Origin of the sequence: Kineosporia babensis (genome assembly GCF_021129305.1) — a bacterium.
GTDB lineage: Bacteria > Actinomycetota > Actinomycetes > Actinomycetales > Kineosporiaceae > Kineosporia > Kineosporia babensis.
Map to the genome: position 1 here is coordinate 1 of NZ_JAJOMB010000032.1, position 80884 is coordinate 80884.

Sequence of the window (80884 nt, forward strand, 5' to 3'; positions counted from 1 at the left end):
CCTCGAGGCCAAAGCCCATTCGCCGGGTGATGGATTGGTCGAGTTCCTGCTCGGCGACAATCGCCTCCATTCTCTGCCGTACTGCGGCTGAAAGCTCCGGTCGTAAACCATCTACAAGCGCAGTCGCGAAAGCTCTTTCCAGGTCGGGGAAGGCTTCGAGCAGGGTGAGTTGCTGCTCGGGCCGCAGCGTTGTCACGAACCGGGACATCGCCACTCGCCAGCGGCCGGGGACGTCACTTCGGGTTTTGTTCGAGATAGAGGGCTCTTTGAGCCTGCGGCCTACCTGGATGATCAGCTGTACCTGGGCATCGACGGATCCGGGCTTCTGACCACGGATGCCGCGTGTGAGGAATCCGATGAGTGAGGCGACAACGTCGCTTCTGACTGGAGAGCAGAAGGCCCAGCCGAGCATCTCGTCCAGACCGTCGGTACCGCAGGGGTGGGTGGCAAGTATCTGGACGAGGCTGCCACGGGCCTGCTGGGGCTCCGGAAGGTTGGGGAGGTCGCCGGTCCCCAACTTAGGAAGCAAGGATCGCAGCCACTCCACTGCACGCTCGGCCATGTAGAAATCGTTCTCGACACCTCGCTCGGCGGCCAGAACTAGTGACGCCCGCATCACTGGATCGTGGGCGTTCTGATGCAGCACGAGTAGATCTGCCCATGGCGGCAGTTCGACGAGAGCGTTGGCATGCGGTAGGGCGAGCAACCGCCCGGCGGCCCGGCGGACCTTTTCTCGGTCGCTTGCCAGCGCTTTCATCACGACTGGGGTTAGCTCACGACTGCGGAAACCCATCGGCGCCCGCATGTCTGGCATGCCTTGCACGAGCCTTTCCAGCCGCAGCAGATCGCCGTTCGCACCGAGCAACTGGAAGAGGATGGCGGTCGCACGGGAGCGGGGGGTGTTGCGGGCCTGCAGCACTAGGCTCTCTGTTGCGCTGTCCGACAGCGCACCCTCAACGAACAGGTCGTGTGTCAAGGCATCCTTAGCGCCATTGAGATCTGCGCCGTAGCAGCGCATCAGCAGGCGTAGGAGCCGGTCGAGGTCCAGCCATGGGGCCGAGGCTTTCTCGCCCGGACGTTGCACAGCCGGGGCGACCGCGGCCACGATCTCGGCCACCACCCACGAGGGCAGCTCAGGACGTTCGAGGGTGCGCCGGATAGTGTCGGCCCAGCGCTGCTGAAGCGTTTCCGGACTCCGGTGAGATGCTGGGAGACCTTCGGTGAGCAGTTGCACGGCGAGCTGGCGCATGTCGTTGCGCTCCGACGTTAGAGCTGGGACCAGCCAGCCCCGGTTAAGTTCACTGAGCAGCGATGCCGTGTGCTGATCGGCCAGGAAACGAACGAGCGCCTTGATCGCCGACGGATGCTTGCTGCTTCCTAGCGCTAGCAGTGTGCCCCCGAAAACGGCCTGGTTCCAAGGAGCGGCTCGTTCTGTCGTCTTTCGCCCATCCAGGTGAGTTTCCCGAGGGTTGTGCAACGCGTGACTGATGAGGTGCACCGATCCGGACATCTCGTTGATCAACTGCTGGGGGTCGCTGCCGTCGGCCAGTCGGCATTCGACCCGGCGGTTGTGGAGCGCAGCGTGAGCCAAGACCAGGCGCCCTTCGGGCGCGAAGTCGCCCACCAATTCGTCGGCCCAGTTACTGATCCGTGGCGCCAATGCGAGCGGTGCTGTGGCCAGACACTCGAGGATGAAGGCAAGATAGCTCTGTTGGCCGACAGCCTTGGCCCTGGAGCCGATCTCGCGTAACTGGGTGAGTACGACATCCGGGTCCGCCGACACGAACCGCGACAGAACCGCGGGTAGTTGGGTCCAAGAGGCCAGGGTGCCGCCGGTGACACCCTGCGTCTTGCCCGGTAGCCCAAGCTTGGGAAGAATTCCCACGACCTGGTGCGCCTGCTCGTCAACCATCCGAGAAAGAGTGTCGACCACTGCGAACCACGCGGTGTCGTCTCGAGCACAGCAAATGGCCAGGACAGCCAGATCGGCGGGCGCCATCGGGCGTCCGGGCCTGGGCAGCAGAGCGAGCATGTCGCGAATCACCGACGTGTGCACCCGCTCGTCTCGGATCACCTGATCGAGTGCAGGTCGTAGAGTCGGCCAACTGCCAGGAGTCTGGGCCGCCGTCGTCAGACACAGTCGCAGATGTGAGCCCAGTGCCTGCCCCGGCTTGGGGGAGTCAGCCTTCCCCGCTATGAGCCAGTCACCGAGAACATTCCGGGCCGCTGTTGTGGCGGCCACCCGATGCATAGGTTTACGCCATGCCCAGGTCCACATCTGTTCCAGTACCGACTTGATGAAGAAGTCCTGGGGCCGGGTCCGGGCGCGCTCCAGCACGAGGTCAAGTGCAGGCGAACCAGCCCGACTCAGCAATGCGCGAGCCGCCACATACTCGAAGAAGGTCTGGTGGAAGAACGAGAACTGCCCATGCGCATCTACACTGCCGACACCCCGGGCCGTCAACATCTGTACGTCGGTGCTCAGCCGACCCGGGACGTCTGACAAGACATCAGCTATCGCGACATCGGGCGTGCCTGCCCGCAGCATCTGCAGCGCGAGTTCGTCACACGTCGCCGAGCAGTCCGCTCCTGCTTCTTCGGGGACAGCTCCCGATCGCCATGCCCGGCGGTCAGTGAGTACTCTGTCGTCCCAGTACTGATCGAATAGGTCTGTTGCGTCGACTGTTTCTGGAACAGACTGAGGGCTGTACAACTCGAAGAGCATCCGCAGGGTTAGCGGATGCTGAGCGAGGGCTCCCAAGGGGTGGCGACGCACCACGGCCTGAACGAGTTGGCTGGCCAGTGTCGAGCTGTCTCCGGGGGTGCGGCAGTACTCCAGTGCGTGCGCCGCGACTGCGCGTTCGAATTCACCCTTTCCAACCTCACTGTCGTCTGTGGGATCGGCGTGCTGCAAGGTGTCGGGGGTGACGTAGTCGGACAGAATCCGTTCCAAGCAAAGGGTGGGTACGCCTTCGCCGAGGTTGCGGGCACGGTTCAGGTCGTCGGCCAGCCGTTTGGCCTCCATTGGCCGTGCAGTCACCACCGTCGAGGCACCGGTGCCCAGTAGCACCTGTTTCAGAGCCAGGTAGCCGCGATCGTCGTTTACTACGATGTCAGCCGTATCGACCAGGAGCGTCGCCCGGTGCCCAGCGCGCAGGTCGGCCGAGATCGCGCCCTGCAGGTCGTCGACCCGCACCAGAGGTGACTCACCGGCCAGCCATCCCGCCTTGACGAAGTAGACCTCGTGATCCGGCTCAGCCAGCAAGGTAGTCGCCAGCCCCCAAAGCAGACTGGTCTTGCCCACCCCGCCGATCCCAGCCACGATTATCGGCGCATCGGGCATCCCATGGAGGAGAGACAGGAGATCCCTCTCCAGGTCGCGGTGAACGTAAAGGCGTGCTCCTCCTGTGGGAAGGAGAGCAAATTGCCTGTCCGACACGGCCCCGGCGTCGTCGAGGGCTTGTCTGCTCAGCAGGCGCAGGCGCGGCGCCGGAGAGTCAGTATTCAAGTCCACCGCCGGAAACTTCACCTCGGCCTGGCCCTCTGATCCCAACGTCGCCGTAGCTACCAGGCGAAGAGCCTCGTGACCGTCCAGACGTGACAGATCGATCGAGATATAGGGCCTCAGAAGCGCCCCCAGCACACCGCCCTGGAAGATCACCGGGACTATACGCCCCGACCCCTGCCGTGGGCCACCGGTCAAAAGTGCGGTGATGGCGCTGCCGGCGAGGTAGTCCATCGGATCACGGCCGCCGACCACGAGCGCGACGCTTGCGCCACCGTTGACGGCGTCTGAAAGCTCGACCACCGCATTAGTGCCCGCCTGTGTCCATCCCTTGACCTCGTGGCCCGCCTGCCTCAGGGCCATCGTGAGCCAATTGGCCCGGTCACGGTCGAGAGCATCGTCGTGGTCATAACAGACCACATATCCGCCGGGGGCGTTGGAACGCAACGCTTCGGGACTCGACGCCACGCCACGCATTATGGCCTACGACACGAACGCTGGGGTGCGTTTTATGCTCATCGCATGGCTTCCGCTGGACGTGTTGACTTTTTCATCAGTTATGCAAACGCCGACCGCGACCCCGACTGGGCCCAATGGATCGCCGACACGCTCGAAAGTGCCTCGTATACTTCGCGCCTTCAGGCCTGGGACATCGGACCAAGTGGTAACTTCGTCGTCGACATGCATGATTTCACGTTGACTTCGGATCGTTTGATCATGGTTTTCTCGCCGGACTATCTCGATCCGAAGCGTGAAATGGTACTGGCCGAATGGACCGCCAAGTTTCGTGACGACCCGGCGGGGAGAAAGGGCCTGCTTCTCCCGGTGAGGGTTCGGGCGTGCAACCCCACCGGTTTGCTCGGCCCGCGTGTATACATCGATCTCGTCAACCTGGACAAAGCAGCCGCCAAGCAGGTGCTCCTCGAGGGCGTCGACCCGAACCGCCGAAAACCAACGACTGTTCCTTTTCCTGGCTGAGGCGGCAGCGTATCCTCGACCGTGGACACGCTGAAACCGGCGTGTGCGTCGGGTTCAGACCGAAGTTCTGTGCAAGAATTTTGTCGTAAAGCGCGGGACGAAGTAGCTCATCGTCGTGCTTGGCCGGGTAGTCCCGTTTCGGATCCAGATCAGCCGGTCGCGGGAACGAAGACGACCTCCTGGCCGACGTACATAAGCGCGCCATGGTTGTCACAGCGATGAAAAGCCAGGAGTATCGCCAGTTACGTCTCTGTGGGTGGCGCCGTCGAGGACGACACTCGTCCCGTTTCGCACCTGTCCGTAGACGAGACCACCAAAGAAGATCGGATGACGAGGCGCGATCCGGTTGCCCTGCGACAGGGGCCAGATAGTTTCAAACGTTGCTGGGCTGAATGCGCGTAACCCCGAGGTGCTGCTGCCAACGTCGAAGACGACTTTCCCGTCGCGGGAAGGGGCGTTGAGCACGACCTCACTGAGTCGCTGAGTGATCGTCCCGGTCGCCGAATCCAGTCTCCCCTTGTACGGGGTCCGCGCCGCTGTACGGGTTGATGGTCACGATGAGGCCGTCGTCTGTCTGAAACGTACTCAAGCCGCGGACTGCGGTGTGTTGCCACTGGTCCGCTTGACCTTGCCGGTGGCGGGGTCAAGCCCGGTCAATTGGGGGTAGTTCGCGGCGCTGCTTTCGCTCGTCTCGGCACTGACGACAACCGCATCGGGGGTGAGCGCAGCAAAAAGTACCGGGCTCTGACCAAGCTACTGTGCGAGGAGCGGTGTCGACGGCTGCCATCATGCCTCGCCTGGAATGGCGCCTCCCGCCAGATCCGACACAGCAAGAATCCCGACGGAATGACCCTCGCCGTCGATCCCAGCGCCTACGCAGACCTGCTCACCCCAGCAAAACGCGGTGAACTGGACCGGCTCTCGAACTGATCCTCACGCCGCATTGTCCCGGGAGCGTTGCGCTCCCGGGACAGGACTCTGCGGGGTTTGGCTCCGCGCCCGAGGCTGGAGGCCGGACAGCTACTCGGTTCCTCTCTGTTCCAGGCCAAGTAGGACAACGTCCAGGAAGTCGGTCCATTCCGGCATGGAAGGCATCTCGAAGCCGGCAAGGAGCCAAGCCCCCAGCGCTAGCGATGTGAATGCAGCGTCAGCGGGATTCATGGCCTCTAAAGGATTCCGCTCAGCAAAAATTGCCATCAAGAGATCATAGGCAGCCTGGCCTGAAACATCCGACCAGGTACTTGTTTTCGAGAAGTCTGCAGCCAGTTCCCCGATACGATCGTCGGAGGGGACCTCGCCCTCGTCGATGGCAAAGACTGCGCCGGCCACGATGTTGAAAGCTAGTTCAAGCGCCGCCAAGTATTCGGAGTCGGTCTCGCCCAACCCCAGCACGCCGTTGCGAAATCTCTCGGGGTCTTGTGCCACAGCTCCCGCGAGCGCTTCTCGGACCTTGGGTTCAACCGCTGGGTCGACACGCATGGCTGGTCAGCCCTCCTTTTCCTTACGCTCTCTCTGGCGTTCCTCATGGTCCTCGCTCTTTGCCAGAATGCTCTGTCCCACGGCGAGGTATTGCGTGATAGCTGTCCCGGCCAGAACCACCTCCAGGGGCAGCTTTGCTACGAGCCCAACGAAGGTCCAGGCTCCACCGAGAATATTGGAGGCGAGATCAACATCCACTGAGCGTAGCTTTGCCGACCTGCTCTTAGGGGCTTGACCGGCTTGGCGGTCCTTGGCTTGTGAGAGGCGATCGGGCTTCGAAGTTCGCTTCCCAGTTGGCGGTTTGCTCCACTTGAAACCGAACGGCCCTCCTCGGGTGCCTGAGGCTGTTCCCTTCCCAGACCGTCCAAGCATGGCGGCTCGGATGCTGGCCAGAGGTCCAGGCGCTTTCCCGGAGCCGCCCGTCCTTCAACCCTTGATGGCCTCGGCGTTGGAAACTGCTGTGTCCAAGGCATCGGCGATCGAGGTAGTGGCCTCGGAGACCTTGTCGAGGTCAGCCTTGAGATTCTCCAGCATCTCCGCCTTGTCCTCCACACCCATGGCCGCCATCGCCTGGGCGCCTTCCTCGGCACCCTTGGCAGCAGCGACGAGTACCTGCTGGGCATCCTCGTAGGCCTTCTTGCTCGCCTGGATCTCGGTGATGATCTCGTCCAACGAAGCCATGCTCGTCCCCTCACGTTCTTGCTGTACGCGGCGACAGAGCGTATCCATCCGACGGTCGAATCTGTAGTTTATCCTCCGATTTGTGACTGTTCGTGCACCTCGCCCTACGGGAAGTCCGATTCTCTGGCGGGATAGACGATTCCTCTCTGGCAAGTTCAGAACGGCGCCTCGGCAGATTCGGGACCTTAGCGATGGGTGTACGCCGCTGAGCGAGACTCAACCCGAGCTTGGCCGGGCCGAGCGGACCAGTGGCAGATCAGCGGTGCACCCGCAGGTCGGGCGAAGTCGGCTTACCCAACTGGTGATTCCTGTGCCCACACCGGCCCAGCGGGAGGTGATCGCTGCGCATCTGCAGCAGCTTGACCGGTTGCACAATACTTTGTCCTTCATTGTCCGTCGGGCCGAGGGGCCTGTCCGTCGGCCGCCGCGGCGATCATCGGCGGGGAGCAGGAGACCTGAGTGAACGGCTGGCTCGACGACGACCCCAGCGCCCCGACGACGATCGTCAGCTCTTCCTGGTGCGTCGCCAGCTCGCTCTGCTACGGATTGGATTGGCACCGAGCAGCGGGAAGCGGCAATCGCCGAACTGCAGGGCCTGCTGGCTGACCTCGACCGAGCGCTGCCCGGCACAGCCTCCACGTCCCGACTCACGTGAATGGAACCCGCATGACTGATGACACCCTCGACGGGGCGGTGCCGGCCGATGATGCCGAATCCGACTCGAAAGCCCTTGCCTTGCTGGACAAGGCGATAGCTCTGCCTACGCCGCTGATCCGCAAGAACATCGCCCGGGCCCGGCAGCGCAATCCTGAGGCGAGCCCGGCTCAGGTCATCGCCAGCCTCGAGAAGATGTACGTCAGCGCCCTCACCGGTTCCGGCGCTGCAGTTGGAGGCACCGCGGCTGCTCCCGGCGTCGGTACCGGAGTAGCACTCGCCCTGACCGCCGGTGAGGTCCTCACATCGTTCCAGGCGACCGCGCTCTACGCTCTCTCGATCGCCGAGATCCACGGAGTGCCGATCGACGAGCTCGAGCGCCGGCGGACCATCGTGATGGGGATCATGCTCGGGGGCAGCGGATCCGGGACGATCGCCAAGATCTCCGAACGCACCGGACAGCACTGGGGCCGGCAGGTGGCAGCCAAGGTGCCCGCGGAGACGCTGAAACAGATCAACAAGGTGCTGGGCAAGAACTTCGTCACGAGGTACGGCACCAAGCAGGGGATCATTGTGCTCGGCCGGGTCGCCCCGTTCGGTATCGGTGCGGTGATCGGCGGTGGCGCCAACGCCGCAATGGCGGCCCTGACCGTGAAGGCCAGCCGGCGGGCGTTCGGCCCTGCACCCGCCGAATGGCCCGACCAGGCACCGAGCATCCCCGAATTGGAGAGCTGATGGCCCGCCTCGGCATCGACAAGGACTTCCTCAGCGATTTCGCCGCCTTGGAGAAGACGGTGCAGGGCAAGGGTCAAGGACGTCTTCACCAAGTTCGAGCACGCCACCCACACCGGCCTGCACCTCGAATCAGTGCAGAAGGCCAAGGATCCGCGGCTGAAGACGATCCGGATCGACCAGTACTGGCGGGGCGTGGTGCTGTCCCCGGAAACCGGCGACGACTGAGACCACGCCGCCTCGTCCCGGGAGCGTTGCATCCCGGGACGAGACTTTGCGGCTGCCGACGACGCCGAACTATTCCCCCGACGACCCCGAGATCCAGGATCTGATCGCAGGCCTGGGGAACGACGAGGATGACCGTGAAGTCACGGCTCGTGACATCAACATCATGACCGCGCTGCGGATGGCTGACGCCTTCACCTCCTTGTAGAGGGGGCGTCCTCGGTCACACGTTGTCGCTTGCCCAGACGGCGACGCCCCCGCCGCCTTACGCTCTGCTCATGCCAGACCACGCACTAACCGAGTCGCCCGGCAGCACGGTAAAGATCGACCTCGCCGCGCAGCCTGTGCTCAGTTATGCGATGGCCAACAGCGATATTCCCGTGGTCGCTCAGGTGGGCCTGGCCAGCACGGCCAGTCGCCCGGGAGCGGTGCTGCGGATCCTGATCCAGGACGAGCGGGGTCAGGTGACCAGGCCGTTCGAGCAGGTCGTGGATCTGGTGGCGAACCGCAGGGTCAGGATCGACGACCCGAAGGTGCGGCTCGACCCGGCGGTCATGCTGCAGATCGACGAGCAGCGACCGGGTCTGCTGACCGCCGAGGTGGAGTGGCATGGTCAGGTGCTGGCCAGCCACGCTGAGCCGATCCGATTGCTGGCGGCCCGGCAGTGGCTCAGGCACGAGGCCATCCAGTTTCTCAGTCTGGAGATTCTGGCCGCGTTCGTGATGCCGAACGATCCGGCGGTGAGCAGACTGCTCAACGAGGTCACCGAGTGGCTGCAAGAGCGAACTGGTGACGCGTCGCTGTACGGCTACCAAGCTGACGCTCGACGGGTGGACCTCACGGTCCAGGCCGTTTTCGAAGCGATGCAGGCTCGCCGGATCAGCTACGGCGAACCGCCCGCAAGTTGGTCCGAGTCTGGCATGGGTCAGAAAGTTCGTACGCCGCACGAGGTGCTGGAGGGAAGGATCGGGACCTGCCTCGACACGACCGTGGTGATGGCCGCAGTTCTGGAGCAGGCTGGCATCCATCCGCTGCTGTGGGTCGTCGAGGGGCACGCCTTCCTCGGGTACTGGCGGCATGAGCGGATTCTCGACGAGATCACCCAGACCGGCGCCGGGGACCTGGTGAACCGGATCGACCTGGACGAGATCCGGTTGGTCGAGACCACCGCCCTGACCAAGCCCTTCGACCCGGGGCTGTACGAGCGGAGCACCCGCAGCCCGGTCCAGAGCCATCTGTCCGGGGATCTGAGTAACGTGCTGGGAGTAACCGACGTTCTGAGTGCGCGCCTGCGCAAGATCGTTCCCCTCCCGGCCTCGACGCGTGGTGAGGACGGCCAGGCCCAGGTTGTTGTCTACGAGCCCAGGCAGCACTCCACCGCCCCGGCACCGCGGGCCGAGCCCCGGCGGGCGCGTGCGCACACCCGTTCGGTGAAACCGGTGCCGCCGCGTGTGCAGGTCTGGAAGAACTCGCTCCTGGACCTGAGCACCCGAAACCGCCTGATCGACCTCAAGGCTGAGCATGGCGTCGGTCTGAATGTGCCGACCGGTCATCTGGGGCTTGTCGAAGATGCCCTTCACGAGGGCGGGGCCCTGCACCTGCTGCCCGGCGACCGGATCGACCAGGTGCACCTGGCGCGCGGTGGACGGCTGCCGGAGGACCATGTCGCCCGGATCTTCGCGAGCAACCACCAGCTCTACACCACGCTTACCCACGGTCAATACATCACGCGACTGCGCTCTTTGGCGCAGAAGGCCCGCGTCATCGTCGAGGAGACGGGAGCCAACAACCTCTACCTGGTGCTCGGTACCCTGGTCTGGAAGCACGATGGCAAGGACTTGCGTTCGCCGTTGATCCTGGTGCCGGTTCGGCTGATCCGCCGAGCTGGCGACTACCACCTCGAGATCGACGAAACTGGAACCAGCACGCCGAATTTCTGTCTGCTGGAGAAGCTCTACCAGGTACACGGGCTCAGGGTTCCTGGCCTCGCTGAGCCGGTTCTCGATGGCGCGGGGATCGATCTGGATGCGGCGGTCCGGGCGATGCGGGTGGCGCTGTCGGAACACGGTCTACCCTTTCGGGTCGATGCCGCGAGGGCCGATCTGGCGATCCTGCACTTCGCGAAATTCCGGATGTGGAAGGACCTGGACGAGAACTGGGAGCAGCTCTCGGTGAATCCGCTGGTCCATCATCTGATCCACAGCCCGGCACAGCCCTTCCGGGACAGCGTGGAACCCCCGAAGAACTCAATCGACCTGGACGAGCTGGATGCCGGTTGCCCGCTACCGGGCGATGCCTCGCAGCTCGGCGCCGTGGCCGATGCTGTGGACGGCCGCACCTTCGTGCTGGAAGGCCCTCCGGGAACTGGTAAGTCCCAGACGATCACGAACATGCTGACCCGGGCGGTCGTCGAAGGACGTCGCGTGCTCTTCGTCGCCGAGAAGCGTGCTGCCCTGGACGTGGTCCGGCGGCGGCTGGACGAGGTCGGGATGGGCCCGTTCTGCCTGGACCTGCACGACAAGGGCAGCAAGCCGGTTCAGGTCCGGGCCCAGATCAACGAGTCCCTGAACCATCACGTGGTCGTTGACGACCAGGACCTGCGGGCCGCTCAGCAGGATCTGCGCTCCTCACGCCGGGTTCTGTCCCGGTATGCCCGCGGGCTGCACGAGACGAATTCCCTTGGCTATTCCTTCTATTCGTCGCACACCGAGCTTGTTGCCCTGGGCGAGGGGCCGGTGCTGCCGGTGCCCCGCGATTTCCTGCACGCGCCGGAGGCGCCGGCGAAGGTGGAGGCGGTCCGCGATCTGCTGCGCGTGCTGCCTGACAAGGCTGATGTCACGATTCCGGAACGGCAGCATCCGTGGGGCTTCGTGCTGCTGGACGATCCAGCCGATCTCGATGTCGAGCGGGTCCGTCAGGCTGCCCTGGCCGTGGACGAGAGCCTTGGCCATCTCACTGATAGTGGCTATCTCACCGATGTTCTCGCTGCGGTGTGTTCCGTGGCGGAGCTGTCCGACCTGAGTGCCGTCATCAGGGCGTCAGGTGTGGGTCTTCGAATCATGGACGAGTCGCGCGGCCAACGATGGACGGATGCCTGCGCGTGGTGGATGGCTGAACTCGACTCGTTCCTTGCCGCCGGCCATCCGGCGCTGACGCTCGTTACTCCGGCAGCGCTCGACCTGAACTTGGCCGAGATCCACGCACATGCCGTGGAGGCGGGAGAATCCAGTGTCATCGGTCGGTCTCGACGACTGCGCGAAGTCGGGTCCCGGCTCGACCCCGTGCTGCGACCCGGTTGCGAGATCGCCGTTAAGGACGTCCTCGACCTGACCAGCGCTCTGCTGCGGCTTCAGACCGAGGTTCAGGGCTTGGCGCAGCAAGCTCGCAGCATTCCCGGAATCCAGGTACCGGGGGACTGGAACCCGTTCACCGAAGGTTCCCAGGACCTCGTCCATCGTCAGATCGACTGGCTGCGGGACTTGGGCCGGGCCGTCGACCCGAACGTAGGTTCCGCCAGCCACCGGGTTTTCGTGGACCGCTTACGGAACATCCTGCAGGCGGGCGAGTCGGTCGACGCGGCAGTGGTGGAAGCGATCGACCAGACTGCATACACGCTTCAGGCGCTCTCCTGGGAATGCGGCTCAACTGAACAGATTCTCGAGTGGTGGAGCGGTGACGAAGGACTTCTGGCCGGATGGCGGGATACCAGAGCCGGGCGGGCGCTGTTCGATCCGGCCCTGCACAGCCTGCGTCGGTGGGTAGCCTTCCGGCAGGCACTGGTGCCACTGCGGAGCCTTCGGCTCGGGGAGACCTACGACGAACTGCTCACCGGGGTGGTCCTCGCTGACGACGCGGCAGCGGCTTTCGAACGAGGGCTTGCTAGTAGCTCGCGAACTGAGCGCAGTGAGTCCAATCGACTGGACATCTTCGACCCGAAGGCGCACAACCGTGCCGTGGAACGGTTCTCCGTGGCGTCCTCCACAGTCCGTCGGCACCTGAGAACTTCTCTGCCCGCACAAGTGCTGGCCCGCCGGTCGTTCGATGCCGATACGGCCACTGGGGACGCGGGGGAACTGCGCAAGGAGGTCCGGCGTCAGCGTGGTGGCGTGGGGGTTCGTGCGCTGCTGTCGAAGTACGGCGAGCTGATCACCGAGATCATGCCCTGTGTCCTGGTCAGCCCGGACTCGCTGGCCCGGTTCTTCGAGAGCAGCGGCCAGATGTTCGATCTGGTGGTCTTCGACGAGGCCTCGCAGATCCGGGTGGCCGATGCGATCGGGGCGATGGGCCGCAGCAAGTCCGTCGTGGTGGTGGGCGACAGCAAACAGATGCCGCCCACCACATTTGCCCAGAGATCCTTCGGAGACGAGGATGACGACGAGGTGGTGGCCGCCGAGGCGGCCGCACCGGTCGACGAGGAAAGCATCCTCACCGAGTGCGTCGAGGCGAGAGTGCCGCAGAAGTGGCTCTCCTGGCACTACCGGAGCACCGACGAGTCACTGATCGCCTTCAGCAACCTTAAGTACTACGAGGGGCGACTGTCCTCGTTCCCCACACCGAACACGGCCGGACCGGACTCCGGGATCAGTCTGATCCCCGTGGACGGCGAGTACCTGCGTTCGGCGGCGGGCAAGCTGAAGCGCACGAACCCTCAGGAAGCCATGGCCGTGGTCGCCGAGATCCGGCGACGGTTCGAGGACTCCGAGACACCACCGTCCATTGGTGTGGTGACCTTCAACGCCCAGCAACGCACACACATCGAGGACCTGATCCGCGACAGCGGACACGAGCCGATGATCGAGGCACTCGATACCCGGTGACCGGAAGGACTGTTCGTCAAGAACCTGGAGAACGTCCAGGGCGACGAGCGGGATGTCATCCTGTTCTCCACCGGATTCAGCACGAACGAGAAGGGGGTGCTGCCCCGTAACTTCGGCCCACTGGTGTGGTTCGGTGGCGAACGTCGCTGGAACGTGGCCATCACCCGGGCCCGTCGGCAGGTTCTCGTCTTCAGTTCGTTCGCTCCCAGCAAGCTGAAGGTCGAGGCCACGTCCGCGAAGGGAATCCAGGATCTGCGGGCCTATCTCGACATCGCGGCCGGAGACAGCGAGGTGCTCGCCAGCACCGTGGCCTTGGCAGCCGCACCTGACAAGCACCGTGAACAGCTGGCCCGAGCGCTGCGGGAGCGGGGCCTGGTGGTGCAGGAGGTCTTCGGCCTTTCGGACTTCCGGGTCGAGCTGGCCCTGGCGGCGCCGGAGCGTCCCGGGCACTTCGTCGTTGCCGTACTTCTGGACGGTGAGGAGTGGCGCCGGCGGGCAACGGTCAGCGACCGGGACGGGCTGCCGGTCCAGGTACTGTCGAAGATGCTGGGCTGGCCGGCCGTGGAGCGGGTTTGGCTGCCCGAGTGGCTGGTCGAACCGGAGAACGTTCTCGACCGGCTCGAGGCGGTCACTCGCGAGGCGGCCCGTGCCCTTCCGGCACCTGTCCACGCAACCCCAGCGCCCTCGTCCTTCATTGGTACCCCCACGAAAACGAACGCCGACTTGCTGATCGCCGGGCCGGCGGTGACACCGGCCAAGGCTCCGACGGCCACGCTTCTGCGCCGGATCATCCCGTCCGACCGTGTAATTCCGGGGCAGGAGATCTATTCGCCCTGGGAGCCCAGGGTGGTCGGAGAACGGAAGGTACTCGACCGGCTCCCGACCGCGCTGCCGGTGGTGCTCGAGTTGATCGAGGAGATCGTCGAGACTGAGGGGCCGATCCATCAGGAACGTCTGGCCAAGCTCATCGCTGCGGCCTTCGGCATCAGCCGGCTCATGGGCGGGCGGGCGGAGAAGATCTATGCCGCTCTGCCGTCCTCGTATTTTCAGGAACCGGGCGAGCCGTTCCTGTGGCCCTCGAAGCTGTCACCGGCGACGTGGACCGGATTCCAGCGCCAGAAGAGCGTCAAGCCAAGGCCGCTGGAGCAGATCAGTCATCGGGAGATCGGTAACGCGATGGTCGGGATTGCCCGGTTCACGGCTGGGCTTCCCCGGGATCAGCTGCTGCGGGAGACGCTCGGGGTGTTCGGAGCCCGGCAGATGACCGAGCGGACGGAGAAGCGCTTGCTGGAGTCGCTGGAGGCGTGCCTGCGGCGCGAGCTTCTGATCGAGCAGCATGGGCTGGTCCTCGTCGATTGAGGTTCCCCCGAAACGGTGGACAGGGGGTTAAGCAGCGTTGGCTGTGCCTGTCAGGCTGGCTCAAAGCGGATGGGGCTGAGCCCTCCTGCTCCTGAGTGACGACGTTCATGATTGAACCATCTGATCCATTTGTCAACTCCAGCAACGAGTTCCGCCTTCGTGGCGAAGGTCCGACGGTAGTAGTACTCGTGCTTGAACGTGGACCAGAACGACCCCGCGGCAGCGTTATCCCAGCAGATCCCGGTCTCACCCATCGACCGGAGCAGGTCGTGCCGGCCGCAGGCGGCCGCGGTCACGGCGCCGGTGAACTCCCCGCCTCGGTCCGAATGCAGGATGGTCTTGGCCACGTTCTGGCCTTCGCGGGTGCGGGTGGCAACGGCGGCGTCGATGGCGCGGGCGACCATGGGCGCGTCGAAGTGGTCGTCGATGGCGTAGCCCTGGACGCGGCGGGAGTGCCCGTCCCGGATCGCGCACAGGAACATGTTGCCCTCGCCGCAGGGCAGGTAGGTGATGTCGGTGAACCACGCGGCGTTCAGGTGGCCCTGGTCGAACTGCCGGCCGACCAGGTCGGGCGGGAACGACGCGTCCGGGTCCTGCACGGTGGTGCGGACTTTGAACGTTCGAGGGCTGATGCCCTCGATCCCGATCTCGGCCATGATCGCCGCGACGGTCTTGGCGTTCACAACCTCACCGCGATCGCGCAACTTGTCGGTGATCCGTGGGGATCCGTAGGTCCCGTCGGACTCGGCATGAATGTCGAGGATCTTCACCGTGAGATCGGCTCGTCGCTGTTGCCTTTGGGTCGGCTCGGATGCGTCACGGCGCTTGCGCCACTCGTAGAAGCCCGATGTGGACACCTTCAGCAATCGGGCCATGCGCAGCACGGAGAAGCTCTCTGACCGCTGCTGGTCATGCTCGTGTTGAGCTGGCGTGGCGTCGTGCAGGTTTGTCTGCGGGCTGGTGATCTGGGCAGTTTGTTCGGGTTCTTGCTCGGGGCAGGCGTACTTCGCCATCAGTTCGAACCGCGTGGATTCGTCTTCGACACAAAGTACGCCGAAGCTTTTGCCAGGAACTGATTGTCCTTCTCCAGCTCAGAGACCCGGCTACGTAGCCGCAGCAACTCGGCCCTCTCGGCGGCGTCCAGGGGCGCTTCCCCGACCGCCTCGGCGGCGGTGACCCGGCGGCGTTCGTCCTTGACCCAGACGCTCAGCATGCCTGGGTCGATCCCGAGTTCCCGAGCGACCTCGGCGATCGTCCGTCCGGAGTCGATCACGCGGTGGGCAGCCTCGATCTTGTACTCGGTCGTGTACGACCGGCGCTTACGAGGAGGCATACGGACATCCTTCCAGCAGGATCGGCGATCCTGCTAAATCGGTGTCCACTCTCTCGGGGGAACCTCAGCTATCCACCGTCCGAGATGCGCGCGTGGTCACTGGGAGCATGTGCATCTGGTGGCTCGTGCAACCTCACGACGAACGGCTCGTGGGTTCGTCGTGAGGTTGCGGCTCGCTGATAGGCGGCTCTGGCTAACAGCGAGATTGGTTCGTGGGTGAAGCCTAGTGAGCGGCGACGGTTTCGGATGGTGCTGTGTTGGGGCGCCGTACGAAGAGGGTGAAGGCCAGGACGACGAGCGCGGCGATGCCTCCTACAGCGAAGGCGGCCTGGGTGCCCTCGACTGTGTTCTGGACCGTGCTGGCAGTGGCGTCAGCGGTGTGTGCGGAGGATCCGATGGTCAGCATGGTGATGAACAGGGCGGTGCCGGCCGCGCCGCCGAGTTGCTGGATGGTGCTGGCGGCGGCGCTGGCGTGGGAGTACAGCTGGGGGCGCACGGAACTGAGGGCGGTGGTGAACAGCGGGGAGATCAGCAGGCTCAGGGCGAGGCTCATGAGCACGTACATGGCGATGGCCGTGGCGGGTGCGCTGTCGGCGTTCAGGGTGGACATCGACCACAGGGCGGCTGAGAGCAGGACGCCGCCGGGGATGACGAGCGGGCGTGGGCCGTGGCGGTCGTACAGGCGCCCGATGAACGGTGCGGCCAGGACCTGGATCGCGCCGCCGGGGATCATCAGCAGGCCGGTGGTGAACGGGGTGAGCCCGGTGACCTGCTGCAGGTACAGGGGCAGCATGATCAGGACGCCGAACATGATGGAGAAGGCGGCCAGGGTGGCCAGGACCGAGATGGTGAACGGCGCGTAGGTGAAGATCCGCAGGTCCAGCAGGGCTCGGTCGGTGCGGGCCAGCAGGATCTGCCGCCAGGCGAAGGCGGCCAGGGCGAGCAGACCGATGACGAGCGGGATGCTGACCGGCACGGGGGCGTGACCGCTGGCGGACTCCCCGATCAGGGCCAGCCCGAAGATCAGCCCTCCGAAGGCCAGGGCGGACAGCACCACCGACAGCAGGTCCAGGTGCACGCGCCGGGGGGTGTTCAGGTCACGGACCCAGATCGTGCCCAGGGCGACGCAGATGAGCGCGATCGGCAGCATGACGATGAAGATCCACCTCCAGCCGAGCGCGGACAGCAGCAGCCCGGCCGAGACCGGCCCGACCACCGGCGCGACGGCCAGGACGATCGCGAGCCGGGCCATGACCCGGCCGCGCTGATGAGCGGGGACCACGTGCATGACGGTGTTGAGCAGCAGCGGCATCAGCACCGCGGCCCCAAGGGCCTGCACGACCCGGCCGACCAGCAGGAGCGCGAAGCCCGGTGCCAGCGCGGCCAGGAGCGTGCCGAGGGTGAACAGGCCAGTCGCGGCGAGGAAGACCGAGCGGGCGTGGAAGCGCTGCAGGAGGAACCCGGAGGCCGGGATGACGACGGCCATGGTGAGCATGTAGCCGGTGGTCAGCCACTGCCCATTGGCGGCGGAGACGTTCAGGTCGGCCATCAGCTGGGGCAGGGCCAGCCCCATGACGGTCTCGTTCAGGATGCCGACGAAGGCGGCCACCATCAGCACGCTCAGGGCCGGGCCGGTACGAGGCGCCGGCTCGGCCGCGACCTCGGTACGGGCAGGGGCAGGGGTAGTCATGACGTTTCGAGTGCTTTCTCTGGGCTCGTGCGGGTGAGTGCGCCTCATGGGGCCTCGAGACGCTCGACGCCGGACATCCGACGCCGACGCCGACGCATGCGCTATCGCGTCGTTCGACCGTGCCTCCGTGCCGTGGACCGCTCGCTCGGGATGCTCTCGGCCTGAACCGAAGGAACAGGGCTGAAAGCCCCTGAGCCACAGGCCGTGAGGCTCTTGCGGACCACGTAGTCAGGATTCCGGTCTCCCATCACATTAAACGAATCGGATTCGTTTAACGAGTGCGGGGCGTCTTGCTCGGCCGGTCCACGCACGGGGTGTGACGCACGTCGCCCGCCGCCGGGTCTTTCGCTGGTGGTTTGCCGGTGATTGTTGCGGCCCTGGTCGGTGGTCCGGTGCGGTGGTGTGCCAGCATGGGCAGGGCCATGCCACGACCCAAGACACCATTGCTGTCTCCAGAGCTGATCGCCGATGCCGCCCTGGATCTGATCGACGAGACCGGCGACCTGCAGATGGTGATCCTGGCTCGCCGCCTGAAGGTCGCGCCGGGATCGCTCTACAACCATGTCAAGGGCCGCGCCGATGTGGTGGAACTGGTGCGGCTGCGGATCGCCGATCAGGTCTCGCCCCCGCTGCAGGCGCGGGACTGGAAGGTGGCTGTCGCGGGCTTCCTGAAGAGCTTCGCCGACTTGTACGCCCGCCACCCCAAGGCACTGTCACTGATGTACGACCACACCATCAGCAGTGAGCGGATGCTGAGCTTCTACGAGCCCGTGTTCGCGGCGCTGATGCGAGCGGGGTTTCCCGCATCCGAACTGCGGACCATCATGACCCTGATCGACTATCAGGCTGTGGCCCTGGCCCGCGGCCTGCCCGAGCCGGTGGTCACGGACGAGATCCGCGACTCGCTGCCGGCCTACGCCGCCTCCATCGAGTACGCCACCAACAGCCGGGACGAAGCGGTCGCACTGGCGACCGACGTCCTGATCTCCGGACTGGAGCAGCGACTCCTCAGAAACCCGAACGGGACCACGAGCCAGGGCACTTAGTCGGCGGCCGGCTGCTGGGCGGGCAACCGGGTGGTGGCGGCCGGGTGGCGGGTGTGCGCACGCAGCATGGTGGCACCACCGGCGGTTGCTCGGTGGCGCCACCATGGCGATGTTTGAACGGGCCCGCTGGGGGCGGTGTTCTTCAGGTCAGCGCAGCTGGAAACCCCTGCTGTGCAGAGTTTCACGCAGGTTCTGGCGGCCATCCATGTAGTCCATGCTGCTGGTGGAGAACGCGACCATCTCACGCCAGGTCCTCACCGTGGACCCGGAACTCTCCAGGAAGTCGCGCAACACCGGCTCGTAGGCCTCGACATTGTCCATCGACTGCTGCGCGCTGTACCGGTCGTGATGCAGCACGAGCGCCTGGGGTGGACGGGGCCGGATCTGCGTCGGCTGCGCGGGATCGGGACTGCCAACGACCATGCCGAAGGCGACGAAACTGTGCGGGGGCAACTCCAGGAGCTGAGCCATCTCGTCGGCCTTGTTACGGGCCGCACCGATGTAGACGACGCCGAGCCCGAGGGCCTCGGCGGCGACCACCGCGTTCTGTGCGGCGACGGCTGCGTCGATCGAGGCCATGAGGAAGGAATCGAGGTAGTCCACGACCTCGGTACCGGTTCCCGCCTCAGTGGCAATGCTGTGGCTGCGCGACAGATCGGCCACCCACAGCAGGAAGGCGGGAGCTTGCTCGATGAAGGTGCTGCCGATACCGAATGTTTCGGACACGGTCAGCGCTGCCGCCTTGGCCTTCACCTGCGGGTCGGTCACTGCCACGACGCTCCACTGGTTGAGCCCCGAAGACGTCGAGGCTGACTGCGCAGCCGCGACCATCGTCTCCAAGGAGCCTGCGGGAAGCGGATCAGGCAGGAAGGCCCGCACCGAGCGATGCTCCAGCAAACCCTGAATCCGCTCGTTCCATATCAGGCCGGCCGGGACATTGGCCTGTCCGTACCGCTGCTCCAGCAGATTCTGACGTTCTTCACTCTGGGACACGAAGACCCTCTCACGACTCTCGTACTGCCCGATACCGGCCTGACAGCGCAGACGCACGCCATCGGAGCCGAAACCCGGCAGCCCGACATCGGATCCAGGCTCGACGCACGATCGCGGCAACGCTGCCGCCAAGGCGCCCGGAAGACGACGATGTATCCGGCAGTCATGCGCGATCAGGCAGGCCGACGGAGCGCCTCCGTGACGCTCGCCGACACACCCACATTAAACGAATCGAATTCGTTTAACAACATCCACTGGCGCCCTCGGGGTCGGTGGCGCCGCGGTACGCGCCTGCGCCGCAGGGTGGTTTGATGATGTCGTTGCACAAGTTCACCGCCGGTGACGGCTATTGCTCCCTGGCCCGGCAGGTGGCCACACGCGAGGCCGGCGAACGCGGATTCTCCTCGTCAGGGGCGTGCTACGGTGCCCGAGGCGAGGCTGGCGAAACTGGTTACAGTCAGGCGCAAATGAGTGACGTGGGGAGAAGCGACTTGCTAGGAGCACGCTCCTGATCGTGATCGTTCCGAACCTAGGTTTCAGCCTGACGCGCCGCAAACAATCACATAAAGTGCGCCAGAGCCACTTTTGGGAGACCGTTGACACTCCCACAGGACGGCGTTCTGGCCGATGTGCGTGCCGTTCTCACGCACGATCAACCAGAAGGACGTCTCACCGAGGACTTCCGTACTGAGCCACCGGGTATCTCAGAAGAGATCTTCCTGGTAAGTGCGCAGGATGCCCATGCGCTGCAGCATCCCGGCGACGATGGCAGCGTGCACGAGATCGACCAGCGAGCACCTGACCGGCGAGCAGATGGCCGCCACGCTGAGCACCGCCTACGGTGAGAAGGTGGAGTACCGGCCCTTTCCCGGTCTCGTTACGCGGATTCTTCCTTTACCGGAGCCGCCGAGATGGCGAACATTTACGCCTACTTCGCCGCTGCCCGCGACCGGTACGGCAAGAGCCTGGTCACCGGGCTCGCGGACGAACTTCCGGGAGGAGCCCAGACCTTCACCAACTGGCTGACCGAAAACGTCCAGCGCATCCCCTTCACTGACCCTTCGAACCCTCCGTCGAGCCGTCTCAGTCGTGCCCGGCCGGGAGATCGCAAAGGCACGATGGCCACCGATCCGGCGCCCGGGGCCATGGCGGAGCCGGGCGCCGACCTTGTGATCAGTTCACATGATTCGCCAGGAAATATCTTTCGCCCATCGCCAGGCCGCGGACGTGCATGTCCGCGGCTCAGGCCACGGTGACCTGCTCGCGGTCTGCGCTCTCGGCAGATTGTGATTCGCCCATGCGATGCACGATCAGGCCGGCGGCAGTGGCCAGCAGGGCGGCAACGGCGCAGATGATGAACAGGACCCGGTACCCGGTGAGGGAGGGCAGTTCGATGCCAGGACCAAGGGTGGTCGTGATCGCTGCGAGGAGGCTTCCTCCCAGCGCGCTGGCCAGGGTGCTGCCGAGTGAGCGGGCGAGGGTGTTGATGCCGTTGGCTGCAGCCAGATCCTGTTGCGGGGTGTGGTGGTTGATCAGTGCCGGCAGGGCGGCGTAGCCGATGCCGCTGCCCAGGCCGATGATGGTGCTACCGACGATGATCATCCACAAGTCGCTGACCAGAAGGATCCGGATCAGCAGGCCCAGGGCGATGATCGTGGCGCCGACGGAAAGAACCCGGCCTGCTCCCCAGGTGCTGACCATCCGAGCTGTGAACGGGGAGAGGACCAGCATCATCGCGCCACCCGGCATCAGGCACAGGCCCGCCACCAGCACGGAGGAACCGAAGCCATAACCGCTGGATTCGGGTGCCTGCACATAGTTGGCGGTGCCGACGAACGTCGAGAAGAGCGCGAAGCCGATCAGGAGCGACGCCACGTTGGTGATCGCGATCGGAGGATTCACCATCGCCCGCATGTCGACGAGAGGGTTGGCGCTGCGACGTTCGGCCATCGTGAGCAGAGCCAACAGCACGACTGAAAGGATCAGCAGACCAATGGTGCGCATTGAGGTCCACCCCCAGTCGGTTCCCTGGGACAGCGGCAGAATCATCGTGACCAGGCCGGCGGCAAGCAGGATCGCCCCCACGATGTCGACGTGGCCCTGGCGACTGGGCCGCGGTTCGGGCACCAGCAGACGCACAAGCACGATGCTGATCAGGGCGCCGACCCCGCCGATCCAGAACAGGGCGCGGTAGTCGAAGTTGTCGGCGATGATCCCCGCGAGCGGCAGACCCAGGGCGCTGCCGACGCCGAGCATGGCCGAGATGAGAGCCACCGCAGAGCCTTTACGACCAGTAGGCAGCGTGGCAGCGAGCAGGCTGATGCCCAGGGGAATCGCAGCGCTCGCTAGTCCTGACAGCGTTCGGCCGACGATCATCACCCCAACGTTCGTGGTCACGGCCGCCATCAGCGAGCCGGCGGCGAGCGCCGCAAGGCTGACGATCAGCAGCAGGCGGCGACCGAACATGTCGGCCAGACGGCTGAGGATAGGCACGGCGACGGCGCCCGCGAGAAGGGTGGATGTGAGCATCCACTGGGTCGCAGTCGCCGAAGCCTTCAGATCGGTCGCGATCTCCGGCAGGACGGGGATGACCAGAGTCTGACTGAGCGAGGCCATGAGGGCCCCGAGTCCGGTGGCGATGATCTCAATGTTGGAACGGAAAGCACTGGTGTGTTCGGCATCGAGCTTGGTGTGCTCGACGTGTTCAGAGGCCTTGGCCATGTTCTACTCCGGAAGCAAGAGCGTCTGCCCTGAACGGCTGAGCCGGTGGGCAACGGTGTTCATGCGAGTGTGTTTCTGAAAGATCTGGGCGGGACGAAATTGACGGTCGGCAGCGGACCATGCGCTGGCGGAAGGATGCGTGGCTTGGGACTGACCCAGCTCATCGGGGCGGCAGACGAAGGAGTGGGCAGGGATTTTCGGAGACGCTCACCGAAAGCTGTTGTGGAGGCTCGGAGCCGGCGAGAACAGAAGTATCCTGTCCACGCCGGTTCCGAGCCTGTCGGGGTCGGTCTGTGGGTGGTTAGCTCATCCGCACGGGTTCATAGCTCGTGGCTTGTTTCGGATCGCCCTCGCCGCGGTAGCGGGGGATTTCCGGGTAGGCGTACACCGGTCGTGTCGCGGTGACCTCGCCCAGGGCCACGTCGAAACGCTCCGCGACCATCACCTGCGGCTCCTCGCCGTCTTCGACCCACTTCATCAGTGCTGTGGTTCCTGCCGCGAGACTCACCCCGGCCCCGGCCCCGATGCAGTAGCCGTGGATATCGCCGTCGCTGAGGAACATTCGGACGAAGGAGGAAGCTTCCTGCTGACCGCCGGCGCGCTGGACCACCCCGAGATAGAAGTTCAGCACCTCCTGGTAGCGGAGGACCTCATCCTCGATAGCTTGAGTGATGAGAAGCTTGCCGCCGGAAGCGCGGAAGGACGTGAGGTCATCGTCCGAGTCGATCGCCGCGAGGCGCTGAGCCCCTGTATCGCAGAGGTCCCAGAAGCCATCGAGGGTCAGATCTTCCCAACTGGCCTCGGGGTCTTCGGCTACCCACCGAACATGATTGACAGCGATCGACGGGGTGACCTTGAGCTCACCCTCAACCTCGGTGAAGAGGACGCTCCCGACGCCAGGCTTCTCTGGGGAGGTCCAGAACTTGGAGCCAGGTCGCGGCGCAGCGGCCAGCTGCCTGCCGTCCTGGGCCCGGGGCCCGTCCCAGATCGCCTGCATGGTCACGGCATCGATCTTGGTCACTTCACCTGCCGTGGTCGGGGTCCCGATCACGGTCTCGGGATCGAACTCGATCGTCTCGGCTGCACTGAGGAATCCGTCCCGAACCCCGTCGGCACCGTCCAGAGCCTCGAGCACAGCTGCCCGGAAAGCGTCCAGTTTCGCCGGCGGCAGGATGTTGTCGTGCAATTTCATCGCCAGCGCAGGCCACAGAATGGCGATGTTGAGCGTATTCCAGTTCATAGCGGGGTCCGAGATCCAGATCCCGTCGAAGTCTCCCGAATGGCGCTGCGCGGATGCCAGCCCCTGCCGCCCACCGCCGGAACCTCCGACATAGTAGGAGTATTCGGGACCCGTGCCGTACAGGGCCACGATGACGGCCTTGGACACCTCTGCCATGTCGTGGGTGCTGCGATGAACCCAGTTCTCGATCAGATCCCAGTCCAGTGTGCCGGAGTCCTTGCGCAGAGCCCAGTCATTGACCCGGTCATCCACGTTTCCCGCGTTCGTTGCAGCAGTCACAAATCCGTTGCGCAGAGCGACGGGCATCGTCATCGCCCGGCATGTCGGCACTTCGAACCACAGCGGCCCGGTGAGGCTTCCAGCACCCCCGGTGGCGAGGAACCGGCCGTTCCAGGCGAGAGGAGCCCACACGTAGAACGTCACGGTGTGCCCGCCAGGGGCGCGCTGCTCGATCCGAATGTCGCAGAACGCCGGCAGGTTGCCGATCCGCGGCGCCGCCTCGGCTGTATGGACGGGCTGCAGGGGCGAGGCTGGAACAGTGAACTCCCCGCTGTGATTCACCGAGGCCGACGTGACTGTGAGGCCCTCGAACCCTGCCAGCGCCTCCTGGAGCACCTCAACCGAACAACGCCGGGCCACCTCCTCGTCAGCCGAGAGGCTATCGGTGACCACCCACTGCGTCAGGCCAGATTTGCCCAAATGAGGCTTGCGTGCCATTCGTTCACATTCCCTTCGTCGACCACGAGATCCACGATGACCCACCGTTCGATGCGCCCGGGCCCCTCCGGGGAGGGCGTCGCGGTCGTGGGGGCGACGCCCAAACCTGGGGTCGGAGCTGCCCCGGTGCGGTCTCGGTCGCTCGCTACCTGCCGGAACGTTGGCCCCGGCAAGAGAAACTTAGACCAAGTCTAAGTTTGGATGCAATACAGTGTTGCCATGTCTGAACGGATGCCGTCATGAGCCTGCGCGAGCGCAAGAAGCTCGAGGCCTGGAGATCCATCCGGGCTGCCGCCGCCACGCTGTTCGAAGCTCACGGCTACGAAGCGGTCAGCGTGGAGGAGATCGCAGCAGCCGCCAATGTGTCCCGAGCCACGTTCTTCAACTACTTCCACAGCAAGGAAGCCGTCGTCACCGCCCAAGATCCTCAGGACCTGGATGAATGGCTCGACCTACTGAAGGCGCGGCCCGAGACCGAACAACTGTGGGATTCGCTGAGCGAGATCCTGCTGGGAGTCGCGGAAACACTGCGCGACTGGCTGCCCACGCGGCGACGCATCCAACGGGCAGCCCCGTCCCTGGAGGCGACTCGCTTCGACATCGGCCATCAGTTCTTCGACCAACTGCTCGTCTGGGCCGCCGGTCGGGCCGCTGACGGAGGGCAAGCCACGGCCGTGCTGCAATGTCATCTCGCGCTGGCGACCAACGTCGCTGCCTACCGATTGTGGGGCGACACCGAAGACTTCGACGACTACGTCGACCGATTGCGCGAGCAACTGGCCTATGCCCGCCCCGCTGCGGCCATCACGAGCAGCACTGCGTCCTGACCGCACTGCAGACCGGCGTGGTTCGAACGCCTTCGATCGAGCATTCCCAGAGGCCGCCGACCACTCGGCTTGTCACTTCTCAGAGAATGCCGTTGCGGTACCCGAAGCCAACGAGGTGAGCGCGGTTGCTCAGTCTGGATCGTAAGGTCAGCGCCATGATGGTGTTTCTGATCGTGCGCTCCGAAAAGTTCAGCCGCAGGGCGATCTCATTTGTTCTCAGGCCTTGAGCCAGAAGCCGGATGACGTCTCGGTCCCGGCCGTCGGCCTGGCCTGGCGGAGAGGTCGTCGATCGCGTTTGCCGGATCGCCGAGGACGGCGTCCGCCTGGAGATCCTGCCGCACCCAGGCGGTGAGGACCCAACCGCGGCTGTGGATCGCCTGCCCGGTCTCGTGCTCCGAGCCCGGTTCGCTGCCTCCGCCACGACCACGACCGTGACGGAGGCAGCGCGGAGCCGTCAGTTCCGCTCTGCCCGAACGTAACTGGCAGCCTCGGCTGGGTCACCCGAACCCGAGTAGACCGTGACCGAGGGGTAGGAGAACAGCGGGCGAGTGGCCACGACCTGGCCCGCTTGAGCGTCGAAGCGCTCGGCAATCAACTCCTGCGGCGCCTCGTCGTGCTCCACCCACCGAATCAGGGCCATCGTGCCGTCGGCAAGTGTCAGGCCGGGCCCGGGCCCGGTGCAGGAGCCGTGGATGTCACCGGCCGAGTGGAATAACCGGAAGAACTCGGAGGCTGCTTCCAGACCCCCTGACTTCTCGACGACCTCCTCGAAGTAGCTGGTCGCCATCGGGAAGAGCACCACCTCGTCGGCGGGTGGCCTGGCTGCCTGAACGTGGTGAGGTCGTGAATCCTAAGACCGTCGCGGCGATCATGGCCGAGATCGGGATTGAGGGCATCAGCCCTGGCACGTTCAAAGTCCGCACGACAGTCCAGGATCCAGACGCAGCCTTCCCGGCCGACCTGGTGATCTGGCAGTTCGACCCAGGACGATTGAACGCCGCGTGGTTCACCCGACATCACCGACCTGACCTGCGGTGAAGGCGACATGTTCCTCTGCGCGATACGGGACGGGCACTCGCGCCGCGTCCTGGGCTACGCCATCGACGACCATTTCGACGCACCTATGGTCGCCCGGGCCATCGACGCCGCCGTGACCACCCGCACCGCCCGAAGGCCACACCGTGGCCAAGACCATCCTGCACTCGGACCGAGGCGGGAAGTTCACCGGCTCTGTGACGGCGGCCGCCCTTGGGCGGCACGACCTGCGCCGGTCGATGGGTGAGACCGGGATCTTCTGGGATAACGCTGCCGCGGAGTCGTTCTGGTCCACGTTCAAGCACGAGTACTACTACCGCCGGACCTTCGCCACGAAAGCGGAACTCGTTACTGGAGTTGACACATGGATCCACTGGTTTCAATCATGGACGTCGTCACTCTGGAGCAGGAGGGCTCAGCCCCATCCGCTACGAACAGACCCTGACAGGCACAGCCAAGGCTGCTTAGACCCCTGTCCACCGTTTCGGGGGAACCTCCATCGGCCAGGGTGTAGCCGATGCAGGTCTTCGTGCAGCAGTCGATCACGGTCGCCAGGAACACCCATCCCTGCCCCGTGGGAATGTAGGTGATGTCCGTGTGCCACGAGCACAGAGAGTGAGGTCAGTGATGAGGTAGGTGGCCTCGTTCGATGTGGTGCTGCGCAGGTGATGAAGGTTTTGTGGCCCTTCGGGGCCGTTCTGCGAGGGACGGCTTCAAACCGCCTCGAGCTGCGTTGGCTGAAGACCGTCGTGGTGAGCGTCGAGGAAAAGGCGCACGAGATGCGTCAGGTGGGGACCGAGAAGATGAGCGCAAGCGAATCACTGCTGACGTGCCGAAAACCTATCAAGTGGCATCAGAACCGCGGATGTTGATATGCCCGCGGGATGAGTCTGGCGGATATCTCGCTTACTGGCCAGGCGGTGCCCGGCATGGAGGTGACATGAGCTCGGTCTGCGGCGTCTGCGTGGAACGTGGGAAGGCGTGTCCGGAAAATCGGAGCCTGGGTTGAGTTCTGGAGAGGGAGAGTTCCAAGCGAAACGAAAACGTGAGGAACGGAGTACCGTCGCCGGGCGCGCATTCGGACCGGCCCATAGTAGTGATGAACGGCCTGTAATGGGTCGGGAGCGAAGGGGTCGGGTCGTTCGTGACTGTGTTCGTCCGATCAACCGGGAAGCCCGGAAGGGCTGGCCGGGAGGAGTCGCGTGGACGAGTTGAAATCGTCAGGCAAGTCGTTCGATATTTCCAAGTGGGAAGTGTGGGAGGCATGGAAGAAGGTCAAGGCCAACAGGGGAGCGCCAGGCGTTGACGGCTGCACTGTGGACGATTTCGAGAAGGACCTGAAGAACAATCTGTATCGGGTCTGGAACCGGATGTCCTCGGGCAGCTACTTTCCGCCACCTGTGCGTGCGGTGGAGATACCGAAGGCGCATGGGAACGGGGTTCGGGTCCTTGGGGTTCCGACCGTGGCTGACCGGGTCGCTCAGACGGTGGTGGCAAGCAGGCTGGAGGCGGAGGTCGAGGCGATCTTTCATCCGGACTCCTATGGCTATCGTCCTGGGCGATCCGCGCTGGATGCGGTTGGGGTGTGTCGCACGCGTAGTTGGCGCTGGGACTGGGTTGTCGATCTCGACATCGAGAAGTTCTTCGACAGCGTCCCGTGGGATCTGCTCCTGAAAGCGGTGGAAGCGCATACCGACCAGCCGTGGGTTCTGCTCTATGTGCGGCGATGGCTTGCCGCGCCGATGCAGTCCTCGGACGGGGCGGTGCGCCAGCGGGATCGTGGAACCCCTCAGGGGTCAGCGGTTTCGCCGGTGTTGGCGAATCTGTTCCTGCACTATGCGTTTGACGCCTGGATGGCTCGTGAGCATCCGGGCGTTGCGTTCGAGCGCTACGTGGACGACGCGGTGGTGCACTGCGTCAGCGAACGCCAGGCCCGCAAGATGGTCCAGGCGATTTCGGAACGGATGGTCGAGGTCGGGCTGCGTCTGCACCCGGCCAAGACGAGGATCGTGTACTGCAAGGACTCCAACCGGCCGGGAACCTACCCGCAGAAGGAGTTCACGTTCTTGGGGTTCACGTTCCGTCCGCGCAAGTCGCGCAACAGAGCCGGCGTCAGCTTCGTCCGGTTCCTGCCCGCGATCAGCAAGGACGCCCTGAAAAGAATCAGTCGGCAGGTCCGTTCATGGCGGATCCACCGGCGCACCGGTCAATCCTTCGCCCAGATCGCGCAGGCCATCAACCCGGTCGTGCGGGGCTGGATGAACTACTACGGTGCGTTCTATCGCACCGAGCTCCATGGTCTCCTGCGGCGCATCAATACCTACCTGGTGCGCTGGATCCGACGGAAGTACAAGCGGCTGGCCGGTCTTCGCAAAGCCCTGGCATGTCTGAACGGGATCTCCCAGAGATATCCCCGGATGTTCGTGCACTGGCAGTGGACCGCGAAAGCCTGGTGACCAGAACGACAAGAGCCCGGTGACGGGAGACTGTCACGCCGGGACCTGAGGGAGCCGGGGGCTGAGATGCCCCCGGCTACCCGCCCCGACGAGTTTCATTCCCGGCGCGGGCGCGGTGAAATCGCGTCGGACCAGGTCCGGGACTGCGCAGGCGTCGCCGGTGATCGTGGTGACCGGCCGGAACGGGCGGGACTGGCCTCCAGGCCCAGCTCGCGCATCAGGTCTCTGACCAGCTCAGGACCGGCAGGCACGCTCATCCGGGCCAGCTCGGCCTGACCCGCCGGTAGCCGTAGGTGGCGTCAGAATCCTCGAAGATCTGGGTGATGATCACCTTCGAGCCCGCCGAACGGCGTCGAGGGGGCGCGGGTGTCACGGTGAGCACGAGCGGAAGAGGACGGGCAGTGCTCGGGGCAGTGGCTCCGGGCCCGAGACCACGCCTCGAGCCCGGGAAAGGTTCAGGACAAGAGGATCTCCGGCTTACCCGTCTGGACGGTCACCACGATCAGGTCGGTGAACTCCGAGATGAGTTCCGGCCCGGTACGACCCCAGCCGCTGTCGCGTACCCCGCCCAGTGGCAGGTGGATCTCTTCGCCGACGGACGGTGCGTTCACGCGCACGTACCCGGCCCTCAGCTGAGAACCGATGCGCGCCGCCCGGTCCGGATCCCCGGAGAGCACGCTCGCCACCAGCCCGTACTCCGTGCTGTTGGCGACGGCCAGTGCCTCTTCCTCCGAGTCCACCGGCTGCACCACGACAACGGGGCCGAAGGTCTCCTCGTGGTCGACGGTCGCGCTCGCCGGAACGTCGACCAGAACGGTCGGGGCGTACACCTGCCCTTCGTGGGTCCCACCGGTGAGCACCTTCGCCCCCATGGCAACGGCCTCCCGGACCCGCCCGTCCACCGTCGCCAGTGCCTGCGGCGTGATCAGCGGGCCGACAAATGTCTTCGGGTCGAGCGGGTCGCCCTGCGTCAGCCTGGCCGCCTCGTCCACCAGTCGCGCGGTGAAGTCCTTGTACACGTCGCGGTGGACGATGAGCTTTCGCGTGTTCATGCAGATCTGTCCCTGGTGGAAGAACGCGCTGAAAGTAGCTACCCGCGCGGCGTATTCCACATCCACGTCGTCCATCACGATCATCGGGTTGTACCCGCCGAGCTCCAGCACCGAGCGCTTGAGTGCGGCACCTGCGCGCTCGGCGAGGTGGCGTCCGGTCGCCACGCTGCCGACGAAGTTGATGCATCGAACGTTCGGGTTGTCGAAGAACTCGTCCGCGACCGGTCCCGCCTCGCCGGGGGCGTGCGTGACCACGTTGACGACTCCTGGAGGGAAGCCGGCCTCGTCCACGACCTCCGCGATCAACAGCCCCGCCGAGAGCGGCGCCAGTTCGGAGGGCTTGATCACCACGGTGTTGCCGGTGATGAGGGGGGCCAGCGCCGCTCGCCAGCTCAGCGTCGCGGCGCCGTTCCACGGCATGATGTTCGCGACCACGCCGAGAGGCCGACGTTCGACATGGTTGCGAACGCCCGGCAGATCGGAGGGCAGCAGCTCGCCGTTGGGAAGGTATCCCCAGGCGGCGACCTGGGTCATCAGATCGCGAAGCAGCCCGATCTGGAAGTTGGCGTTCGGCGCGCTGGCCCCCGTTTCCCGGGCCAGGGCGGCCACCAGCTCCTTCTTGCGTCGTTCCACAACTGCTGCAGCGGCGCGCAGATATCCCGCCCGTTCGCCGGGCGTTGTGCGCGCCCACTCGGGAAAGGCCCTCTGCGCGGCCGCGATAGCCTCGGCCGTTTCGGACCGGCCGCAACGCGGGGCGAGAGCGTGGACTTCGCCGTTGTAGGGGTTGTGGTCCTCGAACGTGCCGGCGCTCGCGGTGCGCCACTTTCCGTCTGCGTACCAGCCGTACTCCGGCGCCGATCCTGAGCCGGCCTCTTGTCCAGGCATCGTGTGAATTCCTCTCCCGTGGGCTCTTTTCGTCCGGTGCTGTCGATTTTTCGCTCGCGCTGCGCATGCGTCAAATGCATGTTGTGCAGTTATAGAATGACTGTCATGCATATCGAGAACGTCGATCTCAATCTGCTCAAGGCGCTGGAGGCGCTGCTGGCGGAGCGGCATGTGTCCCGGGCCGCTCTGCGCCTGAACCTCAGCCAGTCTGCGATGAGCCGCGCGCTGGCCCGTCTGCGCAAGACCTTCGGCGACGAACTGCTGGTTCCCGCAGAAGGGGGGTACGAGCTGACGCCCCGGGCGCGCGTCGTGAACGACGAGCTGACGGTTCTGTTGCCCCGTCTGCGAATGATGTTCGCGGGCAACGGCTTCGACCCGAGAACGGCGACGAACACCATCCGGCTGGCGGCCAGTGACTACGCGACCGAAATGGTGTTCGACGACGGACTGATCCCGGAGTTCTTCCGTCGGGCGCCTCGGATGTCCCTGCACGTCGAACAGGTCTGGCCCACTACCTTCGACGACCTGGAGTACGGACGCGTCGACCTGGTTCTCGGCCCTCGGGTCACCACCGCGTCGATCGCCAGCCGGACGCTTTTCGTGGATGAATACGTCTGTGTGCTGGCCCGCGACCATCCACTGTCTGGCAAGACCCTGACACTGGAGGATCTTGCGAGCTATCCGCACGCGCGGGTGGCAATTCTCCCCAGCGAGCGGATGTGGGTGGACCGGCGTCTTGCGGAGTTGGGACTGCAGCCACGGTCGGGGCTTGCGGTCCCTTTCTTCTCCACCCTCCTGGCCGCGTTGTCCCACAGCACGATGATCGCGCTGGTGCCTGCTCGCTATGCGAAACGGCACCTGGGTGAACGGCTTGGCACGGCGACACTTCCGGCGGAGTTCGCGCCGTTCGACTACGCGATGCACTGGCATCCCCGGCTCAACGACGACCCGGCCCATCGTTGGCTTCGCGGCCTTCTTCTGGAAGTGAGCCATGCTGCCTACCCCTGAGAAGCATCTGCCTCGTAACTGATCTGGTGATCTGGGCGCCGATGGCGGACCAGCGCACAGATACGTCCGAAGTTGATCCAGCCGGAAATCCTCTGCACCTCTACGCCATCTGTGACATGCAAGTGCCACCTGTGGCGCTGTATCCTCCGGTGGTGGCCGAGAATCTGCGCGAGCGCACCCGCCGGGCGGTGCGGAAGGAGTTGTCCGCCGTCGCTTTGGATCTGTTCCTGGAGCAGGGGTACGAGGCGACCACCATCGAGCAGATCGCTACCGCGGCCGGTCTGTCGCGCCGCAGCTTCTTTCGCTACTTCGCGTCCAAGGAAGCCCTGATTCTCGGCAAGCTGGAGATCGGCAACGAGGACATGGTCCAGGCCCTCACCGAGCGCCCACCGCAGGAGCCGATCTGGACGAGCTTGCGCAGAGTCTTCGACGACGCGGTCGCGTACCAGTCGGATTCCCGTCAGCGGGAGCGGGGCCTGCGACTGCAGGAGATCATTGGTGCCAGTCCGATGCTCGCCGGTGCGCAGGCCACCCAGTTCGCAGCCTTGCAGAGCGAACTGGTCGCAGTCCTGCGGGAACGCTCACCGCAGACTCCCGAACTGGAGATTCGATCATTGGTCAGCGCGGCCTTCGCCTGCCTGCAGGTTGCGCTCGCGGTGCCCGCGCAGGACGGTGGCCCGGCCCTGGGTGAGATCTTGGATCGTTCGATGGCCGCGCTGCGGCCGTTGGGTGCCCAGGACACGTCGGACTGAAACCGATCTGCTTCACTGCCGGCAGCCGTGCAGGAACAACCGCACGTGGGCGCTCAGAAGACCCATAGGACGAGTCGGACCGGCGACCATGCCGTTGCGGAGTGGACGGAAGGAGACGACTGCTCAATGTGGCGACTCTGATTCCGGGCCTGCTGCTCGCCTACTACACGGATGGATTCTTCGGCAGTCGGACCGTGGCGGCGAATACCCTGATCGACGGGCTCGTGTCACCAGGCGATCAGTCCGTGATGAAAATGGACGTCTCGGAGGCGCTCGTGGCGCAGATCCGGATCTCGCTGGCCTCGATCCTGCTGCTTCTGGTCCTGCAGGCCGTCGTCGCGGTCCTGGTCATGGTGCTGCTAGCGGTGTTGCGGGTGATGACTGCGGTGCGTCAGTTCGCGCTGGTCGCAGGCGGTCAGCGCGGCGGTGGGGAATGGGGTAGTAGTTGCACTACTCGCTGCTGTTCAGCCGTGTTCGTGGCTGCGGAGGCAGCGCCTGTGATGAGCGCGAGGTGGCAGAGGCTCAAGCATCGGTCCATGGCCTTCCGCGATCAGAAGGGTGTGCCCGGAAAGGGTTGCCCGGCTGGTGGCGGGGCGCTCGTGAAGCGATGACGCCCTGGGCGCGGGGTGCGTAGTTGACCCACTTCGGTGAACGCTCAGCCGAAAGCGGCCTGGTCCCAGACGATCGGCCGCGCACGCCTGGGTACAAGATCCAGGTCAGGAAAGACCGCCGGACACCCCGCGATCCGGCGCGCTACTACCTCCAAAAGCAATTCAAACAATGGACGATTGGGAGGACACGGCGGGGCACCCAGCGCTGGCGTGCGGGGCCCGGGAGCCCTCGGTCCTCGGCGGCCGGGCGCCACAGACCAGAGCCCCGGCCCAGAGCCCCAGCCCAGTGACGCGTCCTTCGAGAGCCGAACGGCGCCTGGCCGACTTCGCCGACCTGGGCGCCGTCCGCGAACTGGCTGGCAAGCTCCTGGCCGACCACTCGCGGATCGACGTGCTGGCCAACAACGCCGGCGGGGTGTTCGGCAACCAGCGCCAGGTCACCACCGACGGGCACGAGCTGACCTTCCAGGTGAATTACCTGGCCTCGTTCCTGCTCACCGAGCGCCTGATCACCTCGCGCGGCCGGGTGGTCAACACCTCGAGCCAGGGCAACCGGCTGGGCCGGATCGACCTGTCCGTGGAACGCCTCGATGGCGGTTTTGAGCTGACCGGCCTAGGGCCAATACCGTTCGCCTGAGACCGTTTCAGTGTGTTCTCGGTGGGTGGCTCGTGCTGGCGAGGCCAAACCGGGATCACGCTGTTCCTGCTCAGCGCAGCCCGGTGATCGCCTGCGCCGGTCGCCGGGCTTGTTCCAGGTGCGCCGCCCCTGGCCCCGCCAGCCACTGCGGGAAGGTCAGCAGGAATGGGAACCGGGCTCGCAGGGCGGCCAGGTCCGCGTGTCCGGCCAGACGCCCGTTGTCGGCCAGTTCGCCGGTCTGTCCCAGTAGCTCGGGTGCAAACCGACGGTAACGGACCGGACTGCCGATCGCGACGGCAAGATGCCCGGCCAGTTCGTTGCCGGTCACCTCGTCCCCGGCGATCTCGAAGGTCTGGCCGACGTACCGTTCGGGGTCGGCGAAGACCGCGGCGACGATCCGGCCGATGTCGCGCACCGCGATGAACTGCAGGGCCCGCTCTGGCCGCATCAGGTAAGAGATCTGCCCCTTGTCCAGGCCCATTCCCGGCAACAGGACCGTGTCCATGAAGCCGGCCGGTCGGACGATCGTGGTGAGTAGGTTCAGCGTGCGCAGATGGTCCTCGATCCGGCTCTTGACATCCAGATGAGGAACGCCGGTGGGCGTCGCGCCTGCGGCGACCGTCGAGGTGTGGACGAGGTGGGCCACCCCGGCGTGCTGCGCGGCCTCGCCCACGTTCTTCGCGAAGCTGAACTCGTCCTCGATGGTCAGGCCGCTTCCGGCCTGCCCCGGGCTGGGCTGGACGCTGAAGAGGCCGTGCGCACCGGCGAAGGCCGCCCGTAACGACCGCGGATCGCCCAGGTCGCCCCGCACGGTCTCGACCCCGGCACGAACCAGTGCCTCGGCCTTGGCGCTCTCCGGGTCCCGGACCACTGCACGGACCGCCCAGCTCTCGGCACGGAGCGCTGCCGCGACGGCGCCGCCCTGCTGACCGGTGGCCCCCAGCACGACGATGATTTTGCTGCTGTTGCTCATGCCCGGGAACGTAATCAAGCGGGTTTGCCGTTGAGCCGAAGTGACAGCAACGCCGTATCAAGTGAGAGACGCCGTCCGCTCGGACGCCCGCGACAACCGCGAGCGCGTCCTGGCCGTCGCGCGGGCGACCTTCGCGGCCGAGGGCGTGGACGTCCCGATTCGCGAGATCGCCCGCCGGGCCGAGGTTTCGGCTGCCACTGTCTACCGCCACTTCGCCACGAAGCAGGCCCTGCTCGCCGAGGCGTTCGCCGGGCGCGCCGCCACTTGTGCGGCGATCGTCGCACGGGGCGTGGCCGACGACGACGCCTGGGCCGGGTTCTGCCAGGTGATCGAGCAGATGATGGCTCTGCACGCGCTCGAGCGGGGTTTCGCCCGCAGCTACACCTCGGCACTCAACGCACCGGCCGAACTGGCGGCCGAGCGGGATCGCACCCGGCGTGCGTTGCTCGGTCTGCTGCGGCGGGCCAAGCAGCAGGGGTCGCTGCGCGAGGAGGTCGAAATCGAGGACATCAGCCTGGCTCTGATGGCCAACGACGGGATCCGCGCCGACACCCCGAAGGCCCGGGCGGCAGCCTCCCGCCGGTTCGCCGCTTTCATGCTGCAATCGTTCCACGCCGGCCAGGCCCGGATCCCACTGCCCCCGGCGGTCCGTTTGCCCGCCACCGGCTAGTAGCGCGTTGTCGGGTTCGGGACGATTTGGTGGCATGGGGCAGATCCCACGCCAGGTCGCGATCGGGTACTGGGCCTGTCCGAGTAGCCGGTTCAAACAGAACGTGATCATGGCGTGTGTCATTCTCGTGGTGGAGGAGAACCAGGGGCCGCGGCGGCGATGTCGCCGGTGCTCCAGCGGCGCAGGGCTTTGAAGGTGGCCTTCAGGAGCGTAGGTGCTCCATCGCATCGGTGAAATCGTCCACGAAATAGGCGGTGTGGTGCGCGATCCCGCCTGGGCCTGCTTGCCAGGGCGTGCCCGTCGATCCGCTGGATCAGGTGCCGGGCCGATCTGACGACATCGGTTACCACGTAGGCGGTCCGGCAGAAGGAATCAGATGTTGCGCATCGGGTTCACGTCCACTTCGGCGTGTGCGTCAGGCCCTGAGCCGACTTTTCTGAACGATCAGACCATCCCCATGGATGGTTGGCACCCGCCGTCCGGCGGTCCGGTGGCCCCGCGCCCGGGTATTCCACAGTCTGTGGGCGGTCTCCAGCATTTTGGCCGAGAGCTGGTCGAACCGGGCGAGATGCGGGGGAGGATCGGTGATCTGATCGATGCTAGCGGCGAGAAGAACTGCCAATCCTAGTGTCTCGGCATCGAGGACCGGCGCGTCGGCGGTGGTCGGCCGATAGGCGACGACAGCTCTCTTCAGGGATGTGTGCATGCTCAGCGTCGGGAGCTCGGGGCCGATCCCGATCCGGGCGGCCCTCGGGGTGCAGGGCTATGGCCTCACCCGAGGTGTAGAAGGCGCGCAACGGCCCGACGACCGCGGAACTGCCCGTAGCAGAGTTGAACCGGTAGGCCAGGAGTGGCCTTTCCGACCTCAGCGGAACCGAGACCAAAGCTGACACTTGAGTGTCATGATCGGCCTTGGTGTGCCATCATCGGATCGTTCGTGGCGACTCGTTCCTAGAGGAGAACTTGCATGGCGAAGACCTGGCTCATCACCGGAGCCTCCCGTGGCTTCGGGCGGGAGTGGACCGTCGCGGCACTGGAACGGGGTGACAACGTCGCCGCGACCGTGCGTGACGCGTCCTCGATCGGTGACCTGGCCAGCAAGTACCCGGACCAGCTGCTGCCGGTCACACTCGACGTGCGCGACCGGGCCGCGGTCTTCGGCGCCGTCCAGGCGGCGCACGAGCACTTCGGCAGGCTCGACGTGGTGGTGAACAACGCCGGGTACGGCCATTTCGGCTACGTCGAAGAAACCACTGAGAGCGAGGCCCGCGAGCAGTTCGAGGCCAACTTCTTCGGCCTGCTCTGGGTGACCCAGGCGGCGCTGCCGCTGCTGCGCGCCCAGGGCAGCGGTCACCTTCTGCAGGTGTCCAGCGTCTCCGGTCTGGGCGGTGCGCCGTCGCTCGGTCTCTACTCGGCCTCCAAATTCGCGGTGGAAGGGCTCTGCGAGTCGCTGGCCGCAGAGGTGGCCCCGTTCGGCATCAAGGTCACGATCATCGAGCCGGGCGGGTACGCAACCGACTGGGCCGGGTCCTCCGCCGTCCGCTCCGAGCCGCTGGAGGCCTATCAGCCGCTGCGTGACCAGATGGCACAGGTGCAGGCTTCCGCCCAGATGCCGGCCTTCCCCGGCCCGGAAGCAACCACCCAGGCCGTGTTCGCGGTGGTCGATCACGAGGAGCCGCCGCTGCGACTGCTGCTGTCCTCGATGGCTCTCGGGATCGCGGTGAGCGGCCATGAGCAGCGCATCGCACAGTGGCAGACCTGGGCGGACGTCTCCCGCAGCGCCGACTGATCAGCGCTGGTTCACCGAAACCTCCGACCGTCGATCCGGAGGTTTCGGTGTGCGCCAACCTCGGCCGGGCAATTGAAGTGGGTCGCCAACCCGCCCATGGTGCGCATGCCGCTTGCCTTGCCGACCGCCGCGCTCGCATCGTCCACTCGCCAGGGCCACCCGCGAGGTGCCGAAGATTGGTGGCCGTCGCGACGGGTCAGGCCTCCAGCGCCTGGTCGAGAAGGCCGTTCATCCGGGTGCGGAACTTCTCCGGGGTTTGCTTGTGCAGGCCGACGGCCTCGCGCACCCAGTCGCCGAACAGGTGCAGCCCGACCGCCTGGATGATCGTGGCGGCCAGCGCCTGACGGACCTGCTCAGGCCTGAGGCCCGGGGTGCCCTTGGCGATCCGCTCGATGGTGCCTGCGCCGAAGTTCGACGGCCTGCGCGGGTGGCCCGACAGGATCGTCCAGGCCAGCAACCTGGTCCAGCCGTCGTCCGGCATCGTCCGCAGCGCCGCGATCGCCTCGGCCAGGTCGTGCGTGTCGGCCAGCACCGCCTCCGACTCGGCGAAGGCCTGCTCGAACACCCGGTCGAGCAGGTCGTCGCGGGTCCCGATGTACACGTGGATCAGGCCGTGGTTGACCCCGGCGGTCTTGGCGACCTCGCGCAGCGAGACGTTGTCCGGCCCACGCTCGGCGAACAGGTCGCGCGCAGCGCTGATCAGCAGGGGGACGACCTGCTCGGGGCCGCGCCCCGCGGGCACGTGGGGTGCGGGTGTGGGTGAACTGGGCACGCGACCACCCTATCGACGTGCGCGACGGCGATGTGTGCCATGGTTACACGACTGACTAAATAGCCCGGGGAGGACGAGGAAGCGTGCAGAAGCGAAACCTGGGGACCGGCGGTCCCGCAGTGTCGGTGCTGGGACTGGGCTGCAACAACTTCGGAATGCGGATCGACACAGAACAGACCGCGAAGGTCGTGCATGCCGCCCTGGATCTGGGGGTCACACACTTCGACACCGCTGAGATGTACGGCGAGGGCCGTTCGGAGGTCTTCCTCGGTCAGGCGCTGAAGGGCCGGCGTGACGAGGCCGTGCTGGCCACGAAGTTCCTGCCTCGCTCCGGTGAGACCTTCAGCTCCGGCGATCTGGCCGCCCGGATCACCGAGTCGGTCGAGCAGAGCCTGCGCAGCCTGCAGACCGACCGGATCGACGTCTACTACCAGCACTACTTCGACGTCGACGCGCCGCTGGACGAGTTGCTCGACACTCTCGACGGCCTGGTCACTTCCGGCAAGGTCCTGCACGTGGCCCTCTCCAACCTGCACGTAGGCCAGCTGAAGTCCGTCATGTCCGCGCCCAGAGAGCTGCCACTGCGCGCGGTCCAAATCGAATGGAACGTGCTGAACCGGGCCGTTGAGGAGACGCTCGTCCCGGCCTCCGCCTCGGCCGGGCTGGGCGTGGTGCCGTACTTCCCCCTCGCGGCCGGTCTGCTCACCGGCAAGTACCGGGGAATGAAGGAGTACCCGGCCGACTCCCGGTTCGGCGCCATTCCGTACTTCGCCCAGGTCGCCAGCGAGGAGAACCTGACCCGCGTGGAGAACCTTGCCGCAGTGGCCGAGCGGCACGGGCGCACCCTGAGCGAACTGGCCTTCGGCTGGTTGCTCGCGCAGGGCCAGGTCGCCTCCGTCATCGCCGGCGCCACCAGCCCCGAGCAGGTCACCGCGAACGCCGCGGCGGTCGGCTGGGACATGACACCGGCCGAACTGGCCGAGGTCGAAACCGCGCTCACCGTCTGAGGAAACCAGGAACGCCATGAGCAGACTCGAGGGCAAGGTCGCCTTCATCACCGGGGCTGCTCGCGGCCAGGGCCGTAGTCACGTCCTGAAACTGGCGTCCGAGGGTGCCGACATCATCGCGGTCGACCTGTGTGCCGATATCGAGACGGTCGGCTACCCGCTGTCCACGCCCGAGAACCTGTCCGCTCTGAAAGCGGTTCTGTCCGAGGGCGAGGCGGAGCTGGGAACGGTCGACATCGTCCTGGCCAACGCCGGGATCGCGCCGATCGACTTCGACGCCGACCCGGAGCAGACCACGTCCTCAATCAGGAGAGCCCAGCGCCACGCGCGCACAAGCGCCCGGCTCGTGCTGCCGTCACCGAGCAGGAAGTCCGGGCTCTGGTGGACCGACGGATGAGGACGACGTCCGGACGGCAGGAGCACCTGATCGACCTGGGAGGCACGGTCGTGGATGTGCGGGCGCTGCCGGACCTGCAGGGGTGACTCACCAAGCCGCGTTTGCTCAGGCCATTCCCTGCGTCCGCAGCCATTCAAGGTCTGCCTGGTCGCGCTGCCGTCGCTGCTCGTCCAACGTGAACAGCTGATCCGTCTTGGCCAGGACCAGCGTGTACGGCCGCCCCGATCGCACTGTCACATGGGTGACCGGCAACTCAGCGCCGTCGATCCGGCCGTGGAGGTGCTGACGATCCCGTTTCGCCAGCGGCCACTCCCGGCGCTTGTCCGAGGCATCGGCGAGGAACGACTTCAGCTCTACGCACAGGGGACACGCGCAACCGGAGGGCAGTTCGATCGACCAGTCGGTTTTCGCCCGGATCGGAGCATCGACGCGAGCCTGCAGATGCCCGGCGACCGCTCGGCCCAGCGCCAGGAAGGGCGGCTCCCAATCCGAACCCGCGTCGACCTCGACCGCGTTTCGCAGCGCCTGCAGCACGCAGTCGGCGACCAGGTCCTCGTACTTGAGGCAGTGCTCGACAACGTGTTTCGGCACGCGCTTGTCACCCACCGCCAGCGCTGCCCGCAGCAGAGCGCTGAGCGGATCGCCCAGGCCGGTGAGAGCTTCCCGGCGAATCCGGAGCGACTGATGGGCGGCCGCTCGTTCGATCAGCCGAGCCAGCGATGTCCAGGACCGAACCACCAGATGACGCGCGATGAGACGACATTCACGGCGCGCCTCGGTCGATCCGAGGAGTGCGGAGCATAGTTCCGGCAGTTCGGTGAGCCAGTTCTCCCGACGATCCTCGCCCAGGTAGAACGTGTAGTCGTCGGATCCGAACCAGTCTTCCACCAGGTCCTGGAACCAGGCGCTACCGAATTCCTTGACCAGGCGACCCAGAGCAGCCGCATGCTCGCCCCGGACCCGCTCGATCCGGAAGGGTTCCAGAAGCAGTCGCGCCACCTCGGCATCGCCCAGGACTACGCTGAGTTCGATCGCATCGCCCAGCAACTGCCGCTGCTTGGCCGAGGTGCGAACCGCTCCGGCCCAGAACGGCTCCAGCTCCCGGGCCTGCTGCGCGGCCGCAACTGGATCCGAATGGCGGGCGATGCTGTGCAGCTCTTCCAGGGCCCACGCCGGATCCGCTTGCGCTCTGATCGCGAAACGCCGAGCAGCAGGCCACATCACCACCGCTGCCCGTCGGTACCAGCGATCGAGGGTGTTGCCGTAGTTGCCCATGTAGCCCTCGTACTCAGAGCTCTCCGGCTCCATCGACGAGTTCGGGGTGATCGCGCAGACCTCTGAATCGCTCAGGTAGAGGCCGGCCCCGGTGACCTCCCGGCCCTGGGCATCTCGCCACCAGCTGATCCCGATCTCAGCTTCGATCAGGTCGTTGACCTGGTACTCGTCCCCCTCGGTCTCGCCGTAGTACCCATCGTCCTCCCACGCGTCCCACGTTTCCTTGATCTCGCTCAACCCGAGAACGATGTCGCACTCGGCCTTCTCAGCCGCCTGCCGCAGCGCAGCCACCGCAGCGGCATCCGAGCCCTTGAGCTTCTGCCAGGTCAGTCCGTGCTCGGAGTACTCGTGGTCGAGCAGGAAGGCCAGGTGCTCCGGGCGACTGGAGGTGGTGGGGCGCAGCGGCTCGTCGAAGTGCGCCGTGATCGCTGCGGCCAGCCCGTCAATCACCTGCGCTTCCGCCTGTCGAAGCCCAGGATTCCCCTGCAGCATCAGGTTGTACGTCAACGTGACGCGGTAGCCGGACTGCACCGGCCGAACCTCGTGCCGGCAGTCGGCGTAGAACCCGACCAGCGAGATCCTGTCCCTGAGACCGCGATACACGGTCTCTTCGCCCAGATGGTGCAGCACCAGCTCACCGCCGGTGTGCTCGGTCGGCAGGGTCACCACCAGGGTGGCAACCATCGCGTCGTCCTTTTCCGAATCCTGATGCGGCAGGAAGAACTGGCCCTCTTCGTACAGCAGCATCGAGTGCAGCTCGGCCCGGAACCAGCTCCCGCGCGGCAGACCGAGCTCCGCCCCGAGCGAGGCAAGTTTGTGCTCCAGCGCACCCTGCCAGTCCACCGACACCAACTCGACCGGCACCTGCCAGGTGTCCCGCACCGACGGATCGGTCAGCGTCTCCTCCCGCCGCCCGAAGCGGGCCGGCTGGCCAAGACCACGCAGCTTCTTCGCCTGGGCCGTGGAAACCGGCAGCTTCAGCCGGCCCAGGCCAGCCACCTCCACCCGAAGTTCAGCCGGCTGCATCGCCGTCAACTGCACGCTGGCAGCCGCCTCGCTCTGCTTCGAGAGCAGAGATGCCAGTACCTCACGGGGCGCTGCCACTACGACGAACTCCTTCTCCAGCCGGAGGGCCTCACGGAACGATCCGGATCAGCCTGTCAGTCCGCAGCAGAAATCCCCATGTCCATGGCGCGCTCGGAATTTCCGCTACTAGAACGAAAAGTCAACATCGGGCGCTGCCCCAAGAGTCCAAAGTTCACGACAGTCCGTAGCGGAAGGGGCACTGGTTCAGTACTCTTCCCGACCTAACCGACATTTGAACCATGCGGGGAGCAACCGGTGTCCAAGATCGACGAGCTGGCCGAACTCATCAGCGGCATCGCCGACCAGATCGATACGGCAGCCCAAGCCGGCAGCGCCTCCGCCCTGGAGGCCGAGCAGGTCGGCTCCACCGCCGCGGCACTCGGCGCCGAGGGCATGGCCGAGGTCAAGAGTCAGCTGGACGCGCTGACCGCGGGACTAGTTGGGCCTTGGTCGACCGTTCCGCGCGAAGGCCGCATCGTCTTCTGTCATCCCAGTTCCGCTCTTGCCTCCGGCTCGTAGAAGTACCGGTGCAGCGCGGCGTAAGCGGTTGCCGCGTTACCCCCTAGCCAATACGCGCGGATGATCATGAAGGGCAGGCCGTCGGCACCGGGAACGAACCGGCCGGCGTAATTTCTCAAGCGGGTGTCCGGCGTCGGCAGGGCTTTCACGGTAATCCAGGGCGTGTGGTGGGCACGCGCTTGAATCTCGGTCACCGCGTGCCAAGGAACGAAGTGTTCGAGGACCAGGACTCGGTGGTAGATACCGCTCTGGGTGAGGACGACCCGCCCACGACCCGTCCGCGCCATAGCCACGAGGTACCAAGCCAGGGAAGCGCCGATCGCGACGCCCAGCACTGCGATCAAGCCGTTACCGGAAAGACCGGCGGCAATCGCGTAGCCCCACACCGCGAAGGCGCAGATTCCCGCTACCGCACAGAGCCAGTAGTAGGCCCACCCCGAGTAGACGAACATCACCCCCGGCTCGCCCTGATCGTTGACGCCACGAGCTGGATTGCCGGCAGGGGATTTCGGCCAACGCATGGTGTGCAACGTCAAACCCATGATGTGGCCGAACAACAGCGCCGCCAGCACCCAGTTCAGCGTTGCGAGGTGAGGGCCATGTCCCAGGTCGTCCCAGACCAGCCATAGACTGAGCGCGGTCAGGAGGGCGAAGAGCATCACCGTGGCGATGCGCCCGATCGACCGGTAGGGCTTCGGCCATCCCGCCGGGGGATCCTCCTCTTGCCCCGGAATGAAGCCTTGCCCGCTACCGGAGCCCATCATCAGAAGATTGCCTTCCAAGCTGTCTTTGCACCGTTGCTAATGGCGTCTGCCGTTGTGGATCCGGCGTCGCCCACCTTGTCACCGACCCACTGGCCGCCGCAGGTACCCCTGCTCGTCCTCGTCAAGCCCCAGCACCCGGCCGACCGAGGCAAGTACTTCGTCGGAAAACCCCGATCCGCTGCCCTTCTCAAGTCTCGTAAACCACTCGACGCTGACCCCCGCCAACATCGCGACTTCTTCGCGGCGAAGTCCGGGAACACGTCGGCGAGCACCACCGGAGATGCCGGCCCGCTCCGGCGAGATTCGGGCACGGCGGCTGATGAGGAAGCTCCGGATCTCTGCCTGGGGGCTATCGGCTGGTTTCACCGGCTCAGACTACGGGCGCGCGAAGGTCTATGGGAGGCAGCATTTATACCCCCTCAATCTACTGGCTCCCCACCGGCTCGGGGTGGACGGTTTCCTGTTCGGTATGCGAGCAACTCTTCTTCACGGCGCAGGCGACGTCCGCGTCGAGCAGGTTCCCGATGCTGTCCTGAAACACCCGTCCGACGCGGTGGTGCGCATCCTGGCCTCTACCGTCTGTGGTTCTGATCTCTATCCCTACCAGAACGGTCCCGGAGCCAACGGGCCGGTCACCATCGGTCACGAAATCGTCGGTGTGGTCGAGGAGGTCGGTGTCGAGGTCCGCACCGTCCGGCCTGGCGACCTGGTGATCTGCCCCTGGGCCTTCTCCGACGGGACCTGTGAGTTCTGCCGGGAGGGCCTGTACACGTCGTGCGTCAACAGCAGCATGTTCGACCTGGAGCCCGATGTTGTCGGGCAGGCCGAGGCGACCCGGGTCCCGTTGGCCGACGGGACACTGGTCCGTATTCCCGGCGAGGTGGACGAGGCACTCCTGCCGTCGCTGCTCACCCTGGCTGATGTCTTCGGCACGGGGTTTCACGCCGCCGCGTGCGGCGCGGTGAAGGCCGGTAGCACGGTCACGGTGATCGGCGACGGAGCAGTGGGGCTTCTGGCGGTACTGTCGGCCCGGCTTCTGGGTGCCGGGCAGATCATCCTGATGGGTCGGCACAAGGCGCGCACCGACCTGGGCCGTCAGTTCGGGGCGACACACGTCGTAGCTGACCGGGGCCCTGAGGGCATCGAGGCGGTACGGGCTCTCACTGCGGGGCGAGGCTCCCAGATCGTGCTGGAGGCGGCCGGCGCCCGCTCTGCCTACGACCAGGCGCTGGGCGTGGTGCGTCACGGCGGGGTCATCAGCCGGGTCGGGATGCCGCAGTACGACGAGGCACCGATCGGCATGGCGTCCCTCTTCAGGCACGACATCCGACTGGTCGGTGGGGCGGCTCCCGTGCGGGCCTACATCGAGCGCCTTCTTCCTGATGTCCTCGCGGGAACCATCGATCCTGGGAAGGTTTTCGATGTCTTCACCGATCTGGACGGCGTTCCGGAGGCCTACCGGCTCATGGCAGGCCGGCAGGCTCTCAAGGTTCTTGTGAAGCCCTGAGGTATCAGCTCTTCACCGTCCTTGCTCGGGCGGTGTCGCTCACTCCCGTACCGGCATCTCGGGTGCGGCGCGCCGCCCGAGCTGCATGGAGCGGCGAATCTGGCGCGTCAGAGCTTCGATGTCGGCCAGCAGGCGAGACACATCAACCCCGGCGTCCTGGGACGCACCGGAGAATGCGTGCACGAGGAAGTGCGTGCAGGCGTTCTGCAGTTCGGCGCCGGCTGGGGTGAGTTCGACCAGCCGACGCCGTCCGTGGCTCGGGTCGTTTTCCACCTGGCACCAGTCGTTGCTGATCAGGGCCGGGAGCATGCGGCTGACGACCGCGTCGGAGACACCGAGTTCGACAGCCAGGGCGTGCTGGGTCGAGGTTTGGCCGTGGCGCAGCGCGTGCAGGAGACGGTAGCGCGACTGTGAGATCCCGAACCGGGCCAGGAGCATGGCGTCCGCCGCCTGGTCGAGTTCGCTTGCCAGCCGGTGGACGGCCAGAGCTGGGTCCTGGCTCACGTCCACGTCTGACCTGCCTGCCTCATGCGCCGCTTCACAGGAACGGAGCCTAGCTGGCGGGCACCGGTCGCAGAACTCCGCTGCGTTCACGCAGCCAGGTCATCAGCACGTCGTTGGTGGCTGCGAGAGCTCGGCGGTCGGTGTAGAGCAGGTGGGGGGCGTCCTGGATCATGAATCTGCTCACCTGGTGTACCGGGACGTCCCGGATCAGGTTGTCCACTGTCTGAGGCGGGATCAGGTCGTCGCGTGATGCCTGAAGGACCAGAAGCGGTCTCACGTAGGTGGACAGGGCCCGCATCGCGGCAGTTGATCCGCTGGGCAGGGTCTGGCCTCGCCATTGCTGGGCCTCAGGAGTGAGCGTCACCGCGGTCATGGTGCGGTCATCCCCATCGGGGTAGTTCGCCGGCACGAGGAGGGCGGCGCCGGCCACCGGCCGGTGCTGCAGGAGCCGGGACACCAGGTAGCCGCCGAAACTCATTCCGACGACGAAGATATCGGTCTCCGGCGCCTTGTCGGCAAGCACGTCGTAGGCTGCCGCCGTTGCCTCGACGAAGGACAGACACGGCAGATCGTCTCGTGAACCGCTCGAGCGCCCGTGCCCGGGAAGGTCGAAAGCCATTGTGGCGAAACCATTGCGGGCCAGTTCCCGCCCGAGAGCAATCTCGTAGTTCTGGATGGACCCGGTCCAGCCCTGCACCAGCAGGACCGAGGCGATGGGTGCATTCCCTTCCGGCTGCGCGAAACGCGCCCAGAGCGTCTCCCCGCCGCCGGCGAACCTCACTGTTCCTTCATCGACCAGCGGATCCGGCCCCGGGGCATGTACGGCCGCGAGCATTTCTGGTGTCAGGACCGGCGCAGGTGCCGAGGCCGCAGGCGTGGAAGTGGTATCCATACAGGCTATCTTGATGAGTCAATATTGCCATGTCAAGATAGTGTCTTTTCTGGGTAGAATTGACCGACTTTCGCCCGCCTGCTCCAGCAACGGGCGAGGATCGAGGTTGAGGAGGCGCTCTACGGCGTTCGTTGCCGAACTCGCGCATGCTGCTGGGCAGAACGGTTTCTGAGGCGTTCCGGCCGTTGAATGCACTTCTGGCAAGAGCCAGGGCCTACGATGGTCCGTAGCGGGATGGAGAGGCTCAGCAAGACCGGCTGGGCACCTGTGCAGCCGGAAGATTGACAATGGCTCCCGGGTCTGAGCAACTGGTGACGATGCACCGCAGTTCGTTGAGTTCGTTCCGGGACATCACCGGCCGAAGTCCCACCGTAGTACTGGCGGCGACTGGCACGCTGATCGTGAGATTCGTCGAAACGGTCAGTTCGAGACAGTGAACATGCGGGCCACGAACCATCCGGATCGTCACCTTGTGGACAGTTGCGGGTCTGTGAAACGGGTGGATGACGATCTTGGACGACATCGAAAGGCATCGGCAGTCAAAGTTATTCGGGCCGTTTCCCTCCGGAACGGCCGTTCCGCAGCATGACAGCGGGATGGGCCGCGGCTACGCGCACCCAGCCACGGAGGCACCTGAACCGCATGGACGGAGACGATTGCGTCTACGGGGGAAACCATCCAGATCACCTGACCCACTCCCGTACCGGGCTGATAGGACGGGCAACCAACCGGCGGCAGGGAAGTTCTCAGTCGAATCCTCGAGGGAGAGGAGCTGGAAATCCGGTCCCATAGTCCCGAAGTTGCTGGGGTACTGGCTGCGGTGTCGCTGCGGAGATACCCGAAATCAGCAACTGCAGAGCGTGCGCCGAACGTGATCCGGGCTCAGTGCCATACACCATCAGCCGTTGCTCGGTGTCGTCTGCCGGAGTGAGGGCCTGATAGCTGACCTCCACGTCTCCGACGAGCGGATGGTGGTATCGCTTTGTCCCGGTGCTGCGCTCGTGCACGCGGTTACGAGCCCACAGCTGTCGAAAGGCCGGGCTGGAGATCGACAGGTCTCCGACAAGTTGCGCGAGCGCAGGGTCGTCCGCATGCCGTCCGGCGTCGCTGCGCAGCATGGCCGCAGTGTCGGCTGCGACCTGTTCCCAGTCGGAGTACAGCTCGCGGGCATGCGGGTCGAGGAAGACGAAGCGGGCCTGGTTCCGTTCGGTTACGGGCAGGCTCGAGAAGTCGGTGACCAGCAGGGCAGCGAGCCGGTTCTGTCCAAGGACGTCGAGACGTCGGCCAAGCACGAACGCGGGACGATGTGCGGCCTGGAACGTGTCCAGCAGGCCGACCGTCGCACGGTGCAATCGCTGTGGCTTGGCCGGTCTCCCTCGGCGGGGACGGGGACGCGCGATGGCCTGAAGATGGGACCGTTCGACCTCGTCGAGTTGGAGCGCGCCCGCGATGGCGTCGAGCACCTCGGGTGAGGCGCTCTTGCTTCGTCCTTGTTCGAGTCGGGTGTAGTAGTCAACACTCACGCCGGCCAGCATGGCGAGTTCCTCGCGGCGAAGACCGGTCACCCGGCGGCGTCCGGCTTCGTCAAGACCGGCCTGTCGTGGTGTGAGTCGGGCGCGCGACGCCCGCAAGAACTCGGCGAGTCGAGGTTGCTGATCGGGCATGCCCCCATGCTGCCAGGACTTCCGGGCCGCAGAGCCGGTCAAGGGGTGCCCAATCTGTCCCAGGAATTCGTGGGCCTTCTCGCGGATGTCCAGGAGACCGAGGATGAGGGCGCCGCGATCTGCGGTACACCTATTGGGAGAGTGGGATTTTCATGTCTGCGTGGATGATCACCGGTGGAGCGCGTGGTCTGGGGTTGGAGATCACGCGAGCTGCGCTGGCGGGCGGGCAGCGGGTCGCTGTCGGAGCTCGGAGGCCGGAGCAGTTGCCCGACGACATTCGGGCCCACCCGGCTGCGCTCGCCGTGCGACTCGACGTGACCGACCCGGCGCAGGTGGAGGCCGCGGTTGCTCAGGTCGCCGAGCACTTCGGAACGATCGACGTGCTGGTCAACAATGCCGGACGCGGCCTGCTGGGCGCGCTCGAGGAGATCACGGATGCCGAAGCTCGTGCGGTATTCGACGTGAACGTCTTCGGCCTGGTGGCCATGACCCGTGCCGTCCTGCCGATCATGCGCCGGGCCGGCGGAGGAAAACTCGTTCACATCGGATCACGTTCCGGGTTCGAGGGGGAGCCAGGGGTGAGCATGTACTCGGCAACGAAGTTCGCGGTTGCCGGGATCAGCGAGGCGCTTGCTGCGGAACTGGCTCCGTTCAACATCCAGAGCATGGTCGTCGAGCCGGGAGTGTTCCGAACCGACTTCCTGGACCCCTCGTCCGTGCAGGTGCCTGCGAAACGTCTTGCTGCGTATGACGGCACGCCGGCCCATGTCACGCTGGACTGGGCCGAGAAGGCCAATCACACACAACTCGGAGATCCAGCCAAGGGAGGCAGTTTCATCTACCAGGTGGCCATGGGCGAGGTAATGCCCCTCCACCTGCCCGTAGGGCAGGACGCTCTGGACCGGCGGGAAGTGGTCAACGACCGTATCGCGCGTGAGATCGAGCCGTTGAAGGGAGCATCCGCAGCCACTGCGCATGCCTAGGAGTCCGGGCCCGGCCACCCACCGCAAGCGCTGGGTGGCCGGGATTGGCTGGGAACGTGACCTGGGCTGTGATCGCGTCCTTGGTCTTCACCAGGCCAGCTGTTCTCGAGCCCATCCGGGTCTGTTTGCCGACCGACTGGCTCGGATGGACGTCTTGGTTCGAGGCCTACGAGCTGATCACCGCCATCGCCCGCGCGGTGGGTTGGCCCGACCAGAACCACTTCGCCCGCCGATTTCGCGCACACTAAGGGCTTTCCGTATCCGAGTACCGAATCCGCTTTCGCTCACCGGCCTTTACCACCGGCGGGCTCGGCCCGGACGATCAGCAGGCCTGGCCGGACCCGGAGCCGGGTGATCTCAGCTGGGCCGGGAGAGCCACAGGTCGTAGGTCCCAGCGCCGGCGTAGTTCTCGACCATCAAGGTGAAGTAGCCGGAGCGGCCGGAGAGGACCACCCGTTCACTGGCGCTCGCGGAGGCTGACCCGGCGACGGCCTGCCAGGCGTTGCCGTCCCACCACCACAGGTACAGATCCTGGTCGGTCCCGGCGGTGCCTTCCAGCGAGGCGGTGATCGTGCCGGTGCCGGCCTGGTGCCAGAACGTGCCGTCCGGTTCCTGGAAGGCGGCCCTGCCATTGGGCATGGTGCCGGTCCACTTGCGGGCCAGGCGGTTGGGTGAGCCGGCCGGATCGGTGAGCACGTCTGGTACGGCAGCGTTGAGCAGGACCGAGCTGACGGTGGCCGTAGTGGCGGTGGGCGCGACCTGGAGGTAGAGGGCGGCCAGCCCTGCCACATGCGGCGAGGCCAGCGACGTACCGCTGCTGGTCGCTGTCGCCGTGCTGGAACCGATGCTGGCGGACGGGATCTTCTCGCCGGGTGCGAACAGATCCACGCAGGGGCCCCAGTTGCTGAAGGAGGCGCGCCGGTCCAGGACATCGCTTGCCCCGACCGTCAGGGCCGCCGGCACCGAAGCAGGCGAGAGAGTACAGGCATCGCCATTGAAGTTTCCTGCTGCGACGGTGTACGTCACGCCGGAGGCGATGGACGCGGACACTGCATCGTTGAGGGCCTTGGTGTAGCCGCCGCCCAGGCTCATGTTCGCCACCGAAGGGCCGCTGCGTGCTCCGGTCACGAAGTCGACGCCCGCAATGACAGCCGACGAGGTCCCCGTGCCGTCGCAGTTCAGGACCCGCACCGGCACCAGACGCACTTGCTTGGCCACACCGTAGGTCGCGCCTCCGATGACACCGGCGACCTGAGTGCCGTGCCCATAGCAGTCGTTCGTGCCCCGCCCGTCCCCGATGGCGTCATAGCCCTGAATCACACGTCCGCCGAACTGGTTGTGCGAAGCCTGAATACCCGTGTCGAGGACAAAGGCAGTCACCCCGGAGCCGGTGGCGACATACCGGTACTGACCGTCCCGGTTCCGGGTGCGCTGGTCGATCCGGTCCAGTCCCCAGGGAGCAGACGCCTGCACCGCCCTGGGGGTGGTGCTTGCGGCACCGTTGCGGTCGATGACCGGACCGGTGCGCCGGGTCCCGGACGGTTTGACCCGTGGAGGTTCGGGGGTGGGCTTGCCCAGGGCTCGGACCACGCCGTCGGGAACCACGTAGGCGACCGTGCGGTCGGCCCGTACGGTCTTCAGCTGGGCAGGGCTCAGCGTGGCGGCGAAACCGCTGAGTGCATGGGAGTACACGCTGGTTGCGCTGACCTTGTGCCGCTGTGCGACCTCGGTGCCCTTGGCCTGGTTCTTCAGGACCACGATGTACTGACCGGCGAGAACCTCGCCGCCCGCTCGTTCCAGCGGCGCCTCGTACGCCGAGCCCTCGGCCGCGGCGGTGCTGACCAAGGTCAAACCCGCCGTGACAACGGCGGTGACCGCCCGTTTCAGGTACGTCGTGGACATTCTGCTCACCCCGTGAAGACGCTGTGCCGGAACGTCTTCGGACGGTAGCGGGCCTGGCGCAACGACAGCGCAGAACCGGTGCGGACTCCATCGTTCGTCGGAGACCGGTGGATCGCTCCGGAACCGTTCACGCTCGCTAGGGTTGACATCGTGATGGCCAGGAACGTTTCTGGCCGAGGAACGATCGTCGGCGAGGCTGGCCCAGGAGTGAAGCAGCTTTTACTTTAACGAGCTCTGAAGCTCGGGCGAATCCACCAGTCGCACCTCGACCGGTACGTCCTTGGTCGGGCTGGCCTTGGCGCCGGCCCTGAGCGCGGCTCTTCTGAGCTGGGTGGCGTTCACCGTGGCGCCGGGTTCCAGTCGGTACTCGATCTTGATGCTGCCGTCGCTCTCGGGCCCGCCGGTAGCGGTTGCCACGCCGGGATAGTTGACCACGGCCCCGTAGATCTCCTGTGCCACCCGTTCCAAGGATGTGGCGTTGAGTGGGGCGCCCCACTGGACCTCGACGGGGCCGGTTGCCTCGGTCTCGATCCTGAGCAGGATCGCCGGGCTGGGCTTGTCGGTGAAGCGGATCCAGGGTTTGTCGGCATCGGGGGAGTGCCAGGCCGACTGGACGTAGCCGGAGTGCGGGTCCGCTTCGATGTCGTTCGAGAGTTCACTGAACGTGGTGCTGCCGTGGAACTGCTGCAGCGTCTCGTCGAAGGTCTGGCCGTGCTGCTCCGCATAGGTGTCCAGATCCTGACGCATCACCTCGTCCGGGGAGGCGACCACCGCGCGTCCCTCAATCAGGATCGACTCGTACCCGTGCGGGTTCGCGCTGGCCGACGGCACTGGCGAGCTCTGTGCGGCGGTCGGGATCTCGTCGGGGGACTGCGTGAGCACGACCGCAGCACCGTACGCGACCGCGCACACCGCGGCTGCGGACAACAGCAGGCTGGATCTGACGTGCACTCACTCACGGTATCGATCGAGTGCTGTGGGTGACAAGACCGGTGGTTCGGGTCGGGGCGAACTCCCGGATCGGCTCGGCCATGGGTTCGGGCTGGTCCTCGGCGATCAGGGTGCCGGAGTCGGTGATGATCTCCAGGCGTGTGTTCAGGTAGAGAGCGGCCAGCCGGGTCCGTGCTCGGCTGGCATCACCGCGTCGTGATCGGCCCGGATCGCCAGCATCAGCCGGATGAAACTTCACCAGCCTTCGGACAAGTCCAGCAGCTCGGCGCGGGAGGAACGTCCAGATCGCATTACTTCAGACTGTTCGGAGGTTGCCAGGCGGCCGTGATGACGAGCACTCCCAGGAGTTAACCCCTTGCGCGCGACGCGCCCCCTGTCATGAGGACCTGTCCTCAGCCGAGCGCACTCACGACCTTTTCCGCGAGCGACCCGGCGGAGGCAGGATTCCGCCCGGTGCACAGGTTGCGGTCGATCACGACGTGCGGCTGATAGCTGGTGCCCTCGCGATCACCATGGAGAGCATCGCGGCATGCTCGGGAGTGGCGAAGAGCGCCATCTACCGCTGTACCAAGGTGCCGCTTTCGTCCCTCGCGTGCGTGCCTTGCGCGGGCTGATGGTGGAGGCTCAGCTGGAGCCAGGGGTCCAGGATCCGTTCCGTGCCTGGGTCCAGTCACGTCGTGACGTCGTGCTGCACCTGCTCATCCGCGCACGCGAACGCGGGGAGATACGCCCGGACGCCGACCTGGATCTCGCCGTTGATCAGATGTTCGGCGTGTTCTGGTATCGCCTTCTCGTTGGGCATCTCTCCTGGATTCGCAAGCAGCTACAGCCCACATCCGCCAGATGCTCGATGGCCTGAAGGCGTGATGCCGGGTTCGACTGCGCAGGAGGTTGCGAGGGCCGGGCTGGGCTTGGCGCCTTCGCCGTCGGCGACCTTTGCCCGGGCGTCGTGGGAGGCCAATCCGCTTCGTGGTGTGCTTGTGAACCTGGCTGGGCCAGTCGCGCCGTCTCCGTGGCCCTTTCGTAGGCTTCGACCGAGGACTTCCCGACGACGATGCTTCCTGAGCTCAGGAAGCCGGTGCTCGGTTAGTTAACTGAACTCTTCTGGAGAACCGAGCCGGTACGTTCGTCCTGGGACGGGGAGGTCCTGTGGTGGTCGGGGGTATCGGGCGGCTGGCGGAGTTCGACACCGGTTTACGGGTGGCGGGTTCTGTTTTCAGAGTCGGAACACGTTTCTGCGTCGTCGTTCTTACGGGAGTTGGTGGCTTCGGACGGCAGCGTCTCGACGTTGTGTCGGCACGCCTTCGAGTCGCTCGCTCGAACTGTTCAGGCAGCGAACCGGCGGGCCAGGTCCTTGCCGTGACCCCGGCGATCTTCGAGTCTCTCGGTCTGGTGGGTACGGCCGGCCAAGATTACTTTGAAAGATCAACCCACCACCGTGAGGAACGTACACTTCATGGCTTGTGGGTTGTGGAAGGCTTTGCGACCAGTCCCATTTCGGACTGCAGGTATTCATCTAGCTTGTTCCGGGTCAGACTTATTTGCTCAAGTTTGCTGGTCAGTTCCTCGCGGAGCGTGAGGACCTGACGGCCGATGCCTTCGCAGTCGCCGGTCGGTCCAGCGTCGCCGGTGCAGGGGAGGATGAGCTTGATGATGTCGCTGGAGAGGCCGGAGTCCAGCATGGAACGGATGAGTTCGACTGTCTGGACGGCGGTTTCGTCATAGTCGCGGTAGCCGTTGGACAGACGTGAGGCGGTGATCAGGCCCACCTCTTCGTAGTAGCGCAGTGCGCGGGGACTTGCCCCGGTCGCTTCGGCGAGCTGACTGATTTTCACCGTTGCGAGTCTCCTTGCCGTTGAACCCTGACATGGACGTCAGAGTTTACACCTGGCTACTGGGCAGAAAAGTTGGAGTAGTCGCCTATCGCCCGACCGGGCCACTGCCGCCTAGTTCGGATCGGGGCACCTTCGCTGTACGCCCCGCAGTCCAGGCAGCCCGGCACCAAATTATGCCGTATGTACCGATATCCAGCTCTCATGTTCGGGGTTGACCTTCACGCTAACGTCAATCTTTACCGTCCTGTTCATGACATCAGCAACGACTGAACGACGCGCTCTGATCTTCCACGGTTTCGGTGCTACGCCCGATGACCACTGGTTCACCTGGCTGGCCAAGCAGCTGGAGTCATCCGGGTTCTCCGCGCAGGTCCCGGCTCTTCCGGATCCGCTGGACCCCAACCCGCAGCGGTGGGTCGCCGAGGTGGGGCAGGCACTCTCCCGGCCCGCCGGTGACCCGGTCGACCAGAACACGGTGGTGGTGGCGCACAGCCTCGGCGTGCTCACGGTCCTGCGGTATCTCGCGACGCTCGAGGGGCCGTGGCGGCTCGGGGAACTGGTTCTGGTCTCCGGTTTCGTGGACCTGCTTCCCGCCCTGCCGAACCTGGACGCCTACATCGGCAACGGCCTCCAGCCGGCCGAGCTGAGCGAACTGAGCAAGCACGTGGACCGGATCACGATCCTGCGCTCCGACGTCGACGCTCTGGTCCCGGTTGAGCTGACCGACCGCCTGGCCACCCTGCTCGGGGTTTCCGCCGTGGTCGTTCCCGGGGCAGGTCACTTCCTGGGCATGGACGGGATCACTGAGCTTCCGCAGGCACTCGAGGCCATCACCGCCGGTCGTTCCTGACCAGCTGTTCCCAGGTTCGAGGGACGAGGTGCGGCCTGAGGGAGCACCTCGTCCAGCACGAGAGCGACTGAGCCAGTCGTGCGCACCATCCGATCTCTAGAACATGATTCACCGACATGAGGTTCCCCTGTGCTGCCCACCGTGAACAACGTCCCTCATCTGCCCGAAGGTTTCGCCGATACCTTCACCAGCCGCACCGTTGAGGTGAATGGACTGAAACTGCACGCCGTCGTCGGCGGTCAGGGCCCGGCCCTGCTCCTGCTGCCGGGGTGGCCCCAGTTCTGGTACGCCTGGCGACTGGCCATGCCCGCCCTGGCGCAGAACTTCAGCGTGGTCGCCATCGACCTGCGTGGCATGGGTGCCAGCGACAAGCCCGATGCTGGCTACGACCCGGTCTCTCTGGCGTCTGACGCGGCCGGGGCGATGCAGGCGCTCGGTCACGAGAAGTACTACGTGGCCGGGTACGACCTGGGCATGATCGTGGGCTACGCCCTGACCGCGGCCCATCCCGAACTGGTGATGAAACTGGCCGTGATGGAGTCGATCCTGCCGGGCCTGTCACCGATGCCGCCCCTGCTCATGGACCCGCAGACCAACGAGCTGGTGTGGCACTTCGTCTTCAACCGGCTGGAGTCGATCAATGAGCAACTGGTGAGCGGCCGCGAGGGCCTCTACTTCAGCCACCAGTTCGCCACGAAAGCGGCTACCCCGGAAAAGATCCCGGCGCAGGCGGTAGACGTCTACGTCGAGGCGCTGCGCGACCCGGCCACCCTGCGAGCCAGCTTCGAGTACTACCGAGCCAACGACATGTTCGACCAGATCGCGGCCCTGAAGGCAGCCGGCCCGCTGACCATGCCGGTCCTGGCGGTCGGCGGCGAGGTCGGTATCCGCGAGGGCGTTGAGCAGGCCCTGCGCATGGTGGCCGAGGACGTTCAGGGTGACCTGGCCCCGGACGCCGCTCATTTCATCCCTGAAGAAGCCCCGGAGTGGACGTCCCGGCGTCTGCTGGAGTTCTTCCTCGCCTGAGCGCACCCGGTGGTGCCGGCCGCTGCGGTGACCGGCACCACCCGTCCCACGATCCGCGCTGCTCCCGCAGTGGTCCCTTCTCAGCGAGCGAACTCCTGGACCGGTCCCCGTATCTGCTGTTGAGGCACCGGCAGAGCCCATGGGGCTCGACATCCATGTCCACCGCGCCTCCGAAGAGAGATCGATCCGTGACCACCTCACAAGATTCCCCCGGCGCCCCATCCATACCTGCCCATCCGCATCACGCTCAGCGCTGGCTGATCCTCGGGGTGCTGGGCGCGGCGCAGTTGATGGTCGTGCTCGACGCCACGATCGTGAACATCGCTCTGCCCTCGGCCCAGGAGGACCTGGGTTTCTCCCACGACGCCCGGCAGTGGGTCATCACCGCCTACGCGCTGGCCTTCGGTGCCCTGCTCCCGCTGGGTGGGCGGGTCGGTGACCTGATGGGGCGCAAACGTGCGCTGCTGATCGGCCTGATCGGCTTCGCCGCCGCCTCCGCGATCGGTGGGGCAGCCACCGACATCGGGATGCTGGTCACCGCCCGTGCAGCCCAGGGGGTGTTCGGCGCGCTCCTGGCCCCGGCCACGCTGTCCCTGCTGATGACGACCTTCACCGACGCGCGCGAACGGGCCAAGGCCTTCGGCATCTACGGTGCCATCGCCGGGGCGGGCCTGGCCGCCGGACTGCTGCTCGGCGGCGTTCTCACCCAGTGGCTGGACTGGCGTTGGTGCCTGTACGTCAACATCGTCATCGCGGTGGTGACGGTGGCCGGGGCCTGGACCACGCTGCACCATCAGGCACCCGAGGGGCCTCGGCCACGCCTGGACATCCCCGGCACCCTCACCGTCTCAGCCGGTCTGTTCTGTCTGGTCAACGGATTCGCGAACGCTGAGACACACGCCTGGGGCGAGCCGGCGGTCTGGGCCTGCCTGGTGGCCGCTGTCGTCCTGCTCACCGTGTTCACCCTGATCGAGACTCGGGTGGCCCACCCGCTCATCCCGTTACGTGTCCTGTTCGACCGCACACGCGGCGCAGCCCTGCTCTCGGTCATGCTCCTGGGGCTGGGGCAGTTCGGTGTCCTGTTGTTCCTGACCTACTACTTCCAGCAGAACCTAGGGCTCAGCCCGATCAGCAGCGGTGCCGCCTTCGTGCCGATGATCGCCGGTCTGGCGGTGACAGCAACCGCAGCCAACAGCATCCTGGTGCCCCGGTACGGGGCCCGTCCCCTGGTCCCGACCGGATTCGTCGTCGCCGGTGCCGGGTTGTTCTGGCTCACCGGCATCGACACGACCTCCAGCTACACCAGCGACGTGCTGGGACCGCTCATCGTGACCGGAATCGGCACGGGCATGGCCATCGCCCCGGCCATGACAGCCGGTATCTCCGGCGTCCGCGCCGAAGACGCCGGAGCTGCCTCGGCCCTGATGAACACCGGCCAGCAAGTCGGTTACTCGGTCGGAACCGCTGTGCTCAGTTCCATTGCTGCCAGCGCCCTGACCGACCAGCTTGCAGGCCAGAACAGCATCAGCAGCGCCGTCGCCGCCGGGGCCGCCGTGCACAGTTACACCACCACGTTCATGTGGTGCGCCGTCATCTTCCTGATCGGTGCCGTGATCTCCGGGGCGCTGCTGCGCTCAGGACCACTCGCCCAGGACCCAGATGCAGGGCCCGTCGTCCACGTGTGATCCACGCAGGGCCTTCGCCCGCGACGAGTCGCCCAGACCATCCCCGTGCCTTGACGCATCCATGAAGGGCGCACAAGGCCCAGAACGCCATTCATCATGTGTTCCAGTAGATTCCAGCAAGGGTGAGACGAAGTGACGAGAGTAGAGCTCGACCCGGCGATCACGAAAGCTTTTCGGGAGCACCCGGAACTGACCTTCGAGATCACCGCCGAAAACCTCCCAGTGATCAGGACGATGGCCCCGTCCGGGTCACTCGATGACCTGGTCGCAGACAGCAGGTTCACGGCCCAGGAACGTGTCGTTCCCAGCACCACGGATGCACCGGACGTCACCCTGCTGATCCTGTCGCCGACCGGCTTCACCGGACCTCGCCCCGTGATCTACTACATTCACGGAGGAGGCATGGTCCTGGGAGATCGGTACACCGGTATCGAACTCGTGGCACCGTTCGCAGCCAACCACGGCGCGATCATCGTATCCGTCGAATACCGGCTGTCACCCGAACATCCGCACCCTGCACCCATAGACGACTGCTACGCCGGCCTGGTCTGGACCGCTGAGCACGCCGACGAGTTCCATGCAGACCCGCACCAGATCTCGGTCCTCGGCATCAGCGCCGGAGGTGGACTGGCCGCCGGGATCACCCTGATGGCCCGCGACCGGTCAGGTCCGGCCATCACTCACCAGATCCTGTGGTCACCGATGCTGGACGACCGCGAACTGACTCCCTCCAGCGTGGACTTCACCGGTGAAGGCAGCTGGCACCGGGAGAACAACCGCTTCGCCTGGGCAGCCCTGCTCGGCGATGCAGTCCGCAGCGACACCGTATCCCCCTACGCAGCGCCCGCCAGGGCCGTCGATCTGTCCGGACTGCCGCCCGCCTTCATCGACGTCGGGAATGCCGAGCCCTTCCGCGACCCGGCCATCGACTACGCGGCTCGCCTGTCCCAGGCCGGCATCCAGGTCGAGTTCCACATGTGGCCCGGAGGTGTCCACACGTTCGAACTGATGGTGCCGGACGCGCCTATCTCCGTCGGAAACCGCCACGCACGCCACGCCTACGTCGAGCGCATGCTCGCCTGACCGAACGAAAAGGGGTCCGCGTCACCACAGATCCACAGGATTTGGCACCCGGGTCCGGAAGACCCGTCAACACGGTCGTGGATCTCCCTCATGCACGGTTAGAAAACAGCTCGACGCCCTCTTGCCCGCAATCACGCTCCATCAGCCTCCCGATATTCGAAACACCGGTGGCGACAGCGAATCCGGAGCCGAAGAGCGGCATCTTCAGCTCACCTCCGATGGCTGCTAACCGAGGCGCCCGGGCGAAGATGCCGAGGATGGACGCGTTTGCTCGGCTGCCAGTGTCACGACCCACGACAGGGTGGTGCTCGCGGTCAAAGAGCGGCTCGAGGCCGTTGAAGGAACGGGATAGTGGGGGCGATTGCCGTGATGGCCGGGAATCGCCCCCACGTCGTTCTCTGGTGCCAGGCTGCTGCTACCCGCCCATGAGCTGCAGGAGCATGTGGCCGGCGGCCATCACCGCAGCGATGCTGCACACCAGGAGGGTGAACAGCACTTCCCGCCAGAAGTTCACGGCGACAGCGGCAACGATGAACGCCACGAGCAGTAACGCCGTCACGTCCATAGCCGACCACCTCTGTCGGGGCGTTGCTGCAGCCGGTGTGCGACGGAACCGCTCGTGGTCCGGGGATAACGGGTTGTAGTCTTGTGCATGTCAGCGACCTTCCCTAGAGATCGGCTGACGTCCCGCTGGGTCGGTGTTGGCGCACCGGCCCAGCTCGCGTTCGGCGCAGCCGATCAGCGATGTTCTGATCCGAGGCCGGCCTGAATCGTGTCCTGTGGGTCGGTAGCCCGATGCGGCCTCAACTCGGGCCCCAGGAGCGCAAGGTCAACCACCCCCTCTGCTGAAAATCGTCGCACCGGCATTTCTCCTCTGCAACTCCCGCAAAGCTGCTTTGTCGACGAGTGCGTCCCCCATTCCTGTCAGAGCCTCTGACCTGCCGGAAAGCTAAGCGACACGCGACCGGTAAGTAATTCTGCAATTCCCTGTCCGAACCTTGCGCAAAGCGCTACCGTCCAGGTGTGGCAGTGAGTCCAACGGTTCGCCGTCGACGACTGACCGCGGAGCTCAAAAGGCTCCGTGAGGCAAGCGGCCTGACCATTGACGAGGTCGCCCAGGACATCGGTGTCTCGAAGTCCGCCCTCTCACGGATCGAGAACGGCCTGGTCGGGGTCAAGCTCCCAGTTTTGCGTGCACTTTTTCGTGTCTACGAAGTCACTGGGCAGCAGGCGGAATTCCTGGAAAGGCTGTCCAGCCAGGCGGCCCAGAAGGGTTGGTGGCAGTACTTCGCCGCCGAGACCGTTGAACTCGATGCCACCAAGACCTTGATCGGTCTGGAGGAGGAAGCCAGCACAGTCAACGATTTCTCGCTGACGTTCCTCTCCGGGCTCTTGCAGACCCGCGACTACGCGCGCGCCGTCATCCGGGGGGCCACCCTGGACGCGTCGGACGAGGGCGTGGAGAACGGTGTGCAGATGCGACTGCGCCGGCAGCAGCGCCTTGGTGATCTTCGGCTGTGGTCAGTCATTGCCGAGGAAGCCCTGATGCGCCCGATCGGTGGCCCGCAGGTGATGCGGGCACAGATCGAGCACCTCATCGCCAAGGCGCAGAGTCGGCGGATCACCGTTCAGGTCCTGGCCAAGGAACACCGTGAGCATCCTGGGATCACCGGTCCGTTCGTGATCCTGGGACTCGAACCACCACTCAACCTCAAGGCCGTCTACCTTGAAGGCAACCTGTGGGACGCGTGCCTGGAAGGACCCGACGAAGTTGCGCTCTACGAGCGCACTTTTGATGTTCTCCGGGCGATGGCGCTCAGCCCGCAGGAGTCCCTGGAGCGGCTGCAGACCAATCTGGAGAACTTCACGTGAGCATCGAGAACGCTGGTACCGGCACGGACAGTGGGACCTGGGCAGACTTCCGCAAGAGCACCTTCAGCGGCGGGGGAGGGTGCGTCGAGGTCTCGTTGTCGGACCAGGGCGGCGCGCGGGTGCGCGACACCAAGAGCAAGGGACAGGGGCCGGTGCTGGAGTTCAACGCCGAGGAATGGTCGGCATTCCTGGCGGGGGCACGGGCCGGGGAGTTCGGCACGCCGCACTCCTGACATCGAGGGGCGTCGGGCCAGGGGCTACGGCCCCTGGCCCGCTCTGCGACTCCACGCTGGGCGGTCCATAACCGGGCCCGCAGCAGTTGTTCAAAGGTGCGGCTTCCGATCCCGGCTCATCGGCGGGTTGATGGCGCGGTAGAACCAGGCCAGGCCTGGCCCCGCTCCCAGGACAGGGTCGTCGGTCCCGACCGCCGTTCAGAAAGCTTCCAGTGGCCCATCGTCGAGCAGGTGTCAGCCGGCGATCAGGTCGAGCACCGTCGAGGACTCCGCCCAGACGATCGCCGTCGACCAGGATGTTGCCCGGGCCAGGAGAAGGTCACAGAGCGTAGAGCAGTGGGCAGGTCGTCGCGGTCGATCACGTGGCCGCCGCCCATCCGGCGAGCCCACTTCCCGGGACTCCTCACGAGCGGCGCTGGCGATCACCTGGACCTTCGGCGAGTCGGTGCACCCCGAGCGTCACCAGTGGATGGCCATGAGGGCTTCCCACCCGACCGAAGCCAGACGGCTAGCGGCCAGTCGGCGATCCAGCTCCTTCCTTCGGAGCGCCGTCAAGATCGGTGACTCGATCGCATCAGGAAACGATGTTCGAGCTGTCATCGCTCAGCCAGCCGAGCGGCGGTGATCAGTTGGCCGCGTGGTTGCAAGGTCCCTTTCGGTCTCTGGCATGAGGGGAATCTGCGAGTCGGACCCGGTCTGTGGCAGGTCCAAGGCGTCTTCCCATGCTCTCGCATCGGTGCAGGTCAGAGGCACAATAGAACGTCGAATAGAACGTCGATGTTGTCTCATGTATCCCGTTGCCGAGTCGAGGGCACGGGAGGCCTTGTGACGGGACCACCTATCCGGCGCTACACCAGGCGCTGGTCGTCGAGCACCTTTCCCACGCGCTGCCGGTTGTTGATCGTCGCGGCGCTCGCTGGGGCCCTGCTGGCGGTCCTACTGGTGGGGCCGCCCTTGCTCCTCATCATCCTGGCCGGACCTCCGTGGACCACGGTCCAGAACATGTTCGAGCCGGCCTCTCTAGAAGACCCGTTGCGCAGTCTCGAGTCGCTCGTGGTCATCGGCTCATGGCTGGGCTGGAGTGTCCTGGCCCTTGAGATCCTGCGGGCTGGTGTCGATGTGCGGCGTGAACTGGCCGCCCCCGGCATGGCCTCGGGCACGGGGCGCGGCGGTTCCCCGAAGAGCTGGCGCTTACGCGGCGTGATCGTCGGCCTGGTCCTTGCACCGCTGAGCGCACCGGCCTCGGCCATGGCTTCTGCGCATGCCGTACCGGTCGCCGCGAGCCCTACCGGCCCGACCCCCGACCTCAGCCCGGCATCTGCGCCGCGACCTCGAGCCATCGATCAAGAGCAGCACCAAACCGTCCGTGTTCAGCCGTGGGGGAGCAGCACGACGCTGTGGGGGCTGGCGGAGGAGCACCTGGGGGACGGGGCCCGGTGGAGAGAGATCTGGGACCTCAACGAGGGGCGAGAACAGCGGGACGGAACCGTGATGCGCTCGCCCAGCATCCTCGTCCCTGGTTGGACAGTCCTGATCCCCGCAGCCGACGTGCCGGCCGCGTCACCATCCCCGGCGACGGCCCGGCAGTCGCTGCGCTACTCCATCGCCGAAGGAGACCGCCTGGGTGACGTGGCGGTCCGCTTTCTCGGCGAGTTCACGGACTACCAGCGCATCCAGCAGGTCAATCGCGACCAGATCCCCGATCCCGATCACATCGAGGCCGGTGAAACCATCGTCCTGCCCGCCGAGGCCCTCGACCGAGGCCAACGGCAGCACGCAGGCGGCAGCGCCGAATCCCCGAAGCCCACCGAGGCCGACGACCCGGCCGAGAACCAGCCGCCACCGCGCCGCCGTAATGATCAGGCACCCCAGCAGCGTTCGGGCAACGATCGGCCGCACGACGTATCCCTTCCGGCAGAGCACCAGAACGATGAACGGACGTGGCTGCTCCCCGCGGCCGCAGCGGCAACCGCTGCCCTGGTGGCGGCGATTCTGGGCCGGCATCGGCGACGGCGATCACGATCAGAAGACCAGTCGACAGGCAGCGAGCCCATGCCGTTGGTGGAGGAACCACTTCAGATCGAACCAGAGGACGATTGGCTCGCCGGCGAAGTCACGGAAGGAGACTTCGATCCGAGCGATGGTTTCGAGGACACGGGTCACTCGGATGCTGCCATCGATGAAGCCCGCGCCTTCGTCCACCAGTCGGCGCTCAAACTGCGCCAGCGCCAGCAGGAGACAACAGCTCCAGCAACGCCCGACAGCGACCAACAAGACGACCAGGGGCCGGCACAGGCGACGTCGCCGGCCTACCGACTGAGGCCGTTACGTCTGCGAACCTCAGCAGAGATCGCTGGTGCAGATCGCGAACCAGGGCCCGCCCCTTCCGGTGAAGAACCCCCGAGGCCGACTGTCCGAGAACTGGAAACCCCGCAGAGAACGGAAGTTCAGGTGCGGTTGTTCGGCGACCCGGCCGTCCTCACTATGAATGGTGACCGGGTTCATGGTCTGCGCAAGCACGCCCTGCAGCTCCTGCTGTACCTGGCCCTGCATCCGGGCGGGACCGAGCTCAGCGTGCTGCGCGAGGTGATGTGGGCCGACCTCAGCCTGAGCAAGGCAAGCGGCCGTCTGTCCACCGAAGTCGCCAGTCTGCGGCGCACGGTCCGAACCGCCCTGGGCGACGCCGAGAATCTCCGGATCAACGCGGTCACGAACATCAACGGCAGCTACGAGCTCGCGGACTTCGTGGTGACCGACGTTCAGGAGTTCGAGGCAGCCTTGAAGGAAGCGCTGAACAGCCCGGAAAAGTCAGCAGATCGTGAACGCTTGCTGCGCAGGGCCATTGAGCTGCACTCCGGCCAGCTGGCTGATCGGGCGAACCTGGATTTCATCTGGCTGCACTCTCATCAGCGGCGTCTGAACCGGGCCGGAGCCCGGGCTCGCATGCTGCTGGCCGAGCTGGTCCGTGACCGGAACGCGGACGAGGCCCGTGCCCTGGTGCGAGAGGCGGCACGGCTTGACCTGGCTGACCGCGTCCTGCAGGAGCAAGTGGTCCGGACGAACACGACGCTGGGCCTGTGAAGGGCTTGTCCCGAGGCAGATCGACGTACCGGAGGAGAGGGATGGAACGTGCTGAAGAACGGGTCCTGGCCGGGGATCATCCAGTGGTTCAAAGCTGATGTGGACCGGGCATTCGCGGCCATCGTGTGCACGGTTCTGGGAGCCATCGCGCTGGCCGGGTCCGCCACTCACGTGTTGCACGTGGGCGCCTACCCAGAAGTCGGCGTCAGCGGATGGATGGTGTGGACGGTCGCCGGGAGCTTGGAAGTGCTGGCCGCCTACTCGGCATGGGAGATGCGGCGACGCCACGGATGGAACCGCTGCGTGCCCATCGTGGTCCTGTTGCTCGCCGTGGCCTTCATCGTGCTGGCCAACCTCGCGGCAGCGGACGAGAAGTCGTGGGCCGCCCAGTTGCCGTGGGCGGAGGCATTCGCCGTCGCCCCACCCGTCTCCTTCCTGTCGGTCGCTGCCATTGCCGAAACCCGGGAGTGGCGCCGCGCCGGCAGACGGGCACGCCTGAGCGCTCGAACGCTGAAGGGGAGCACCACCAGCGAAGGCGAACAACGCTCCCGCCAGCATCCCGGGCCCGGAAAACCGTCGCTCCCGGAAGTTGGCTCTGGCGAGACGTTGTCGGTGCAGGAGAACGAGGATCGGACCAGTTCGGTGATGCGCTGGATCGCGGAAGGACACGATCGCCGGCGCATCCTGACCGAAGGCACGGCTGTGCTCGGCATCAGCGAATCGACCATGCGCCGCGAGATCAAAGGCGTCACGGTGCCGAACAGCCGGAGCCAGCCAACACCGGAAGACGCGGAGGTCGCGTCCGATGGAATCTGAATACGACTTCTCTAAAACACCTTTGAAGGCCCGACCCAAGGAGAGATGCACCATGGTGTGGTTCCTCGTCGACGACGGTTTCCGCGAACATCGCAAGCGGATGATGATCCCGAGTCGCCTGGAACTCAGAGCGACCGGACTGTGGACCACCGCCGGTGTCTGGTGCGCAAATCAGCTCACGGACGGCCGGATTCCCACCAAAATCGTGGCAGCCAGAGGAGGGAACACGAAACTCATCAGCGCCCTGGTCGAGGTCGGTCTCTGGCACGACTCCGATTCAGAGTGCGAACATCCGGCGCAACGCTGCCCCGGGATCCCCGCACCAGGAGAAATTGTCTTCCATGATTGGTTCGAATGGCAGCGCCGCAGCCGGGCCCAGGTACTCCAAAGGCGCGAACAGAGGGCCGCCGCCGGCCGAGCCGGCGGCGAAGCATCAGGGGCCAGTCGCCGGAACGAAAACCGAAGCAAAAACGAAGCACTTGCTTCGCCGATCGTTGAACCCCTAGACCAATACCAAAACCAATACCTAGACCCCCGATTGGCTAAGTTTGTCTGTCGTCGTCTCTTTGGTGATACGCCGCAAAATTCAACGATCAGCGAACTGATTTCACTGTGGCAGATGGCGGCCGGCGGAGCCGACCTCGAGGCGGAACTGCGCAACTTCCTGCTCAAGAACGCCGACAGGCACCTCCAGGACCCGTCGGCGGCCCTGCTGGGCTGGCTGGAACAGGCCGCCGAGCGTGCGGCACTGCCGGACCTGCGAGTTGTCCTCGGCTGCGAGTCCTGCAAGGCCGGATGGCTGCCGGACGACCCGGAGACGGGCATGCCCAAGCCCTGCCCCACCTGCAAGCCGCACCGGTACCCCGATGCGAGTAGCGGTTAGGCCATGTTTCGAACAGGGGAAGCCGTACGACTCAGCACGAGAGTCGGTGGCCGCCCTCACCTCTGCGGCGTGAGGAGATGCGCATGGTCAGGTACGAATCGGTGGCCGGGTGGTCGCCGTTCTATTCCCGCATCCAAGTCTAGTAAATCAGTAGAGTTCGGGTTACCGTCGCAAACTGTTCTGTGACGCCGGTTTACCTGCACCAGGGAGTGGCATGACCGAGAGTCTTCTCCTGGCCGTCGACCTGGACGGCGACGGCGCGCACCCCGCGGCCTGGCGCTTCTCCGGCCGCCCGCCCGGATCGGTCCTGACCGGCGCGGCGCTGCGCGCAGCGGTGGGTGCGGCCTCGGGCTTCGTGCTGGCCAGCTTCGAGGACAGCCCGTTGCCGGCCGGCGGCACCGGCCCGGACCAGGCCGGAAGGCTGGAGGCGGGCACCCGGGCGGCTTTCGCCGCCACTCTGGCCGGAGACCTTGGCCTGGCTCCGGTGCTGAACGCCACCACCACCGAGCCGTTTCACCTGGCCACCCAGCTGGCCAGTCTGGATCATGCCTCGCACGGCCGGGCGGCCTGGATCGTCGACGGCTTGTCCGACCTCGACGTGCTGGCCACCGTCGGGGCCGAGCCGCTGGGCGGTGCGGCGCAGCGGCAGGAGGTGGCCGACGTCATCCGTACTGCCCGGCTGCTGTGGGACTCCTGGCAGGACGACGCGGTGATCAAGGACGTGGCCAGCGGCCGCTACCTGGACTCCGGTCGGGTGCACCACATCGACTTCAGCGGAGCGACCTTCAGCGTCAAGGGCCCGCTGATCACGCCGCGACCGCCGCAGGGCCAGATTGTCGTGATCGCCCGCGACCACCTCCGGGTGGACGAACACGCCGACATCGTCCTGGTGGCCGCCGCGGACCCGGAAGCTGTCGCCGCCCGGGCCCAGCAAACGTCCTCAATTCTGACCTTCGCCGACGTGGAGGTGATTCTGGACCTCCCGGGTCGGCCCGCGGCCGAACGCCTCGCCGAACTGGACGACTTCACGCCTTGGCCCTCGACGGGCCGGCTACGCCACGTCGGCAGTGTCACCGGTCTGCTCGACCTGCTCTCTGAGCTGCGAGGGGTCGACGGCGTCCGGTTCCTGCCCGCGGTTCAGGCCCTCGATCTGCCGCTGCTGGCCGAGCAGGTGGTCCCCGCGCGAGGTCGTGTCCTTCCCGGGCGGACTCTCCGGGAGCGTCTTGGTCTTCCCCGTCCGGCCAGCCGTTTCGCCAGCACGACCGCCTGAAGCGAGGACGAATCATGAGCTCGATCGACACTGGTGCCCCGCACGACCCCCACGCTCACGTCCATCTGGGCGTCTTCTACACCGGCGTGGGCTCGCAGTTCATCTGGTCGGATCCGGGCCTCGGCGACCACCAGTCGATCGAGACCTACCTGGAGATCGCCCGGCTGCTGGAACGAGGGCTGTTCGACGCCTTCTTCCTGGGTGAGGGTCTGCGGGTCCGCGAGAACCGCGGTCAGGTGCTGGAACTCGACGTGGCCGGCCGTCCGGACGCGATCACCCAGCTCTCCGCGCTGGCGGCGGCCACCGATCGGATCGGCCTGGTCGCCACCCAGAACACCACCTACAACTACCCGGCCGATCTGGCCCGGCGGCTGGCCAGCCTGGACCTACTCTCCGACGGCCGGGCCGGCTGGAACATCGTGACCACCGACAATGCCTGGACCGGAGCGAACTTCCGGCACGGCGGCTGGCTGGAGCACGAGCGGCGTTACGAGCGGGCGACACAGTTCGTCGAGGCTGCCAAGGCGCTGTGGGGCTCCTGGTCCGCGGATGCGATCGCCGAGAGCGCCGAGGCCAAGAGCTGGGCTGCAGCAGGTGCCTTCCCGGAAGTCGTGCGGCGTAGTGACCTGGTGAACCTGCGCGCCACCGCCACGCTTCCGGCCAGTCGCCAGGGCCGCCCGGTGCTGTTCCAGGCCGGCGACTCCGACGGCGGGCGGGAACTGGCCGCAACCCACGCCGATGTGGTGTTCAGCGCCAACACCACCTTCGAGAAGGCCGTCGCCTACGCCGCCGACCTGCGCGCCCGCCTGGCCCGGCACGGCCGTGGTGCGGACTCGCTGCGGATCCTGCCCGGCGCGGCCGTGGTCCTGGGCGACACCGAGGCCGAGGCACAGGAGAAGGCCGAGTGGATCCGCAACGAACAGCTCTCCGCGCCGCGTGCCATCGCTTTCCTGGAGCAGTACTGGGGTTCGGACCTCTCCGCCTACGACCCGCACGGCCCGCTCCCCGACATCGAGCCGACGGACGCCGAACTGGATCCCTCCCGCGGCACCATCTCGATCGCCGACCGCACCGGCAAGCTCGACCGGATCGCCGCCTGGCGCACGCTGGCGGCCGAGAAGAACCTCTCCATCCTCGGTCTCTACCGCGAGGTCTCCCCGCGCGAGCGCTCCTTCGTCGGCACCCCGGCCCAGATCGCCGACCTGTGGGTGCATTACGTCCGGGCCCGGGCGGTGGACGGCTTCAACCTCACGCCATACCTGTTGCCCAGTTCGCTGACCGATGTCGTGGACAAGCTCGTGCCGGAACTGCAGGAACGCGGCGCCTACCGAACCGCCTATCAGGGGTCGACGCTGCGCGAGCATCTGGACCTGCCGCCGATCTAGAGCTGCCCCACCTGGTCGTACGCTCGCGAGGACGACCTCGACTGCCGCCTCAACGATCACGGCCCTGCGCAGGGAGCATGACTCCCTCGCGGGCCTCGTCGTCTCCCTTGCGCCCGAGCAACTCACCGGCCCGGACTTCAACCAGAGCGTCTGGGACCGCTGGAACGCGCTCAGTCCGCAGGACCAGGCCACCGGCTCAGCGAAGTGGCCCAGCACGGCTGGGACGTCCGCGTCGGTATCGACCCGGCAGCTCTGCTGTCCGAGGAGTCCGCCGCTCTGGTGGCCGAGCATCTGAGCACCGACCTCGGCTTCCTGATCTGTTTCATCGGCAAACCTGACGGAGTCGGTGAAGCTGCCGTCATGGAGGTCGCGCGGACGACCTACCGCATCGTCCTGGACGACAAGGCCCAGTTCACCACCCAGGCCGCTGCCTCGACCGCGACCTTCACCGGGCCGCTCGAGGTCGCGGTACGGCTTCTCTACGGGCGGCTGACCCCAGCGCACACCGCGGCAGACATCGAGGTGAAGGGGCAACATCACGCTCGACGATCTGCGAACGGCCTTCCCCGGCTTCTGACCGCGGCGTAGATCCGCGGGCCGGTGACGACGTGCCCTGGTTCGAATCCGGGTGCGTGCGTCCAGCCTGCGCAGCGCAGATCGCCGGCTGGCTGTTCGACACCGGCGAGGCATCCCGGGCGCGTGCCTGGGATGAACAGCGTCCCGGAGGACTCGACCCACTCCAGCCTGATCCGGCTGAAAGTGACGGTTCTCGGTGTGAACCCGGATCGAGGTCGTGTCCCACTCCGGCTGACCAGCAGCTCGTCCTACTTTGTTGACCGAATTAGTGAGGTTGTGATCTCATAGCGCCCGCTGAGGGCAATAAAGGTTGTTTGCCCAGATTGGATCTTGATGGGCGGCCAGCAGTACCTCCGGCAGTTCCTGGCTGATCGCTGGGCCCTCGCGGGCGCCGGCACCGTCATTGCCTTCCTGCTGATCGCCCTTCTGGCACCGGTTCTCACGGCGCTCTCGGGCCAGGATCCGTACACGTACCACCTGGACGCCCTCGACGACACGGGCCGGCCACTGGGTTTCGGCGGTGGGATCAGCACCGAGCACTGGTTCGGCGTCGAACCCCTGACCGGCCGCGATCTTTTCGCGATCGTCGTGCACGGAGCCCGCACCTCGTTGCTGGTGGGTCTGGCCGCGACGACCATCGCTGTGGTCATCGGGGTCGTGGTCGGGATCACCGCCGGGTTCTTCGGCGGCTGGTACGACCGCCTGCTCAGCCGGGTCATCGACGTGCTCTACGGCTTCCCGTTCCTGGTGCTGATGATCGCGCTCGGTGCGATCGTCTCGGCCCGATTCCCGCGCACCTGGCTGGTGATCATCGTGATCGGGGCCTTCGGCTGGCCGACGATCGCCCGGGTGGTGCGCGGACAGACTCTCAGCCTGAAAAGCCGTACTTTCGTCATGGCTTCGACCGCGATGGGGGCCGGTTCGGTCCAGGTGCTGACCCGGCAGATCCTGCCGCACCTGAGCGTGACCATCATCGTGTACACCACCATCCTCATTCCCGGTCTGATCACCACCGAGGCGGCGCTTTCGTTCCTCGGCGTCGGGGTACCGGCCCCGACCCCCTCCTGGGGTCGCTCGATCGGCGAGGGAATCGGCTGGGTGCAGACCGATCCGATGTTCCTGATCTTCCCCGGGGCCGCGCTGTTCCTGATCACCCTGGCGTTCAACCTGGTCGGGGACGGCCTGCGCGACGTGCTCGATCCACGAAAGGGAGCGGCCGTCCGATGAGAACAGCGCGCTTCCTGGCCGGGCGGCTGGCGGGCATGGTCGTCGTCCTGGTGGTGATCAGCCTGGTGACGTACGCACTGTTCCTGCTGCTGCCCTCGGATCCGGCCCAGATGTCCTGCGGTCGGCCCTGCACGCCGGAGAACCTGGCGATCGCCAGTGAGTTCATGGGCTTCGACCAGCCCTGGTGGCGACAGTACCTGGAGTTCGTGGCCGGGATCTTCCAGGGCCGCAGCTTCGGCAGCGGGCCCGCCGCGGTGCACTGCTCGGCCCCCTGTTTCGGGTACTCGTTCCAGCTGAACCAGCCGGTGACGCAGCTGATCTGGGCGCGGATCCCGGTCACCTTCTCGATCGCGGTCGGTGCCGCAGTGCTGTGGCTGGTGCTGGGTGTGGCTCTGGGGGTGCTGGCCGCGGTCCGGCAGGGCACGCTGGTGGACCGGTCCGCGATGGCGTTCGCGGTTGCCGGTGTCTCGGCGCCGGTCTACCTGCTCGGCCTGCTGGGGATTCTGCTGTTCGGGTTCACCCTCGACATGGTGCCGGTCAGTGGATACGTGCCGTTCTCCGAGAGCCCGCTGGACTGGCTCTGGCACCTGGTCCTGCCGTGGTGCGTGCTGGCCCTGTTCACCTCGGCCGTCTACGCCCGCCTCACCCGCGGGCAGATGATCGAGGCGCTGGAGGAGGACTACGTGCGTACCGCCCGGGCCAAGGGCCTCAGCGAGCCGAAGGTGATCGGCCGGCACGCCCTGCGCAACGTGCTGATCCCGGTGGTCACCGTTTTCGGCTCGGACGTGGGCCAGTTACTGGGCGGGGCGATCATCACCGAGCGGGTCTTCAGCATGCCGGGCCTGGGCTCGCTGCTGCTGAGTGCCGTGGGCCAGGGCGATCTGCCGCTGCTGCTCGGTGTCGTGCTGTTCGCCGCTTTTCTTGTCGTGCTGGCCAATTTCGCCGTCGATGTCGTCTACGGCCTGCTCGATCCACGCGTTGCGCAGACGCAACGCTGAACCAGGATGGGATCGTCGATGAAACGCAGCATCATCGTGAGCGTCGTAGCCGTGGGACTGGCTCTGAGCGCCTGCAACGCCAACTCCGGCTCGGACGAGGCGAAGAGCCCGGCCTCCGGTACCAGCAAGGGCGGTGACCTGACCATCCTGACCAGCTCGCAGACCGTCACCCTCGACCCGGCCAAGAGCCAGAACCTGGCGATCACCACGCTGAGTCTGTTCAACCGGCGGCTGACCAGCTGGCAGATCGAGCCGGGCCAGCCCGCCGAGGCGGTGCCCGACCTGGCCACCGACACCGGAACGCCCAGCGCCGACGGCAAGACCTGGACGTACACGCTCAAGAGCGGGCTGAAGTTCTCGGACGGCACGCCGATCACCGCCAAGGACGTGAAGTACGGCCTGGAGCGCTCGTTCGCGCCGGAGCTGTCCGGCGGTCTGGGCTACCACAAGGGTCTGCTGGAGGGCGGCGACCAGTACCAGGGCCCCTACACCGACGGGGAACTCGACTCGATCGAGACGCCCGACGACACCACCATCGTCTTCCATCTGAACAAGTCCTACGGTGACTGGCCGTGGATCGTCTCTATGCCGGCCTTCTCGCCGATCCCGAAGGCTGCCGACGCGAAACCGCAGGAGTACGGCCAGAACCCGGTCTCCTCGGGCCCGTACCAGGTGGAGTCCTACAAGGAGGGCTCCTCGCTGGTGGCCGGCCGCAACCCGGAGTGGGACCAGGCCAGCGACACCGTGCGCACCGCCGGCCCGGACACGATCACCATGCAGCTCGGCCAGGACGACACCGTGGCCGCGCAGCGGCTGATCGCGGACTCGGGCGATGACCAGAACGCCTTCCAGGCCTCGTTCGTGCCGCCGGCCCAGCTGTCCCAGATCCAGAGCGACGCCGGCGCCAAGTCGCGGCTGGTGACCTCGGAGGCAGGGGCTCTGGCCTATCTGGCCCTGAACACCCAGAGCAAGTCGCTGGCCGATGTCAAGGTGCGGCAGGCGATCCAGTACGCGGTGGACAAGAAGGCCGTGCAGATCGCGGTCGGCGGCACCATCGGTGGTGAACCGGCCACCACCCTGATCACTCCGGGAATCGCCGGACGCGAGGAGTACGACCTGTACCCCGCCGGCGAAAGTGGCGACGTGGAGAAGGCCAAGGCGCTGCTGACGGAGGCAGGCAACCCGGCCCTGGACCTCACCCTCCTGGTGGAGAGCGACCCGGTCGAGGTGTCCAAGGCGCAGGCGATCCAGCAGGGTCTGCAGCGGGCCGGGATCAAGGTGACGATCAAGTCGCTGGAGTACGAGGCCTGGGTGGCCGAGGCTACCGGCGACAAGGGTGAGTACGACCTGGCGATCTCCAGCTGGCAGCCGGACTTCCCCAGCGCCAACGGGAACATCCAGCCGCTGTTCGCCTCCAGCGAGATCGGCGGTGGAAAGTACAACCTGGCCCGCTACTCCGAGCCCGAGGTGGACGAGTTGATCGACCAGGCCAGTGCCTCCACCGATCCGGCCGAGGCGCAGAAGCTGTGGGCGCAGGCCGACCGGCGGATCCTGGAGGACTCCCCGGTGGTGCCGCTGCTGTTCAAGAAGAACTCGTTCCTGCACGGCTCGAACGTGCAGAACTTCTTCGTGACACCGTTCCCGGCCTACCCGAACTACCTGAAGGTGTCGCTGGGCCAGTGAGCACATCATCGACCCCGGTGTTGTCGGTGGATACCCTGACCGTCGATTTCGAGACCGTTTCCGCTGTCCGCGGCGCCACGTTCGAGGTGGCCCACGGACAGGTGACCGCACTGGTCGGGGAGTCCGGATCAGGTAAGAGTGTCTCTGCGACGGCTGTTCTCGGGCTGTTGCCCGGCAACGCCCGGGTCGGTGGCAGCGTCCGGCTCAACGGTGAGGAGCTGATCGGGGCGAACCCGGCCCGGCTCCGCCAGGTGCGCGGCGGTGAGATCGGCACGGTCTTCCAGGAGCCGATGAGCGCCCTGAACCCGGTGCTCACGGTGGGCGCGCAGATCGCTGAGGCGATCCGCACGCACCGGACGCTCACCCGGCGCGAGGCCTGGGAGCGGACCGAGCACCTGATGGCCACCGCCGGTCTCAGCGAGCCGGCCCGGATCGCCGGCTCCTACCCGCACGAACTGTCCGGCGGGCAGTTGCAGAGGGCGATGATCGCCATGGCGATCAGCTGCGATCCGGTCCTGCTGATTGCCGACGAACCGACCACCGCGCTCGACGTCACCGTTCAGGCGGGCATCCTGCAGTTGCTGCGGGAACTGGGCGAGCGGCTCGGTACGGCCATCCTGCTGATCACCCACGACATGGGGGTGGTGGCCGATCTGGCCCATGACGTGGTGGTGATGAAAGACGGCGAGGTGGTGGAGAAGGCGCCGGTGCTGCCGTTGTTCGCGCAGCCCGCGCATCCCTACACGAAGAATTTGCTGCAGGCAGTGCCGCGGCTGCCCGAGCTGGAGCTCGGCGAGACCGCAAAGGCGCCGATGGATGACGAAGGTGCGCGCGAGGCGCTGGTGAGTTTCCGGAACGTCGTGGTCGAGTACGGCGGGCGTGGACGGCGCGACGGAGTCCGGGCGGTTCAGGGTGTGGACCTGCAGATCGGCGCCGGCGAGGTGCTCGGCCTGGTGGGGGAGTCCGGCTCGGGCAAGACCACGGTGGGACGAGCGCTGGCGGGCCTGATCCCGGTGACCTCGGGCGAGCTCGAGGTGGACGGCGTGGACGTGGCCCGCGCCTCACGGACCACAATCCGTGGCACCCGGCTCCTGCGAGGACTCCGTTCCCGGATGGGCATCGTCTTCCAGGATCCGGCGTCCTCGCTCAACCCCCGTCACAGTGTCGGCTCCGGCATCGCCGAACCTCTGACCCTGCACACCGCCCTACGCGGTCCGGCCCTACGCAAACGCATTGTCGAGCTTCTCGAATCAGTACATCTGGCAGCAGATTTTGCTGACCGCTATCCGCATGAACTCTCGGGTGGGCAACGTCAGCGGGTGGCCATCGCCCGGGCCCTCGCCCTGGACCCGGCCCTGCTGATCGCGGACGAGCCGACCAGCGCCCTCGACGTCTCGGTCCAGATGGCTGTCCTGCACCTGCTGAAGGACCTGCAGAGCCGGCTCGGCTTCGCCTGCCTGTTCATCAGTCATGACCTCGCGGTGATCGGGCAGCTGGCCGACCGGGTGGCCGTCATGCACCACGGCAAGGTCGTCGAACAGGGCAGCACCGCGCAGGTTCTGGGGGCACCGCGGAACGCCTATACCCAGCGTCTGCTCGCCGCGGCACCAGTCGCCGACCCGATCCATCAGCGAAGGCGCCGCGAGGCCTGGCAGAGCCTGGCCCGGACACCCTGATCCGGTGCCGTCAGTTTCTGGAACTGTCGGTCAACGTCCCCCTGGGTAGGAGCCTGAGCGACAGTCTGCAGGGTTCAGCGTGGCCAGTGCGCTTCCCCGGGTGGGATGTCGTCGTGCACGGTGAGGTACAGCCGGTCCAGGCGCAGCCCGGCGTCGCGGGCCAGCATCGAGAGCCGCCGGGGAGCAGAACAGACATTCAAAGCGAGTGCGGTAACCCGAAGGCGCAATGCCCTGTGCGGGCACCGGATCTGCACCCGATCACTGAGACAGGCAGAATCAGCATGGGCAACCACCGCTGAACTCCGAGGCGGTCGTAGCGACCCAGTCGGGCGACGCTAGGGCGGCTGGCAATCGCAGCCACTCACCGGGGTGGGCGGATGGGAGTGCTGCTGCGCCCTGCACGATCGGTGAACTCGGTGTCCAGGGTCTCCTGGGCCACGCGCATCACCTCGGCTTGCTCCGGGAGCGCCAACCGACGCCACATCTCGTCCTCGGTCATCTCCTCGACCACGGTGGCCACCCACCAGACGTTCCCGAACGGATCCCGTAGCCGGCCGCCCCGCTGACCGAACGCGTCCTCTGCTAGTGGCGTGATCACCCGTGCGCCGGCGGCCACAGCCCTTTCGAACGTCGCGTCCGGATCGGCGACGAAAACCCTGAGGAGGCTGGGCATCTCGGGCCACTCGGGGAGCCGGTCGAAACCGAGGACGACGCTGTCACCGATGCGTGTTTCGAAGTGACCTATCCCGCCGTTCTCGGTGCTGACCCGGGCGATCTCCTCGGCACCGAAGGCCTGGGCCGTAAAGTCCAGGAACGTGCTGGAGTCGGGGGTGACGACCCAGGGAGCGACGGTGGTGTATCCGGGAGGTTGGTGGTTCATGCTTGGTCTCCTTCGTCTCGTGGTCGGGCATTGCCGATCACGCTACGAGGGAATCCGGAAGGGAACGTTCCTCTTGGCCGTGCGCACTCCGTCATGGCCGCTGAATGGAGTTCCCGGAACTCAGATCGATCACGAACGGCTTGGCCGACTCGGGGTTTGCCCGAGGCGATACCGAACTGACCGAGTTTGCGATCTGTTCGAACAATCCGGAACTGACGCCGTCGAGGTGGAGCACCGGCGCTGCGGCAGTGACCGGCTGCTCCGCCAACAGAAGCCGCCACGCTCGGGCCGCCTGTCGAGCAACTCCTGGGTCAGCGACCTCGACTACGGCCGTGAGGGCTGTGCTCCATAAGTCGAGGTGCGGCTGGGCGTTGATCATGAGGGGCAGCTGCGTGGACGGCTTCTCGCCGATGGCCATCGTCCGTACTTCATCCAAGGCCCCGAGCAGTCGGCGACACGTGGCGTCCACATAGTGGAACAGCTGGGTCGCCTCTCCCGGTGACGTCGGTGTCAGCGTTCCCCAGATCAGCGCCCCCGGCCAGGTCGCACCGTCGGGAAGAGACTGGCACTTGCTCAGGACGTCCGAGACGCTGCTGTCCCAGAAACCGATCTTGAGCCCCAAGGATGTGTGAAGGAGCGCCTTCTTGACGCTGGAGACGTCGATCCCCACTCTCCGGCGTTTTCCGAACTCGCCCAGCCGGACGTTGAGCTCTTCGAACGTGGACTTGGCCGCGATGATCGTCCGTTCCAGGTCGCGCAAGTACGCGCGGAAGGGCTCCCCGGCAGTGAGGTACCCAGGCTCAAGGGACGTCGTGGCGGCCAGTAACCGGTCGAACGTCTCCAGCTTGTACTCCAGCGGTGCCGGAGCGTGCTCGTGCCACCACAGCTCTTTGAGCCGTTCCTCGGTTGCCGCGACTCCGTGCCGCCAAAGCGTTCCGACGACCGCTGGGCAGCGGCCGCCAGTCACCTCGTCTGCCTCTTGAAGCAGGCTTTGGGCCAGCTTCCGTCCGCCAACAGCCTGCGTCACGTGGGCAGCGACGAGTGCCGAGACCGCTCCGATCTCAGGCTGCCCGTTCCTGGAGTACTTGACCGCGGAGACCAGGAGTTCCAGACCGGCGTCTCCCCGTCCGAGCGCAAGAGCAGCGAGACCACCTACGAACCGAGGGCGCGAGTTGTACGGATACAGCTGGATGCTCTCCTGAGCATCTCGCAGAGAATCGTCGAACCAGCTTGCCGAATAGGCTGTTACGGCCCGGTCAGCCATCTCTTCCCCAGCCGTCTGCGAGGGCCTCGAGATCGCCGCGAACATGTCGTCGCCCTGACTCTTCAGGGCCTCCAGAGCGGCCAGGACCGGTGCCAGATCCAGAGCGCCGGCCTCCGGGCCAGGGCTGAAGACCCGGTCCAGCCCACGGTCCACAACGAATCCGAGCACTTCTTCGAAAAACTCGTCCATACCCCAGGCCCCCACCTCAGGATCTTCACGACGCTCTCGTTGGCGATTCTGGCACGCCTGGCTAACTGCCCTCAGGTAATTCCTTCGATGCCACCTGCCCATGTCGGGCTTGATGAGGGAGCCGGAAACGTTGCGGTTCGAGCGCGCCGTAGATGCAGAATCGGGAAAGGACGCCCCTCGTCGTCCGTTTCCCAGCGTTCGGGACTACCCCCGGACCTTGGACGCGCTGAACCCAGCATGATGCTGGAGGAAGCGAGAGGATCTCCCCGTGGCCCGTAAGTCGTATGCAGAGGAGTTCCGTCAGCAGGCGGTGGATCTGTGGATCGGCCGCGAAGCCCTGATCAGTGCTGGGCGTCGTCAGTGACGAGCCGTACTGGTTGCCACTGGGCCCGTAGGTCGGTGATGTGGTCTCTGGCGTCCTGCAGGATTCGGATCAGTTCACCGGCCTGTTCGTCGCTGAGTTCGTAGGCGTGGCCCAGGCAGATCCTGGGCTTGCTCGGGTGGACGAGGACGGGTTCGGCCAGGAGGTCGAAGTCGACTCGCTGGGCTACTCGGATCTCGATGAACTCGGTGGAGGCGGGGACTTGGCCGATGGGGCATTCGTGATCGATGGCTGCTTCATCGACCACTGTGGTGCGTTCCCAGGGCGCTCCGTCGGGATGGCGAATCTCTCGCATGAGGTGGTGATCTTCCTGGTCTCGGGAACGGACGGTGTGCTGACCTGCCACGCTCAGGTCAGGGCGCTGTCCAGGTCTGGACGTTCATGCCGAGAGGCTCCAGCCAGATACCGAACTCGCGGGCAGCAGCAGCCGGGCTGGCGGACGAGTGGATGACGCTTTCCACGAGGCGGCGCTGGTGGAGCGCAGTGGCGATGCTGTCGCGACCGAGTTTTCCGCGGACGGTGCTCGGGTCGGCCTGGGCAGGGTCCTCGTGACCGATGAGGTGCTGCACCAGGGTGGCGGTGTCAGGGGCGTCGGGGCCGTCGAACATCTCGCCGCAGGCGAAGGCGATGCCGATGCAGACCTCGCGTCCGACGTACAGGCGCTTCAGTTCGGAGGCGATGTCGACGCCGGGCCAGGACAGGGATGCCTCGTGGGAAAGGAGATTAGAGAAGTGGCGCATGATCTGTTCTTCCGTGGCGATGATGTTGGTGATGCAGGAGAGAAAGACGTTCTCGCGCAACTTGTCCAGAGCTTGTTCCTGCAGGCCGCGCTCGATGCAGTCAGGCGTCACGAGGACGAGGCTGAGCAGCCTCCAGTCCAGTCCGTCCTGAGGGGTGGGGAGCGCCGCGTTGTGGTCCGAACGCTGATCGTTCGAGAACGGCGACGTGGGGATCGGCAAGTTGGGGGTCTTCGGCATGTCTCCTCGTTTCGTTTGGCGGACGCCGCAAGTGGACGAACGCCGGGTGATTGGCAGTCCCTCTCGGCGACATCCGATAGGTCGGCCAAAACCTGTGGAATCGTCCGTCTCGCCACCTGAGCGAGAAGAAAGATTCTCGTGGTGTGGCGGCGGAAAGTCTGCGGCACGAGCGCGCAGACTGGTTTCTATGTGCTGGTCTACCAGTGCACGAAGGCGCCCAGTCGGGAAAAGAGATGTCTGCGGTGCCGACCAACTATTCGGAGAATCGGTGCCGGTCGACGTCCCCTCGAAGGTGTGCTTCATGCTTGATTCCTGGTGTGATCAGGGGATTGAAATTTCTAGTTCGTGAGTAGCTCGTCGGGTCTGCGGATGCCTGACCGTCGACTGGATTGGATCCACCATGGGGCACGCATGGGCAGGTTGTCACCTGTGCGTTATGGGCTGCCCGTCGCGGGCCCAGGATTGTGGGCAGTTCAGCTTGGCCTGTGGATAACTGGCCTGTTTGGCAGGACGCAGTGCGAATCGAACGTAGGATCGTGCGCATGAAGAGTTCGGGGGAACGGTGGGAGATAACGAGGGCTCAGCATCGGCGGAAGGTAGGGCGTTATCGACGAGCCTTGTCCCGAGGCCTCCAGAAAGCTCGAAAGGAGTCTGGACTGACGTGGGAGGAGATCAGAGCCAGCGGCTTGCCCTCCCGCACGACGATTCAGCGCTGGGAGAATGGTGATGGCATTCCGACGTTGCCGGAACTCAAGTTTGCAGCCCTCGATGTTTACAAGGTTGATGAGAGAAAATTCGAGGACTTCAAACTCTGGCTAAGGGAGGGGGACGGTCCGACTACCTGGGAAGAAAATGGGAAAGGGCTTCCCGACATACCAGGATTTCGGACGTTGATCGACCTGGAAGATGTGTGTGACACCTACCGGATGTGGGCTCCGGTCGTCATCCCTGGACCCCTCCAGATCGAGCCGTACATGCACGCGATGTTCGCTGTCTCTCCAACATTGACGCTCAGCGATGCCAAGGCGATGGCGACGATCCGCATGGAGAGACAGGCGAAGCTCGTCGGCGACGTCGCCATCACGGCAGTCTTGGCCGAAGAGGTCCTCATGAGGCACATCGGCGGAGACGACGTCATGCAGGAGCAAGTGCAGTACCTGAGGCGGCTGACCGCTGAGAGATTGGCCGACATACGCGTACTTCCACTCAGCGGGGGTGCGCACTGCGGGACACTGGGGGAGTTCTATCTGCTCGATTTCCCGCTCGACACGGAAGAACCGCCGACGATGTACTGCGACGGGTGGATCGTCAGTCACTACACCAGTGATGACAAGAAGCTTGCAAGCTTTGAGTCCAGGTTCGCCGAGCTGGAAGCGCAGTCCGTCCCTCTGGAGGATTTCCTGACATGACCAACAGCGAGTTGCCCGACCTCGACTGGCACAAGGCCAGTATCAGCGGTGATCAGGGATCCTGCGTGGAGTTCCGCCGGCATGGCGGGATGGTACAGATCCGCGACAGCAAGGACCCGAGCGGACCGGTGCTCACGTTCGCTCCCCACGAGATCGCTGCCATGCTGCACGGTGCGAGTCTTGGCGAGTTTGATCGGCTAGCACAGGACGCAAGCTGATCGAGCGCACGTAGGACCAGGCTCCCGGCTGACAGCCGGGGGCCTGTTGTTCTTTGGAGATGCGGTGCCAGCCCCTGGAACCGGGAGGGTAGGACCGTCCGGCATGCGTTCACCTCCTCGCGTCGCTCGCAGAGCGATGCGCAATATCGATCTCGTAATTCGTCACGTATGGGCAAAATGCCTTGACATCAGGCGATGGCCGACAGTAGTCAAGTGACTGCCTAGGCGTAATGCACTGACGATGCAAGAGGAGAAGCAGTGATTCGGCGGATGAGCGTTGCGCTCGCGGGAGGAGCGATCCTGGCCCTGGCGTCTGGTTGCTCTGGTTCGGGCGTGTCCAAGGACGAACCTCTTTCGAGTGTGACCTCTGTGACGGAAGAGCCATCGCCGTCTACAGATCCGCAGATCCTGGCGGCGCTCGGGGCGTACGAAGGATTCACCAAAGCCCTCATCGAGGCGGAGCGGAATCCAATGGATGATGAAGCCGACCTGCCCAAGAAAGCAGACTTCACGCGGTTCGCCTATGACCCCGCACGCTCTCGATCAATTCTCGACATGAAACTTCTGGCGGACTATAACTCGGAGATGCGAGGTGCTCCTCCGGAATCCAATGTCCAAGTGCTGAAGGTCGAACTAGATGCCGATCCCTATCCATCGATGACGCTGGAGGACTGTCTCGTTCCTCAGGGGGAATATGTTCCGTATAACCGGAAGACAAACAAGCCGCTCGAGTTGACGGATACAGGCGATCCCATGGAGCCATATCGACTGACCGTGAATCTGATCTCGGTTAAAGGGAAATGGGGTGTCAGCGAGCTGGAGGTACAGCGAGAAGGGACGTGCAGTCCTTGATGGCGAGAAGTGTAGGACTCATTCTTGGGATTCTGATAGTCGCTATATTGGCGGCGCCGGCGACCGCTGATCAGGGGCCCAATAATGCGGAAGCGGACTGCCGAGACGCGCGGCGCACATGTGTTGTCAAAACACAGTCAGAGGCTGTTCTCGGAGGGTCTCCACCAGTAGAAGCCCGCAGTGAAAGTGGACGTGGCCCTACGAATCAGAAGAATAGACCGAAGCCCTACACTGGCCGTTGCCATACCGCACCTGCGTATCCACAGCCACCGAAGTCGGATCCCGTCTGGGAGGGAAGGCAGGACGGCGTGATCCTCATGAACACATGCTTGTTTGGATGGAGCCATTTCGCGAACTCCCAGAGCTTCTGGGCGGCTGAGTCGGACGAAGATGCAGCAAATCGAGTAGACCCAATTGAGCTTGCTATACGGGCGCAAAATTCATTGGTGCTGCCCCAACTTGAGTTGACGCGCTCGCCTGCTGGGTCTGCGTGGGTTAACGAAAACACCTGGGTCTGGCTCGAAAACGGCTGGAACGACCTGACAGCAACTGCACGGTCGGGGACGGTTTGGGCCACGGTCACCGCTACCCCGATGTCGATGGACGTCTCGGCTCAGGGAGCAGCACGCGCGGTCAGTTGCTCCGGGCCCGGACGGGCGTGGACGTCGGCCGACGGCGCCGACGTGCCTGGAGAGGATGGTTGTGCCCTGCGGTTTGAACGCTCAGGTAAAGCAACCATTCAGGTTTCAGTGCCCTACGAGGTCTCGTGGACCGGATCTGATGGTGCTGGTGGAGACCTCGGCGTTATGACGACTACAGGTGAGGACACAGTGGGGGTGTTGGAGACGGCTGCGGTTAATACATGGTGACGACAGCGCCTTTCCGGTTGCCGACGGCCGAGTGCCGTCAGCAGGTGCCGAAGTGCGAGTGGAACCCGCGCAGGATCCTTGGGTCTACCGTGCTGCGTTGTCGTGGGGTGGTCTATTATCGGCATGCTGTAGCGGGCCAGGCCGGATAGGACGACGAATCTGTTTCTGACGCATCAGGTTCCGGAATCAGGAACTCGTACCTCACGAGACGTCAGGGAGTAGCAGTGAAGAGCACCGACTGGATCAAGTCGCGGACCTCCCAAGCAACCGGCAACTGTATCGAGATGCGTCGCTGGGACAGCAAAGTCGAGGTCCGCGATTCCAAGAACCCGTTCAGGCCCCTACCGGCCGCCGACCCAGAAGCTATTGGTGTCTGGCTGATGGGGGCGAAGCGAGGAGAGTACGACCAGATGTCGGTTCTGCCTGAAGATCGGTCCTCTGATCCCGGCTCAACTGTGCCCCACTGAGCCATTCCGAGTAACGGGTAGCAGCGCTGTGTGATCTTGGCGGACACGCCGGGCTGGATGCGGAGAAGAAGCGCGAGACCTCGGTAGGACGGGTTCCTCCTACAGTTCCC

Annotated in this window: 73 protein-coding genes and 4 pseudogenes; 44 read left to right on the plus strand and 33 right to left on the minus strand. The window is 65.6% G+C overall.

The genetic code is table 11. The features are described from left to right. A partial coding sequence (locus LR394_RS37485) for a TIR domain-containing protein (protein WP_231449459.1) occupies positions 1–3973 on the minus strand: 3973 nt, incomplete at its 3' end. Between the two features lie 54 nt (positions 3974–4027). Here LR394_RS37485 and LR394_RS37490 point away from each other — a divergent pair. Then, positions 4028–4483, plus strand: a complete 456-nt coding sequence (locus LR394_RS37490; protein WP_231449460.1) for a toll/interleukin-1 receptor domain-containing protein — start codon at positions 4028–4030, stop codon at positions 4481–4483. Positions 4484–5503: 1020 nt separating this feature from the next. Here the strand turns inward: LR394_RS37490 and LR394_RS37495 are convergent. The 3 genes from LR394_RS37495 to LR394_RS37505 all read right to left on the minus strand — a co-directional run bounded on the left by LR394_RS37495 (position 5504) and on the right by LR394_RS37505 (position 6643). Further along, the gene (locus LR394_RS37495) at positions 5504–5962 is read right to left on the minus strand and encodes a hypothetical protein (protein ID WP_231449461.1); all 459 of its coding nucleotides are present in this window, start codon (positions 5960–5962) and stop codon (positions 5504–5506) included. 6 nt (positions 5963–5968) lie between these two features. Then, the gene (locus LR394_RS37500) at positions 5969–6160 is read right to left on the minus strand and encodes a hypothetical protein (protein ID WP_231449462.1); all 192 of its coding nucleotides are present in this window, start codon (positions 6158–6160) and stop codon (positions 5969–5971) included. Between the two features lie 228 nt (positions 6161–6388). After that, positions 6389–6643, minus strand: coding sequence for a hypothetical protein (locus LR394_RS37505; RefSeq protein ID WP_231449463.1), 255 nt, complete (start codon positions 6641–6643; stop codon positions 6389–6391). 666 nt (positions 6644–7309) lie between these two features. On the opposite strand from LR394_RS37505, the gene LR394_RS37510 reads away from it, so the two are divergent. The 5 genes and pseudogenes from LR394_RS37510 to LR394_RS37525 all read left to right on the plus strand — a co-directional run bounded on the left by LR394_RS37510 (position 7310) and on the right by LR394_RS37525 (position 14430). Next, a complete protein-coding gene (locus tag LR394_RS37510) occupies positions 7310–8032 on the plus strand; it encodes a hypothetical protein (RefSeq protein WP_231449464.1) in 723 nt (240 codons plus the stop codon). After that, positions 8032–8251, plus strand: a pseudogene (locus LR394_RS43835) (UvrD-helicase domain-containing protein); the annotation flags it as partial. The gene LR394_RS37510 and the pseudogene LR394_RS43835, both read left to right, overlap by 1 nt. A 52-nt stretch (positions 8252–8303) precedes the next feature. Continuing rightward, positions 8304–8462, plus strand: a complete 159-nt coding sequence (locus LR394_RS37515; protein WP_231449465.1) for a hypothetical protein — start codon at positions 8304–8306, stop codon at positions 8460–8462. A 70-nt stretch (positions 8463–8532) separates the two neighbouring features. Next, complete coding sequence (locus tag LR394_RS37520; protein WP_231449466.1) at positions 8533–13071, plus strand: DUF4011 domain-containing protein; 4539 nt, start codon at positions 8533–8535, stop codon at positions 13069–13071. A 24-nt stretch (positions 13072–13095) separates the two neighbouring features. After that, positions 13096–14430, plus strand: a complete 1335-nt coding sequence (locus tag LR394_RS37525) for a DUF3320 domain-containing protein (RefSeq protein ID WP_269330440.1) — start codon at positions 13096–13098, stop codon at positions 14428–14430. Positions 14431–14480: 50 nt separating this feature from the next. On the opposite strand, the gene LR394_RS37530 is transcribed toward LR394_RS37525, so the two are convergent. From LR394_RS37530 to LR394_RS37540, 3 genes are all read right to left on the minus strand, one after another. Further along, positions 14481–15443 carry an IS3 family transposase gene (locus LR394_RS37530; protein ID WP_231449467.1) on the minus strand — a complete coding sequence of 321 codons (963 nt, stop codon included), beginning with the start codon at positions 15441–15443 and terminating at the stop codon, positions 14481–14483. Next, positions 15443–15763, minus strand: coding sequence for a transposase (locus LR394_RS37535; protein ID WP_231449468.1), 321 nt, complete (start codon positions 15761–15763; stop codon positions 15443–15445). The genes LR394_RS37530 and LR394_RS37535 overlap by 1 nt, the downstream gene beginning before the upstream one ends. A 223-nt stretch (positions 15764–15986) precedes the next feature. Beyond that, on the minus strand, positions 15987–17453 hold the full coding sequence (locus tag LR394_RS37540; RefSeq protein ID WP_231449469.1) for an MDR family MFS transporter: 1467 nt from the start codon (positions 17451–17453) through the stop codon (positions 15987–15989). Positions 17454–17875: 422 nt separating this feature from the next. Between LR394_RS37540 and LR394_RS37545 the strand changes: the two genes are divergently transcribed. After that, complete coding sequence (locus LR394_RS37545) at positions 17876–18499, plus strand: TetR/AcrR family transcriptional regulator (RefSeq protein ID WP_231449470.1); 624 nt, start codon at positions 17876–17878, stop codon at positions 18497–18499. Positions 18500–18646: 147 nt separating this feature from the next. On the opposite strand, the gene LR394_RS37550 is transcribed toward LR394_RS37545, so the two are convergent. The 4 genes from LR394_RS37550 to LR394_RS37560 all read right to left on the minus strand — a co-directional run bounded on the left by LR394_RS37550 (position 18647) and on the right by LR394_RS37560 (position 24170). Beyond that, a complete protein-coding gene (locus tag LR394_RS37550) occupies positions 18647–19624 on the minus strand; it encodes a nitroreductase family protein (protein ID WP_231449471.1) in 978 nt (325 codons plus the stop codon). Positions 19625–20196: 572 nt separating this feature from the next. Next, positions 20197–20325, minus strand: a complete 129-nt coding sequence (locus LR394_RS42465) for a hypothetical protein (RefSeq protein WP_269330435.1) — start codon at positions 20323–20325, stop codon at positions 20197–20199. Between the two features lie 409 nt (positions 20326–20734). Next, positions 20735–22213 (minus strand): MFS transporter, encoded by a 1479-nt coding sequence (locus LR394_RS37555; protein WP_231449472.1) that lies wholly within the window; start codon positions 22211–22213, stop codon positions 20735–20737. 301 nt (positions 22214–22514) lie between these two features. Next, the gene (locus tag LR394_RS37560; protein ID WP_231449473.1) at positions 22515–24170 is read right to left on the minus strand and encodes a tannase/feruloyl esterase family alpha/beta hydrolase; all 1656 of its coding nucleotides are present in this window, start codon (positions 24168–24170) and stop codon (positions 22515–22517) included. A 239-nt stretch (positions 24171–24409) separates the two neighbouring features. On the opposite strand from LR394_RS37560, the gene LR394_RS37565 reads away from it, so the two are divergent. Continuing rightward, positions 24410–24997 carry a TetR/AcrR family transcriptional regulator gene (locus tag LR394_RS37565; RefSeq protein ID WP_231449474.1) on the plus strand — a complete coding sequence of 196 codons (588 nt, stop codon included), beginning with the start codon at positions 24410–24412 and terminating at the stop codon, positions 24995–24997. Positions 24998–25076: 79 nt separating this feature from the next. Here the strand turns inward: LR394_RS37565 and LR394_RS43840 are convergent, their stop codons facing one another. Next, complete coding sequence (locus tag LR394_RS43840) at positions 25077–25424, minus strand: response regulator transcription factor (protein WP_407937198.1); 348 nt, start codon at positions 25422–25424, stop codon at positions 25077–25079. 27 nt (positions 25425–25451) lie between these two features. Continuing rightward, the gene (locus LR394_RS37570) at positions 25452–25799 is read right to left on the minus strand and encodes a tannase/feruloyl esterase family alpha/beta hydrolase (RefSeq protein ID WP_331283133.1); all 348 of its coding nucleotides are present in this window, start codon (positions 25797–25799) and stop codon (positions 25452–25454) included. Positions 25800–25810: 11 nt separating this feature from the next. Between LR394_RS37570 and LR394_RS37575 the strand changes: the two genes are divergently transcribed. Together LR394_RS37575 and LR394_RS43845 are read left to right on the plus strand one after the other, a co-directional pair. Then, positions 25811–26035, plus strand: a complete 225-nt coding sequence (locus tag LR394_RS37575; protein WP_231449476.1) for a hypothetical protein — start codon at positions 25811–25813, stop codon at positions 26033–26035. A 236-nt stretch (positions 26036–26271) separates the two neighbouring features. Further along, positions 26272–26403: pseudogene (locus tag LR394_RS43845) on the plus strand (integrase core domain-containing protein); the annotation flags it as partial. On the opposite strand, the gene LR394_RS43850 reads toward LR394_RS43845, so the two are convergent. Then, positions 26381–26644: a DDE-type integrase/transposase/recombinase gene (locus tag LR394_RS43850; protein WP_407937202.1), complete on the minus strand. Its 264-nt coding sequence runs from the start codon at positions 26642–26644 to the stop codon at positions 26381–26383. The pseudogene LR394_RS43845 and the gene LR394_RS43850 overlap by 23 nt on opposite strands. A gap of 590 nt (positions 26645–27234) precedes the next feature. Here LR394_RS43850 and ltrA point away from each other — a divergent pair. Further along, positions 27235–28488, plus strand: a complete 1254-nt coding sequence (ltrA, locus tag LR394_RS37580; RefSeq protein WP_231449477.1) for a group II intron reverse transcriptase/maturase — start codon at positions 27235–27237, stop codon at positions 28486–28488. Between the two features lie 455 nt (positions 28489–28943). Here the strand turns inward: ltrA and LR394_RS37585 are convergent, their stop codons facing one another. Beyond that, positions 28944–30425: an aldehyde dehydrogenase family protein gene (locus LR394_RS37585; RefSeq protein WP_231449478.1), complete on the minus strand. Its 1482-nt coding sequence runs from the start codon at positions 30423–30425 to the stop codon at positions 28944–28946. Positions 30426–30530: 105 nt separating this feature from the next. Between LR394_RS37585 and LR394_RS37590 the strand changes: the two genes are divergently transcribed. The 4 genes from LR394_RS37590 to LR394_RS37605 all read left to right on the plus strand — a co-directional run bounded on the left by LR394_RS37590 (position 30531) and on the right by LR394_RS37605 (position 33433). Beyond that, positions 30531–31433 carry a LysR family transcriptional regulator gene (locus tag LR394_RS37590; protein ID WP_231449479.1) on the plus strand — a complete coding sequence of 301 codons (903 nt, stop codon included), beginning with the start codon at positions 30531–30533 and terminating at the stop codon, positions 31431–31433. A gap of 152 nt (positions 31434–31585) precedes the next feature. Further along, the gene (locus LR394_RS37595; RefSeq protein WP_231449480.1) at positions 31586–32185 is read left to right on the plus strand and encodes a TetR/AcrR family transcriptional regulator; all 600 of its coding nucleotides are present in this window, start codon (positions 31586–31588) and stop codon (positions 32183–32185) included. Between the two features lie 128 nt (positions 32186–32313). Continuing rightward, complete coding sequence (locus LR394_RS37600; RefSeq protein ID WP_231449481.1) at positions 32314–32796, plus strand: hypothetical protein; 483 nt, start codon at positions 32314–32316, stop codon at positions 32794–32796. Positions 32797–32965: 169 nt separating this feature from the next. Continuing rightward, positions 32966–33433, plus strand: coding sequence for an SDR family NAD(P)-dependent oxidoreductase (locus tag LR394_RS37605; protein ID WP_231449482.1), 468 nt, complete (start codon positions 32966–32968; stop codon positions 33431–33433). 70 nt (positions 33434–33503) lie between these two features. On the opposite strand, the gene LR394_RS37610 is transcribed toward LR394_RS37605, so the two are convergent. Further along, the gene (locus LR394_RS37610) at positions 33504–34406 is read right to left on the minus strand and encodes an NmrA/HSCARG family protein (protein WP_231449483.1); all 903 of its coding nucleotides are present in this window, start codon (positions 34404–34406) and stop codon (positions 33504–33506) included. A gap of 61 nt (positions 34407–34467) precedes the next feature. Between LR394_RS37610 and LR394_RS37615 the strand changes: the two genes are divergently transcribed. After that, entirely contained in the window at positions 34468–35076 is a 609-nt protein-coding gene (locus LR394_RS37615) for a TetR/AcrR family transcriptional regulator (RefSeq protein ID WP_231449484.1), read from the plus strand. A gap of 967 nt (positions 35077–36043) precedes the next feature. Next, positions 36044–36865, plus strand: coding sequence for an SDR family NAD(P)-dependent oxidoreductase (locus LR394_RS37620; protein ID WP_231449485.1), 822 nt, complete (start codon positions 36044–36046; stop codon positions 36863–36865). 196 nt (positions 36866–37061) lie between these two features. Here the strand turns inward: LR394_RS37620 and LR394_RS37625 are convergent, their stop codons facing one another. Continuing rightward, positions 37062–37637 (minus strand): TetR/AcrR family transcriptional regulator, encoded by a 576-nt coding sequence (locus LR394_RS37625; protein ID WP_231449486.1) that lies wholly within the window; start codon positions 37635–37637, stop codon positions 37062–37064. An 83-nt stretch (positions 37638–37720) separates the two neighbouring features. On the opposite strand from LR394_RS37625, the gene LR394_RS37630 reads away from it, so the two are divergent. Continuing rightward, complete coding sequence (locus LR394_RS37630; protein ID WP_231449487.1) at positions 37721–38644, plus strand: aldo/keto reductase; 924 nt, start codon at positions 37721–37723, stop codon at positions 38642–38644. Positions 38645–38660: 16 nt separating this feature from the next. Further along, a pseudogene (locus LR394_RS43855) lies at positions 38661–38906 on the plus strand (SDR family NAD(P)-dependent oxidoreductase); the annotation flags it as partial. A gap of 240 nt (positions 38907–39146) precedes the next feature. On the opposite strand, the gene LR394_RS37640 reads toward LR394_RS43855, so the two are convergent. Continuing rightward, a complete protein-coding gene (locus tag LR394_RS37640) occupies positions 39147–41420 on the minus strand; it encodes a 2OG-Fe(II) oxygenase (protein WP_231449488.1) in 2274 nt (757 codons plus the stop codon). 237 nt (positions 41421–41657) lie between these two features. Between LR394_RS37640 and LR394_RS37645 the strand changes: the two genes are divergently transcribed. Then, positions 41658–41921 carry a hypothetical protein gene (locus LR394_RS37645; protein ID WP_231449489.1) on the plus strand — a complete coding sequence of 88 codons (264 nt, stop codon included), beginning with the start codon at positions 41658–41660 and terminating at the stop codon, positions 41919–41921. Here LR394_RS37645 and LR394_RS37650 read toward each other — a convergent pair. Beyond that, positions 41888–42703, minus strand: a complete 816-nt coding sequence (locus tag LR394_RS37650) for a hypothetical protein (protein WP_231449490.1) — start codon at positions 42701–42703, stop codon at positions 41888–41890. The two genes, LR394_RS37645 and LR394_RS37650, sit on opposite strands and share 34 nt — an antisense overlap. 81 nt (positions 42704–42784) lie before the next feature. Beyond that, positions 42785–43051 (minus strand): annotated as a pseudogene (locus LR394_RS43460) (helix-turn-helix domain-containing protein); the annotation flags it as partial. 103 nt (positions 43052–43154) lie between these two features. On the opposite strand from LR394_RS43460, the gene LR394_RS37660 reads away from it, so the two are divergent. Further along, positions 43155–44192 (plus strand): zinc-binding dehydrogenase, encoded by a 1038-nt coding sequence (locus LR394_RS37660; RefSeq protein WP_407937199.1) that lies wholly within the window; start codon positions 43155–43157, stop codon positions 44190–44192. A 39-nt stretch (positions 44193–44231) separates the two neighbouring features. Here LR394_RS37660 and LR394_RS37665 read toward each other — a convergent pair whose 3' ends face one another. From LR394_RS37665 to LR394_RS37675, 3 genes are all read right to left on the minus strand, one after another. Beyond that, a complete protein-coding gene (locus LR394_RS37665; RefSeq protein ID WP_231449493.1) occupies positions 44232–44696 on the minus strand; it encodes a MarR family winged helix-turn-helix transcriptional regulator in 465 nt (154 codons plus the stop codon). A 49-nt stretch (positions 44697–44745) separates the two neighbouring features. Next, positions 44746–45588: an alpha/beta hydrolase gene (locus LR394_RS37670; RefSeq protein ID WP_231449494.1), complete on the minus strand. Its 843-nt coding sequence runs from the start codon at positions 45586–45588 to the stop codon at positions 44746–44748. Positions 45589–46334: 746 nt separating this feature from the next. Further along, the gene (locus LR394_RS37675) at positions 46335–47252 is read right to left on the minus strand and encodes a helix-turn-helix transcriptional regulator (RefSeq protein WP_231449495.1); all 918 of its coding nucleotides are present in this window, start codon (positions 47250–47252) and stop codon (positions 46335–46337) included. Between the two features lie 152 nt (positions 47253–47404). Here LR394_RS37675 and LR394_RS37680 point away from each other — a divergent pair, with 152 nt between their 5' ends. Continuing rightward, on the plus strand, positions 47405–48235 hold the full coding sequence (locus LR394_RS37680) for an SDR family oxidoreductase (protein WP_407937200.1): 831 nt from the start codon (positions 47405–47407) through the stop codon (positions 48233–48235). Positions 48236–48291: 56 nt separating this feature from the next. Further along, positions 48292–48483: a helix-turn-helix transcriptional regulator gene (locus LR394_RS37685; protein ID WP_231449496.1), complete on the plus strand. Its 192-nt coding sequence runs from the start codon at positions 48292–48294 to the stop codon at positions 48481–48483. Between the two features lie 109 nt (positions 48484–48592). Here LR394_RS37685 and LR394_RS37690 read toward each other — a convergent pair whose 3' ends face one another. The 3 genes from LR394_RS37690 to LR394_RS37700 all read right to left on the minus strand — a co-directional run bounded on the left by LR394_RS37690 (position 48593) and on the right by LR394_RS37700 (position 51326). Then, complete coding sequence (locus tag LR394_RS37690; protein ID WP_231449497.1) at positions 48593–50137, minus strand: S8 family peptidase; 1545 nt, start codon at positions 50135–50137, stop codon at positions 48593–48595. A gap of 219 nt (positions 50138–50356) precedes the next feature. Further along, positions 50357–51088, minus strand: coding sequence for a hypothetical protein (locus LR394_RS37695; protein ID WP_231449498.1), 732 nt, complete (start codon positions 51086–51088; stop codon positions 50357–50359). A gap of 4 nt (positions 51089–51092) precedes the next feature. After that, positions 51093–51326 (minus strand): hypothetical protein, encoded by a 234-nt coding sequence (locus tag LR394_RS37700; protein WP_231449499.1) that lies wholly within the window; start codon positions 51324–51326, stop codon positions 51093–51095. A 375-nt stretch (positions 51327–51701) separates the two neighbouring features. Between LR394_RS37700 and LR394_RS43860 the strand changes: the two genes are divergently transcribed. After that, entirely contained in the window at positions 51702–51947 is a 246-nt protein-coding gene (locus LR394_RS43860) for a TetR-like C-terminal domain-containing protein (RefSeq protein WP_407937203.1), read from the plus strand. A gap of 595 nt (positions 51948–52542) precedes the next feature. Here LR394_RS43860 and LR394_RS37705 read toward each other — a convergent pair. Further along, a complete protein-coding gene (locus LR394_RS37705) occupies positions 52543–52923 on the minus strand; it encodes a MerR family transcriptional regulator (RefSeq protein ID WP_231449500.1) in 381 nt (126 codons plus the stop codon). Between the two features lie 250 nt (positions 52924–53173). Between LR394_RS37705 and LR394_RS37710 the strand changes: the two genes are divergently transcribed. The 4 genes from LR394_RS37710 to LR394_RS37725 all read left to right on the plus strand — a co-directional run bounded on the left by LR394_RS37710 (position 53174) and on the right by LR394_RS37725 (position 57567). Continuing rightward, positions 53174–53773 carry an RBBP9/YdeN family alpha/beta hydrolase gene (locus LR394_RS37710; protein ID WP_231449501.1) on the plus strand — a complete coding sequence of 200 codons (600 nt, stop codon included), beginning with the start codon at positions 53174–53176 and terminating at the stop codon, positions 53771–53773. 141 nt (positions 53774–53914) lie between these two features. Further along, positions 53915–54799, plus strand: a complete 885-nt coding sequence (locus LR394_RS37715; protein ID WP_231449502.1) for an alpha/beta fold hydrolase — start codon at positions 53915–53917, stop codon at positions 54797–54799. 155 nt (positions 54800–54954) lie between these two features. After that, a complete protein-coding gene (locus tag LR394_RS37720; protein WP_407937201.1) occupies positions 54955–56484 on the plus strand; it encodes an MFS transporter in 1530 nt (509 codons plus the stop codon). A 132-nt stretch (positions 56485–56616) separates the two neighbouring features. Continuing rightward, positions 56617–57567 carry an alpha/beta hydrolase gene (locus LR394_RS37725; protein WP_231449504.1) on the plus strand — a complete coding sequence of 317 codons (951 nt, stop codon included), beginning with the start codon at positions 56617–56619 and terminating at the stop codon, positions 57565–57567. A gap of 415 nt (positions 57568–57982) precedes the next feature. Here LR394_RS37725 and LR394_RS37730 read toward each other — a convergent pair whose 3' ends face one another. Then, a complete protein-coding gene (locus LR394_RS37730; protein WP_231449505.1) occupies positions 57983–58132 on the minus strand; it encodes a hypothetical protein in 150 nt (49 codons plus the stop codon). A gap of 464 nt (positions 58133–58596) precedes the next feature. Between LR394_RS37730 and LR394_RS37735 the strand changes: the two genes are divergently transcribed. The 12 genes from LR394_RS37735 (at position 58597) to LR394_RS37790 (ending at position 73267) form a co-directional block, all read left to right on the plus strand. Next, positions 58597–59439 (plus strand): helix-turn-helix domain-containing protein, encoded by an 843-nt coding sequence (locus LR394_RS37735; RefSeq protein WP_231449506.1) that lies wholly within the window; start codon positions 58597–58599, stop codon positions 59437–59439. Then, positions 59436–59672, plus strand: a complete 237-nt coding sequence (locus tag LR394_RS37740) for a DUF397 domain-containing protein (protein WP_231449507.1) — start codon at positions 59436–59438, stop codon at positions 59670–59672. The genes LR394_RS37735 and LR394_RS37740 overlap by 4 nt, the downstream gene beginning before the upstream one ends. A 621-nt stretch (positions 59673–60293) precedes the next feature. Then, the gene (locus LR394_RS37745) at positions 60294–62753 is read left to right on the plus strand and encodes a LysM peptidoglycan-binding domain-containing protein (protein WP_231449508.1); all 2460 of its coding nucleotides are present in this window, start codon (positions 60294–60296) and stop codon (positions 62751–62753) included. 48 nt (positions 62754–62801) lie between these two features. Then, a complete protein-coding gene (locus LR394_RS37750; RefSeq protein WP_231449509.1) occupies positions 62802–63569 on the plus strand; it encodes a hypothetical protein in 768 nt (255 codons plus the stop codon). Next, positions 63559–64452 (plus strand): hypothetical protein, encoded by an 894-nt coding sequence (locus LR394_RS37755; protein ID WP_231449510.1) that lies wholly within the window; start codon positions 63559–63561, stop codon positions 64450–64452. The genes LR394_RS37750 and LR394_RS37755 overlap by 11 nt, the downstream gene beginning before the upstream one ends. A gap of 214 nt (positions 64453–64666) precedes the next feature. Further along, complete coding sequence (locus tag LR394_RS37760) at positions 64667–65722, plus strand: LLM class flavin-dependent oxidoreductase (protein ID WP_231449511.1); 1056 nt, start codon at positions 64667–64669, stop codon at positions 65720–65722. A gap of 14 nt (positions 65723–65736) precedes the next feature. Further along, the gene (locus tag LR394_RS37765) at positions 65737–67107 is read left to right on the plus strand and encodes an NtaA/DmoA family FMN-dependent monooxygenase (RefSeq protein WP_231449512.1); all 1371 of its coding nucleotides are present in this window, start codon (positions 65737–65739) and stop codon (positions 67105–67107) included. Between the two features lie 204 nt (positions 67108–67311). Then, entirely contained in the window at positions 67312–67695 is a 384-nt protein-coding gene (locus LR394_RS37770; protein WP_231449513.1) for a hypothetical protein, read from the plus strand. Between the two features lie 321 nt (positions 67696–68016). Beyond that, positions 68017–68910: an ABC transporter permease gene (locus LR394_RS37775; RefSeq protein WP_231449514.1), complete on the plus strand. Its 894-nt coding sequence runs from the start codon at positions 68017–68019 to the stop codon at positions 68908–68910. Then, positions 68907–69908 carry an ABC transporter permease gene (locus LR394_RS37780; protein ID WP_231449515.1) on the plus strand — a complete coding sequence of 334 codons (1002 nt, stop codon included), beginning with the start codon at positions 68907–68909 and terminating at the stop codon, positions 69906–69908. The genes LR394_RS37775 and LR394_RS37780 overlap by 4 nt, the downstream gene beginning before the upstream one ends. A gap of 18 nt (positions 69909–69926) precedes the next feature. After that, positions 69927–71591 carry an ABC transporter substrate-binding protein gene (locus LR394_RS37785; RefSeq protein WP_231449516.1) on the plus strand — a complete coding sequence of 555 codons (1665 nt, stop codon included), beginning with the start codon at positions 69927–69929 and terminating at the stop codon, positions 71589–71591. Beyond that, positions 71588–73267: an ABC transporter ATP-binding protein gene (locus tag LR394_RS37790; protein ID WP_231449517.1), complete on the plus strand. Its 1680-nt coding sequence runs from the start codon at positions 71588–71590 to the stop codon at positions 73265–73267. The genes LR394_RS37785 and LR394_RS37790 overlap by 4 nt, the downstream gene beginning before the upstream one ends. 74 nt (positions 73268–73341) lie before the next feature. Here LR394_RS37790 and LR394_RS42480 read toward each other — a convergent pair whose 3' ends face one another. The 5 genes from LR394_RS42480 to LR394_RS37810 form a co-directional block, all read right to left on the minus strand. Beyond that, positions 73342–73467 carry a hypothetical protein gene (locus LR394_RS42480; protein WP_269330439.1) on the minus strand — a complete coding sequence of 42 codons (126 nt, stop codon included), beginning with the start codon at positions 73465–73467 and terminating at the stop codon, positions 73342–73344. A 161-nt stretch (positions 73468–73628) separates the two neighbouring features. Beyond that, positions 73629–74147 (minus strand): VOC family protein, encoded by a 519-nt coding sequence (locus tag LR394_RS37795; protein ID WP_231449518.1) that lies wholly within the window; start codon positions 74145–74147, stop codon positions 73629–73631. A 91-nt stretch (positions 74148–74238) separates the two neighbouring features. Further along, complete coding sequence (locus LR394_RS37800; protein WP_231449519.1) at positions 74239–75600, minus strand: hypothetical protein; 1362 nt, start codon at positions 75598–75600, stop codon at positions 74239–74241. A 341-nt stretch (positions 75601–75941) separates the two neighbouring features. Beyond that, positions 75942–76277 carry a hypothetical protein gene (locus LR394_RS37805; RefSeq protein WP_231449520.1) on the minus strand — a complete coding sequence of 112 codons (336 nt, stop codon included), beginning with the start codon at positions 76275–76277 and terminating at the stop codon, positions 75942–75944. 58 nt (positions 76278–76335) lie between these two features. After that, the gene (locus LR394_RS37810; RefSeq protein ID WP_231449521.1) at positions 76336–76959 is read right to left on the minus strand and encodes a nucleoside-diphosphate kinase; all 624 of its coding nucleotides are present in this window, start codon (positions 76957–76959) and stop codon (positions 76336–76338) included. 542 nt (positions 76960–77501) lie between these two features. On the opposite strand from LR394_RS37810, the gene LR394_RS37815 reads away from it, so the two are divergent. The 4 genes from LR394_RS37815 (at position 77502) to LR394_RS37830 (ending at position 80774) form a co-directional block, all read left to right on the plus strand. Continuing rightward, positions 77502–78368 carry a Scr1 family TA system antitoxin-like transcriptional regulator gene (locus LR394_RS37815; RefSeq protein WP_231449522.1) on the plus strand — a complete coding sequence of 289 codons (867 nt, stop codon included), beginning with the start codon at positions 77502–77504 and terminating at the stop codon, positions 78366–78368. Next, positions 78365–78586 (plus strand): DUF397 domain-containing protein, encoded by a 222-nt coding sequence (locus LR394_RS37820; protein ID WP_231449523.1) that lies wholly within the window; start codon positions 78365–78367, stop codon positions 78584–78586. The genes LR394_RS37815 and LR394_RS37820 overlap by 4 nt, the downstream gene beginning before the upstream one ends. Before the next feature lie 270 nt (positions 78587–78856). After that, on the plus strand, positions 78857–79438 hold the full coding sequence (locus LR394_RS37825) for a hypothetical protein (RefSeq protein WP_231449524.1): 582 nt from the start codon (positions 78857–78859) through the stop codon (positions 79436–79438). Positions 79439–80531: 1093 nt separating this feature from the next. Beyond that, positions 80532–80774, plus strand: a complete 243-nt coding sequence (locus tag LR394_RS37830; RefSeq protein ID WP_231449525.1) for a DUF397 domain-containing protein — start codon at positions 80532–80534, stop codon at positions 80772–80774. Positions 80775–80884 lie beyond the last annotated feature (110 nt).

Bases quoted from the DNA above. Each gene is read 5' to 3' on its own strand.
- LR394_RS37490 (WP_231449460.1), top strand. From the start codon at position 4,028: ATGGCTTCCGCTGGACGTGTTGACTTTTTCATCAGTTATGCAAACGCC.
- LR394_RS37495 (WP_231449461.1), bottom strand. From the start codon at position 5,962: ATGCGTGTCGACCCAGCGGTTGAACCCAAGGTCCGAGAAGCGCTCGCG.
- LR394_RS37505 (WP_231449463.1), bottom strand. From the start codon at position 6,643: ATGGCTTCGTTGGACGAGATCATCACCGAGATCCAGGCGAGCAAGAAG.
- LR394_RS37510 (WP_231449464.1), top strand. From the start codon at position 7,310: ATGACTGATGACACCCTCGACGGGGCGGTGCCGGCCGATGATGCCGAA.
- LR394_RS37520 (WP_231449466.1), top strand. From the start codon at position 8,533: ATGCCAGACCACGCACTAACCGAGTCGCCCGGCAGCACGGTAAAGATC.
- LR394_RS37530 (WP_231449467.1), bottom strand. From the start codon at position 15,443: ATGGCGAAGTACGCCTGCCCCGAGCAAGAACCCGAACAAACTGCCCAG.
- LR394_RS37535 (WP_231449468.1), bottom strand. From the start codon at position 15,763: ATGCCTCCTCGTAAGCGCCGGTCGTACACGACCGAGTACAAGATCGAG.
- LR394_RS37540 (WP_231449469.1), bottom strand. From the start codon at position 17,453: ATGACTACCCCTGCCCCTGCCCGTACCGAGGTCGCGGCCGAGCCGGCG.
- LR394_RS37545 (WP_231449470.1), top strand. From the start codon at position 17,876: ATGCCACGACCCAAGACACCATTGCTGTCTCCAGAGCTGATCGCCGAT.
- LR394_RS37555 (WP_231449472.1), bottom strand. From the start codon at position 22,213: ATGGCCAAGGCCTCTGAACACGTCGAGCACACCAAGCTCGATGCCGAA.
- LR394_RS37560 (WP_231449473.1), bottom strand. From the start codon at position 24,170: ATGGCACGCAAGCCTCATTTGGGCAAATCTGGCCTGACGCAGTGGGTG.
- LR394_RS37565 (WP_231449474.1), top strand. From the start codon at position 24,410: ATGAGCCTGCGCGAGCGCAAGAAGCTCGAGGCCTGGAGATCCATCCGG.
- LR394_RS37585 (WP_231449478.1), bottom strand. From the start codon at position 30,425: ATGCCTGGACAAGAGGCCGGCTCAGGATCGGCGCCGGAGTACGGCTGG.
- LR394_RS37590 (WP_231449479.1), top strand. From the start codon at position 30,531: ATGCATATCGAGAACGTCGATCTCAATCTGCTCAAGGCGCTGGAGGCG.
- LR394_RS37605 (WP_231449482.1), top strand. From the start codon at position 32,966: ATGGACGATTGGGAGGACACGGCGGGGCACCCAGCGCTGGCGTGCGGG.
- LR394_RS37610 (WP_231449483.1), bottom strand. From the start codon at position 34,406: ATGAGCAACAGCAGCAAAATCATCGTCGTGCTGGGGGCCACCGGTCAG.
- LR394_RS37620 (WP_231449485.1), top strand. From the start codon at position 36,044: ATGGCGAAGACCTGGCTCATCACCGGAGCCTCCCGTGGCTTCGGGCGG.
- LR394_RS37660 (WP_407937199.1), top strand. From the start codon at position 43,155: ATGCGAGCAACTCTTCTTCACGGCGCAGGCGACGTCCGCGTCGAGCAG.
- LR394_RS37670 (WP_231449494.1), bottom strand. From the start codon at position 45,588: ATGGATACCACTTCCACGCCTGCGGCCTCGGCACCTGCGCCGGTCCTG.
- LR394_RS37675 (WP_231449495.1), bottom strand. From the start codon at position 47,252: ATGCCCGATCAGCAACCTCGACTCGCCGAGTTCTTGCGGGCGTCGCGC.
- LR394_RS37680 (WP_407937200.1), top strand. From the start codon at position 47,405: ATGTCTGCGTGGATGATCACCGGTGGAGCGCGTGGTCTGGGGTTGGAG.
- LR394_RS37690 (WP_231449497.1), bottom strand. From the start codon at position 50,137: ATGTCCACGACGTACCTGAAACGGGCGGTCACCGCCGTTGTCACGGCG.
- LR394_RS43860 (WP_407937203.1), top strand. From the start codon at position 51,702: ATGGTGGAGGCTCAGCTGGAGCCAGGGGTCCAGGATCCGTTCCGTGCC.
- LR394_RS37710 (WP_231449501.1), top strand. From the start codon at position 53,174: ATGACATCAGCAACGACTGAACGACGCGCTCTGATCTTCCACGGTTTC.
- LR394_RS37720 (WP_407937201.1), top strand. From the start codon at position 54,955: ATGTCCACCGCGCCTCCGAAGAGAGATCGATCCGTGACCACCTCACAA.
- LR394_RS37730 (WP_231449505.1), bottom strand. From the start codon at position 58,132: ATGGACGTGACGGCGTTACTGCTCGTGGCGTTCATCGTTGCCGCTGTC.
- LR394_RS37755 (WP_231449510.1), top strand. From the start codon at position 63,559: ATGGAATCTGAATACGACTTCTCTAAAACACCTTTGAAGGCCCGACCC.
- LR394_RS37760 (WP_231449511.1), top strand. From the start codon at position 64,667: ATGACCGAGAGTCTTCTCCTGGCCGTCGACCTGGACGGCGACGGCGCG.
- LR394_RS37765 (WP_231449512.1), top strand. From the start codon at position 65,737: ATGAGCTCGATCGACACTGGTGCCCCGCACGACCCCCACGCTCACGTC.
- LR394_RS37775 (WP_231449514.1), top strand. From the start codon at position 68,017: ATGGGCGGCCAGCAGTACCTCCGGCAGTTCCTGGCTGATCGCTGGGCC.
- LR394_RS37780 (WP_231449515.1), top strand. From the start codon at position 68,907: ATGAGAACAGCGCGCTTCCTGGCCGGGCGGCTGGCGGGCATGGTCGTC.
- LR394_RS37785 (WP_231449516.1), top strand. From the start codon at position 69,927: ATGAAACGCAGCATCATCGTGAGCGTCGTAGCCGTGGGACTGGCTCTG.
- LR394_RS37795 (WP_231449518.1), bottom strand. From the start codon at position 74,147: ATGAACCACCAACCTCCCGGATACACCACCGTCGCTCCCTGGGTCGTC.
- LR394_RS37800 (WP_231449519.1), bottom strand. From the start codon at position 75,600: ATGGACGAGTTTTTCGAAGAAGTGCTCGGATTCGTTGTGGACCGTGGG.
- LR394_RS37805 (WP_231449520.1), bottom strand. From the start codon at position 76,277: ATGCGAGAGATTCGCCATCCCGACGGAGCGCCCTGGGAACGCACCACA.
- LR394_RS37810 (WP_231449521.1), bottom strand. From the start codon at position 76,959: ATGCCGAAGACCCCCAACTTGCCGATCCCCACGTCGCCGTTCTCGAAC.
- LR394_RS37815 (WP_231449522.1), top strand. From the start codon at position 77,502: ATGAAGAGTTCGGGGGAACGGTGGGAGATAACGAGGGCTCAGCATCGG.
- LR394_RS37820 (WP_231449523.1), top strand. From the start codon at position 78,365: ATGACCAACAGCGAGTTGCCCGACCTCGACTGGCACAAGGCCAGTATC.
- LR394_RS37825 (WP_231449524.1), top strand. From the start codon at position 78,857: ATGAGCGTTGCGCTCGCGGGAGGAGCGATCCTGGCCCTGGCGTCTGGT.